The following is a 112,677-nucleotide window of genomic DNA, read 5'->3' as shown; positions in this document are numbered from 1 at the left end:
TCCTCCGTAGGCGACCATGAGCTGCGTGAGCACGGTCAGAGCGCGCGTGCCGTCATGAGATGTATAGATCTCTGCAGGGACGCTGGACCTCAGTTGCGCGAACCCCTCAGCGTCACGAGTGGCTTCGACGGAGACTCGCAGGAAGCGTGAAGTCCTGGAGGACAGCCACGAGAGATCCGGTCGGATGACGTCCGCGCAAACCAGAGCTAGGAGTCCAGCCGTCAATGCCGAATGGGTTGGTTGACCGCCAACACCTTGGCCCCACACACGAATGTGGGTGGTCCAATTCTTAGGGTCTCCCGCAGCTGGAGAGGCTTGCCAACGCTGCTGCCAATTGACACCAGGAAGCGTCGCCAGCCATTTCATGATCCACCGAGCACCCTGCATTCTGGCCTGTTGAGCGCTCTTGTTATCCATCCGGAAAGGAGGATTGCTAAGGATACCGAGTATCTGCTCGTACGATGCCTCGGTCTCGGGCCAGGCGCTGGCGGCAGTCCGCGGCGGGAACTTCACCAGCAAGGCGGGAGTTTGGACTCCTGCCAAAGAGAGAGTGACAGGCCCAGACTTCACCTGCTCTGCCGTCGTCGTCATGAGATCGGCCTTCCAAACAGGTTGTTCAGTGACTCTGGGTTGTAGGCAGGAGCCAGAGGAGCTGGTCGCGGCGTTTCACGCTTCCGCTGTTGCCTCTCGTGATACGCCAAGCCGGCGGCGATCACCTCGTCGCGAGACGGGTTGTTGTAGATGTCCAGGGTCGACAGGTGCCTATGCCCGAGGATGTGCTGCACGTAGACGGGTGGCATGTTCGGATCGTCGAGCATCAGGAACGTCGCGGTGTGCCGCAGATCGTGCAGGGTCCAGTTCGAGCCCAGGAGCTCGTTGGCGCGATTGAACATCATGCGGGCGGCGTCGTACTCCAGCGGTCGCCAGGGCCGACGCAGAGTCCACCAAAGCGGCTGTTTGCGGCCGCGCGGGACCCCCTTCTTCCAAGCTTCCTCTTGGTAGAGCCGCAGCCAGACGAACGCATCTGTGTTGGCAGGGAGTTCCTGGTATTCACGCGTGCCCTTTCGAATCACGCCGATAGTCTGCTGTCCCACATTCGCATCACCCTGCTTGGAGGTTAGAAGTTCCTCGGCGCGGGCCCCGTTGGAGACCCAGAACGCCAGCAATGCCCGGTCTCGATCCGAGCGCAGGCCAGCGAAGACCTCGGCGTATCTGTCGTCGGGAATGCGCCGCGGGATCCGTTTGGGAATCTTGGGCCGGTAAAGACCAGTCCGCTGCTTCTCGTGGGGCCTCTCAGGGTTGTGATGGGCTTTGGCTCGTGCTGATCTCCGGTTACGGACCAGGGGGAAAGGGTTTACCAGCAGCGACCCGGTGTGGTTCTCCAGGTGCCAGTCGTAAAAGGTCCGCAGCACGGTCTCGCAGTGGGCCCGGGTGGTAGGGGCATACTTTTTGCCGACTGTCAGCTTCCCGGTCACAGGGTTCGGCGTTCCGGGCATCGGCTTGCCTTCTCGGGACGGCTGGGGCAGCTCGGCAGCTTCCTTGCCTCGATGACGCCAGTGGATTCGTACTGGCTTGTCCGCGAGCTTCATCCACAGCATGAAGTCCCGGGCGTCCTCACGTGTTGCGCGGTCCCACTCGATGCCGAATGCCCACAGACCTGTTAACTGCACCATGTCTTGATCGTGAACCAGGCGGATGGCCTGGTCGTTCCAGGAGTGTGGTGTGGTGGAGGACGTGAGACGTGCCCTGATGGAGGGGAAGTGCTCGGTTCCCGAGGTCGGCGCTGTGGTCGCGGGGGCGACGCCCGATCTTCCGTTCGTTGTAGTGGATGCTGACGGTTGCGAGGTCGAACCGGTCAGTGCCTACCTACGGGATCTGATGCTGGGGGACGTGAGCCCGCTGACCTGTCGGAGTTACGGGTTCGGACTGTTGCGGTGGTACCGGCTAATCGGCTCCCTGCAGATCTCCTGGGACAAGGCCACGGAGGCCGAGGTCGCGGCGCTGGTTGGCTGGCTGCGGGAAGCGCGCAACCCGCAGCGGCTCCGTAAGCGGGACGGCGCGTCCGCGCCTGCGGGGTCGGTGAATCTGAAGACCGGCAAGCCATCGCTCCGGGAGGGGTACGCGCCGAGCACGATCAACCACAACCTCAGCGTGGTCAGCGGGTTCTATGCGTTTCATGCGAGGTTCGGCGCTGGTCCGGTGGTCAATCCGGTGCCGACCTCGCGCGGGCGTCGGCAGGCCCTGGCACACCGGTCTCCGCTGGAGCCGACGCCGGTGTTCCGGCGGGGCCGGCTGCGGCAGAAGGTGCCGGTGCAGGCCCCTCGATCCATCCCTGACCACCTGTGGGATGAGCTGTTCGCCGGGATGGGCTGCGACCGAGACCGGGCACTCCTGGAGTTCTACGTCTCCTCTGGGGCCAGGGCGAGCGAGTTGCTGGGCGTCGGGCTGGACGATATTGACTGGTCGGGCCAGCTGATATATGTGGTCAGCAAGGGCACCCGGATCCGACAGCCCGTGCCCGCCTCCCCGAACGCCTTCCGCTACCTGGGCAGCTATCTGGCCGCTGACGGGTTGCCGGACCCGGGCCAACCGGTGTGGCGCACCCGCCGCGGGGATCCTCGGCCGTTGACGTATTGGGCGATGCGCCGAATTCTCCAGCGGGCCAACGACAAGCTCGGCACGAACTGGACCTTGCACGACGCTCGCCATACGGCGGCGGTCAGAATGGCGGGAGACGAGCGGCTCACCCTCGCCGAGGTACAGACGATCTTGCGGCACGCCCACCTCGACACCACCGGTCGCTACCTGGCAGCCCGCGTGGAGGACCTGCACGACAAGCTCCAGGAGCACTACACCAAGCCCCGTCCCCAGCGCACCTTCGCCGCCGGGTACGACCCGGAGGACATCAAGGCGGTGTTCGGTGGCTGAACCCGGCACCCTGACGCAGCCGACGAGCAAGAAGGGCGTCAGCCGCTTCGTCAGCGTGAACGCCGCCCCCGCTCCTGCCCCCGCAGTCCCGCCGCGTCCCCAAGGCGATCTGACCCGCGCCTCCATCGAGGAGATCGCGCAGGCGGTGCGCACGACCTGGCCGACGAAGTCGGCCGACAACCGATGGAACCGAAGCCGCGGCGCCCGGGACCTCCTGCACCACCTGAGCCAGTTCCCGGGCGAGACCTGGCAGGAGCGGTGGGAGGCCAGCGGGTTCAACCAGGGCGGCAACCCCGTGTCTGTCCTGCGATCGGCTCCCAGAGAGAGAAGCCAGATCGGCACCGGAGCTGCCTGCCTGCTGTGCCTGCGGATCATCCAGCCCTCACTGGAGGCATTCCGGTCGAACACCTTCCTCTACTACGGGCAGCGCTTCCTCGCCGCCCAGAACGACCCGCTGCTGGAGAAGTTCTGGGCCGAGACCCAGGCCACGCCGGTGAACCCGATCCACCACGGGACCGCGCTGTTCGACATCGCTGTCGCCCTCACCACGCAGGGCATCGCCCTGGCCGACCTGACCCCCGAAGCCTTCCTGCACTACGCGTGGGAGTGCCGCCGTCAAGGACTCGTCCTGGGGGCACGCGGAGCCGGCAGCCGGTTCCCCGGACACCTGGCCTGGCAAGTACTCCACACGATGGACCACTTCCCCTCCCATGGGCCGGCGACGCTGACGGCCGCCCTGCTCAACGGGCGGTCGACGGTCGAAGAACTGGTCGACCGCTACAAGATCCGCAATACCGGGGTCCGACACCTGCTCGTCGCCTACCTGGAACGACGCAAGCCCGAACTGGACTACTCGACGCTGGACAACCTGTCCCGCCACCTGGCCAACAACTTCTGGGCGACCATCGAACAACTCGCCCCCGACCAGCCCGACCTGCGCATCGACGGCGAGCTCTACCAGCAGTGGCGGGACCGGGTCACGATTCGCGTGGACGGCAAAGGGCGGCGCGACTTCGACCCCATCCTGCGGGCAGTCCGCGCCTTCTACGCCGATCTGCAGGCGTGGGCAGCAGCGGAGCCCGAGCAGTGGGCGATCTGGGTAGCACCCTGTCCGGTCTCCGACGCCGAGGTCCGCGGTTACGGAATCCGCAAACGACGCGTCAAGGAACGCATGGACGACCGCACCCGGCAACGTCAACCGCTGTTGAATACCCTCCTGGAACACCTGGAGAACCGGTACGGCCACCTCCGAGACCTACTCGCGCAGGCCACGGACATGGCCGGCGGGCAGACCATCACGCTGGAGGGTCACACCTACCAGCGCCTGTGGAGCCGGGTGGATGAACGCCGCGTCCGACTCGGAGGGCTGGCGAACGTCCGCGTCCTCGATCTGGAGAGCGGCAAGAACATCAACGTCACGCATGCCGAGGACGCCGCCTTCTGGGAGTGGGCGATCGTTGAGGTCCTGCGGCACTCAGGCGTGCGCATAGAGGAGGCCCTGGAACTCACCCATCTCAGCATCCGGCAGTACCAACGGCCCAATGGCGAAGTCATCGCCTTGCTGGTGGTCGCTCCGTCGAAAAGCGACCGGGAACGCGTCATCCCCATGTCCGCCGAGTTGTTCGCCGTCATCGCGGCCATCGTCCGCCGCCACACCACCAGCAGCCAGACCATCCCGCTGCTGCCCCGCTACGACCCGAAGGAACGTCAGAGCAGCGCGCCCATGCCGTTCTTGTTCCAACGCAAGATCGGCACCAAGCACGAGGTCATGTCGGACACCACCGTGGTGAACATGCTGAAGCGCCACTGCGTCGAGCTCGCCGAACAGCACCCCGGCTTCCTTGCCACCAGCTTCACCCCGCACGATTTTCGCCGACTCCTGGCCACGGAACTGGTCAACAGCGGGCTCCCGATCCACATCGGAGCAGCCCTACTCGGACATTTGAATCTTCAAACAACTCGTGGTTACGTCGCCGTGTTCAACGAGGACGTCGTCCGGCACTACCAGGGCTTTCTCGACCGGCGCCGCCAGGCCAGGCCAACCGACGAGTACCGGCCGGTCACCGAACCCGAATGGCTCGGCTTCGAGGAGCACTTCGACCAGCGCAAAGTTGAGCTGGGAGGATGCGCCCGCCCCTACGCGACACCTTGCCAGCATGAGCACGCCTGTCTGAGATGCCCTATGATCAACATCAATCCGAAGATGCTGCCCCGCCTCGACGAGATCGAGGACGACCTTCTGACCCGCCGGGCCCGGGCCGAAGCAGAGGGGTGGCTCGGTGAGATCGAAGGGCTCGACCTAACCCTGTCCTTCCTGCGCCAGAAGCGAGACCAGACCCGTCGGCTCGCCAGGGTCGCGCCGGTCGACCTCGGCATACCCGGCATCGCGCCGCGATCAGCGGCCAGGCGAGAATGAGGGGATGTTTTGCCTGCAGGCGGTCATCGCCACCGAATCCGTGCTCCGCGAGTTGGCCGGCTCCACGACAGAGGCGTGCATCGTTCCTCTCGGCCAGCACCCCTGGCTCCTGCCGATGACCGACGCGCTGCCCACCACACGTCAAGCAATCGGGTGAGGGACTTCGACCGTGCGGAATTTCCCCGACCGCGCAGCGGCGGCTGCGACACAATCGCCGGATGATCGGTAACAAGACCACTCATCGCACTGCGGACGGCGTTCGCATACCCGGCACCTGGCGCCACGCCTTCATCCGCAACGGCGGCACGCACTTCCTCACCGACCTGTTCATCTACGCCGACGGGCTCATCGACTGCTGGGAACTGGTAACCCTCGAGGAGTTCCAGGACAAGCTCCGCAGCGGCTGGGTTGCCACCACCCTGCCGGACGGCGCTAAGGCATCCGCGTTCGAACTGGCCAGCTGGACCTTCAGCGAGCCCCACAGCTACCTCACCCCCGACCTGCTGGTCGCCGAGATTCGGGACACCATCGACCAGCTCAACGGGCGCCCGGATTCGACGGGCCGATGCCTCGCCGCCGTCGACACCTTCCTCGCCGACCGGACCGAGGAGAACCGGGCCGCAGCCCGCAACGCCTTCCTGGCCATCCCGATCTCGCAGCGCCGCTACGCACTGGGCGACATGGACAGCAAAGACTGGCCGCTGCGGGTGCTGGTGGCGGGACCCGGCGGCGAAACGTACATCCCGGCCGATGGGCCGATCATGCAGGAGGACTACGACAGGGCCGTCGCCTACTTCGAGGAACGGGCGCGATGGGCCGCTGAACGGGCCGCACGCGTCCCGGCAGACGGACCAGTGACCTCCTTCGCCCCGGCGATCAAGCTGTACCACACGTATCCGAGCAAACCGGTCGATGCCCCGGGATTCCGGGGCTTGCGCAACGACTACCCGGCCCCGATCGTCGTCGGCGAGGTCAGCTACCCATCTGCCGCCCACGCCTACTGGGCGCTGTCAGTCGCTGACCCCGAGGTTCGAACCGCGATCGCCACGGCAGAGACCCATGCCGCCGCACGCAAGTCCGCGACCGCGGCGCCACAGCGTGAGGGCTGGCAGCACGCCCGCACCGCGGTGATGACGGCCCTACTGCGCGCGAAGTACGACCAGCACCCCGACCTGGCCGAGATCCTGCTGACCACGGACGACGCCACCGTGATCTACGACGACGCCGACTCGGACTTCTGGGGGGACAACGCCGGCCGCGGCCGCAACTGGGCAGGCCGCCTCCTAGAACTCGTCCGCTCGGAGCTGCAGGCGCAGCGGGCCGGTATCGCAGGGCTGTAAAGGGCCGCCCGCTGCTCGAATTCGAGCAGCGGCTGCTCGATACCGAGCGACCACATCGTCGCTGACCTTTGGCTGATGAAGCGCTCGGTAATCGAGCGTTTCATCAACCACCAGCTCCCACTTGACTTGGTGCAGAGAAGATAGCGCCACCATCGCAGCAGGTCCATGCCGTACGAGCGCGGCGTGAGGGGTGAACAATCGCCGGCCATCAAGTCCCTGAAGTACTCCGAGACGGGCTCGACCGGCCTCCCATGCGGATCCAGCAGCCGGCATGGCTCCCAGAGATCCTCAACTTCCAGTAGTCGGCCGATCTCGGGCAGGGCAAAGCTCTTCAAGTCCCGTCCGGGACGTGGTTCACCGGGCATGTCGGGAAGCTAGCAGAACATCAACTGACCTGCGAAAACACGGGAGTTAGTTCGGTCAACGCACCGCAGCCGCCCTCATGACCGGTGTTGAGCGCCGCCAGAAGCTCCGTCACCTCGGCTCCTCGCACCTCTCCGACGACGAGCCGGTCCGGACGCATCCGCAATGCCTGCCGGACCAGGTCCTGCAGCGTCACCAGGCCGGCGCCCTCCTGGTTCGCCGTGCGCGACTCGAGTCGCACCACGTGGGGGTGGTCGGGCCGCAGTTCGGCCGAGTCCTCGGCCAGCACGATGCGCTCCCGCTCTCCCACCATGCCCAGCAGGCTGCTCAGCAGAGTCGTCTTCCCCGAGCCGGTGCCGCCACTGATCAGGAACGACAGCCGCGCCTCGATCAACGCGCGCAACAACCTGTCCCCGCCGGGTGGCACCGTCCTCTCGGCCACCAACTCCCCTACGGAGAAGGCCCTGGGGCGCACAACGCGCAGCGACAAACAGGTTGAGCCGACTGCCACGGGAGGAATCACGGCATGCATCCGTGTGCCGTCCGGCAGGCGGGCATCCACCCACGGGCGGGCATCGTCCAGCCTCCGCTCGGCGACCGCGGCAAGCCGCTGAGCCAGCCTGCGCACCGACGCCGCATCGGCGAACGTCACCTTCGTGAGTTCCAGTCCCCTGCCCCGATCCACCCATACGCGGTCGGGTGCGGAGACCAGCACATCCGTGACGGACGGGTCCGCCAGCAGCGGCTCCAGCGGGCCGGTGCCCACCAGCTCGCACCGCAACCTCTCCGTGCCGCCGAGCACTTCGGCGTCCCCGAGCAGCCTTCCCTGCGCCCGCAGCGCCGCCGCCACCCGAGCCGGTGTGGGCTCCGCCCCGCTCTCGGCAAGCCGCTGCCGTACGGCCTCCAGCAGTCCCGCGCTCATGCGACGCCCTCCCCGGCGAGGGCCCGCTCCCAGAACGCAGCGCAGAACTTGGCGAGGGGGCCGCGGCCACTCGCGCCCGGCGGTTCTCCTCCACTCTGCGCTAACGGCAGGCCGGGCTCGACGGGGAGCTCCCCGGCGAGCGGCAGTCCCAGCGCGTCGGCCACCCACTGCTCGTCCAGCCCGGGCGCATACGGCCCGCGCACCACCGCCCGCAGATCCGGCAGGACCATGCCCACTGCCGAGGCGACCCTGTTGGCCGCGGCGACTGCCCGCAGTTCGCCCGGCACGACCAACAGCCCGAGGTCCAACTGGGCCAGCGCCTCCGCCACGCCTTCGTCGACGCGACGCGGCAGGTCGACGACCACGATCCCGCCCCGCCTGCGAGCCGCCGCGAGGACCGACCGCATGGCTTCCGGAGGGATCACCACGGAATCCCCGCGGTCCCAGCTGAGCACCCGCAGGGCATGCAGCGCCGGCAGCGACTCCTCCAGCGCGCCGCCTGCGACACGCCCCTTCGACGCGGCGAAATCCGGCCAGCGCCGGCCCTCGACATGCTCTCCCCCGAGAAGCACGTCGAGCCCTCCGCCCAGCGGATCGCCGTCGACGAGCATGGTGCGCTGCCCCCCACGCGCCGCAGTCACAGCCAGCGCCGTCGCCAGCGTCGAGGCGCCTGCGCCGCCACGGCCGCCGATCACTCCGACCGTCAGCGCCTGCCGCCCGACGCCCTCGGCCACGTCCGCGATGCGGTCGACGAGCCAGCTCTCGGCGTCGGGCAGCCGCAGCACGCAATCGGCGCCGATCTCCACCGCACGCCGCCAGACTTCCGGGTCGTCCTGGTCCCGGCCCACGAGCAGCACCCCACGTCGGCGTGCGGCGCCTCTGCACCGCCCGGCAGCGTCGTCACCGACCAGGACGAGCGGCGGGTCCTCCCAGCCTCCCTTCCGCTCCGGCAGCGAATGGTGGACGTCGGGCTCGGCGCCGGCCGCTGCACACAGGCGCAGCAGATCGTCGAGCAGGTCCATGTCCTCCGTGACGATCAGGGGTCCGCCCCGCCGCTCCTCCGCGGCGTGCGGTCGGTCCGATGTGATGGATCCGGCCACGATCTCCACCTCTTCTGTCTGCGATCTCGCATCGCCTCGAGATCCGTGATTCCTGCGGCCCGCGACTTACGCGGCTGGAATCACGGTGCAGCCCAGTGAAAAATCATGTGGATCTTGCTGAAAAACTGTGGACAACTAGCCACTTGTGAATATCCCCGTAGCTCATACCGGTGAGTACTGGGACGCCTCCTGGACGCATCTCGGCGGGCCACTCGACCCTGCCGCCGAGCGCGCGGAGGGGCTGGCGGAGAGCAGCACGATCATTACTCAGAGTGACATATCTGGGAGTGGGTCGTCCGGTGGCACCGAGGCGGGCGCGAGGGGCGCGGAAGCGGCTGCGAGTGCGCGAAACCGGGGAAATGCGCCCGGACATGCGACGACCCCCGCCGGGGGGGAGAGCGGGGGTCGTCTCTCCGGCCGACTCGGGGGGGGAGGAGCCGGACCGGGTTAGCACGGTCGCGAACGATCCGTGACTTCCATGGTGTACCCGAGAGCCTTCTCAGGCAAACCCACACGCCCGAGCGTACGCCGAATGGCGGGCACATATGCTCAGGCTCGTGGAAAACCACTCCTTGCCGCGCACAGCCGCCTTCTTCGACCTGGACAAGACGGTCATTGCGAAGTCATCGACTCTGACCTTCAGCAAGTCCTTCTACCAAGGCGGGCTGATCAACCGGCGCGCCGTACTGCGTACTGCCTATACCCAGTTCGTGTTTCTCGCAGGGGGCGCAGACCACGACCAGATGGAACGGATGCGCCAGTACCTCTCGGCGCTCTGCAAGGGCTGGAACGTCCAGCAGGTGAAGGAGATCGTCGCCGAGACGCTCCACGACCTCATCGACCCGATCATCTACGACGAGGCCGCGTCGCTCATCGAGGAGCACCACGCCGCGGGCCGAGATGTGGTCATCGTCTCCACCTCCGGCGCCGAGGTCGTCGAACCGATCGGCGAGTTGCTCGGCGCCGACCGGGTCGTGGCCACCCGCATGGTGGTCGGCGAGGACGGTTGCTACACCGGCGAGGTGGAGTACTACGCGTACGGGCCGACCAAGGCAGAGGCCGTCAAGGAACTCGCCGCGTCCGAGGGGTACGACTTGGCTCGCTGCTACGCGTACAGCGACTCCGTCACCGACGTCCCCATGTTGGAGTCGGTCGGGCATCCCTACGCCGTCAATCCGGGACGCGAACTCCGCCGTGAGGCGACGCTGCGGGATTGGCCGATTCTCGACTTCAACCGTCCGGTACGGCTCAAGCGAAGACTGCCGGCCTTCTCCATGACCCCGCGCCCGACGCTCATGGCAGCGGCGGCGGTCGGCGCGGCGGCGGCGACCGCCGGACTGGTCTGGTACGCCAGCCGCCGACGAAGCACCATCGCATAGGCCTCGTTGACCGTGCCACGGGCGACCGCGTCCGACCGCCGGAGGCAGCCGGACCGGCTTGGTCGTTTCACCCCTGTTTGAACCTAAAAGTAAAGAAGTGCACGTAGGGCTTCCACATCGCCGCCCGCAGTAGTACAAAGGATTTAACGGCCCGCGAGACCGAGGATCATCCGAAAGGATCACCTTTAAACGCAGAAAGGCCCCACGGACCGAAGCATGAAAACTGAGCACCCACGCGACGTCGACCCGTCGATTACGGGCCAGCCGCACCAGGTGACGGGCAAAGTACCCGACCTGATGGGCAAATTTCGAGGACGCATGGTAACTCGGGGATCGTGCCAGCGGCGGTACCAAACCGGTACCGCCGCAACCCTTTTCAGACCTTTTTGCGCCATGCCTCGATGAGGCCGGGGCTCTCGTGCAGGTCAGGCACCGGGCCTCTCGCCCACGTCTGAGGCCGACGCTCCCGCGTCAGGCAGCGCCGCGCTGAAGCGCCTCACACACTGCCGTCGACTCCCTGACGCCGAACTCCACCGCACGGCCGCAGTGCTTGATCCATGCGGCCATCCCGTCCGGCGTACCGGTCAGGTACGCCTCGAATGCCGCGACGTAGGCGGCTCTGCCCTGCTCCGCGTGGCCTACCTCCGCCGGGCAGATCGACTTGGGATCGAGGCCGCTGCCGATCAGCACGATGCGCTCGGCCGCCCTCGCGACCAGCCCGTTGCTCGAGCAGAACGGCCGCAGTGCCAGCAGTTCGCCGTGTACCACCGCCGCCGTCACCAGCGCCGGTGCCTCGCTCCCCGCGATGATCAGCTCCGCCAGGCCGTCGAGACGGCCCGTCAGCTCGGCCACATCCGGCAGCGGTGCCTCGATGAGCGGTTCGTGGACCGTCTCGCCGGGGAGGCGGGGCCGGCCGACCGTATCGTCGTCACCGGAGCCGCTCGCCGCGACGAGGTGCAGGCGGGCCAGCACCCGGAGCGGCGACTGCCGCCAGATGGACAGTAGTTGGCCCGCCTCAGCGGTGAGCCGCAGAGCGGCGCCGACCGTACGCGCCTCGGGTTCGCTGCCGAAGTCCGTGCGCCTGCGGACCTCCTCCAGCGCCCAGTCCGCCCCCGCGAGCGCGGCGGAGCCGCGAGCCCCACGCAGCGCGGCCTCGGAGGTGATCTCATTGCTGCGTCGGCGCATGACCCGGTGTCCGTAGACCCGGTCGACGGCCTTGCGCACGGAGTCCACGGAGTCGGCGACGCCGGGCAGGGCGCCGAGGGCGGCGAGTGGATCGGCCGACGAGGCGTTCGTACTCATAACTATCGAGGCTACGCGTCCGGGACGGGCGACCCACGTTGGAGTGGTCTTCCTCACGGTTGCAGGCCACCACGCGCAACCACTCCGCTACGGTAGGTGAACATGAAGATCGCTTTCGTAGGGAAGGGCGGCAGCGGCAAGACGACGCTGTCATCCCTCTTCATCCGCCACTTGGCCGCCAATGAAGCCCCCGTCGTCGCGGTGGACGCCGACATCAACCAGCACCTCGGGGCCGCGCTGGGCCTCGACGAGTCAGAAGCGGCCGCGCTGCCCGCGATGGGGGCGCATCTGCCCCTGATCAAGGACTATCTGCGCGGTTCGAATCCCCGCATCGCCTCGGCCGACACGATGATCAAAACGACGCCTCCGGGTGAGGGGTCGCGGCTGTTGCGCGTCGTCGAGGACAACCCGGTGTACGACGCCTGCGCCCGCACGGTCCGTCTCGACGACGGTGACATCAGGCTCATGGCCACCGGGCCCTTCACCGAGTCGGACCTGGGCGTCTCCTGCTATCACTCCAAGGTCGGGGCGGTCGAACTCTGCCTGAACCACCTCGTCGACGGCCAGGACGAGTACGTCGTGGTCGACATGACGGCGGGGTCCGACTCCTTCGCCTCGGGGATGTTCACCCGGTTCGACATGACGTTCCTGGTCGCCGAACCGACGCGCAAGGGCGTGTCGGTCTATCGCCAGTACAAGGAGTACGCCCGCGACTTCGGTGTGGCGCTGAAGGTCGTCGGCAACAAGGTGCAGGGCCAGGACGACATCGAGTTCCTCCGTCAGGAGACCGGGGACGACCTGCTCGTCGCCGTCGGGCACTCGGAGTGGGTGCGCTCCATGGAGAAGGGACGCCCCTCCCGTTTCGAGCTCTTGGAGGCGGACAACCGCATGGCGCTGCAGGCCCTGCAGAACGCGGCGGAGGACTCGTACGCGAACCGCGACTGGGGGCACTACACCCGCCAGATGGTGCACTTTCACCTCAAGAACGCGGAGAGCTGGGGCAACGCGAAGACCGGTGCCGACCTGGCCGCACAGGTCGATCCGACGTTCGTGCTCGGCGAGCAGACGCTCGTGCCGCAACTCGGCTGACCAGTCGCCCCCGGTCGGGTCTTCCGGCCGACACCGCCGACCGGAAGACCCGACCGGCCGGGGGACGCCGCCCCGGGGGACACCGCCGGCCCCGCTGTCGGAATCAGAGGCGGGCTCAGCGTTTCTCGGCCGGCTTCCGGACCGCCTGTGGAGCCGTCCAGGCCACCGACTTGTCGGCCAGGTACTGATCCCAGCCGCCCTTCGGAGCCTGCCCGACGTCCAGTTGGCGCAGATCTGCCAGGACCTTCGGGTCCTGGGCGTCCAGCCAGTCGACGAGCTGACGGAACGACACGCACTTCACGTCCCTGTTCACACACACCGTCGCGATCGTTTCCTCGATCGCGCGCATGTACGTGCCGCCGTTCCACGATTCGAAGTGGTTACCGATGATCAGGGGTGCGCGGTTGCCCTGGTAGGCACGGTAGAAGGCCTTGATCAGGCCGTCGCGCATCTGGTTGCCCCAGTACCTGTGCTTCGACGGGTCACCCCTGGGTGTACCGGACTGGTTGACCATGAAGTTGTAGTCCATCGACAGCGTTTCGAAGGACCGACCGGGAACGGGTACCAGCTGAAGGGCGAGGTCCCACAGACCGAGTTCTTTGTCGGGCCACACCTGGTTGCTGATGCCGCTGGTGTCGTAGCGGAAGCCCAACTCGCTCGCGGCCCGTGTGAAGTTCTCCCGGCCTTCCAGACACGGCGTGCGGGCCCCGATGAGCTCCTTTTCGTAGTCGAAGGGGAGGGGCTCCGCACCGGCGAGCCCTGCGTTGGTCTTCCAGTTCTTCACGAACGACTTGGCCTGGCTGATTTCGCTCTTCCACTCCTCGACGGACCAGCTTCCCACCCCGCGCTTGCCGCAGAAGTGACCGTTGAAGTGCGTGCCCACCTCGTTGCCGTCGAGCCAGGCGCCGCGCAGCTCACGAACGGTGTCCCTGATGCCCTGGACATCGTTGAAACCGATGTCCGAGCGTCCGGCAGGGTACTTGGGCGGGTCGTACATGGCCCGCTTCTTCTCGGGGAGGAGATAGACGCCACTGAGGAAGTACGTCATTGTCATGTCGTACTTCTTGCCGACCTTGCGGAAGTGCGAGAACAGCTTCTGGCTGTCCTCACCGGCGCCGTCCCAGGAAAACACCACGAACTGCGGAGGCGCCTCACCGGGCTTCAGCCGCTCGGGCTTGAGCAGTCCGGGCTGGGTGCCGGTGAACGCGGTGGATCCGTCGCCGATGAGACGGACCGGGCCCTTGGGGGCCGCGACGCCTTTCTTGGCCCCTGAGCCGCCCGATGACCCGAGGCTGTCGAAACCGGAACACCCGGCGAGACCTGCGACCAACACCGCGGCGCCGACGCCGACGGCGACAACCCTCTTCGTGGCGGCCAACATCCGCCCACCTCATTCCTGTGCCGATACGACTGTCTGACGGTGGCCCGGGGCAACCGCCAAACTCGCATCGCGAGGCAGGGAGGGAACGGGTGACAAGCCGTATCAAATGACTAATCGTCGAATCGGGTGAAAGATTGCCCCATTTGCGCAGGAGATAATGCCCGAGTCTTTACTCGCCATTACGATCCATTTACCGAACGTTTGACTATCCCGCCGCTGCACGCCGTGACCCACGGCCGCGTCCCCCATTCCGCGACCGCGCTGCCCCGGAGGAGACGGGAACCATGTCCTTCGCCCCTATTCGCACCGCCGATCCTTCTCACGGGCCCGACAAGCCCGAGCAGAACCGGCCGGCCCCCGCCGGTCCCCTCACATCACGCTTCCAGCGCCGGCACAGCCCGCCGCCGGGCACCGGCCGTCGCTTCCACATCGCGGGCGCCGATCTCTCCGCGTCCATCGCCGTCTTCCTGATCGCGCTGCCGCTCTCCCTCGGCATCGCGCTCGCCACCGGCGCACCCCTGCAGGCCGGGCTCGTCGCGGCCGCCGTCGGCGGCATCGTGGCCGGCCGGCTCGGCGGGGCGCCGCTGCAGGTAAGCGGCCCCGCCGCCGGCCTGACCGTCGTCACCGCCGAGCTGATCCAGCACTACGGCTGGCGCACCACCTGCGCCATCACCGTCCTCGCCGGACTGTGCCAACTCGCCCTCGCAGCACTGCGGGTGGCGCGTTCGGCTCTCGCGGTCAGCCCGGCCATCGTCCACGGCATGCTGGCCGGCATCGGCGTCACCATCGCCCTCGCCCAGCTCCATATCGTCCTCGGCGGCACACCCCAGAGCTCGGCCATCAGCAACGTCCAGGGCCTGCCGGCGCAGCTTGCCGATCTCCACCCTGCCGCGCTGTCGGTCAGCGTCCTGACCGTCGCCGTGCTGCTTCTGTGGCCTCGCGTGCCGGGTCGCACGGGCAGGATCGTGCGGACCGTTCCGGCGGCGCTCGCCGCGGTGGCGGCGGCAACCGCGTTCGCCACGCTCGCCGGCCTCCACCAGCCTCGGGTCGACCTGCCGTCATGGCGCTCACACGCACTGCCCGAGCTGCCGGAAGGCCCGGTGCTCGGTCTGCTCGCCGCGGTGCTCACCGTGACACTCGTGGCGAGTGTCGAGTCGCTGCTGTCGGCCGTCGCCATCGACAAGTTGACCGCCGCCCGCAAGAAGCCGCGGGTACGCATCCCGCGTGCCGACCTCGAGCGCGAGCTGGTGGGCCAAGGCGCCGCGAACGTCGTGTCCGGTGCGCTCGGCGGACTTCCCATCACCGGTGTCGCCGTCCGCAGTTCCGCCAACGTGGCCGCGGGCGCGGTGAGCCGGAACTCCACCATGCTGCACGGCTTTTGGATCGTGGTCGCCGCGCTGCTGCTCGTGCCCGTCCTCGATCTGATTCCACTGGCCGCGCTGGCGGCCCTGGTCATGGTCGTCGGCGTACAGATGGTCAACATCACGCACATGCGCAACGTGCGGAAGAACCGAGAGATGCTCGTCTACGCGGCCACACTGACCGCGGTGGTCCTCACCGGAGTCCTGGAAGGTGTCGTCATCGGCATCGCGGTGGCCGTGGCAGTAGCGCTGCACCGGCTGACGCGCACCAGGATCACGGTGGAGGAACAGGACGGAGTCCACCGGGTCCGTGCACGCGGACAGTTGACCTTTCTCGCCGTGCCCAGGCTGAGCCGGATGCTGAGCCAGGTCCCCGCCGGTGCCGACTGCGTGGTCGAGTTGGATGGCTCCTTCATGGACCATGCCGCGTACGAGGCCCTGCACGACTGGCAGACGGCCCACGCCGCACAGGGCGGGACGGTCGAGATCACCGGACGGGCGGGCGGCCGAATCAGCGAGCCCGCCGACGAGTCGCACAGCTGCTGCCGCCCCTGGACGCCCTGGCGCAATCACCACTGCGACGACCGGCCGCGCAAAACGGACGCGCACCACCTGGCCAGCGGGCTCAGCTCCTTCCAGCGCAACACCGCCCCGCTGGTGCGCGACGAACTGGCGCGGCTCGCCCGGGAAGGCCAGCGTCCGTCGCAGCTCTTCATCGCCTGCGCCGACTCCCGACTCGTGACCAGCATGATCACGGCAAGCGGACCCGGCGATCTGTTCACCGTCCGCAATGTGGGCAACTTGGTGCCGCTGCCGGGCAAGGACGGTTCGGACAACTCCGTGGCGGCCGCCATCGAGTACGCGGTCGACATCCTCGAGGTGAGTTCGATCACCGTCTGCGGCCACTCCGGCTGCGGCGCGATGCAGGCACTGCTCAACAGCCCGCCGGGCACCTCCCCCACACCGCTTGGCCGCTGGCTGCGGCACGGAATGCCCAGCCTGAAACGGATGACGAACCGCCATCGCTCCTGGGCCAGGATTTCCGGCCGCCTGCCCACCGACGCCGTCGAGCAGCTCTGCCTGACCAATGTCGTCCAGCAACTGGAGCACCTGCGGGCCCATGAGTCGGTGGCACGGCGGCTCGCCGAGGGCTCGCTCCAGTTGCACGGGATGTACTTCCACGTCGCCGAGGCCCAGGCGTATCTCCTCACGAACTCCGCGGAGCATGAAATCGACGAGGTCTTCGACAGGGTGGCCCCCGCCCCATCCGCGCTGGAGAAGTCCCGTGCCTGACCGCGACGTCTGAGTGGTCGCACGGCCCGCCTGGGCGCGCAGGTAATGAACCGCTCACGCACCGCGTCCGTGAGAACGTATGGCCCCTCGTCCCCGCCGCCCGGGGGCGAGGGGCCCACAGGTCTACACCAATGTTCGGCAGGCCCTTGTCACCCGGGCCCTCCGGCTGATGAGGTATGGCCTGGGACACATACGCACAGAAGACGCCCTGGGAAAGGGAGATGTCGTGAGCAACGAGAGCCTGGCCAACCTTCTTAAGGAAGAGCGGCGGTTCGCCCCGCCGGCCGAGCTGGCAGCGAGCGCCAACGTAACCGCGGAGGCGTATGAGCAGGCCGCGGCGGACAGGCTTGGCTTCTGGGCCGAGCAGGCGCGTCGGCTCACCTGGGCCACCGAACCGACCGAGACCCTCGACTGGACCAACCCGCCGTTCGCGAAGTGGTTCGCCGACGGCAAGCTCAACGTGGCCTACAACTGCGTGGACCGCCACGTGGAGGCGGGCAACGGCGACCGTGTCGCCATCCACTTCGAGGGCGAGCCCGGTGACGGCCGTGCCATCACCTACGCCGAACTCAAGGGCGAGGTCTCCAAGGCCGCCAACGCTCTGCTCGAGCTCGGCGTCCGCAAGGGCGACCGGGTCGCGATCTACCTGCCGATGATCCCCGAGGCCGCCGTCGCGATGCTGGCGTGTGCCCGCATCGGCGCCGCGCACTCCGTGGTCTTCGGCGGCTTCTCCGCCGACGCCGTCGCCTCCCGCATCCAGGACGCCGACGCCAAACTGGTCATCACCTCCGACGGCGGCTACCGCCGTGGCAAGCCGAGCGCGCTCAAGCCCGCGATCGACGAAGCGGTCGCCCGCTGCCCGCAGGTCGAGCACGTGCTCGTCATTCGACGGACCGGCCAGGAGACCGCCTTCACCGAGGGGCGCGACGTCTGGTGGCACGACATCGTCGGCCGGCAGCCCGCGGAGCACACCCCCGAGGCCTTCGACGCCGAGCACCCGCTCTTCATCCTCTACACGTCCGGCACGACCGGTAAGCCGAAGGGCATCCTGCACACCTCCGGCGGCTACCTCACCCAGACGGCCTACACCCACCACGCCGTCTTCGACCTCAAGCCCGAGTCGGACGTCTACTGGTGCACAGCCGACATCGGCTGGGTGACCGGCCACTCGTACATCGTGTACGGACCGCTGGCCAATGGTGCGACGCAGGTGATGTACGAGGGCACGCCCGATACCCCTCACCAGGGCCGCTTCTGGGAGATCGTGCAGAAGTACGGCGTCACGATCCTCTACACCGCGCCCACCGCGATCCGGACGTTCATGAAGTGGGGCGACGACATCCCCGCCAAGTTCGATCTGAGCAGCCTGCGGGTTCTCGGGTCGGTCGGTGAGCCCATCAACCCCGAGGCCTGGATCTGGTACCGGCAGAACATCGGCGCCGGAAAGACCCCGGTCGTGGACACCTGGTGGCAGACGGAGACCGGCGCGATGATGATCTCGCCGCTGCCCGGCGTGACCGAGGCCAAGCCGGGCTCCGCACAGCGCCCGCTGCCCGGCATCTCGGCCACCGTCGTGGACGACGAGGCGAACGAGGTGCCCAACGGCGGTGGCGGCTACCTCGTCCTCACCGAGCCGTGGCCGTCCATGCTGCGCACCATCTGGGGCGACGACCAGCGCTTCCTCGACACCTACTGGTCGCGCTTCGAAGGCAAGTACTTCGCGGGCGACGGAGCCAAGAAGGACGACGACGGCGACATCTGGCTGCTCGGCCGGGTCGACGACGTGATGCTGGTCTCCGGCCACAACATTTCGACCACGGAGGTCGAGTCCGCGCTGGTCTCCCACCCGAAGGTCGCGGAGGCGGCGGTCGTGGGCGCCACGGACGAGACCACCGGACAGGCCATCGTGGCCTTCGTGATCCTGCGCGGCACGGCCAGCGAGGACGACAGTCTTGTGGACGACCTGCGCAACCACGTGGGCGCGACACTCGGCCCGATCGCCAAGCCCAAGCGGATCATGCCGGTGGCCGAGCTGCCGAAGACCCGCTCGGGAAAGATCATGCGCCGACTGCTGCGCGACGTGGCCGAGAACCGGCAGCTCGGTGATGTCACCACGCTGACCGACTCCTCCGTCATGGACCTCATCCAGTCGAAGCTGCCGAGCGCCCCCTCCGAGGACTGACAGCAGCGGTTTCCTGCCCGCCGTCCGCAGGCCCCCGGCGCGCACCGCGCCGGGGGCCTGCGGACGGCCTCCCCTGCCGCCGCGGCTGCCGCCAGGTAGGGTAAACAACGCGTCAATGACACAGTCAGGGACGCGAACGTGCGATCCAAGGTGCGCCGGGAAGTCTGGTCGGCAAGTGTTTTGTGCTGTCCACCAGACCGGAGGTCCCCGCCCGTGGCCGCGCCCCGCCCCACCACCAGCCGCAAGTTCCTCGGACGGCTTTCGCTCCCGGAGCGGAACTACGTCGCGGACGCTCTGCGCACCGAGACCCTCGGGGGCGTGCTCCTCCTCATCGCCGCGGTCGCCGCGCTGATCTGGGCAAACACTCCGCTGAGCGAGAGCTACACCTCCGTACGTGACTTCCACATCGGTCCCGCCTCGCTCGGCCTCGATCTGTCGATCCAGCACTGGGCCGCCGACGGGATGTTGGCGGTCTTCTTCTTCGTCGCCGGCATCGAGCTCAAGCGTGAGCTGGTCGCCGGCGAACTGAGCGACCCCAAGGCCGCCGCTCTGCCCGTCATCGCCGCCCTCTGCGGCATGGCCATGCCGGCGCTCGTGTACCTCGCGGTTACCGCCGCCGGAGGCGGCTCCACTGCCGGCTGGGCCGTCCCGACCGCCACCGACATCGCGTTCGCGCTGGCCGTGCTGGCGGTCATCGGCACGGCCCTGCCGTCGGCGCTGCGCGCCTTCCTGCTGACCCTCGCCGTCGTCGACGACCTCTTCGCGATCCTGATCATCGCAATCTTCTTCACCAACGACTTGAACTTCGTCGCCCTCGGCGGCGCAGCCCTCGGTCTCGTCGTGTTCTGGTTGCTGCTGCGCATGGGAGTGCGCGGCTGGTACGTCTACGTGCCGCTCGCCCTCGTCATCTGGGGCCTGATGTACAACAGCGGCGTCCACGCCACCATCGCCGGTGTGGCGATGGGCCTGATGCTGCGCTGCACCCGCCGCGAGGGGGAGGATCACTCGCCGGGCGAACGCATCGAGCATCGGGTCCGTCCCCTTTCCGCGGGTTTCGCCGTCCCCCTGTTCGCGCTGTTCTCGGCCGGTGTCGCCGTCACGGGCGAGTCCCTCACCGATGTCTTCACCAAGCCCGAGACCCTCGGCGTGGTCCTTGGGCTCGTGGTCGGCAAGGCACTTGGCGTCTTCGGCGGCACGTGGCTGGCCGCGCGCTTCACCAAGGCCGAGCTGAACGAGGACCTGGCCTGGCCGGACGTCCTGGCGCTCGCCACACTCGCCGGCATCGGATTCACCGTCTCGCTGCTGATCGGCGAACTCGCCTTCGCCGGCGACGCGACGCTGACGGACGAGGTCAAGGCCGCGGTGCTGATGGGGTCGCTGATCGCCGCCGTTCTCGCCGCGGTCCTGCTGAAGTTGCGGGTACGCACCTACCAAGCCCTGTCTGCGGAGGAGGAACGCGACGAGGACATGTCCGGCGTACCGGATATCTACGAACAGGACGACCCGGCCTACCACCTGAGGATGGCCGCGATCTACGACAAGAAGGCCGAGGAGCACCGCAGGATGGCAGAAGCGGCCGGGGCGTCGCGCGACGACGGCGACAGTCCGTAGACCTTGGTCGTCTTCGACCGAGGAGCTCCCGCCACCATCCAGGTCGGGCCGGGTCCGCTGACCGGCGCCCCGGGGACGTGATGCGGCCTGTCATCCATGGATGACAGGCCGCATCACTACTAAACGTCAGCCGCAAGGCGGCTCGTCACGTCCGGAACTCGAAGGTCGTGCAGTGCTTCCAGTCACTGTCGCCGCGGTAAGGGTCACCCTTGACCAAGGAGACGATGATCTTGTTCGTCTTGCGTTCTGGGCGGTCGAGGTTCCACGTGTAGGACTTACCCGCTCCCCTTGTCACGTGGTACTCCCTGGCGCCGCCCGGGCCAGTCAGATTGACGAAGACGGTGCGCCCGTCCTTCTTCTGGTCCTTCACATACAGATAGTCACCCTTGGAGGTGTACTTCACGTATGCGCCTGCACACCCGTGCCCCTCGTCGGCCTGCGCCGCAGGCGCAGAGATGAGGCTTCCCGTGAGGAATGCGGCGACGGCAGCCGGTACCAGCGTGGCCACCCGACGCATGGGCATGAACTTCAAGTCGTTCCCCCTAGAACGTTGCTCGATGCGCTGTCTGCCGGCCCGGGTCAGAGCTGCCCCAAGGGGTCGGCGCGCGAGTACAGCCCGGAGAATGCCAACTGCCTCCAGGCTCCTGTGCAGTTTAGGGGCTTCGGCCGCACTCCGGGGTGGGAGAAAGGTGTGAAGGCTGAGGAGCGTCTGTGCCACTGGCCAAGGCTTTCCTGTCCCGGGCAGCCAGTGGGTGCCGGTACGTGCCTTGACGAAGAGTCCGGGCGCCACGTCCTTCATGGCTCAGCTCGCTCTGCTGCTTGGGGCCGGTGGGGACCGTCCGGGACCGTCCTCCACGTTGAGATGCCGACGACGCCCGCCCCGGCGAGTTCAACCGCGAGCTCGGCGACGTCCTGGGGCGGTCGCTGCAGCCACCGTCGACCACAGCGAGGTTCAGGAGCGTTCGCGCAATCCTTCGAATGCCGGGGCCGTCTCGGGGCCGTCGAAGGGCCGCCGGCGCGACCAACAACGACCATCAACCACCACCCTGCGGCGCTTCAGGCGCAGGCAGCGCCGCAAAACCCTGGGCGAGGCAGAATGCTCGCGAGTCCGGCATGATCTGACAGGACCCGTAACAAGGCCCAGGGATGAAGAGAGGGAGTCAGCGATGAGCGATCCCGGCAACACCACAGCGAACGCTGTCGGCGCCGAGCGCAGTCTCGGCCAGCTGGTCGCCTCGGCGACCGCCGAGATGTCCGCGCTGGTACACGACGAGATCGCGCTGGCCAAGGCCCAGTTGCGGCAGGACGTGAAGAAGGCCGGTGTCAGCGGTGGCGCGTTCAGCGCCGCCGGAGCGGTGCTGATCTTCTCGCTGCCGATGCTGAGCTTCGCGCTCGCCTACGGCATCCGGGCATGGAGCGGCTGGCACCTCTCGGTCTGCTTCCTGCTCTCCTTCGCGGCCAACGTCCTGTTGGCCCTGCTGCTCGGCCTGATCGGAATGGTTTTCGCGAAGAAGGCGAAGCGAGGCCGCGGCCCGCAGAAGGCCGTGGCGTCCGCCAAGGAGACAGCTGCCGTACTGGGCAACGTCAAGCCGCATCCGCGAGGAACCGGGCAGCCCGAGCTCACAGCCGGAACCCGGCAGGACAAGATCGCCGTATGACCGGAGCCTTGACCGGAGCGGCGCCCAAAGCCTTGGCCGGCGGCCGCTGTGGCCGGACAGTGGCGAACGAGGGGTGCGCAGTTGTGGCACGCTCATCAGCATGACGGTCCCTGATTCCGGCCATGGCAGCTTCGGCACCCTCGGCAGCCCCGTACGCATCGACGGTCCCTGGACCCACCGCGACGTGGCGGCCAATGGTGCCCGCTTCCATATCGCCGAGATGGGCGACGGACCGCTGGTGATGCTGCTGCACGGCTTCCCGCAGTTCTGGTGGACGTGGCGGCACCAACTGACCGCGCTCGCCGACGCCGGCTTCCGGGCGGTGGCGATGGATCTGCGCGGCGTGGGCGGCAGCGACCGGACGCCGCGCGGTTACGATCCCGCCAACCTCGCGCTGGACATCACGGGTGTCGTGCGCTCGCTCGGCGAGCCGGACGCGGCCTTGGTAGGGCACGACCTGGGCGGGTATCTGGCGTGGACGGCGGCCGTGATGCGGCCGAAGCTGGTGCGCCGGCTCGCGGTGTCCTCGATGCCGCACCCCCGGCGGTGGCGTTCGGCGATGCTGTCCGACTTCGCGCAGAGCCGTGCCGGCTCGTACGTGTGGAGCTTTCAGCGTCCGTGGCTGCCGGAGCGTCAACTCGTCGCGAATGACGCCGCTTTGGTAGGCGAACTGATCGAAAGCTGGTGCGGCCCGCAGCCGCTCGACGCAGAGGCCGTCGAAGTCTACCGGCGGGCGATGTGCATCCCGTCGACAGCGCACTGCTCGATCGAGCCGTACCGGTGGATGGTGCGGTCGTTGGCCCGTCCTGACGGCATCCAGTTCAACCGGCGGATGAAGCGTCCGGTGCGTGTGCCCACCCTTCATCTGCACGGCTCACTCGATCCGGCGATGCGGACACGCAGCGCGGCGGGTTCCGGCGAGTACGTCGAAGCGCCGTACCGGTGGCGGCTGTTCGACGGTCTGGGCCACTTCCCTCACGAAGAGGATCCGGTGGCGTTCTCGAACGAGCTGATCAACTGGCTCAAGGATCCCGAGCCCGATCGGTAGGCCGACGTGGTGCTTTCGCACGCACGGAAGAACGGTTGTCCTACGAACAGCCAATTGCCTGGCGCATAGGCCAATTGGCGGCCCCTCGCACGGTTACCGACCATGGGGCCCGGGCAGACGTCCGGGTATGGGCTGGACGCACGACTACGGTGACGCAGCACGCAACCGCCGCTCGGCCAGTGGGCCGATCACCCACGAGACGGGTGGCCTCCAGAGCGAGGACCACGAGCATCCCGGGCAGGGGATGGGCATTCCGCGCATCCTCAGGCGCCGCGCACGCTGGGTGTCCGCGCGCCTGCGCCATCATCACCGGGACTGACCTCGGCCCCACCGGACACCACCAGGGACTCATTGCCGGGCTCCGCAGGACCGGAGTTTCCGGAGCCCCGGGGCCGTCCGCCGAGGGGGCCGGGCTCCGGGGCACACGCCGGATCGCTCTCTACAGCGCACATTCCTGACTGTCGACCTGCTGGTTGGCCGTGCGGCCCAGTGTGATGTCCTCGCGGATCTCATCGGCCGTGAGGGCGTAGCCGGTGTCGGCGTCGTCCAGGGACCTGGCGAAGATGACTCCGTAGACCTTGCCGTCGGTCGTCAGCAGCGGGCCGCCGGAGTTGCCCTGGCGCACCGTCGCGAACAGTGAGTAGACATCGCGGCGGACGGTGCCGCGGTGGTAGATGTCGGGGCCGTTGGCGTTGATCCGGCCGCGGATACGGGCGGAGCGCACGTCGTACGAGCCGTTCTCCGGGAAGCCCGCGATGATCGCGCTGTCGCCGCTGCGCGCGTCGCCCTCCTCGAAGTCGGTGAACTCGAGCGGGCGCGCTTTGAGGTCGGGGACATCCAGTACGGCAATGTCGCGCTGCCAGTCGTAGAGGACGACCTTGGCGTCGTAGAGCCGGCCCTCGCCCCCTATCTGCACGGTCGGCTCTTCGACGCCGCCGACGACGTGGGCGTTGGTCATCACGCGGCGTTGGTCGAAGACGAAGCCGGTGCCTTCCAGCACTTTGCCGCAGCTCGGGGCCGTGCCGACGACCTTGACGATGGACTGTTTGGCGCGTGCGGCGACGGGACTGCCGACAAGTGCCGGGTCGGGCGCCTGCACCTCGGTGATGGGCTCGTTGGCGAACGGGCTGAAGACCTGTGGGAAGCCGTTCTGGGCGAGCACGGAGGTGAAGTCGCTGAACCAGGTGTCGGCCTGATCGGGCAGCACGCGGTCCACCCCGAGCAGCACCTTCGAGCTGCGGACCTCCTTGCCCAGGGTGGGCAACGCCGTGGGGGCGAGCAGGGAGCCGATCAGCCAGGCGACCAGCAGCATCGCGACGACGTTGACCAGCGCGCCGCCGGTGGCGTCCAAGGCGCGAGCAGGTGACCAGGTGATGAAGCGGCGCAGCTTGTTGCCGAGATGGGTGGTGAAGGCTTGGCCGATCGAGGCACAGACGATCACGATGACGACGGCGACTATCGCGGCTGTGGTGGACACCTCCGAGTCGTCGGTCAGCGCACTCCAGATCACCGGAAGCAGATAGACCGCGACGAGTCCGCCGCCGAGGAAGCCGATGACCGACAGGATGCCGACGACGAAGCCCTGGCGATAGCCGACGATCGCGAACCACACGGCGGCGACCAGCAACAGGATGTCCAGCACGTTCACCGTCATTTGCCTCGCAGTGTCGTCGCCGGGTGCTCTGTCCGGCTGGGTCGGCCCACGGCGCGCTGCCGCTTCGAGATGTCGCGCCCCGCCGGGAGCGCATGACTGGATCAGCCTGTCATGCGTGCCAGTCCAGCGGGACCTGCTTGGTGCGGTCCCATGGTCGCTCCCAGCCGGCGAAGTGCAGGATCCGGTCGATGACTCCGGCCGTGAAACCCCAGACCAGGGCCCCGTCGACCGTGAAAGCGGGTCCCGCGTGACCGCGCGGGTGCACGGCCGTCGCACGGTTGGCGGGGTCCGTGAGATCTGCCACGGGCACGGCGAAGACCCGTGCGGTCTCGGCAGGATCGACCGCCCCGACCGGGCTGGGGGTGCGCCACCATCCCAATACGGGCGTGACGACAAAACTGCTCACCGGGATGTAGAGCTTGGGCAACACTCCGAAGATCTGAACGCCCGACGGGTCGAGACCGGTCTCCTCCTCGGCCTCCCGCAACGCGGCGCGCAGAGGGCCGGTGGTCGCCGGGTCGCCGTCCGCCGGATCGAGCGCGCCGCCGGGAAAGGAGGGCTGCCCGGCGTGGGACCGGAGGGTGCTCGCACGCTCCATGAGCAGCAGCTCGGGGCCCTTTGCGCCTTCACCGAAGAGGACGAGCACCGCCGACTGGCGGCCGTGGCCGCTCTCGGGCGGCAGGAAGCGGCTGAGCTGGTGCGGCTCGACGGTGTCGGCGGCGCGCACCACGGCGCCAAGCCACTCGGGCAGGCCTTCCGTGGTGACGACTACGTCCCCGTCGACGACGACCTTGCCGTCGCTCTGCTGGTCGAACCGCTTGTACGTCTCTTCTCCTGTGCGTGTCATCGGCACCCCCTCACGGACAACGCCGCGGGGCACCTCGATCGTTCCGTCCGGGGCGACGTCACTCGATCGCACCCAGGGCCGGGGCCGGTTTGCCCGGGTAGTCCGGGGGCGGCTTGAGGCGCTGGCCGGGCCGACCGCCCATCTCGTACTTCAGGAGCTTGGCGGCCTTCTCGGGGTCGGTCTCGCCCTCCCCGTACGCCGGGCAGAGGTGCGCGATCGGGCAGGCGCCGCAGGCGGGCTTGCGGGCGTGGCAGATACGGCGGCCGTGGAAGATCACCCGGTGGGAGAGCATCGTCCATTCGCTCTTCGGGAAGATCTCTGCGATCTCGGCCTCGATCTTCACCGGGTCGTCCTGCTCGGTCCATTTCCACCGCCGGGCGAGCCGCATGAAATGCGTGTCCACGGTGATGCCGGGGACGCCGAAAGCATTGCCCAGGACGACGAACGCGGTCTTGCGGCCTACTCCGGGCAGGGAAACCAGGTCCTTCAGACGGCCGGGGACCTCCCCCCCGAAGTCGTCTCGGATGGCTGCGGACAGGCCCATGATCGCCTTGGTCTTGGCACGGAAGAAGCCGGTGGGGCGGATGAGCTCCTCGACCTCCTCGGGCTCCGCCGCGGCCAGGTCCTCCGGCGTGGGGTACTTCGCGAAGAGCGCGGGCGTGGTCTGGTTGACCCGGAGGTCGGTGGTCTGTGCGGAGAGAACCGTCGCGATCAGCAGCTGGAACGCGTTCTCGAAGTCGAGCTCGGGATGGGCATAGGGATAGACCTCGGCCAGCTCGCGGTTGATACGGCGAGCGCGTCTGACCATGGCCAGCCGGGATTCCGGTTTGACCGATTTCTTCCTTTTGCCCAAGCTGGGCATCCGCTGTTCGCCCACGGCGGAATTCTCCTTACCGGACACGCTCCCAGCCCCCTCGGCCTGTGCTCTCACCGGCGAATTGGACACCCGGCCAGCCTAAAGGCCACTACCGACATCCGCCCCGGCCCCCCGTAATCAGGACCCGATCGGGCCCCTGCCGTAGGGGGAGACGCGCCCGTGCGTCAAACTTGTTGTGATTGATCGCACGATTGTTTACCACCAGGGTCCGTTTCCCCGGTGGCGCCCCTCGGGGCACAGTGTCCCCGGGCCGGCACGGCACGGTCCGGCATCATGGGACCAACGTCCCCTGAGCAGGTCGACAAGGAGAGAACTCGTGGACGACGTTCTGCGGCGCGCCCCGCTCTTCGCGGCGCTCGATGACGAGCAGGCCGCGGAGCTCCGCGCCTCGATGAGTGAAGCGACGCTCGCCCGCGGCGACGCGCTCTTCCACGAGGGCGAACCGGGCGACCGCCTCTACGTGGTCACCGAAGGCAAGGTCAAGCTCCACCGCACCTCCCCCGACGGCCGCGAGAACATGCTCGCCGTGCTCGGCCCGGGCGAGCTGATCGGCGAGCTGTCCCTCTTCGACCCGGGCCCCCGGACCGCGACCGCCACCGCGCTGACCGAGGTCAAGCTCCTCGGGCTCGGCCACGGCGATCTCCAGCCGTGGCTGAACGTCCGGCCCGAGGTGGCCACAGCCCTGCTGCGCGCGGTCGCCCGCCGGCTCCGCAAGACCAACGACCAGATGTCCGACCTGGTCTTCTCCGACGTCCCGGGCCGTGTCGCCCGTGCGCTCCTCGATCTGTCGCGCCGCTTCGGCGTGCAGTCGGAGGAGGGCATCCACGTCGTCCACGACCTCACCCAGGAAGAGCTGGCCCAGCTGGTCGGCGCCTCCCGCGAGACCGTGAACAAGGCGCTGGCCGACTTCGCACAGCGCGGCTGGCTGCGCCTGGAGGCCCGTGCGGTGATCCTGCTTGACGTGGAGCGGCTGGCCAAGCGCTCCCGTTGAGGAGCCCCGCCAGGCACACCGAGCAGCTGTGCGAAGGGGGCCGCCCGCATGATGATGCGGGCGGCCCCCTTCGCGTGGATCAGCGCTTGGTGCCGTCCACGATCAGCGGGTTGCCCGAGCCGTCGCCGCACGGCACGGCGTAGACCGGGTTCTTCTGTGCCGCCTCCTTGAACGCCTCGATGCACTGGTTGGCCAGGACCTTGTCGCTGAGCGAGTCGTTGAGGATCTTGTTGGCCTTGGCGATGCCCTCGGCCTCGATCCGCCGGCGCTCCGCCTCCGCCTTCGCGGTGCGCGCCGCCTCGGTCGCCCGTTCCGTGGCCTGCTGCTGCTGGATCTTGCGGTCGATCTGGTCCTGCAGCTGCTCGGACGGCCGCACGTTGCGCAGGTTGACGGTCGTGACGGCGATGCCGCGCGGCGCCAGCCGCTCCTTGATCAGGTCGGCGATCTCGGCGTTGATCTTCTCGCGCGCGGAGGTGTAGCCCTCCTCGCTGGTGTGCCGGGCGAAGACGTTACGGATGATCTCCCGGCTGTCCGGGAAGACCAGTCGCTGCTGGATGGCGTCCTCGCTGCCGGCCAGCTTGTAGAGCTCGATGGCCTTGGCCGGGGTGACCGCCCACTTCACGGTCACCTCCGCGTACATGACGCCGCCCTGCGAGGAGCGCACCTCGACCACGTCCTTGTCGGAGAGGTTGAGGTCGACCGGTCGGGTGGAGAACGTCGTGACGTTGGTGAACGGCGAGGTGATGTTCATACCGGAGTTCATCGGCGTGCCCACCTTGCCGAAGGTGACCGGGACGCCGACCTCGTAGGCGCTGACGACGTGCACACAGCTGACCACGCCCGAGAAGAGACCGGCTATGAGCGCCCCCACCGCGCCGAGCTTGAGGCCCCGGTTGTCGCCGCCTCTGGCGACGAGGTACATCACCGCGGCGGCGATGACCAGAATGACGAACAGGACGAACACGTTTCCCCCCGAGGGACTGATGCCGCAAAAGTAAGCGGAGCGTAAAGCATCGTCGGCACCAGGACGCCGTGGGGTGGCCGGCCAGTTCCCCGGGCAGGTCCCCGGGGTCGTCGCTGGGCGGTCCGCGGGTCGGTCAGGGCTGTCCGATCAGACCGTGGTCCTGCAGGTACTCGAGCTGCGCACGCACCGACAGTACGGCGGCCGGCCACAGGGACCTGTCGACGTCCGCGTAGACGTGCGCGACGACCTCGGCAGGGGTCGCGCAGCCGTTCTCGACCGCCGTCTCCACCTGGGCGAGCCGGTTCGCCCGGTGGGCGAGGTAGAACTCGACCGCCCCCTGGGCGTCGTCGAGCACCGGGCCGTGGCCCGGCAGCACCGTGTGGATGCCGTCGTCGACGGTGAGTGAGCGCAGCCGGCGCAGCGAGTCGAGGTAGTCGCCGAGCCGGCCGTCGGGATGCGCGACGACGGTCGTACCGCGGCCGAGGATCGTGTCGCCGGTCAGCACGGCACGGTCCGCGGGCAGATGAAAGCTCAGCGAGTCGGCGGTGTGGCCGGGAGTGGGGACGACCCGCATCTCCAGCCCGCCCGTGGTGATCACGTCCCCCGGCGCGAGGCCCTCGTCGCCGAGTCGCAGCGCCGGGTCGAGGGCTCGGATGTTCGTACGGGTGAGTTCCGCGAGGCGGGAGGCGCCCTCGGCGTGGTCCGGGTGGCCGTGGGTGAGCAGGGTGAGGGCGATCCGCTTGCCCGCGCGTTCCGCCGTTTCGACGACGGCCCGCAGGTGCCCCTCGTCGAGCGGGCCGGGGTCGACGACGACCGCGAGTTCGGAGTCCGGCTCGGAGACGATCCAGGTGTTCGTGCCGTCGAGGGTCATCGCCGACGGGTTGGGCGCGAGAACGTTGACGGCCCTGGCCGTGGCGGGCCCCGACAGGGCACCGCCACGGGGCTGGCCCGGCAGGCTCGCTGCGTCGGTCATCGCCGACCTCCCGAAGTCGGGACGTGCTTGGTGAACTCCTCGTGCCCCGGCCAGCTCAGAACGACCTCCCCGTTCTCCAGCCGGGCCTTGGCCAGTACGGGGGCCAGATCCTGGCTGGCCGCGGCCCGCAGCGCCTCCGCGGAGGTTCCGTACGCCTGGAGCGTCCGCAGCGTCGCGACGGTCGGCGGCATCATCAGCAGCTCGCCCCTGTCGTACCCGTCCGCCGCGTCCGCCGGGCTGATCCAGACCGTGGTCTCCGCCTCCGTCGAGACGTTGCGGGTGCGCTGGCCTTCGGGAAGCACGGCCACGAAGAACCACGTGTCGTAGCGGCGCGGCTCGAACTCGGGGGTGATCCAGCGTGCCCACGCGCCCAGCAGATCGGAGCGCAGCGCGAGACCCCTGCGGTCCAGGAAGTCCGCGAACGACAGGTCCCTGTCGACCAGGGCCTGCCGGTCCGCCTCCCAGTCGTCACCGGTTGTGTCACCGACGACGGTGTCGGGGGTGCGGCCGGCGAGCAGGACGCCCGCCTCCTCGAACGTCTCGCGCACCGCCGCGCACACGATCGCCTGGGCGGACGCGGTGTCGTCGACGCCGAGGCGCTGCGCCCACACGTCCAGGGAGGGCCCGGTCCAGCGCACCGGCCGGTCGTCGCGCGGGTCCACGCCGCCCCCGGGGTACGCGTACGCGCCTCCGGCGAAGGCCATGGAGGTGTGTCGTCGCAGCATGTGGACCGCGGTGCCGTCCGCCGTGTCACGCAGCAGCATCACCGTGGCAGCCCGCTTGGGGGCCACGGCGGTGAGCTCTCCGCTCGCGAGTGCGCGGATGCGGTCGGGCCATTCCGGCGGGTACCACTGACCATTGGACATGGGCGGATGCTATGCGCTTCCGCGCCGATGTTCGAGAGCCTCCCTTGCGCTGCCCCTCACAGGGCGGCCGGCCGTAGCCGCCGCTCTGCTGGTCAGGCTGACCTGGCCCATGACGCTGTTGCCGAAGTCCGCCTGCCGCGCAGGTTCTTCCGAGTCGAAGTCGAGGCCCCCGTGGGTCGCGATGGCCCGGCGCCCCCTACGGCGGCGGCCCCGCACCCGCCGGAAGAACCGGCGGGTGCGGGGCCGTACGTACGGCGCGGATGTACTGGCCGAAGGCTCAGTCCTGGACGAGCTCCACCTGGATCTCGACCTCGACCGGAGCGTCCAGCGGAAGCACCGCGACGCCCACCGCGCTGCGCGCGTGCACGCCCTTCTCGCCGAGCACCTCCCCCAGCAGCTCGCTCGCCCCGTTGAGGACCGCAGGCTGGCCGGTGAAGTCGGCGGCGGACGCCACGAAGCCGACGACCTTCACCACACGGGCGATGCGGTCCAGATCGCCGACGACGGACTTGACGGCCGCCAGGGCGTTCAGCGCACAGGTGCGGGCGAGTTCCTTGGCCTCCTCGGGGGTGACCTCCGCGCCCACCTTTCCGGTGACCGGCAGCTTGCCCTCGACCATCGGAAGCTGACCGGCGGTGTAGACGTAGGCACCCGAGATCACGGCCGGCTGGTAGGCGGCGAGCGGCGGCACGACCGCCGGAAGCGTCAGCCCGAGCTCGGCGAGCTTCGCGTCCACGACGCCGCTCATGAGGCCCTCTCCCGCTTCAGGTAGGCCACGAGCTGCTCGGGGTTGTTCGGCCCGGGAACGACCTGGACGAGCTCCCACCCGTCCTCGCCCCAGGTGTCCAGAATCTGCTTGGTCGCGTGCACGAGAAGGGGCACGGTCGCGTATTCCCACTTGGTCATGGAGGCGACTGTAGCCGCACCGTCCGTGTGCTTCGTGACGCAGCCCGCAGGCAGCCTCGTGCGTAGGGCGCGGTGCGACTGGTTAGGCTCGAATACGTGAGCAGGCTTCAGGTCGTCAGCGGCAAGGGCGGTACCGGTAAGACCACGGTGGCCGCCGCACTCGCGCTCGCCCTCGCGACCGAGGGGAAGCGGACTCTCCTCGTCGAGGTCGAGGGCAGGCAGGGCATCGCCCAGCTCTTCGAGACGGAGGCCCTTCCCTACGAGGAACGCAAGATCGCCGTCTCCTCCGGCGGCGGCGAGGTGTACGCGCTGGCCATCGATGCCGAGCGCGCCCTCCTCGACTATCTCCAGATGTTCTACAAGCTCGGCAGCGCCGGCCGTGCCCTGAAGAAAATCGGCGCGATCGACTTCGCCACGACGATCGCTCCGGGCGTCCGGGACGTCCTGCTGACCGGCAAGGCCTGCGAGGCCGTACGCCGACGGGACAAGCAGGGCCGTTACGTCTACGACTACGTGGTCATGGACGCGCCGCCCACCGGTCGCATCACCCGCTTCCTGAACGTCAACGACGAGGTGGCGGGCCTGGCCAGGATCGGCCCGATACACAATCAGGCGCAGGCCGTGATGCGTGTCCTCAAATCCTCGGAGACCGCCGTCCACCTGGTGACGCTCCTGGAGGAGATGCCGGTCCAGGAGACCGCCGACGGCGTGGCCGAGCTGCGCGCCGCCGAACTTCCGGTCGGCAACGTCATCGTGAACATGGTCCGCCCGCACCTCCTCGACGAGGACGCGGTGCGCGACGCCGCGAACGGCCGGCGCGGGGCCATCACCAAGGCGCTCACGGCCGCCGGTGTCGGGCGCGCCGCCGGGCTCGTCACCCCGCTCCTCGAACAGGCGGCCGAGCACGCTCAGCGCGTCGAGCTGGAGCGCGAGCAGCGCCGGGCGCTGAACGCCTTGGGCCTGGGTGCGTACGAACTCCCCGTGCTGAATGAGGGAGTCGACCTGTCGGGGCTCTACCAACTGGCGAAGGAACTGCGCAAGCAAGGGGCGGGCTCATGACTCTGGACGCATCGGCCCGGCTCGAGGTCGATCCGCTCATCGACGACCCCGACACACGCATCATCGTGTGCTGCGGCGCGGGCGGCGTCGGCAAGACGACGACGGCAGCGGCGCTCGGTGTCCGGGCGGCCGAGCGCGGCCGCAAGGTCGTCGTCCTCACCATCGACCCGGCCCGGCGGCTGGCGCAGTCCATGGGCATCGACTCGCTCGACAACACCCCGCGCAGGGTCAAGGGAATCGACGGCGACGGCGAACTGCACGCCATGATGCTCGACATGAAGCGGACCTTCGACGAGATCGTCGAGGCGCACGCCGACGCCGACCGGGCCCGAGCGATTCTGGAGAACCCCTTCTACCAGTCCCTGTCGGCCGGTTTCGCGGGCACGCAGGAGTACATGGCCATGGAGAAGCTGGGCCAGCTCAGGGCGCGCGACGAGTGGGACCTGATCGTCGTCGACACCCCGCCGTCCCGCTCGGCCTTGGACTTCCTTGACGCGCCGAAGCGGCTGGGGTCGTTCCTCGACGGCAAGTTCATCAAGCTGCTGATGGCCCCGGCGAAGATGGGCGGCCGGGCGGGGATGAAGTTCCTCAACGTCGGCATGTCGATGATGACCGGGACGCTGGGGAAGCTCCTCGGCGGCCAACTGCTGCGAGACGTGCAGACGTTCGTGGCGGCGATGGACACGATGTTCGGCGGCTTCCGTACGAGGGCGGACGCGACATACCGGCTTCTCCAGGCACCCGGGACGGCGTTTGTCGTGGTCGCGGCGCCCGAGCGGGACGCGCTGCGCGAGGCGGCGTATTTCGTCGAGCGGCTGGCGGCGGAGAACATGCCGCTCGCCGGCCTGGTCCTGAACCGGGTGCACGGCAGCGGGGCGGGGCGGCTGTCCGCGGAGCGGGCCCTGGCGGCGGCGGAAAATCTTGACGAAGACGGCATTGTGGATCAGGGGCCCGGGAAGACTGGTGTTCGTGACATCACGGACGTCGCCCCCTCTCCCGAATCGCCGCCCGCGGGTCACGCCACAGAAACGCGATCCGAGGCCTCCGCCTCCGACGAACAGACCCCGCAGCAGCTGACTGCGGGCCTGCTGCGTCTGCATGCCGAACGGATGCAAGTGATCGCCCGCGAGCGGCGCACACGCGACCGCTTCACCGCGCTCCACCCGGAGGTGTCGGTCGCAGAGGTGCCCGCCCTGCCGGGCGACGTGCACGACCTCTCCGGCCTTCGCACGATCGGCGACCGCCTCGCGACGGCCGAGGCCTCGCCGACGGGCGTGGCGTGAGGGCGACGGGCTTGGTGTGAGGGCGACGTCTTCTCGGTGACGCGGGCCAGAGACGCGGCAGGCGCGAGCGTGCCACCCGACTGCGCGCTTCTCTGTGCGCTTCTCGCGCCGGGCGGCTGGGAACCAACCGGAAGCGTCGGCGGAGAGCGTCGCCCCGCCATGGGATCGCGCCCACGGCGAAGAGGGCGTCCTGCATCCCGGCATGCCGCGCACGCAGCAGGCACTGCGAACACCTGCGCCGCGCGCACTTCTCACCGCAGCGCACGACGCACAGCAGCGCGCACCACTCACCGCGGCCGCGGCGAGGCCCCTGCCCCGCCGAGTCCGACCCGGCGGTTCGCGCCGCCCCGACCGGTCAGCCGACCGCCGCGTACACCTCGTAGGTCTCGTCGTCGTCGAGTGCCACGGGCAATATCCCCGCGCTGCGCTCGTATTCCGTGCGTGCGGTCTCGAGCAGTCTGCGCCAGGAGGTGACCGTCGGCCGCCGGCGCAGCAGCGCGCGTCGCTCCCGCTCGGTCATTCCACCCCAGACGCCGAACTCGACGCGATTGTCGAGCGCGTCAGCCAGGCACTCGGTCCGCACCGGACATCCGGTGCACACCGCCTTGGCCCTGTTCTGCGCTGCCCCTTGTACGAACAGTTCATCCGGATCGGTAGTGCGGCAGGCTGCCTGCGCACTCCAGTCGGTTACCCAGCCCATGCCGGCGCCGTCCTCTCCCGAATCGAGGCTCCCCCACGGCGGCAGCGGCATATTCACCGCTGCCAGTTGAGGACGTTACGGAAGGTGGGCACAGCGCAACACCCCCGTGGGGCCCAATCTTGAATGGCCCGAACGGACTATGCGTACGCGGCAGATCACCCAGGGGAGTGACCTGAGGGTATATCGAACATAACTGACATTGTGGGGCAGTTCAGTTGGGACATATGGGACGACAGATGACCCACGCGTCGCATTCGGACACGACTGACGGACACACTTCCGCCGGATTCGGGTACAGCGGAAGTTGTGTCAGGTACTTGATGCGAAACCGCACTGCTGTGACAGTTGGGAGCAGCTTAGGCCAATGCCTTTATGCCTGTCCGGCGAATGAGAACGTAGACACCTCACGTTGCTATGCCGTCAAGTCAGTCGGCCTTGAAGGCAGGGGTCTTCGAACAGTCCTGACGGGGCTTGGGGAGAATCTCGGCATGGTGATGGCACGGCACTGGTACTCCTCGTCGCCCGTCGTGGACGGGCACCCGCTCCTGGATGAGCCGGGCTTCTGGCCCGCGCACTTGGCGGACCTGGCTGCGGGGTTCGCGCCGGAGGCCTTCGGCTCCGATGCGGGCGACGCGGCCGCCATGCTGGACCGACTCCACGACCCGTCGGCGTGGCCCATGTTCACGGTGCCGCTGGCCGGCGGCTTCGCGATCGTCGTGCACGTCAACAGCGGCGAGGAGTTCACGACCACGGACTACTTCCTCACCCATCCCGACTGGAGCCAGGATCTCGTCCTGGCCAGCGACGATCAGGACCGCATCGGCCCCGGGCTGTGCTGGCCCGAGCTCGCCGCCCTGCTGGAGGCACCACCGGGTGCGGCAGGCGTCACCGACCCTCACGCCCGCCTCCTCCTTCTTCTGCCTGTTCTCGGCGACGCGGCGGTTCCGGAGGAGGCCGTGACGGCGGTGGGCGAGGCTCTGGTCGCTCAGGGTGCGCCCGAGGCGAGCCAGGCGTTGGCCAGACACCTGCTTCAGGGGCACCCCATGTGGGGCGCCGAGGACTGGTGGTTCGACGATGACGAACAGAGCTGGCTCTGCGAGGGCGATCACAGCCCCCGCAAGATCCCTCTGGGCGACCACCTGCCGCCACGACAGCGAGCCGCCCTCGAAGCCTGTCTCGCTCCCCGCTGACCGGCTCAAGCCGCGCTGACAACGGCCTCGGTGGGAGGGGCTCCGAAGGCGAGCGACTCGTCGTAGGTCCTGCCGTGCTTCAGGCAGTGGTAGAGCTGGCCGATCATGCGGTTGAAGAGGTTGCGTTGGGCGGCCGCGTGCCAGTCGCCTTGCTCGCGTCGGCGCCGGTAGTGGGCGTTTGCTCCGGTGGATGCGCGTAGGGAGGCGAAGGCCCAGAGGTAGCCGGCGTGGTTGAGCCGGTCGTTCTTCACCCAGCGTCTGGTGATGGAGGACTTCTTGCCCGAGGCGCGGGTGATAGGTGAGGAGCCGGCGTAGGCCTTGAGACCGCGGGCGTCGGCGAAGCGGGTGCGGTCGTCGCCGATCTCGGCCAGGACCCGGGCGGCGAGCTGGATGCCGAGGCCGGGAAAGCTCAGCAGAATCTCGGCGTCCGGGTGCTGGGGGAATGACTCTTCGACCGCTTCGGCGAGCTGGTCTGCGGCGGTGCAGGCGGCGTCCAACTGGATGAGGAGGGCGAGCATCTGCTTGCCGAGCGCGTCCTCGACCAGCGGCGGCTGGTGGGCCCACTCGGCGCCGAAGACTTCGCGGAGGCGGTCGGCCTCGGCTTCGATGCCGCGCGGCCGGCTCGCTTGAGCGCGGCCTGGATCTGGGTGCGGGTCAGTCACGCGGCCCGGGTCGGGGTCGGGGCGGTCTTGAGGAGTTCGCGGGCCTCGGGGCGGCACAGGCCGTTGGTCCAGGTGGCGAAGGCGGCCAGGGCGGCGGGGTAGTACTCGCGCAGCAGGGACTGGAGCTGGTTGGCGAGCTGCTGCCGGTTCCACAGAGAGTCCTGCTGGGCGCGGGCGAGGACGGCGATCGCTCGGCCGAGGTCGGAGTCGTCGGGTAGGGGACGGTGGGCGTGCATGTCGGTGCGGAGGATGTTGGCGAGGACCAGGGCGTCGCCGGGGTCGGACTTCTTGCGGGAGACGCTGTGCCGGTCGCGGTAGCGGGCGGCGGCCATTGGGTTGATCGCGAATACCTTGCGCTTGCCGGTCCGCAGGCCGGCCACCAGCAGGCCGCGGGAGGTCTCGATCGCGACCGGGATCGGGTTCTCGGCGGTGTCTCCGTACTCGGCGAGCAGTTCCAGCAGGAGCTTGTAGCCGGCCGCGTCGTCGGTGATGTGCCGCTTGGCCAGCAGCTGGCCGGTGTCGTCGACCAGGGCGACGTCGTGGGTTCGTTCCGCCCAGTCGATTCCGCAGTAGATCAAGGTTTCCCTCCCCGAGGATTGGCGTTTGCGCTGGTCACGAGCGCATGCGGGCCACGCAGCGACCTAATCCCAGGCCTCGACCGCATCGCGGTCGGGCCGCCACCTCACTAGCCGTTCGTGGCACCAGCGCATCCCACGGGCCTCGGTCTATGCGGGAGCTCGGGCGGCTCGGGCGTATCGAGAGGTCACCGTGCGATGGGCTCGCACCACCAACACAAACGCGTGATCAAGTCGAGAGGTGTTGACGCGCGACGGCCCTGGACGCCGCCGATCTCTTAATAGGCATCGATGCCGGGTGAGTTTTGGGCATCCGTCCAGCGCCGACGGGCGCCAACACCGCTCGTGGTGGCGGTCGCGAAGGCGCCGAGCGGTGCTCGTTCTACAGCTAGGCATCCAGGCCCGGTGATTTCTAGGCATCCGCCCGGCGCCCACGTGACCGCCACCACCGCTCGCACCAGACCGCGCACCGATCTACGTTGAGGCCTCCGTGGGGCCCGGCTGCACCTGGATGTCACGGTCTGGTACTCGAACGCTCCGAGAAGCCCATGCTCCTGCGGAACGCTCATAACTACGGATTAGGCTGCCCTCATGCCAAAGAAGCGCTCGGGCGGCGGTCTGACCGGGACCCAGCAGGCCGCCAAGTTCCTCGGTGTCAGCGTGCTCTCCGGAGCGGTGCTGGCGGGCATCGCCCTGCCTGCCGCCGGAGCGCTGGGACTCGCGGCCAAGGGAACGGTCGAGGGGTTCGACACGATCCCCGCCAACCTCAAGACGCCGCCGCTGAGTCAGCGCACCACGATCCTCGACGCCGAGGGCGGGCAGATCGCCACGGTCTACTCACGTGACCGCACGGTCGTGCCCTTCGACGAGATCTCCCCGTACATGCAGAAGGCGATCGTCGCCATCGAGGACGCCCGGTTCTACGAGCACGGCGCGATCGACCTCAAGGGCGTGCTGCGCGCGCTGAACAAGAACGCGCAGTCGGGCGGCGTCTCGGAGGGCGCCTCCACCCTCACCCAGCAGTATGTGAAGAACGTCTTCGTCGAGGAGGCCGGCGACGACCCCGACAAGGTCGCCCAGGCCACCCAGCAGACGCTCGGCCGAAAGATCCGCGAGCTGAAGTACGCGATCCAGGTCGAGGAGGAGCTGGGCAAGAAGAAGATCCTCGAGAACTACCTCAACATCACCTTCTTCGGGCAGCAGGCGTACGGGGTCGAGGCGGCCTCGCAGCGCTACTTCTCCAAGAAGGCCAAGGACCTGAAGCTGGAGGAGGCGGCGCTGCTCGCCGGCATCGTCCAGTCGCCGAGCCGCTTCGACCCAGTCAACGACTCGGAGGAGGCCACCAAGCGCCGCAACATCGTGCTGCAGCGCATGGCCGACGTCCGCGACATCTCCCAGGCCGAGGCGGACCGGGCGAAGGCGACGCCGATCGAGCTGAAGGTCAGCAAGCCCAAGAACGGCTGCATCACCGCCGTCAACGGCGCGGGCTTCTTCTGCGACTACGTCCGCCAGGTGTTCCTGACCGACCCGGTCTTCGGCAAGACCAGGGAGGCCCGGCTCAAGGTCTGGAATCAGGGCGGTCTGACGATCAGGACCACGCTGGACCCGCAGGCCCAGGCGTCGGCGCAGAACTCGATAAAGGACCACGTCCACCAGACCGACAAGGTCGCCTCGGCCGTGACGCTGGTCCAGCCGGGGACCGGCAAGATCGTCGCCATGGGCCAGTCCAAGCCGTACGGCTTCGGCAAGAACGAGACCCAGATCAACTACTCGGTCGACTACGGCATGGGCGGCTCGAACTACGGCTTCCCGGTCGGCTCGACCTTCAAGCCGTTCCTGGCAGCGGCTGCCCTGGAGCAGGGCAAGCCGCCGACGCAGGTGTACCCGTCGCCGTACAGGATGCCGTACCCCCAGTCGGTGCCGGGCTGCAACGGCAAGCCGTGGGTCAACTCCGCGAAGGAGGTCCTGGAGAACGAGAACGAGTCCGAGGTCGGGCCGTACGCGCTCAAGGAGGCGATGGCCAAGTCGGTCAACACCTACTTCGTGCAGATGATCGCAGAGACCGGCACCTGCCCGGTCATGGAGACCACCGCCAAGATGGGCGTCGTGCAGGGCAGCGGAAAGCCGCTGCCGGAACTGCCGTCCGCGCTCACCCTCGGCTCCACCGGCATCTCGCCGCTGGTCATGGCCAACGCGTACGCGACCTTCGCGAACCGCGGCACCTACTGCACGCCGACGGCGATCGAGTCGATCACGACCGCCGACGGCCAGAGCCTCAAGGTCCCGCGGACCGAGTGCTCCAGGGCGATGAACGAGAACACCGCCGACACGATAAACACCCTGCTGCGCGGAGTGGTCGACTCCGGCACGGGCCAGCAAGCGGGGCTCCAGAGCCGGGACAACGCCGGTAAGACCGGTACGACGGACGAACGGCGCAACGCCTGGTTCGTGGGCTACACCCCGAACATGTCCGGTGCCGTCTGGGTCGGCAGCGCCAGCCAGCAGGTGAAGATGGAGCGCATCACCATCGGCGGCCAGTACCACGACAAGGTCTTCGGCGGCGCGGTCCCGGGTCCGATCTGGAAGGCCGCGATGACCGGGGCGCTGAACGGCCAGCCCGCCCCGCCGTTCAACAGCGTGCACATACCGGACGCCCAGAAGGACAAGGACAAGGACAAGGACCGGGACAGGCAGAAGCCGGGCGACGGCAGGCCCGACCCGCAGCAACCGTGGCCGGGCATCTCCATCCCGCCGGACCTGATCGGCGGCGGCAACAACCGCGGCCAGGGCAACGGCGGCGGCAACGGCGGCAACTGGCCGTAAGCCGCACAGGCAGGGAGTGCAGGGAGCACGGCGAAGGGGGACCCGTTCAGCGGCTCCCCCTTCGCCGTATCCGAAGTCGCCGGCTTTCTGGGCGCGGCGCTCGGCCTGCGAGTCTCGGCTGCTCGGCTGGCCGACTGACCGGCTGACCAGCTGGCCGACTGACCAGCTGACCGGCTGCTCAGCCGGCGAGCAGCTGCTTCACCGCGGTGGCGACCCGGCCACCCTCGGCGCGACCTGCGACCTTCGGGTTCACGATCTTCATGACGGCGCCCATGGCGCGCGGTCCCTCAGCGCCCGCTGCCTTGGCCTCCTCGACCGCCTGCGCGACGATCTGGTGGAGCTCGTCGTCCGTCAGCTGCTGCGGCAGGTAGGCGTCGAGGATCACGCCCTCCGCCTTCTCGCGCTCCGCCTGCTCTGCGCGACCGCCCTGCGCGAAGGCATCGGCGGCCTCGCGGCGCTTCTTCGCCTCCTTGGCGATCACCTTCTGCACCTCGTCGTCGGAGAGTTCACGGGCCGTCTTGCCCGAGACCTCCTCCTTGGTGATCGCGGCGAGGGTCAGCCGGAGCGTGGACGAGCGCAGTTCGTCGCGCGCCCTGATCGCCTCGGTGAGGTCTTCCTGCAGCTTGGACTTGAGCGTGGTCATGCGGCCAAGTGTGTCAGGTGCGCGGACGGAAGCGCCCGCGCATTTCGCGCGCCGGGGCGGGGTGAGGCGTGCCTCGGGCCGCGATGGCGCCGGGCCGGGCGGTCGCGGGGTGTGGCTCGTAAGGCTGCGGACACGCGACCGCCCCCCCGTGGCGACCGTGGCGTCGCCTTTCGGACACCGCCCGTTGACAGCCTGCGCAGGTGTCGCGCCCGCCGTCCCTCCGTCTCCCCCTCGACCGGGCCTTCGGCCCCGCGGTCGCCAGGGTTGTCAGCCGGGGCATCGGTGGTCGCTTCGCCCGGGGGGTCGGCCGGGTCATTGGTGGCGTCTTCGCCAGGGTCGTCGTCGGCCGGGCTGTCGGCGGCATCCTCGGCAGGACAGCCGTCGACTTCCGCCAATGCCAACTGCTCGGGCTCATAGGCTCGAGCGCGCTCGCAGCCGGCGGCGTGAGCGCCGGAGCGCTGCCGGTGCGGCAGATACTCGCCCCCTGCTCGGGGCCGGCCGCGATCGGGCTCGTCGCCGCGTACTTCGGACTCGTCGTCCTGATAACGGCCTGGCTACTGGTGGGCAGGGCCGTGCGCGGTTCCCGTCCGCCGGAACGTCGCGATCTGCTGGTGACGCTCGCGCTGTGGGCGGCACCGCTGGTGGTGGCGCCGCCGTTGTTCAGCCGCGACATCTACAGCTACCTGGCCCAGGGAGCGATGGTCGACGCGCGGCTCGACGTGTACGTCCACGGCCCCTCGCAGTTGGGCGGCCCGCTCGCCGCCGAGGTCGCACCGCTGTGGCGGGACACCCCCGCCCCGTACGGCCCGGTCTTCCTGGCCTTCGCCTCGGCGGTGGTGCACTCGCCGGACCTGTCGGCGTTCTCGGGGGTCTCGACGGTCTCGGCGTTCTCGGCAGACCAAGTGTCCTCGGGGGTGCTCGGCATGCGGCTGGTCGCGCTGCTCGGCGTGGTGCTGATGGCCTTTTCCCTGCCCCGGTTGGCCCATCATTGCAACACCGACCCGACACTGGCGCTCTGGCTGGGGGCGCTCAACCCGCTGGTTCTGCTGCACCTTGTGAGCGGCGCGCACAACGACGCGCTCATGCTCGGCCTGCTGGGCGTGGGTCTCGTCGCCGCCCTCGGCCGCAGGCCGGTCGCGGCCGTCGTGTTGATCACCCTGGCCGCGCTGGTGAAGGCGCCCGCCGCGCTGGGGCTCGTCGCCGTCGTCGTGGTGTGGGCTCGGCACCCACCGTGGGCGCGGGCGCCCCGCCTGTCCGCGGCACTCGCCGTGCTCGGTGTGTGTGCGGCCACCACCGCGGCGACGACCGCCCTGGTGGGCACCGGTTACGGGTGGCTCGCCACCCTGGACACCCCTGTGTCCCCGGAGAACTGGTCCCTCACGTCCAGCCTCGGCCGGGCGACCGCCGCCCTGATGAATGGCGGCGGCACCGGCCCCGCCGAGCTCGCCCGACTCGCGACCCCCGCCTGGCATCTGCTCGGTCTGGCCGCTACCGCCCTCACCATGCTGCTCGCCTGGCGCCGCCATCACCTGCAACGCCCGGTCCACGCGCTCGGACTCAGCCTGATGGCGGTAGCCCTGCTTGGTCCCGCGATCCGCCCCTGGTACATGCTGTGGGGCCTGTTCTTGATCGCTGCCGCAGGGCCGGGCAGGCCCCTGCGGCGTACCGCCGCCGCGGCGAGCGGCGTCCTCGCCCTCGCCGTACTGCCCAGTGGATTCGCTCCCGACGTCACGCAGTTGGCGCTCGCCGTCGGAGGCGGGCTGCTGGCGGTGACGGCGCTGTGGGGCGTACATCGCTTTGCACACCGGCTCGTTGGGAGTACCGCATGACACAGCTGGAGACGACGGAGGCCACGTGGCGGCGGCCGGTGACCACGCGGGGACGCCTGCTCCGCGTCGCCGCGCTGGCGGCCGCCGTGCTGCTCTTCTGCACGACGGTGGCGTATCACCGGGACTGGTTCGACCTCGGCGTCTACTACGGGACCGTCCACCACTGGATGAGCACCGGCGCCATCTACGACTACCTGGTGCCGGGAAGCCGCTACGGTTTCACGTACCCGCCGTTCGCCGCCGTCTGCATGCTGCCCATGGCACTGATCGACTGGCAGAGCGCGGTCGCGTTCACTCTGCTCCTCAACGCTGCGGCCGCGGCCGTGATCCTGCGGTGGACCGTCGGGCCGGTCGTGCGCCGACAGGGGTGGACACCCTGGTACGCACTCTCCCTCGCCGGCTGCGCCTTCGCCCTCCTGGAACCGGTCCGCGACACCGTCAGCTTCGGGCAGGTCAACCTGCTGCTGCTGGCACTCGTCCTCGCCGACGCGCGGCTGCTGTCCGCCGGCGGCCGCGCGTCGCGTTACGCGGGCATCGGCATCGGGCTCGCCGCCGCGATCAAACTCACGCCCGCCGTCTTCATCGCCCATCTCCTCCTCACCGGCCGCCCCCGGGCCGCCGCCACCGCCACCGCCGTGGCACTCGGCGCCACCGGCCTGGCCGCGTGGATCGCGCCGGACGCCTCCCGCGTCTACTGGACGGACGCCCTGTGGAACACCGACAGGGTCGGCTCACTCGCGTATGTCTCCAACCAGTCCTGGCAGGGACTGCTGGCCCGCGTGTCCGAGCCGCACGAGCCGAGCCGCGCGGTGTGGGCACTCGGGGTGGTCGTCCTGCTCGTCGTGTGGGCCGTGCGCGTACGCAAGTCGACGGCGGCCGGTGACCATGCCGGCGGCTTCGCGCTGACCGGGATCCTCGCCTGCCTGATCAGCCCGGTCACCTGGGTGCACCATCTGGTCTGGCTGGTGCCCGCCCTCGTGCTGCTCGCCGCCGCCGGCCTTCGTACACCCGACGGTCCTGACCGCCGCAGGCTGCTGACCTGGGCCATCGCCCTGCCCTTCGTACTGAGCAGCAGCGTCGTGTGGCTGTGGAGCCATGACTCGTCCGGCATCGACGGCTTCCTCGGCGGCAACACGTACGTGTGGATCGCGCTGGGGCTGTTCTTCGCGCTGCCCCTCCGCTCCGCGTCCGCGGAGGACCGCCGCCCGGCACTGCCCGGGCCGTGACGGGTCTGCGACGATGGGCACATGCGCGCACGCTACGGGCTCCCCCTGAAAATCACCGCAGGTATCACGGCGGCCGGGGCCGCCGGCCTCGTCTACGCCGCGGGCATCGAGGCCCGGTCGTTCCGGCTTCGACGAGTCACAGTGCCGGTTCTGCCACGCGGAATGCGGTCGTTGCGTGTACTGCAGGTCTCCGACATCCACATGGTCAGCGGCCAGCGCAAGAAGCGGGCGTGGCTTCAGTCGCTGGCCGGGCTGCGCCCGGACTTCGTCGTCAACACCGGCGACAACCTCTCCGACCCGGAGGGCGTCCCGGAGGTGCTGGACGCGCTTGGCCCGCTGATGGAGATCCCCGGCGTCTACGTCTTCGGCTCCAACGACTACTACGGCCCGAAACTCCGCAATCCCGCCCGCTACCTCCTCGAAAAGGCCCAGGGCCGCCACGGCCTCAACGGCAACGCGCCGGCCGTCGGCGCCGTCCACAACCCGTGGGAGGGTCTGCGGGACGCGTTCGACGCCGCGGGATGGCTGGACCTGACGAACACCCGCGGCCGGCTGAAGCTCGACGGCTACGAGATCGCCTTCACCGGCCTCGACGACCCGCACATCAAGCGCGACCGGTACGAGAAGGTCGCGGGCGGCCCCGAACGGGACGCCGACCTGTCTCTGGCCGTCGTCCACGCGCCCTATCTGCGCAGCCTCGACGCCTTCGCGGCCGACGGCTACCCCCTGATCCTCGCGGGCCACACCCACGGCGGCCAGCTGTGCATCCCCTTCTACGGGGCCCTGGTCACCAACTGCGACCTGGACACGGACCGGGTCAAGGGCCTGTCCACCCACCGCGCCGAGGGCAACGTCTCCTACCTCCACGTCTCGGCGGGCTGCGGCACCAACCGCTACACCCCGGTCCGCTTCGCCTGCCCCCCGGAGGCGACCCTCCTGACCCTGGTCCCCCGCGACTGACCCCCGCCGACCTGGGTCCGCCCGCCTCCCGCCGACCCGCCCGCGCCGTTGTCCCTGCCTCGCCGGCGGCCGCCCGGGACGGCCCGAAACCGGATTTCGTCTCCGGCCGCGGGTGGGCTAAAGTAATCGATGTCGCCGGGACACCGGCGACATCGGGGTGTAGCGCAGCTTGGCAGCGCGCTTCGTTCGGGACGAAGAGGTCGTGGGTTCAAATCCCGCCACCCCGACAGTGAAACACCAGGTCAGGGCCGGTTTCCTTTCACAGGGAACCGGCCCTGATTGGCGTTCTGGGCCCTCTGGGGAGTGGCTCGGGAGTGGATCAAGGAAATTCACTCCCGATGATGGCTACTCCCGTGCCCTCAGCAGGGCATCGAGAGCGGCGACGGAAGAGCGCGGAGACATCGCCAATCGGCATCGAGCGATGCCTCCCACTGCTCGGTCAGGCCAGCGAGCAGCCGCGTCCGCATCCCGGTTGTCATGTGGGAGTAGCGCGCCTGTACCGACCCGTCCTCGTGGCCCATCCGCTCGTCCATGAGCTTCGGCGGAGTTCCAAGATCCTCCATCACCGTTTTGTGGGAGTGACGGAGTCCGTGCGGAGTGAGGCCCTTCGCGATCGGCAGCCAGCACACTTCGGCGCGCCCGGAGGAGTTCCGGCCGCGCGCGGGGATTCCCGGCCACGGGTGTGCCAGAACGGGCACTGGTCGCGCCTCCTGCGGAGCCTTCTTCGGGTACCCGCCCGTGGCGGCCGGCTGAAACAGCCAGGTGGCGAATCCGTTCCGGCGCCAGTGTGCTGCGGTCTCCCCAGACGAACCGCTGCGGACTTAGCCGAGCTCCAAGACAGCGTCCTCAACTCGGGCCCACGTCACTTCCGCCACAGCGCCCGGGCGGTTCAGCACGTTGGAAACCGTGCCTGTTGAGACGCCGGCGCGACGGGCTACGTCGACGAGCTTCGCGCCGTTCCGGGGGCTGCTCCCTTGGAGGAACCGTGCCCCCGGAACACGTACGTGCGGCTGTGGCACTCGCAAGGCTGCGGCGCAGTCGCTGCGAGGTGGGCCCTGACCAAAGAGGACAACCACCCCGGGGTGTCGATGTTCCGGTACGAGTCGTCCTTGGGCGGGCAGCGGTGCAGCTCGCCTGTCGACGGCGGTCATGCGATCGCGGATCTGGCCGTGCTACGGGACCAGGACGAAGTGTTCGGCTCGGTCGCCTCCACGCCCACCGCTTGGTGGTTGCTCGCCGACGTTGACGAGCGAGCACTGGCTTCTTTGCGCTCGGCCCGCGCTTCGGCTCGGGAGGTCGCCTGGATACAGGCCGCCGAGACCGGCGAGGGCATACCTGCTGCGCGGGTCGGCGGACGAGAACTTCCCGGCCTGGTTCTGGACCTCGACGCCACGCTGGTGACCTGCCCCTCCGAGAAAGAGCAGGCCGCACCCACCTATAAGGGCGGCTTCGGCTTCCACCCGCTGCTGTGTTTCCTCGCCAACACCGGCGAGGCCGTGTCGGGGCGGCTGCGGCCCGGCAACTCCGGAGCCAACACTGCCGCCGATCACATCACGGTGCTCGACCAGGCGCTCGCGCAGATCCCCGACGCGCACCGGCACGGCATCGACATCCTGGTCCGCGCCGACAGTGCCGGGTCCGCGAAAGCTTTCCTCGGCCACGTCCGCGACCTGCGAGAACGAGGAATCCGTACCGTCTTCTCGGTCGGATACGCCATCACCGAGCCGGTCCGCCGCGCTGTCCGGGCCATGCCCGACCGCCTCCGGCATCCCGCCCTGGACCAGGACGGGACACTGCGTGATGGCGCCGAGGTGGCCGAGCTGACCGGCGTGGTCGATCTGGCCGGCTACCCGGACGGCACCCGCATCATCGTGTGCCGGGAGCGGCCGCACCCCGGAGCCCAGCTGTCCCTGTTCGACGAGGACGAGGGCCTGCGGCATCAGGTGTTCCTCACCGACACCCCGTATTCCGGGGAAGGATCCGCCCAGTTCCTGGAGGTCCGTTACCGCGGGCATGCCACGGTCGAGGACCACGTCCGGTGCGGCAAGACCACCGGCTTCGGCCGCTTCCCCTCCCGCGACTTCAACGTCAACGCCGTCTGGCTAGAACTCAGCCTCGCCGCGATCGATCTGCTGGCCTGGACGCGCGTCCTGCTGCTGGACGGGGAGCTTGCCACTGCCGAGCCGAAGAAGCTCCGCTACCGGCTGCTGCACGTCGCCGCCCGCCTCACCCGCGGCGGCCGACGCCTGCGCTTGCGGATATCGGCGACCTGGCCCTGGAGAAACGAACTGGCCACGGCCTTCCATCGCCTCGCAGCACTGCCCCGTCCCGCCGGCTGACCGGCAAACCCCTGACCGCCCGCGACCCGAAGGACCCTGGAGAACCCGACCACCGCGCCGGGTCTCCACCATGTCTGAACACCGAAATCGCGTCGGCCACCCGGCAGTCCCCCCCCCCCCCCCACGACGCCTCATCGACCCAACCGAAACGGCGAGGCTAGTCATGTGAGTTGAACACGCTGGGAGGCTCTGCGTGCCTGTACCGGCTGGGGTGCTGGCCGTACCGCCCCATTCACCTGATCGACTGTCACAAGATCCGGCAGACTTCCGGCATGAACTCAGCATGGCCTGCGGTGATCGGATCGATATCAGGCGGGGTGCTCGTGGGCATTCCGGCCCTCATCGGTGCCTACTGGACAAAACAGAGCCACAAGGCGCAGCTCGAAGCGCAGGTCGAGCAGATCAGGCTCCAGATCAGGGCCCAGGGTTTAGAACAGCGACGTGAGCCGCGCAGCCACCACTACGCCGAGTTCGTCAACGGCATCGACGTGCTGCTGGAGTATCTCCACGATCACTGGCTCGGGACCCGTATGCCAGCGGACGCCGACGAACTGGCAGAAGTACGCGAAGAAGTCAGGCGCCAAGAACGCGAGCTTCACCGAACCTGGTCCAGAGTCGCAGTGGAAGGCACCATCAGCGTCGTCAATGCAGGGGTGGAGGCGTTGGACGCCATCGGGGAGATCACCAAGTGTCTCGGAAGCGACCTACGTGGACGACGTGCTGACCCCCCAGAGGACGTGACACCGCGTCTGACCCGGCGGGAGTTGTGGGACGCAGTGGATAACGCGCATGCCACCTTCATCACCGCAGCCCGACGCAGTCTTCAGGATGACGGAGTCCGCAGAGTCCGTCGGACCGTGCCGAACGCCAGCCCGATAAGAGCAGAAGATACTCACGACGACCCCACGTGATCGCTTGCCAGCAATGCAGTGGACGCAGGTCAACGAAATCCAAGCGACTGACTTCGCTGACAAAGGACAACCGGGGCACGGGCCCTCCCCTTTGTCGTCTGAAGCGCCGCGCACGCACAGTCCACCCCCAGCCTGCCACTCTGTACGGCCAGCCTCAGGGGGCAGGTCGAGAGACAGCACTGCCGTCCCCCACAGAAACCCCGGTGCGCATGGTGTGCAGAGTGCTGATAGTTGCTCCATGGATGCGATTGACGCTGCGCGTGCCGTTGTAGAGGAACACCACCCTGACGCCCGGGCTGCGTTCCTCGGGGGCAGCGTCGTGACGAGCCGCCGCACGGCGATGTCGGACCTCGACATCGTGGTACTGCTCCACGGAGCCCCAGCCCCGTACAGGGCGAGCCTCCGGACCGACGACTGGCCGGTGGAACTGTTCGTGCATACCGAAGCGACGTGGCACTCGTACGTCGAGCGGGAATTACGCAAGCGCCGGTCACCGCTGCTCTGGATGTGTGCCGACGGGCTGCTGCTCTTCGACACCGATGGAGTCGGGGCGCACCTCGCCGCTGAGGCCCGGAAGCTGACCGCTGCGGGGCCACCCATGGCGTCGGCTGAAGAGATCGACGACTGCCGCTACGCGATCACCGACCTGCTCGACGACCTCGCGGGGAGCACCGACCAGAACGAGCGGTTGTTCATCGCCACCGAACTGGTGCGACGAACCGGAGAGTTGGCATTGACCATCGGCGGGTCCTGGGGTGGAGGCGGAAAGTGGCTGGCACGCCGTCTGGAGACCACGGCACCGGGACTCAGCATGCGCCTGCACCATGGCCTACGTGAGGTACTGGAGGGGCGGACAGAGCCCCTCGTGGCCGTCGTGGACGAGGTGCTGGCGCAGGTCGGCGGCCGGTTCTGGGCCAGCTACAAGCGCGGTGGAACTCCATGAAGGAGTTTGCCGTCGGGCGCGAGGCCGGGTTAGGGAGCCGTCGTGCGTCACGCACGTCTGCTCCCAGGGCTCCAGCGCAGGTCACGGCAGCGCGGCAGTGTCCGCCGATCGACGGCACACATGCCCGACGCCGCATCCTGGCAGGTCCCCGGACGCTGTCGGCTCGCCTCGGCCTTCCCGCTCCAGATCCAGATCCAGATCCAGGTTACTGAGAGCATGGACACGTGAGTGCTGACGAATTGGGGCGCTGGGTGCCGGACAGCCCCGAAGAAGTCGCCAAGGTGTTCGCCAAGGCGGCCTTCCCCTGGTGGATCGCCGGCGGATACGCGATCGAGCTCGCGGTCGGTCGTGAGCTGCGTCCGCACGCCGATGTGGACGTCCTGGTCCTCCGCCGCGACCAAGCCCTCGCCCGTAACCTCCTGGCCGGCTGGGACCTGTACGTAGCGGACCCACCCGGCCAGGGACAGCTACGACCGTGGCGTTCCGGGGAGGCGCTGCCCCCACCGCTTCACGACATCTGGTGTCGGCGCACGCCAGTGGCACCCTGGTCGGTGCAGCTCATGCTGGACGAGGCTGAGGGCGACCAATGGGTCTCGCGGCGCGCCCCGCAGATCCAGCTTCCTATCGAGCGGTTGGGGCGGACGAGCCCGACCGGGACTCCCTACCTGGCGCCCGAGGTGCAGCTCTTCTACAAGGCGAAGGCCACCCGGGCCAAGGACGAGACCGACTTCGAAGCGGTGCTGCCGCTGCTGAACGCGCCGCAACGCGCCTGGCTGGCGGACGCGATCCAGGTAGTCGCGCCAGACCACCCCTGGCGAACTCGGCTTCTGCCGGCCAGCCGAACGTGAGAAGCGGGACGTCGTAGAGTCGGGGCTCCCGGGGACCGAGTCATGGTGAGAGATGTAACCTCCACAACCAGCAGCTCGCTGAAGAACGGGCCCCTGGCTGCGGAGGTGGCTGGCCCAGCCGTCGGCCGAATCGTGCGACGGGGCGCCCGAGCCGAACGACTCGACGTTGGTGGCGTCCTCGTCGTCCCTCGCCGGGTGAGCGTCGAGAAGTTGTCTGGTTCTCGTTTCCGTCCCGTCCGTGCCCGCCCGCCGGCCACCGGGCGCTGTGAGCTCACGCCTCGGCGGCAATGGCCCGCGAGGCCAGGGGCAGGCTGATCCCGGCCTGCGAGTCCCTGCGTGAGGCGGCCGTGTAGCTCTACTGGATTGCAGGCGCGGTCGCGCTCTACCTATCCTTCCGGGCAACGCGTTGACGGAGACGAGTAGCCAGGGATCACGCGAGCCGAGAGAGCCGCCGGTAGCTGTGAAGGCGGTATCGCGTCCCGAGGTGAAGACCCTCCTGAGCGCGGGGAGGAACGACCCCGCCTAGTGGTCCAATGCCCCGCCGGCCGGCCCCCGTCACCGGGCCTGAACGAGGTCGCCACCTGGTGGCGGCGAAAGTGCGGTGGCACCGCGAGTTGCCCTTCTCGCCCGCACTCCCAAGGGGTCATGACGACGTCCTTCGGAGGACCGAAATGATCCACAGCCGCGTACACGTCTCCGACCTGCGAGAACACGTCGGCAAAACCGTTTCCGTCTGCGGGTGGGTGAACACTCTCCGCCTGCAGCGCAAGATGCAGTTCGTCATTGTGCGGGACAGCACCGGCATGGCGCAGGTGACCCATAAGCGCAACGACGGACCCCTGGAAGCCCAGCTCGAAGCTCTCACCCCCGAGTCCGCCGTCCGTATCACCGGCCGCGTCGTCGACGCCGCCCAGGTGAAGCTCGGCGGCCTGGAGATCGTCCCCGAGACGGTCGAGGTCCTGAACCTGGCCGCCACGCCGCTGCCCATCGACGAGCACACCGGCCTGGAGCAGCGACTGGACTGGCGGTTCCTCGACGTACGCCGCCGTCCTGCCACCCAGCTGAAGTTCGCCGTGCAGACCACCCTGGAACAGGGGATGCGCGAGTACGCCTACGCGCAGGACGCCACCGAGATGCACACCCCCAAGCTCATGGGCACCGCCTCGGAGTCCGGCGCAGAGGTCTTCAAGCCCCATTACTTCGACCGCAGCGCCTACCTCGCGCAATCGCCGCAGTTCTACAAACAGATGGCGATCTCGGCCGGCATCGACAAGGTCTTCGAGATCGGCCCGGTCTTCCGTGCCGAGCCGTCGTTCACCTCACGGCACGCCACCGAGTTCACCGGCGTCGACGTGGAGCTGGCCTGGATCGACAGTGTCGAGGACGTGATGGCGTTCGAGGAGCAGATGCTCGCCCACGCGATCTCCAAGGTCGCCGACGCGCACGGCGAGGCGATCGCCGAGCACTTCGGCGTCGAGGTCACCGTCCCCACGACCCCCTTTCCGCGCATCACCATGGCCGAGGCGCACGAGATCCTGCGCAAGGGCGGCTGGGACCCGGAGGGGGTCAAGGAGGACCTGGACCCGGAGGGCGAGCGGAGTATCTCGGCACACATCAAGGAGGCCACCGGGCACGAGTTCGTGTTCATCACGCACTACCCGGTCGGCATCCGGCCCTTCTACCACATGCGGCCAGCTCACGACCCGAGCGTGACCTTGAGCTTCGACCTGCTGTGGAAGGGCTTGGAGGTCACCACAGGTGCCCAGCGTGAGCACCGGTACGACGTGCTGCTGAAGCAGGCCGCCGAGAAGGGCATGAGCCCCGAGCCACTGCAGGACTACCTGAACGCGTTCCGATACGGGTGCCCGCCGCACGGCGGGCTCGGCATGGGACTCGGGCGGGTGCTGATGGTGATGCTCGGCCTGGACTCGATCCGCGAGGCGACCTTCCTCTTCCGCGGCCCCAACCGGCTCACCCCGTAACCGGCCGCCGGTCGCGTCCCACGGCCCGGGGCCAGCGCCTCGTGGCCGTGGGACGCGATCAGGGGCAACCAGGTCGGCTCAGGAAAGCGTCCCAAGGCGTACACCTCGTCAGCACCACAGAGGCCGTCGGTAGCTCCGACGGTTGAGCGCGGCGCAGTGCGTGACGATCCGCTCCGTTTCTGTATGCGAACCACACGCCAGCTGATCAGCCCAAGCCCGTCATGCCAGCCAAACGAGCAAGAACGGTCCCAAGCCATGCCAGTTAGTTCTCTGGGGCTACCGTGCCTCGCATGCGCGATGTCCAGTACACGAGCCGTGGCGTGCCGCTTGAGGCGTACGAGCTCACCCGGCGCGATCACCGGTGGCAAAGGATCTGGAGGGCATCCAGCAAGCCGCACACGAGGAGGTCGACAGACACCTGAAAGAGGTCTACGCGGACCCCGAGTTGACGGCCGCTCACCACGAGCAGCTCACGAAGGTATGGAAGCTCATCCAGTCGTCCAAGACGCCACCCCACAGAATCATGCCGTGGCGTGTGCGGCTCTACTGCGGGCACATCGTCATGACCTCGTGTCACGCGGAGAACGACAAGCCGCCCCGCTCTACGAAGTGCCCTGAATGCCGCAAAGGCCCGTCAAGGATCGTTGCGTTCGAGCCGATCGGCCTCGCTGGCGAACCTCCGAATTCCCAAACTGCGACACCATCGGCGCCGAGGAAGTCCAGCCGAGCGGAGCTGGAACGGCGCATCGCTGCCCTCGAAGAAAAGAATCAACGCCTACGAGACGAACAGGCGATCTGAAACGCGTACCCGGTCAGCTCACGTCAGGCCAGTAGAACCTGGAGATCTCCAGGGACCGCTGCCCCCACTGGTCGACCTTATCCTTCGGCTCGACCAAGTAGGGCCCCCACATCGCCCCGGCCGCCAGCGACGTGACGCCCGGCACCTGCTCGGCGATCACGTGCACCGAGGCTCCGGCCTCGGCGAGAACGACGGCGGTGGTGAGCCCTGCCACCCCAGCCCCGACGACGACAACGCGCTCCCCTGCGGTCATGATCCCGACCCTAACGGCCAGGTGGCGTCGAGGGGGCATGTTCGGCGAGGGCATGCTCCAGGACCGGCAGGAAGCTGTGCACATGGGAGTTGCGCTGTCGGCGGCGCAGGTCTGCCGCGAGCTGGTGGAGCAGGGCCGCGCTGCGAGGCGAGCGCACGACGTCGAGGCGGTCAGCGACGATCTGGCCGACCTCGCAGGCGGCCTCCAGGTCACCATGGGCGCTGTGGCCCAAGGCCAGCCAGGCCCCTTCGAACATGGCCCTGCGCTGGCTGGGGTCGCCGCGCGGCACGTCGTACGCCCCAGTCCGGAGCATCTCCGCCCCTTGGGCGAGAAAGCGCCGCGCCCTTGTGCCGCCGTCCGCCTTGAGCTGGGCGCGGCCCATCTGGATGAGGCCGTAACCGGCCTGGCAGTCCAGGTGGTTGTCGGTGAGGAAGTACATCCAGCGAGGCTCCTCCCGGCCGTCGTCTCGGCTGGTGATCAGGTCGCGGGCGGCTCCACGGGTGTGGGCGAAGTCATTGTCACGGCCTGCGTCCCGCCCCCCGTCAGCACCGCCTCCGCTGCGACACCCGAAACACCAGAGGCGAGCAGGGCGCCGATGACCGCGACCCCTGCGACGAACGCGTGGCCGCCCGGGTGATCAGAAGGTACAGCGCGACGGCGGCCGCAGCCACAGCGACTGCGCCCACGATCTGGGACGAGGGTATTCCGGCGAGAACGGGCACGACTCCGGCGCTCACGATCAAGCCCGCACCCACAAACCCCTCGGTCACCAGCCACAGCGGAAGGGAGCCCCCGTACTCGGCGGGACCGAGCAGCCGGTCGACCAGTCGCTTCCTCGCCCTTACGTTTAGAGGTCGGATCATGACCGAGTACGCCCGCCGGCACCCGCGGGCCGCACGCGCCCTCTGCCGCTACATGGGATTCCCGGTCGACGGCAGCGAGAGCGCCTACCGGGCGGCGGGTGAGCAGATCCCGTTCGTCCGGCTGGAAGCCACAGACATCTGACGCGCCTCACGGCTGCGCGGAGGACGGAGGGTTCGAGGTCTGAGGTCGCGGCGAGTTGGTCCACTCGTCGTACGCGGGCGGGCTCCAGGTGGGAGTGGAGGGGGGTGCGAAGGGCCCCACGCGGTACTCCATCATCACCATCATCACGATGGCGAAGACCACGCTGGCGATGATCAGGAAGAGACCGACGGGATTGTTCGGGTTGTAGTAGTAGCGGTTCGTCCCCCACGTGCTCCTCTTGAAAACGGGCTCGTCGTCGTTGTTCACAAGCTGCTCCCAGGTGGTCGGGTGCCGAAGTAGGCGGTCGGGCGCCGAGGCCGTCAACGGAAGTGCGCGAGCACCGTGGCGGCAGTGACCGTCCCCAGCAGGCGCGGGCGGTCGTCGCCGTCGTACTGGACGACCGCGACGACGGGGCTGCCGGTCCTGGCCATGACGGCGGACATCTGCAGCAGCGAGGCATGAGGGCTGACGATCGCGAGGGCGGCACGGCGCCGGGGCAACACGTCTGCGACCGTCAACGTGGTCATGTGCGCGCGTACTTCGTGATCGAGGCGGTCGGTCACGACGCTGGCCCGCAGGTGGTCGTCGCGCACCGCCTCGGGCAGGGTTCCGGCCAGGATGTGATGGCCTTCCAGGATCGCGAAGGGGTGCCCCTCCCCGGTCACCACCACGATCGCCGCCGCGCCCTCGTCGGCCAGCATCTCGACGGCACGGAGCACCGACTCGTCGGCGGACAGTGCGGCGCACCGCCGGGCGAGGTCACGTGCGCGCACTGGCACCCGCTTCCCCGGCGGCGGCCTCCGAGCGAGCCGGTGTCCGCTCGCCGCCGGCCTCGACGATGTCGTCGACGTGGAAGAGGCGGGCGATGGGTACATCGGTGCTGCTGTGGGCGATGATCGAGAAGGCGATGCAGACGGCGATGAGGGTGTACGCCTCCTTGCCCTGCGGGATCCCGGCCTGGAGCACGAGCAGGCCGTAGACGACCGAGGCGAAGCCCTTCGGACCGAACCAGGCCGCGACCAGCTTCTCCCGGCGGTCGATCCGCGTCCCCCAAAGCGAGATCAGCAGCGACGCGGGCCGGATGAGCACGATCGCCAGGACCACCGCCACGTACCCGCCGATGGACAGATCGCCGAAGAGCTGCGGGGTGAGCAGCGCGCCGAACACGAGCAGGGCGGCGAACTTGGCGAGCTCCGCCAGCGACTCCCCCAGCGGCTCGAACGCCTGCTGAGACTCCGGCGACACGGCAGCCAGCACGGCACCCGCGGAGAATGCCGCCAGGTACGGGTTGGCGTGCGTCAGGTGGCAGACGGAGTACAGAATCACGCCGGTCGCCAGAGGCAGCAGCGGCTGGAGCTTGGGCTCCGCTCCCAGCAGCCGGAACCGTGCGAGACCGTTGACGAGCAGCGGGAGCAGCACACCGAAGAGCAGGCCGAGGCCGAGCTCCAGTGCGATCTTTCCGAAGGACGCCTCCGCATGGCCGGCGGTCGGCCCGGCTGCGGCGATGAGGATCAGCACCACGGGCAGAGCCAGACCGTCATTGATCCCGCTCTCGACGTTCAGCAGCTCGCGCAGCCGGGCGGGAACCTCCTTGCGGCCCACGATCGCCGACGCGAAGACGGGGTCGGTCGGTGCCAGCACCGCCCCGACCAGGAACGACGTCGTCCAGTCCAGTCCGACAAGGTAGTGCGTGATCAGCGCCATGCCCACACAGGCGAGCGGCATGCCGAGGCCGAGGGCCCGTGCAGGGTTACGCCAATGGGCCCGCAGCTTGGCGAAGGAGACGTGCATGCCGTCGGTGAACAGCACCGCGAAGAGGGCGAGGTCGGCGGTGACCGACACGATCTCGCTCTCGGGCGAGATGTGGATCAGTCCCAGGACCCCGTCGCTGACCAGCGCCCCGCCGAGCAGGAAGAGCAGTGAGGTGGACAGCACGGTGCGGGCGGCGAGCCCGGACAGCAGGACCGCGACGAGCAGCGCGGCCCCGAAAACGGCGACGAGCACCATGGCGGAAGTCCCCCGATCGGCAGAAAGAAGACACGTGTCCCTTGTTTGCCGACCAGGCTTCCCGGCACTCCGCCACGGACCTTACACGGTTCTCATGCCACATTGACAGGTCCCTGACGCGCACCCGGCCGCCCTCTTGGTTGCCGATTTCCGTGCGCTCCTCTTCCTCGTACAGGCGCTTGCAGACGCGGTTGCGGCGGCGCAGGAGGACGCCCGCGAGAGCGGCGGCGATCAGGGAGCCGACGAGGACGGCGGCCTTGATGTGTTCGGCTGTGGCTGGGTCGGGGAACGCGAGTTCTCCGATGAGGAGGGGGACGGTGAAGCCGATCCCGGCCAGGCTGGCGAGCCCGAACACGTCGGCCCAGGCGAGGTCGGGATTGATCGTCCCTTGGTGAAGCGCGCGGCAAGGTAGGCGCCGAGGAAGATGCCGAGCATCGTGCCGACGATGAGGCCGACGACGACGTCGAGGGGTTCGGGATCGGTGAAACACTCGGGTCAGGGCGGGGCCCGAGACGGTGACGCCGGCGGCGAAGAGCGCGAAGAGAGGGACGGCGACACCGGCCGAGAACGAGTGGGCGAGGTGGGAGACGCGTGCCCCTGGCGATGCCTTCTCGCCCTTGTCGCGGGTGGTACGGAGGATGAGGCCCATGGCGACGTCGGCGACGGTGGCGTGGACGCCGGAGTTCTACATCAGTGCCCAGGTGGCGATGACGGGAAGCGCGGCGGTGGCGGGAGTGCGCAGTTCACCGACGACGAGTTCGCGCTTCAGCTCGATGCCCGCCACCAGGAAGAAGACCGCGAGGAGGCCGTCGGCCGTCCAGTGCCCGACCGACAGGTCCGGGCCCAGGGCGGGGATGCCGAAGTGGAAGTCCCGGACGGACTCGTACACCTCGCTCCATGGGCTGTTCGCCCACACCAACGCGACGACGGCGGCGGCGAGAAGGACGAGTCAGCCGGCGCTTCAGGCGTCCCCGCGCGGGTCCGACGGCGGTGCCGGTCAAGCTCGAACATGCCGAGCAGGGCGGTGGCGGCGTTCAGCGGGAACGCGACGGCCTCCGCGACCGAGGTGATGCCCCAGGCGCGGCTGATGCTCGCCGCCAGCGCGCCGCACAACAGCAGAGTCGGCAGCGCCCGGCGCCACAGGGGGAGCTGGGTGAGCCTCCAGGCCCGTACGCACAGAGTGATGTTGAACAACAGGAAGGCAAGCGCGAAGAGGGCGAGGAACAGCAGGGTGAGCGGCATGGCCGGGAGCTCCAGGGGCAGGCGGGACCTGTGCCGACCAGACTTCCCGGCTCGCCGGCGCACGATCCTACTCACCGGCTAGGGAAGTTCGGTGAACGCCTCCACCGCATGGGTCCTTCCGGTGACGACGATGATGTCGCCCTTCTCGACGACCGTCTCGGCGGTCGCATAGGTGAAGTCCTCGCCCGGTCCGTCGTCTGGTCCGCGCGGGCGTCTCCGTGTTTCGTGATCGTGGGAGCGCACGACACCCTTCTGCCCTCTGCTCCGCTGAGTCGTGCCGCAGGACACCTGCTCGTGCCGAGCTCCACGTGGTCGACGACGCCGGGTACCTGATCCTGGACGAGGCGATGGATCGCGTCGTCCAGGTCGTGTCGGAGGCGCTGGGCGCGTGTTAGCGGCATCAAGAGCGCGTAAAGACTGCCGGACTCCGGCAGTGAACTCCTGTGCGGTTCGGTGGGAGCATCCCTCGACGGCGGAAATGGCACCGCGTCCGCGGGTACGAACCGAGGGGACATGGATATGGCTTGGTTTCTCGGTCTCGGCATCGTCGGACTTGTGCTGCTCGTCCTGAGCCTGGTCTTCGACGGGGTGTTGGAGGGGGTCCTCGACGGACTCGGCGGGGGACTGGACGGGTTTCTGTCGTTGCCGGTGATCGCCGGGTTCGTGTCGGCGCTCGGATTCACGGGAGCCATCACGATGGGCGTCACCGGTACGGGGGCGGGGGTCGCTACCGGTGCGGGCGTGGCCGCGGGGGTCGTCGTGGCCTGGCTGACAGGGAAGTTCAGCCGGGCGCTGATGCACGACGGGGCCGCGCCCGCGCCGAGGGGCGAAGACCTGGCGGGCACGTCGGGTGCCGTGGTGACGGCGATCCCGGCGGACGGGTACGGCGAGGTCCTGCTGTACCTGGGCGGCCAGCCGGTGAAGTACGCGGCGAAGGCGTCCGGCCCGGTTCCGCGAGGCGCTGAGGTATGGGTCGAGTCGGTGCTCTCACCGACCTCGGTCGCCGTGCGGCCCGTCGAGCGCTGACCGCTCCCTCCACCTGATCTGATTCTTCCGCTCCACTCTCAAGGGATACGCGTCATGAGCCCTGTACTCACCGCTGTGGTGGGCATCGTCCTACTCGTCGTTCTCCTCGGTCTCGTGGTCATCACGCGCTACAAGGTCGCCGGGCCCAGCGAGGCGTTCATCATCACCGGCCGGCGGGGCAAGCAGGCCACCGATCCGGCCACCGGACGCGTCTTCACCGACAACAGCGGCCAGAAGGTCGTGGTCGGCGGTGGTGTGTTCGTCGTGCCCTTCGTGCAGCAGAAGTTCACCCTCGACCTGTCCAGCCGGCACATCCCCGTCGCGGTGCGCGGGGCCGTCACGCTGCGCGGGGTGAAGGCGAACCTGGAGGGCGTCGCGATCGTCAAGGTCGGCGGCACCGAGGACTCGATCAGGGCCGCCGCCCAGCGGTTCCTGATGCAGCAGGACGGCATCGTCGGCTTCACGCAGGAGGTTCTCTCCGGCGCCCTGCGATCCATCGTCGGTCGCATGTCGGTCGAGGACATCATCCGGGACCGGGCCGCGTTCGCCGGCCAGGTCGCCGAAGAGGCCGAGGCCAGCCTGTCCGGCCAGGGGCTCGTCCTCGACGCCTTCCAGATCCAGGACATCACCACCGAAGGCTCCTACCTGGAGGACCTCGGCCGTCCGGAGGCCGCCCGCGCCAAGCAGGAGGCGGACATCGCCGAGGCCGTCGCCCGTCGCGCTGCCGAACAGGCCAGGCTGAAGGCCGAGGAAGAGATCGCGATCGCGCAGCGGACCCTCTACCTGAAGCAAGCCGAGATCAAGGCCCAGACGGACGAGGCCGCCGCCCAGGCCAACGCCGCCGGTCCGCTCGCCGAGGCCGACCGCCAGCAGCAGATCCTCGCCGAGCAGGAGAAGGTCGCCGAGCGGCAGGCCGCACTGACCGACCGCCAGCTCGACACCCAGGTCCGTAAGCCAGCGGACGCGGCCCGCTACCAGGCCGAGCAGGAGGCCGAGGCCCGCCGCATCGCCCTGGTCAAGGAGGCCGAGGCCGACGCCCAGCGCTCCCGCCTGACCGGTGAGGGCGAGAAAGCCCACCGCGCAGCGCTCGCCGACGCCGTACGCATCGAAGGCGAGGCGGAGGCCGCGGCGATCGGGGCCAAGGGCTCCGCGGAGGCCGAGGCCATGCGGAAGAAGGCCGACGCCTTCGCCCAGTACGGCGACGCGGCCGTCCTGCAGATGCTCGTCGAGGTCCTGCCCCAGGTCGTCGCGAAGGCGTCCGAGCCGCTCGCAGCAGTGGACAAGATGACCGTCATCTCCACCGACGGGGCGAGCCAGTTGACCCGTACGGTCACCGACAACGTCGCCCAGGGCATGGAACTCCTCTCCTCCACCACCGGAATCGACCTCGCCGCCCTCCTCCAGGGCATCACCCGGGCGAAGCCGGAGGCCGCGCCGGTCCCGGCCGCCCCGAGCGCACCGGTCGAGATCACCGACTGAGACAGGAGCCCGACGGGGGGGGACGGCGTGAGAAGAAGCTTCGAGGTGCATGCGGGCCCGCAACTGTCTCTGACCACAGTGGCATTGTCCGCAGCCGCCTACACGGCCGTCCACACCTCCCGCCCCTCGGGCACGAGGGGATCCTGCTCGGTGTCGGCTTCGCGCTGCTCTTCCCGCTCCACGCCACGACGATCTTCCGCAGTATCGCGCTCGAGTTCCACGCCAGGGGCTTCGCGAGCAGCAAGGTGAACCAGTGGCGTGCCCTGAAGGCCCTGCCGCGCCGCGTGCACGCCCTGCTCGTCGGACTCGGCCCGGCCGGAGCCCTCTTGCTCACCCGGGCGTTCTCGGAGGACTCGGGCCTCCAGGCGACCGACACCGTCCAGGGTCGCTACTACGCGGTCGACACCTCCGACTCGGAGCGTCCGAGGGTCGATGTCACCAGAGGTCAGTACGAGGCGCTCAGCAAGCAGGGCCAGCGGAGCATGCTGGTGATCTACGGCCTCATCGCGACCGGCGGAGGCGCGGTGACACCCCAGATGGAGGTCTCCGGCCCCGACGAGGCCGCCGGAGAGGTGACGTTCAGCGGCGTCGGCGAGTTCCTGGAGCAGGTGCGGCCGGGTGATCACGTCGCGGGCACGATCTGGCGGGGCGAGATCATCGTGCTGTTCGCGGCCCTCCTCGTCGCCGGACACCCCCAGTCGAGGGCCGTACCGTCTCGGAAGCGTTCCACCCAGGAGCCTGGCGCGTCCTCGCCCTCGACACGGCCTCCCCCGCCGCCCGCCGCCCCGACCTCGCCTCCACCCACCACGACGGCGAACAGCCACAACTCCTGTGGGACCTCCACCCCGGCTACGTCCTACGCCCGGAGGACCGCGTCGTCATCGCCGCCACCCGCCGCGGCCTCGCCGAGCTACTGGGGAGACAGCCCGCAGGGCATGGCTCCTGAGACGTAGTCAGCGGGACGCGGGGGCATGTCCTCGGACCGGGAGCTGTGGGGCGCGCTCCCGGCGCACAGCTCGGACCGGACCAGCACCGCGTCGCCATCCGGGGCGTGAAGCGCCCCGCGGTGGCGACGTGCTCGGAGCGGGCTGAGTTCGAAGGCCAACCGCCCCAGCGCGACAAGGGTGCCCTGCCCGAAGACGAAGATCAGCCACCACCCGACATCCCAGTACCAGTTCTCGGCCCAGGGCTGTGTGATCAGCAACGTCCCGATGAGGTGCGAGACAGCGACGACGATGCCCCTCCGCCGCTGCCGGGGGAAGAGGCACGGCAGCAACGCCCAGAGCGCGGAAGCCAGGACCAGCCAGGGGGCGAAGAACGGCAGACCGGACATGACGGGCCTCGGCATCGAGTAGAGAGCGAAGTCCGGCTACCGTCGCACCCGCGGGCCCGCGGTACCAGCTCGGCTGGACATCGCCCGGATCACGATGCGAACCTGCCCGCCAGCTGCTGTCGACCGCCAACTCACCCCATGCCGGCGATTGGCCAAGGCCACGGCTCGCCTACGCCAGTTCGGCGGCGCCGAAGGAGACGTCGAAGCGGTCGCACCAGATGGCGACGCTGGTGAGGCCGGTCAGGTCGGTGTCCGCGGGGACGGCGTAGTTCTGGTCTCCCTTGTTGCCCTTCAGCTTGCCCAGGCTGACGTACTTCCCGTCATCGAAGACGTGCCAGCCCGACTTGCCATCCTTGACGGGGGCGTCGGTCAGCCAGACGCGCAGGTCGGGACCATTGCTGGTGTCCAGGTTCTCCAGGCGCACCGTGTGCGAACCGTCGGCCAGCCGGATGAGCTTCACCGTCCCGGTGGTCGCGTGCTCGTGGCTGATCAAGGAGCCCTGAGAGACCGTCCGCGGCCCCTCCTCCGTCGGATACGGGGACATGGAGGTGGACGGCTGCCCGGACGTCGTCGGCTCCGGCCCTGCCGAGGTCGGAGCCACGCTCGGAAGTGCTTCTTCGACCGTCTCGTTCTGCCACAGCTTCCACGGCTGGAACCAGTAGAGCCCGACGCCCGCGAGGACGATCACCACTATCAGCCCGCCCGCCAGCAACAGCCCACGCCGTCTGCCGCCCTGCCTCATGATCATTCCCTCCCGGGTCTTCGCCTGTCCCCGACATTGAACGATGCCGGACGCGCGGTCGGCCACTCCTCGACGGATGACAAAAGTCTTACCTTCATCCGTACGCCCTCCGGCCGGCCTCCAGGTCTGGGCACGACGGCACCGCACGATGCTTGAACAGGAGGGTAAGACGGCATGGTTCGCGGCCCGTTAGGGGCGACCGTCCCCTGTTACGGCCCTCGACCTCATCGCGTGGCGAGGAGACGGTCCAACACGCGCACCGGCGAGCGCGGGCCCATGACGCGGCGGGCGTCGAGGGCCGTCTCCCACTGGTCGGTCAGGCCGGCGAGGAGGCGGCGGCGCATGCCGGGAGTCACGTGTGTGTATCGGGCCGACACGGACCCGTCGAGGTGGCCCATCCGGTCGTCCATGAGGACCTTCTCCGTGCCGAGGTCCTCCACGAGGGTTCGGCGGGAGTGACGCAGGCCGTGCGGTGTGAGGCCCGTGGCGATGGGGAGCCAGCAGGCGTCGGCCCGTTGGCTCGCATTGCGGCGCCCGCCTTCTCGGCGGCACCTGCGGTATCGCCGGTACCTTCTCCACTCTCGGCGACCTCAGCCGCTTCCTCCGCCACATGCTCGCCCCGACGCAGGCCGCCTTCGGCCTGGGCGGCTGCCGCGCCGATGAGGACCAGCTCGGCGCAGGGCCTCCGCTGAAGTGGTAGGTGTTCACCGCCACACGCACCGGCCCGGCGAGCAACACTGTGAGTAGGCGGACACCGCACTGATCCGATCACCGGGAGCGCCCCGAGGGCCTGTGGCTCAGGCGGAGGACCGCCGGCTTCAGCCATGGGAGACGGCGATGAACGGATCGGTACGGATCGGACGCGTTCTCGGCGTGCCGCTGCGCGTCCACTGGACCGTGCCCCTGCTCGTGGTCCTCTTCGGATACAGCCTGGGAAGTCAGACGCTTCCCGTCTGGCTTCCGGACCGGTCGAACGCCACATATACAGTCGCCGGCCTGGTGGGGGCCCTGCTGCTCATCGGAAGCCTGCTGGCTCATGAGGCCGCGCACGCGATCATCGCCCGGAGGAAGGACATCCCTGTGCAGGACGTCACGCTCTGGGCGCTGGGCGGGATGACGCAGATGGGCAAGCCGCGCACGGCCGGCGCTGCCTTCCTGGTAGCCGTCGGCGGGCCGCTCACCAGCCTTGTCGTCGGGGCAGCGGCGCTCGGTGCAGGTGTGGGGCTGAACGCGCTGTTCGGCTGGGCGGTGCCGGCGGCCGTCCTGGTGTGGCTGGCAGGGGTGAACTTCTTGCTGGGAGTGTTCAATCTGCTGCCCGCCGCGCCGCTCGACGGAGGGCGTGTGGTGCAGTCGGTGATCTGGTGGCGTACCGGAGACCGGGACCGGGCCGAACGCGCAGCCGCACGCAGTGGGCAGGTACTCGGCTTCCTACTGATCGCCGGCGGCTGGCTCTCCGTCCTGCGCGGCGCACTGGGCGGTCTGTGGCTGACGGTCATCGGCTTCTTCGTCCTCATCGTCGCCAACGCGGAACGACGGCAGGCCGGCATGGCCACAGCCCTGCACGGCGTACGAGCGGCCGACGTCATGTCCAGCCCCGTGGAGACCTGCCCCGACTGGCTCACCGTGGAACGCTGCGTCGAGGACGTCGCGATGTCGGCCCGCCATTCCGCCCTGCCCCTGACCGACTTCGAAGGCCGCCCCAGCGGCCTGGTCGACCTGGCGCAATTCGCGAGGATCCCCATGACACAGCGCAGGGAACTGCGAGCACGCGACCTGGCGACCCCGCTCTCGCAATGCACCACCTGCGCGCCGGACGACCTGCTGGAAGACGTCCTCGAAAGGGCCCGCCCGAGCAGGAGCGGCATACGGATCCTCGTCACCGACGGTCAACTCCTGGTGGGCATCATCACCGGACGCGACATCGGCCGGCTCGTCCAGCGCCACTCACTTCGCGGTACGCACAGCGGTCCGAACAACAACGCGGACAACGGATGAACCCGGGTGGTCGTCAACCGGTGGGGCGCGGCTCCGCCGGGATCACCGGCTGCGGCGGCGAGCATGGCGGCGTGATCAAGTAGCCGCTCATCGAGGAAGTCGTCCTACGCAAGGGCACGGCAGTGGAACCGGCCCGCTCGGCGCCCGCCAGCAACCCGAAGACCAGGGCTTCCGGAAGGCGAACCTGCGCTACGACGGCCGCTGGACCCCGATGCTCACCCGCGCTGACCCTCTCCGCGATAGCCGGGCATGCTGGCTGTGGGCTTCCTGCCGCTGCGTCAAGTCTGGCCGGACCGCTGGCGCCAAGAGGGGCGCCCGTGGGTCTGGTGGGCGGCCGGAGTGCGGGCGTGAGGGGCGGTGTCGCTCTGGTGAGGAGGGCTCCGGGGTGGGCCGGTCTTTCGCGTCGAGCACGTCACCGTGCCAGCGCCGAGCTCCCGGGCGGCGGCCGACCGAACGCCGGGCCCTCCTCACCGAGGAGCATTGCACAGTGCAAAGGAGAGTTCCAGGTTTGGGAACGGCACGATGCGTCCGCCGGCCCATCGCCCCGGGTCGGCTTACTTCGGGGTCACTGCTGCTTCGCCTTCCTGGAAGGTCGCACTGTCGGATGCGCAGGGCCGTCCCGCGGCGAACCGCCTCTTCGGCGGGGTGGCGGACGAGCAGTCCCTGCCCCTCGGTGTCAGCTGCTCACACCACCACCGCGCCGGTCGTGTGGTGATCGTGCACAGCCGCCTCCTCTTCCGTCGTCAGCCCGGGTTCCGACGGCCCTGCGCCCTCGCGAGTGTGGCTTGGGCCTGATACGGGCTCGTCTCCATCTCACGCGGCAATCGCGACCACCGACAACCGGTGATGTCTGCCCCGGAGCCATGGCCGCTCCGTGCGCGACGGGCGTCGTCGCGCGTTCGAGGTTCCCGCGACCGGGCAGAATCCGGAGGAGAGGGGTCCGATCGGGTTCTGCCCGAACCTCGGAGGTGTGGTCCATGGAATGGTGGGTCTGGCTTGTACTGGTGCTCGCCGTGCTCGCCCTGTTCGCCTTCTCGGCACTGGCCATACAGGCTCGGCGCCGTAGGGGCGGAGTGATCGCCGGCGGCGCTCCCCGCCGCGGCAAGGGCAAGCTGTCATGACCGGCTGTCTTCGTGCCAGTGAGATGAGAAACAAGCCCGTGGTCACCTTGGACGGCGAGGACATCGCTCAGATCAAGGACGTCGTGCTCGACATCGATCGCGGCACCATCCGCTGCTTCACGCTCAGCGGCCGGGGAATGCTCGCCGGGCCGCTCAAACGCGTGCTGCTGTGGCAGAACGTGCACGCGCTGGGACCGGACGCCGTGATGATCCGCGACGAGTCGGCGCTGGAGGAGGACGCCGCTGCCGTACGCGAGGCGGCGGCACGGGGTGGAGGGGATGTGCTGGGGGCGCGGATGATGACCGAGGACGGCACGGATCTCGGACGGATCACGGACGTGGTCATCGAGACCGGGGAGACGGCACGGGTCATCGGCTACGAGATCGACTCCGCCGCGGAGAAGGGCCGAATGCTGCTCCTGCCTGTGATCAGGCCGTTGCCCGCCTCCGGGGAGATGGTCGTGGTACCGAGGGCCACCGTCGAGTTCACTGCCGGTGATCTCGCAGGCCTGCCTGCCTCCGTCGAGTGCCTGCGCAATCGACTCGCCCAGGAGAAGTGATGCTGTTCAGTGACGTCCGGAGCCGGAGCGTGGTCAGTGTCTCCGGCGCCGAAACCGTGGGCACGCTCGCAGCGTGCACGATAACCGCCTCCCCAGCTCGCATCGCGGGCTTTCGGCTCAAGACCAGAGGCCGGGGTGGCTATGTGCTGCCCTGGGACAACGTCCTGGCCTTCGGGGCCGACGCAGTCACCATCCGCTCTGCCGAGAATTTGCGGGCCGAGAAGGACATCGACCCCGCAGACCCGGCCCACAAGAGCCGTGAACCCCTCGGGAAGCCCGTGCTGACCGAGGGCGGCGACGGCTTGGGCACGCTCGCGGACATCGACTTCGACGAAAGGACTGGCCGGATCCGTCGGCTGGTCAGCACAGAGGCGGAGATCAGCGGTGACCAGATCCTCGGTACCGGCATCTTCGCGCTCGTCGTCGGAGCAAACTGAGCAATTCAGGCGCCTGCTCATGTCGGCCAAGAATCTCGGGACGACGCCGCAAGACCGGTGACGCCGTGACAATTCCCTGGCCGTGACAGGTTCCCCATGGGCGCCTGGTGGCCAGTCCCCGGCCATTCACCGGCGTCGCGTTGACTGGTGGGCGCACGTGCTTGTGCAGGCTGTGGGCGATGACCCACGGCAAAGCAGCCCAGAGACCGGCGCACATGGTGCGTGTTGCTGTCCCGGCGATGAGCCCGGCATTCACGCCGACCCCGCTTGTCGCACCGAGCCCAGTGGCTCACCCCTCGTTGAAGGCCCGAGCGGGCCGTCAACCACGGCCGTCCTTCCCAGTACCAGGGCCGGAGCACCCGCATCGCGGCCTGGTGTGGCAGCTTCACTGACGTTCTGCCCACCCGATGGGCCGAACCTCAGCCGCGTACGTCCAGGTGCTCGGCCATCTCGCACCTGCACTCTCTGCCGCCCTTCGGCAAAGAGCCATCATGTCGCGTCAACCAGCCGTCACTCCTGCTGAGAGGGCACATCCGCCCAGCCCAGCGGATGGATTCCGCTGTCCCCGACCATGGCGTCCGGTTCGCCCCCCGCCTCGTTGAACGCGGTCAGGGCGTCGATCAGGGCTGCACGCGGTCCGGGCTTGAGGCGGGCCACGATTGACGCGATCTCCTGGCGGCGCCTGGCGGTGACGTCTTCGACGAGCCTGCGGCCTTCCGGTGTCAACTGCAGCACGGTTTCGCGCCGGTTGTCGGGGTTGATCTGCCGGTCGGCGAGGTCGGCCGCGATCAGCCGGTCGACCATGCGCATCGCGGTCGAGGGCTTGACACCGAGCCGCTCGGCGAGCACGACCAGCTTGGCCGAGCCGTGCGTGGACAACACGACGAGCAGTCGGAACTGGGGCAGTGTCACCCGGTCCTCGACGGCGGCCAGGGAGCGTGCGGAGATGGCGACCAGCAACCGGGACGCGGTGAGTACCGCGCGGGTCACCGCGTCGACGTCGTCCATACCCTGCGGGGGCTTCGCGCTCTCGGCCATGCCCTCTTTCTATCGCGTCGCGACAACTCCCCCTGACTGCGCCCGGTTCTTGGGAGGAGATCTTCGCCTCACCGCTCGTGGTAGCGGAGCAGGAGCATGGCCGCGTCATCGTGGAGTGGCCCCTCCACGTGCCGGACGAGATCCATGCGCAGAGTCTCGAGTGCCGTCTCGGGGTCCGGATGCTTGAGCAGCACAGCCCGGTCACCGAGCGGATAGAAGCAGCCCTTGCCATCCCGGGCCTCGGTGACTCCGTCGGTGTACAGCAGGAGCTGGTCGCCAGGCCTGAAATCCGCCTGGTACGGCTCGGATCCGGTGGTGCCGTGTATCCCGAGGCCGAGCGGCAGCGCGTACTGGGGCGGCTCGGCGAATCTCACGCCGCCGTTGGGGCGCACGATCACTGGTGCCGGATGGCCGTAGTTGATCAGGATGACGCTCTGGTCGTCGCGTACCTCGGCCAGTACGGCCGTGACGAACTTCTCGCCCTGGAGCTCCCGGTCGGCGACCCGTTCGAGCCGTGCGCCCACGCTGCGCAGGTCACGTTCATCGTACGCGGCCTCCCTGAAGGCGCCGAGGACGAGGGCCGCGGTCTCGACCGCCTCCAGGCCCTTGCCCTGGACGTCGCCCACGATGACCCGGACGCCGCCGGGCGATGCGACGACCTCGTACAGATCGCCGCCGATCCTGGCCTCTGCGACCGCAGAGGTGTAAGAGACGACCACCCGCAGATGGCCGGCGCTACGCGGCACGGGCCGCAGCAGCACCCGCTGAGCGACCTCGGCGATCGAGCGGACACTGGCCAGCTCTGCCTCGCGCCGCTGCCGCATCACCGCAGCGAGGAGGCCGGCTGCGGTCACGCCCGCCACCGAGGCCAGTGCGGTGTAGCCGCGGCGATGGGCGAACAGCCCGTCGTACAGCCCGAGCCCAAGGCAGAGGACCAGGGAGAGCCCGCCGATCAACGCCGTGCGCCGCCAGCCGCCGACCAGTCCCGCGAAGGCGGGGCCAAGGGCGACCAGAGGGAGGAACCCGACCGAGGGGCCCGCGGTGACGTCCACCACGGCCACGATCGCCATGACCGAGAACGGCAGCACCGAGAGAAGGAGCGAGTACCGCGGCGACTCCTGTGTTGCTTCGGCCAAGACGGACCTCCGCAGTGTGCAAGGCGGTGTCCAAGGGCACCCCACCGGTGGCCCGGCACCGCGTCGCAGACCACAAGGTTTAGCCTATGCAAAACTTTCACAGTCGAAGCATCGGGAACGCCATCCCGTTATCGAACCGCAGCCGACCACGAGCCCATCGCTGAGGAGCAGGCCGAGCCATGACATCCCCGACCGACGCACGGAACCGGAGAACGAAGCCTCCGACCGGCTGGAAGCGTTGCATCGCCCGGCTTCCGGTCCACATGTACCGGATCGGGCTGGGGCCGCTGTTCGGCAGGAGGCTGCTGTTGCTCATCCATACGGGACGCTTGTCGGGCGTGACCCGCAAGGTGGTCATCGAGGTCGTGGAGCACGATCCGCAGGCCGGTGCCTGGACGGTCGCCTCAGGATTCGGCACACGGGCCCACTGGTACCAGAATCTGCGCCACACCCCGCAGGCCACGATCCAGGTCGGCAGGCGTTATCACGCCGTCACCGCGCGCTTCCTCCCCGCGGAGGAGGGGGCCCGGATCATGGCGCGGTACGCCGCGCTCCGTCCGCACACGGCCGCACAGCTCTGCGCCTACATGGGCTTCACCATCGACGGAACCTCGGAGAGCTTCCGCAAGGCCGGGGAGCAGATCCCCTTCGTGCGGCTGGAGTCCGCCCCGGCATGGTCGAACGCCCCCGTCGGCTGTGGGCGTTGAACACCTGACGGTAGCGCGGTCATAGCAACGGCGCCGACAGTTCAGGACGGCCTGCCGCCGTCCGCCGAAGTGCCTACCGCCTCCGGGGGCCAGTCGGTAAGAGCGGACGGCTGCGACCGCAGTGAGTGCCACCAGGGCCAGACCGACCCCGGACGGCTCCATCAGCGGATCCGGGTGAGCACCGGACCCGGTCGTCCCCTGTGGAAGCACCCGCCCCCTCGGGTCGTACACGTTGCCGATCCTGGAGCACATCTTCCACACGCTCCTCGACGACTTCTGCGACGCCGAAGAACCGGAGCGCTACCTCGGCTGGCAACCTGCGGGCAATGCCCCAACCCCTGGCGGGTCCTCACGGCCGCCGGGGAGGTCAGCTCCGGCTTCCAGTGGCCCGACCCCTCTCGCACGGACACGCCCGCGGACGTCCTGAGCGCCGAAGGGATCCGCTTCGTCGGGGATGCCGCCGACCCAGCCAAGCGCCTGCGTGAAGACGCTCCCCGGCAACACCTCGACGGCTGAAGGCCCTCCCCCTGTGGGGGGTCCTCAGCCCTCGTGTTCGCCGGCGGCCTCGAGCCCTGGCTCAGACGTCGGCTCCGCCGAAGCGCTCACGGTAGGACTCCAGGCCCTCCTCCGTGATCTTCGTGAAAAGGACGGGCGGCACTGTGAACGGCGTACCGGCCGGAACAGCGTCGAGGGACTTGGCCTGCTCGGCGGTCGCCCAGGGCACGGTGTCGCCTTCCACGGCGAACGCACCGCGCAGGGCGGCGGCCGAGGCGGGGATGAAGGGCTCGGAGACGACCGCGTAGAGGTGGATGAGGTTCATCGCCGTACGCAGGGTCAGGGCCGCGCCCTCCGGATCGGTCTTGATCTCCAGCCAAGGGGCCTTCTCCTCCAGGTAGGAGTTGCCCGCCGACCACAGGGCCCGCAGCCCGGCGGCTGCCTTGCGGAACTGGAGGGCCTCCATCTGCTCCTCGTACTCGGCGAGCAGCCGTGCGATCTCCTCGCCGAGCCTGGCCTCCGCCTCGCCGGCGGGCCGGCCGGCCGGGACCTCGCTGCCGAACTGCTTACGCGAGAAGGACAGCACGCGGTTGACGAAATTGCCGAGCGTGTCGGCCAGGTCCTTGTTGACCGTCGCAGCGAAGTGCTCCCAGGTGAACGACGAGTCGTCGGACTCGGGGGCGTTGGCAATCAGGAAGTAACGCCAGTAGTCGCTGGGCAGGATCTCCAGGGCCGCGTCGGTGAAGACGCCACGCTTCTGGGAGGTCGAGAACTTGCCGCCGTAGAACGTCAGCCAGTTGAACCCCTTGACGACGTCAACCTTCTTCCACGGCTCGCGCACACCGAGCTCGGTGGCCGGGAACATCACCGTATGGAAAGGGACGTTGTCCTTGGCCATGAACTGCGTGTACCGGACGATGCCGTCGGCCTCGTACCACCACGACTTCCAGTCACGGGTGTCGCCGTCCGGGGCAGCGTCCGACCATTCCTTCGTCGCGCCGATGTACTCGATCGGAGCGTCGAACCAGACGTAGAAGACCTTGCCCTCAGCCGCGAGCTCCGGCCAGGTGTCGGCCGGGACGGGAACACCCCAGTCCAGGTCGCGGGTGATGGCGCGGTCGTTCAGGCCCTCGGTCAGCCACTTGCGGGCGATGGATGTGGACAGGTGCGGCCACTCTGCACTGACGGTGGTGATCCATGCCTCGACCTCGTGCTGGAGCTTGGACTGCAGCAGGAAAAGGTGTGTGGTCTCGCGGACCTCCAGGTCCGTGGAACCGCTGATCGCCGAGCGCGGGTGGATCAGGTCGGTCGGGTCGAGGACCCGGGTGCAGTTCTCACACTGGTCGCCGCGGGCCTTCTCGTACCCGCAGTGCGGGCACGTGCCCTCGACGTACCGGTCCGGGAGGAAGCGGCCGTCAGCCGGCGAGTACACCTGGCGAATCGCGCGTTCCTCGATGAAGCCGTTCTCGTTCAGCTTGCGCGCGAAGTGCTGGGTGATCTCGGCATTCTGCTGCGAGGAGCTGCGCCCGAAGTGGTCGAAGGACAGCTCGAACCCGTCGTACACGGCCTTCTGCGCATCGTGTGCCTGCGCGCAGAACTCGGCGACCGACAGCCCGGACTCCTTGGCGGCCAGCTCGGCCGGCGTGCCGTGCTCGTCCGTGGCACAGATGTAGAGAACGTCGTGACCACGCCGGCGGAGGTACCGGGAGTACACGTCAGCCGGAAGCATCGACCCGACCAGGTTTCCCAGGTGCTTGATCCCGTTGATATAGGGAAGCGCGCTGGTTACCAGGTGTCGAGCCATCCTTGGATGCTCCATTCGTACGTACGGCGCCGGCGGCGGTGCCGCGGCACGCCCAGTCAGGAGGTCGCAGCCGGCGCGGCTGCTCAAGCAGCTCAACCGGGTCACGCGCGGTGACGGGATCTGCAAACCGCCGCAATCGTATGGCACCCCGGTGCCGTCGCGGCGAGCCGTTTATCCCTCGGACGGACACGGTCGAAAACGCACTCGGCCGTCCGGGACAGGCGGCCAAGCAAGTCCCGTACGGCCAAGGCGGTCCTCATATTAGAGCCCGCAACTCGGGTGCGCAGCGCCCATGCCTCTCGGGTCAACCTCCACCCGACCCGCAACGCCGGCCGGCCCGCGGCGATGAGCGCCGGGCCCAGCAGCCAGCAAACAGCCGCCATGCCGGACCGGGGCTCCCCTTCTCTCCTTGCGCCTCCACGCGTTCGATCGCTTCCACGGGTATCCGGCGGCGCACGCCCCTCGCGTCCCACAACAGCTCCCCGGAGTCATCGGCGCTCCCGGATTCCCCGAAGTCCAGACGGGCTCGGACTCCTCTACGGCCGTGACGTATCGGCAACGATGGGGGCGTTGAGGTCACGCGGGTACACTACGGGGCTGCTTCCGCCTGATGGCACGGATGCCGTGAGCGCTCGTCAGCGCGGCCGGACGGTGCGCGCGACGCGGAAACCCACGTCGTCGATCCGGAACGTCGGATGACTGCGGCGCCGCACCGAGGCGCGGCAGCTCCACGGCTCGTCGAACCAGCCGCCGCCGCGCAGCACGCGGTAGGTGCCGTAGACCTCGGCGTCGTAGACGTCCCAGGCCCATTCCCAGACGTTGCCCAACATGTCGTGCAGACCCCACGCGTTGGGCTGTTTGCCGCCCACATCGTGAATCTGCTCGTGCGAGTTGGCGCGGTACCAGGCGATCTCTTCGAGGTGCCCGTACCGCGCGCCGGCCGTACCGGCACGACACGCGTGCTCCCACTCGGCCTCGGTCGGCAGCCGGTACCCGTCGGCCGCCCAGTCCCACTCGGCGGTTTCCGTCTCGGCCGTTCCCGTCTCGGCGGTTCCCGTCTCGGCGCCGGCGCCGAGACGGTACACGGGCTTCAAGCCCTCGTGTCGGGACAGGGCGTTGCAGAAGCTCACAGCGTCCCACCACGAAACTCCCTCGACGGGGAGGCGGTCGCCCTGCGCGGTGCTCGGCCGTGCGCCGGTGATACGGGCGTACAGCGCCTGGGTGACCGGGACGGCCGCGATCCGGTAGGGCGAGAGCTCCACCGTCCAACTCCGCTGCGTCCGCCGGTCCGACAGCGTCACCTGCCCGGGCGGGACCTCGATCATTTCCTGCCCTGTGTCCACGTCCATGATCGGGTGATCCTATCCACTGGTCCGGCACGGGAATCCGTCCGTAAGACCTCGGACACTCAGAAAAAAGTGTGGTGCCGACAGATGTTCGCCCGCCCGTCACCTCTGTCACACATCCATCGGCGAGCATCGCTGCTCCCGGCTCTCCCGAAAGGGCCTCCCGAAAGGAACCTCGGTGCAGCATCGACCGATGGGCCGCGCGCGGCTGTACGGCGTCGTCGCGGCGGCCGTTGGCAGCGCTCTGTGCCTCACGGCCTGCGGTGTCGGTGGCGGTGGCGGCGAGGCGGCGGACGACCGGCCTTCCGTGCAGCAGACCAGTCGGATCGAATGCGCCGAGCAGGGGAAGATCGCGGCCTCCGGCTCGTCCGCCCAGCAGAACGCCATGCGCCACTGGATGCGGGAGTACCAGAGTGCGTGCCCGGGGGTGCAGATCCGCTACGTGCCTCTCGGATCCGGTGGCGGTGTGGCCCAGTTCCTGCGCGGGGCGACAGTGCTCGGCGGGACCGACACGGCGCTGAAGCCGGAGGAGATCGCGTTCTCCCGGGACGTGTGCCCCGGAGGCAGCGCCATCGACCTTCCGATGGTCGGCGGTCCCATCGCCATCGGCTACAACCTCGAGGGTGTCGACGACCTCGTCCTCGACGCACGCACCTTGGCGAGGATCTTCGACTCCGAGATCACCCGGTGGAACGATCCGGCGATCCAGCGCCTGAACCCGGGCGTCGAGCTGCCCAGGACGTCGATCACCGCGGTGCACCGCTCCGACGGATCGGGCACCACCCAGAACCTGAACGCGTACCTGGCGGAAGCGGCGCCGGACGTGTGGCCGTATCCGAAGGAGAAGGCCTGGCAGGCCAAGGGCGGCCATTCCGCCAGCGGTTCGGACCGGGTGGCATCCGAGGTTCTCCACACCGACGGCGCGATCGGCTACTTCGAGTTGTCGTTCGCGAAGGAGGGGAAGATCCCCGCCGTCAGGCTGGACACCGGGGCGTCGGAGCCGGTCGCCCCCACCGCCGAGGCGGCCTCGAAAGGCATCGCCGCGGCCGCTGACGTCGGCGCGGGCAAGGACATGACGCTGGAGTTCGACTACCGGACCCAGGCGCCGGGGGCGTATCCCATGGTCCTCGTCACGTATGAGGTCGTGTGCGCCACAGGCAATCGGACCGATGTTCTGCCCGCACTGAAGTCGTTTCTCACGTACACCGCGAGCGAGGAAGGACAGCAGGGCCTCTCACGCATCCACTACGCGCCACTGCCGGAGAAGGTGGCGGCGAAGGTGCGTGACGTGGTGAGCAGCCTGTCCTGACGGGACGGCCGCATGCGCGGAGCGGAATCGTATCCCTGGATTGGTGCGTCGGCCTCGGACTGGCCGGCTGCCTGTGGGCACGGACGGCCTTCTGCCGGGGTTCCCTGCGGCAGCCCGCGCGCGGAGGAGCGGAGCGGCTACGGCCGAACGGGCGAACGGGGAACCAGACCGGCAGGTCGCTCGTTGTCCGGTTGGGCAAAGAAACCGTCAAGAGGCGCGGCCCGCGCCGGATTGCGCAGGGGATTTCCATGGGAGTCAGCCTTTCCAAAGGCGGCAATGTCTCGCTCAGCAAGGAGGCCCCGGGCCTGGCCGCGGTCGTCGTGGGCCTCGGCTGGGACGTCCGCAGCACCACCGGGACCGACTTCGACCTGGACGCCAGCGCCCTGCTGGTGGACACGAACGGAAAGGTCCTGAGCGACCAGCACTTCGTGTTCTTCAACAACCTCAAGAGCCCCGACGCCTCCGTCGAGCACACCGGTGACAACCTCACCGGTGAGGGCGAGGGCGATGACGAGCAGATCAAGGTCAACCTGGCCGGCGTGGCCGCCGAGGTCGACAAGATCGTCTTCCCGGTGTCGATCCACGAGGGCGAGAGCCGCAGCCAGTCCTTCGGCCAGGTGCGCAACGCCTTCATCCGCGTCGTCAACCAGGCCGACAACAACGAGCTGGCTCGTTACGACCTGAGCGAGGACGCCTCGACCGAGACCGCGATGGTCTTCGGCGAGCTGTACCGCAACGGCGCGGAGTGGAAGTTCCGCGCTGTGGGCCAGGGTTACGCCTCCGGTCTGCGCGGTATCGCACAGGACTTCGGGGTCAACATCTGACGACGCCCGTCCGATGTGCCGAGGCCCGGGAGGGCCTCGGCACATCGGTACGTAAGCCTTCGCCGGCCTGATCCGCAGCGTGCCGCATACAGTGCGCCGGGCCGGTCGTTCTGGTCGTACCGGCCTGCCGTCCGGCTGCCCGCGGGTCGGCGAACTGCCTCCGTGTGCCAGCCCCTTGCGTTTCATCGGCCGCCGCTGCACCCGCTCGCACACCTTCGCCGCCGTGCCCCCCGTGAGGGCCTCCGGCCTCCGGCGCTCTCTCCACCTCCGCATGTCTCCCCAGGCCTCGGCCCCTGAGCAGAATGCCGAGGTCTGCCTCGTGCGGCCCCCACCGGCATCGGGATCACCCCGCCGTGTGCTGCTGTGCCCGTCGGGCCGCCACGCGGTGTCCCGCCCGTCCAAGGAGCGGCCGGGGCGCGGCGGCGACGGAGCAGAGGCAGCCAGGGAGGCGGCGGCCTCGGCCCAGCCGAGCGACCGGTGCGGTGACAGGGCCGACAGAGCCCGGAGCAGGTGTCGCTCGATGCGCCGGCGCCCACCTGTGGAGAAGTTATCCACAGGCTGCGGAGGGTGTCGGCGAAATCCGCTTTGATGGAGGGCATGAGCGACGCACACACCCTGCCCGACATGACCGACACCCCCCCGATGCCCGATTGGGAGAAGCGCTTCCGTGCCCCGCGTGTCTCTCTGCCCGACTGGGCGGAGGACGCACCGGACCGCTCCTTGTTCGTGTCGAACGCGACGGGGACGTACGAGCTGTATGCCTGGGACCGGTCCACGGGCGAGCAGCGCCAGGTGACCGACCGGCCGAACGGGACGACGGACGGGATAGTCACCCCCGACGGCCAGGCCATCTGGTGGTTCTCGGACACCGACGGGGACGAGTTCGGCATCTGGATGCGGCAGCCGTTCGGCGGTGGCGAGGACGTGCCCGCAGCGCCGGGCCTCGAGCCGTCGTATCCGGCGGGTGTCGCCCTCGGCCGTGATGGCTCCACTGCGGTGATCGGTCGCTCCACCGACGAGGACGGCACGACGATTCATGTCGTGCGGGCGGGCGAAGCGCCTGTGGAGATCTACCGGCATCGGGAGTCGGCCGGCGTGGGCGGCCTCTCGCACGACGGATCGCTGCTCGCGATCGAGCACACGGAGCACGGGGACGCGATGCACTCCGCGCTGCGTGTGACCCGCCTGGACGGGAGCCCGGTGGCCGCGCTCGACGACACCGAGGGCGGCACGGTGGAGCTCGGGCTCGAGGCCCTCGGGTTCGCCCCGGTCGACGGCGACACCAGGCTCCTCGTCCGGCACCAGCGGCGTGGCCGCTGGGAGCCGATGATCTGGGACGTCGCCTCCGGGGAGCAGACCGACCCGGGCATCGAGCTGCCCGGCGATGTGAACGCCGAGTGGTATCCGGACGGCTCGGCGCTGCTGATCGCCCACAGCTTCGAGGCCCGCGGTGAGCTGTGGCGCTACGACCTGGCGTCGCACGCACTCGTCCGAATCGAGACGCCCGTCGGTTCCGTCTCCGGCGCGACCGCCCGCCCCGACGGGGCCGTGGAGTATCTGTGGTCGTCCGCGGCGCGGCCGCCGCAGGTGCGGTCGACCGCAGGCGGCGTTGTCCTCGACCCTCCTGGCATGAAGGCGCCGGCTTCGGTGCCGGTGGACGACGTCTGGGTGGAAAGCCCCGGCGGCCGGGTCCACGCCCTCGTGCAGAAGCCTGCCGGGGCCACGGGCCCGCTGCCGACCGTCTTCGAGATCCACGGCGGCCCGACGTGGCACGACAGCGACACATTCATGGCGGGTCCCGCCGCCTGGGTCGACCACGGCTATGCGGTGGTCCGGGTCAACTACCGCGGCTCGACCGGTTACGGCCGGGAGTGGACGGACGCCCTCAAGCACCGGGTCGGTCTGATCGAGTTGGAGGACATCGCAGCGGTCCGCGAGTGGGCCGTCGCCTCGGGCCTCGCCGACCCGGCGAGGTTGGTTCTGGCGGGCGGATCCTGGGGCGGCTATCTGACGCTGCTGGGCCTCGGCACCCAGCCTGAGGCGTGGGCACTGGGCCTCGCCGCAGTCCCGGTCGCGGACTATGTGACGGCGTATCACGACGAGATGGAGGCGCTGAAGGCGATGGACCGCACGCTGCTCGGCGGCACCCCGGAGGAGGTGCCCGAGCGCTTCGAGGCCTCGTCCCCGTTGACGTACGTCGACGCCGTCCGCGCCCCGGTGTACATCTCGGCGGGCGTCAACGACCCGCGCTGCCCGATCCGTCAGATCGACAACTACGTGGACCGGCTGGTGGCGCGCGGCGCGGTCCACGAGGTGTACCGGTACGACGCGGGACACGGCTCCCTCGTGGTGGAGGAGCGCATCAAGCAGGTGCGGCTGGAGATCGACTTCGCCGACCGTCATCTGGGGGCAGCCATGCAGCAGAGCTGAGACCCCACGGGAGCAGGCGCAGAGGCCGGCGGTGACGGCGGCGAGGCACCGGTGGGCATCTGGTGACGGCAGTCTCGAGCGCGAGGCGGGCGCAGCCTCTGCGGCGGCGGTGGCGATCGTTCGGCCCGCCCCCGTGAGGCTGCCGTCACAACGGCCCCGGCACCCGGAGCGCCCGAAGCGTTCCGTACCGTGGAGGGGTGTACCGATTCCTGCTGACGCCCCGCTGGTGGGGGATCAACGTCTTCGTGCTGCTGGCGATCCCGTTCTGCATCTTCATGGGCTCGTGGCAGCTGGGCAGGTTCGAGGACCGCGTCGACTCTCATCGCGCGGCGGAGCGGAAGCCGGAACCGCAACAGCAGAAGGCGGTGCCGCTCGACGAACTGCTCCCCGTCGACAAGGAGACGTCCGGCCGGACGGCGACGGCCACGGGCCGATACGGGGAGCAGTTCCTGGTCCCGGAGCGTGAGCTCGACGGCAAGCGGGGCTCGTACATCCTGACGCTGCTGAAGACGGACGGCGGGCGCACACTTCCCGTGGTCCGGGGCTGGCTGCCCCAGGGCGCCCCCGCCCCGGCGGCGCCGGCCGGCGAGGTCACGGTGACCGGTGCGCTTCAGGCTTCCGAGTCCAGCGGCACCGACGGGGTACACACGGCGGGCGGCCTGCCGAGCGGACAGCTCGGCATGATCAGCGCGGCGTCGCTGGTGAATCTCGTACCGGACGACGTGTACGACGCATGGGTCACGCTGACCACGGCGGACGACGGTCTGACCGCCGTCCCTGCCGCAGCACCCCAGAACAGCGGCCTGGACCTGAAAGCCTTCCAGAACCTCGGCTACACGGGCGAGTGGTTCGTCTTCGCCGGCTTCGTGCTCTTCATGTGGTTCCGCCTGGTCCGCCGCGAGGCGGAGGCGGAACGCGACCGGGCTCTGGGCCTGGACGCCGAAGCCGCCTGAGGACGAGCTCCGGGCGGCCGTGCCGTCGCCGGGCGCGCGGCTGGGCGGAGCCGAGCCCGCGCCCGGACACAAGGGGCCGCACGCCAACCGGTGCCCCGGTACGGCGGGGCCGTAGGCCCGCACGTGTCACCGGCCGTGGAGCACGCCCCGACACAGCGCAGACGAACACGGACCCGTGCCCCGGAGGCACGAGGGCCAACACCGACCCGTGCCCCCGGAGGCTACGGGGACGCCGCGCCCCGGCACAGCACAGAGGAACGCGAACCCGCCCCGGACATTGGGGGGACGAACGCGGACCCGTGCCCGATACGGCGGCGGGGCCGCTGGCCGCCCGCGTTGCCGGCCAGACAGGCCGTGAGCCCGCCGCGGCGTCACTGGCCCGGGAGTACGCCCGTGTAGTAGATCGTGCCGGCGCAGGCGTTCGGCACCGTCGTCTGGCCGGTCACCGAGCCGCCCAGCCCCGAGTACGTGACCGCGACGCTGCCGTCCTTCAGCCCGTCCTCCGTGACCAGCTGGGGCTCGGCCGCGCTCCCCTCGGAGGTGCCGGTGCCGCCCTGCCCGCCGCCACTGCTGTCACCGACGGACGGGGAGGGATCGGGAGAGGGATCGTCTTCGGTCGGGCAGGTGTCGGACGGCACCCAGGCGAACTTCATCTCGTACGCCTTGGCCGCCACCGCGATCGCCGCGTCCGTCTCGGCCGCCGTCGGGTCGGGCAGCCCGCTCGCCGCGTCGCCCGCGGCGTGGCGGGCCACGCCGATCCGGGCCGCGTCGGCGGCGCCCATGGCCTGGAAGCCGATGGTGGAGCCGGCGGCGAAGCAGTCGGTGCCGGAGATGTTGGTGACACGGAAGGTGCCGTACACCTTGCCCTCGGCGTCCGGTACGCCGAGTTCCGTGGAGACGCTCAGCTGATCGGACGTGCAGGCCGGTACCTCTCCGGCCGCGGGTGACTGGACCGAGCCGGAGGCGCCGTCACCGACGCCGGTGGGCTGGTCCGTCGGCCGGTTCGGCCCGGTGGTCCGACCGGGCACGACGGTACCGCCCGCGCCCTGCGTGGGCCCCTTGGTGCCGTTGTCACCGCCTGTGACGCCGGGTTCGTTGCCGGTGCCACCCTGTGCCTGCTCACCGTGCCCGGCGTTGATCGGGTTGGGCTTTTCACTGCCCGCCGAGTTCGCCACGTGGACGAAGGCGGGCACGGCGGTACCGATCAGCAGTGCCGCGGCGGCCATGCCCACCAGCGCCTGCCTCTTGCGGGCCCGTCGCGCGGGGACCGCTCGGTGCAGATGCTCCAGCGCCCCCGGAGAGGGCTGGATGTCCTCGACGGCTCCCTGCAGCAACCGCCGCAGCGCGTCCTCGTCCCCGTCCCCTCCGACGCCCATCCCTCTGTCGATCCCGGTGCCGAGTCCGAGGGCGATCGCGAGGTCGGGTCCGCGGTCGGTCCCGCGGCCCGAGCCGTTGTCTTCACCGGCGTCGGGCCCCTGGCTGGATCCGATCTCGAATCCATGGCCAGATCCCACATCCGCTCCCATGTCGGATCCCGTGTCGGACGCCGCGTCCCGCTCCGCGTCAGGCCCGGCAGCGGGCCCGGTATCGGTCGGAAGACGCCTCGGCCCGTTGTTCGGCCCGTTGTTCACAATCTCGTTCCCAGTCCGGTCGTCAGACGGCCCGTCCGGCCCGTAGTGCTCGTAGTGCTCGTAGCTGTTGTCGCGCCCGCGCCCGCTCATTTCGTGGCCTCCATGGCGACGCGCAGCGCCGCGATGCCCCGTGAGCCGTATGCCTTCACCGAGCCCAGGGACACCCCCAGCGTCTCGGCCACCTGCGCCTCGGTCATGTCGGCGAAGTATCGCAGCACCAGCACCTCGCGCTGGCGGCGCTGCAGCCCGCGCATGGCCTTGATGAGCGCGTCCCGCTCCAGCTGGTCGTAGGCGCCTTCCTCGGCACTCGCCATGTCCGGCATCGGCTTGGAGAGCAGCTTGAGCCCGAGGATGCGCCTGCGCAGCGCGGAGCGGGAGAGGTTGACCACGGTCTGCCGCAGGTAGGCGAGCGTCTTCTCCGGGTCCCGCACGCGGTTGCGCGCGGAGTGCACACGGATGAACGCCTCCTGGACGACGTCCTCGCAGGAGGCGGTGTCGTCGAGGAGCAGCGCGGCGAGACCGAGCAGCGAGCGGTAGTGGGCGCGGTAGGTCTCGGTGAGGTGGTCGACGGTGGTGCCTGTGGCCATGGCGTCGTCAGCGCCCTGCCGCGAGGCCGGGACGCGAGTGGCCCGGGAGGCAGGCATGGGTGCGATCACCGGCATGCCGCCGGCCGGACGGGGTCTGCGGAGCGGGCGCACCGAAGCGCCGCGGACCGGGACCACCCTTGCGATGTCGAGAACCTCTGCCACGCCTGTTGGACACGTTGTCCCCCGCCAGGGTTGTACGCGTACGCCACCGCTTTTGACGGCGAACCGAATGCCCGCATGCGCACCGCTCTTCCCCAATGCCCCAGTTTTTGCGACACCGTCTTGAGGTGACCGCAAAGACGCCTCCCGCCCAACTACCGGTTGCAGCAAGGGGGAAGCGAATAATCAAACATGCCGACGCGCCGGTTCAAGTGGTACAGACCATCGTTTTGCCCACAGAACGTCCACAGATCCCACAAAGGGCCTGTGTCGAGCTGCCGCGCATCAACCGCCGCGGCCACGAGATTAAGCGACCGGTTCGCGGGCCTTGTCACCGCCCGGCCTTGAGCTGAACTCGGCGGCGACGGCCTCGGCGATCTGCGCCGAGTTCAGTGCCGCGCCTTTGCGGAGATTGTCCCCGCACACGAACAGTTCGAGGCCGCAGTCGTCGTCCGGCGACCGTCGTACCCGCCCCACCCAGGTCGGGTCGGTCCCCACCACATCCGCCGGCGTGGGGAAGTCGCCGGCCTCCGGGTTGTCGTACAGCACGACACCGGGTGAGGTGGCGAGGATTTCGTGCGCCCGCTCCACGGTGACCTTGTTCTCGAAGCACGCGTGCACCGACAGGGAATGCGTCGTGAGTACCGGCACCCGCACGCAGGTCGCGGCGACCTTCAGCCCGGGCAGGTCGAGGATCTTGCGTGTCTCGGCCCGCAGTCCCAGTTCTTCCGTGGACCAGCCGTCGTTGGCGAGCGACCCCGCCCAGGGCACCACGTTGAGTGCCAGCGGGCCCGGGATCGGCCCGAGATCGTCGCCCACCGCGCGCCGTACGTCTCCGGGCCCGGCCCCCAGTTCCGTACCGGCGACCAGCGACATCTGTGCCCGCAGGGCGGACACGGCTTCGCGTCCGGCGCCGCTGACGGCCTGGTAGGAGGAGACGACCAGTTCACGCAGCCCGAACTCGGCGTGCAGGGCACCGATGGCGGGGAGCATCGCCAGCGTGGTGTCGTGCGGGCTCGCGACGATGCCGCGCGGGCGCACCCGGACGGCATGGGGATTGATCTCGGGGACGACCAGCGGGACGTCAGGGTCCATCCGGAAGGCCGGTGAGGCGTCGACGACGACCGCACCCTTGGCCACGGCGACGGGCGCCCAGCGCTCGGACACGTCGCCGGGCACCAGGAAGAGGGCCACGTCCACGCCGTCGAGGAGGTCCTCGCCGATCGGCATGACCTCGCACTCCTCCCCGCGCACGGCCAGCTTGCGGCCGGCCGAGCGCGGGGAGGCGGCAAGGCGGATCTCGCCCCAGACGTCAGCGTGCTGCGACAGGATCTGGAGCATCACCGCACCGACGGCTCCGGTCGCTCCGACGACCGCGAGCGTCGGTTTACGGCTCATCGCCCGGTGCCTCCGTAGACGACCGCCTCGTCGGAATCGGAGTCGAGACCGAAGGCGGTGTGCACGGCGCGCACGGCCTCGTTCACGTCGTCGGCCCGGGTGACCACCGAGATACGGATCTCGGAGGTCGAGATCAGCTCGATGTTCACGCCCGCGTCGGACAGCGCCTCGAAGAACGAGGCGGTGACGCCCGGGTTGGTCTTCATCCCGGCGCCGACCAGCGAGATCTTGCCGATCTGGTCGTCGTAGCGCAGCGATTCGAAGCCGATCGCGCTCTTCGCCTTCTCCAGGGCGTCCGTGGCCTTGCGGCCGTCCGTCTTGGGAAGGGTGAAGGAGATGTCCGTCAGCGCGGTGGCTGCCGCGGAGACGTTCTGGACGACCATGTCGATGTTGATCTCGGCGTCCGCGATCGTGCGGAAGATGGCCGCGGCCTCGCCCGGCTTGTCCGGCACCCCGACGACCGTGATCTTCGCCTCGGAGACGTCGTGGGCGACTCCGGAGATGATGGCGTGCTCCACCTTCTGATCCCCTTGCGGTTCGTTGCTGACCCAGGTTCCACGCAGTCCGGAGAAGGACGACCGGACGTGGATCGGGATGTTGTAGCGGCGTGCGTACTCGACACAACGGTGCAGCAGCACCTTGGAGCCGGAGGCCGCGAGCTCCAGCATGTCCTCGAAGGAGATCCAGTCGATCTTCTTCGCCTTCTTGACGACCCGGGGGTCGGCGGTGAAGACGCCGTCGACGTCGGTGTAGATCTCGCAGACCTCGGCGTCCAGCGCGGCGGCGAGGGCGACGGCGGTCGTGTCCGACCCGCCCCGGCCGAGCGTGGTGATGTCCTTCTTGTCCTGGGACACACCCTGGAATCCGGCGACGATGGCGATGTTGCCCTCGTCGAGCGCCGTACGGATCCGGCCCGGCGTCACATCGATGATGCGCGCTTTGTTGTGGACCGAGTCGGTGATGACGCCTGCCTGGCTGCCGGTGAACGACTGGGCCTCGTGGCCCAGGTTTTTGATCGCCATCGCCAGCAGGGCCATGGAGATCCGCTCTCCCGCGGTCAGCAGCATGTCGAACTCACGCCCGGCAGGGATCGGGGATACCTGCTCGGCGAGATCGATCAGCTCGTCCGTCGTGTCACCCATCGCCGACACCACGACGACCACCTGGTGGCCGTTCTTCTTGGCATCGACGATTCGCTTGGCGACCCGCTTGATGCCTTCGGCATCGGCAACGGAGGAGCCTCCGTACTTCTGCACGACAAGGCCCACGTGCGCTCCTCGCTCGGTTTTGTGCAGTCATTACTGCGGTCGGCTCAGTCTATCGAGCGGCCGCGGTTCGCCCCTGTTATGTCACATGGTGAGATGTCCCGCTCACAGAGTGATCATCCGGAAGCCCCGGAGGGGCGCCCGCGGCCGTTCGGATCGACTACTGCCCAGGGGTCGGCGAGGTACGCGAGTCTGTGGCCCGGCTCACATGCCGGCCTGGTCCCGGCCTGCATGCCCGCATGGTCCCCGCTCCCCTGCCCGCGTGGTCCCGGCCCGCATGCCCTCGTGGCCCCCCTCGCATGCCCTCGTGGTCCCGGACCGCATGGCCGCGTGCGCGAGGCATTGCGGTCCGGGCCGGGGGCGCCGTCAGCTCCGGCGCGCTGTGACCGACAGGTAGGTGGAGGCGGGGAAGCCCCGCTCGTACGCCGCGTTGTCGGGTGCGGTCGTGTCGACGAGGCGGATCATCAGGGGTGTCGAGCCGACCGGGCCGGTCACGGCGGCGCGGATGCGGTAGCGCTCGGTCCGCGTGGCGTCCTTGGCGAGTGCGCCGCCGCCGCTGAAGAGGAAGTGCGGCTGGACGTCGTTGGCGACCCGGAGCTCGACGTTCCGCCAGGTGCCGCTCGCGGGGTCGCGGCGTTCGAGGACAAAGCCGTTCTGCTCGGGCGTCGAACCGGCGTCGGCTCCGATCATCATCTCCATCTGGAAGACGACGGCCACAGCCCCGTAAGCGCGCGTGTTGCCGTTGGTGACGTTGACGGTGAACTCTCTGGCGCCGCCGCCACGGGTCAGATTCAGACCACCGGCCGCGGACGCGTACATGCTGAGCTTCGTCGGCTTCACGACCGGCTTGGTGAGCGGCTTCGCCGAGGCTGCGGCCGGGGTACGAGACGGAGTCGCCGCGGCCGGCTTCGACGGCGCGGCCGAGGCCACGGCGGAAGCGGAGACAGAAGCGGACGGCGTAGCGGACGCGGCCCCGTCCGGCGTCCCCGCCGTGGGCGACGCCGTCGCGCCGGCGGCCGCGGGCTTGTCCGTACCGCCGCCCGGGGCACAGCCCGCCATCAACAGCACCGCAGCGAACGCCGCCGCCACCGCCCGCCCTTGCGCCACCACGTCCACGCCCCCGCCGCTCCTGCACGCCTTTTGGTCAACGGCCGGAAAGTAGCAGGGCCACGGGGGCTCTCAGGACACGCCGACATACCGGTTCCGCTACAACCCGCCGGTCAGCTCAGCCGCGGCCCGCCGCCTCGGCTTACGCCAGGACCCGCCGCCGGTCAGCGAGCCCGCCGCAGACCCAGCGGGGCGGCGATCTCCCGCACCATGACCTTGCCGGCCTCCTCGGCCAGGCTCTCCTCGGTCAGGTCCTCGTCGGTGTCGAGGCCGTCCAGTTCGGCGAGCGGCTGGTCCAGGCGGACGTGGGCGACCAGGGACTGCAGCGCCCTGAGCGTCGCGGAGGCGGTGGGGCCCCAGTTGGTGAAGTACGAGAACTGCCACCACCACAGCGCCTCGCTCGTCCGGCCCGCGCGGTAGTGGGCGAGGCCGTGGCGGAGGTCGGTGATGATGTCGGCGAGGCTGTCGGAGATCCGCGACGGCACCGGGGCCTTGCGGGGCTCATAGGGGTCGAAGACCTCGGAGAAGACGTCGATCGGTTCGAGCATGACCGCGAAACGCATCCGCAGCTCGTCCACGTCGAGATCCGGGCCTGTGTCGGGCTCGTACCGCTCTTCCGGAATGATGTCCTCGTGCGCGCCCAGCCGGCCGCCGGTGAGCAGCAGCTGGGAGACCTCCAGCAGCAGGAACGGGATCGCACTGTCGGGCTCGTCGCCCTTCGCGACCTCGGTGGTCGCGACGATGAAGGACTCGATCGAGTCGGCGATCTGGACCGCGAAGCTGTCGGGGTCCTGTCCTACGGCGTGCAGCATGGCGTCAGACATCGAGCAGTCGTCTCCCCTCGAAGGCACGTCCGAGCGTGACCTCGTCGGCGTATTCCAAGTCTCCCCCTACAGGGAGTCCACTGGCCAGCCGCGTGACCTTCAAACCCATCGGTTTGATCATGCGTGCGAGGTACGTGGCCGTGGCCTCGCCCTCCAGATTGGGGTCCGTGGCCAGGATCAGCTCCGTGACCGTGCCGTCCGCGAGCCGCGCCAACAGCTCGCGGATGCGCAGGTCGTCGGGGCCGACGCCCTCGATGGGGCTGATGGCCCCGCCCAGGACGTGGTAGCGGCCGCGGAACTCCCTCGTCCGCTCGATCGCGACGACGTCCTTGGGCTCCTCGACGACGCAGACGACTGTCGGGTCCCGGCGCGGGTCGCGGCAGATGTTGCACTGCTCCTGCTGGGCGACGTTGCCGCACACCGCGCAGAAACGGACCTTGTCCTTGACCTCGAGCAGGGCGTGCGCGAGGCGGCGGACGTCGGTGGGTTCGGCCTGGAGGATGTGGAAGGCGATCCGCTGCGCGCTCTTGGGACCGACGCCGGGCAGCCTGCCCAGTTCGTCGATGAGGTCCTGAACCACGCCTTCGTACAACGGAACGCCTCTCCTTGGAGTGCTTGCTGCTTACGGTAGTTGGTGCCTGTGGCCACCAGAAGGCCAACGGCGGAACGGGTCAGAAAGGCATGCCCGGCATACCGCCGAGCCCCTGCGCCAGCGGCCCGAGCTTGTCCTGCTGGAGCTGGTGCGCGTTCTCGTTCGCGGCCTGGACGGCGGCGACGACAAGATCCGCGAGGGTCTCGGTGTCCTCCGGGTCCACGGCCTTCGGGTCGATGACGAGGTTGCGCAGCTCGCCCGAGCCGGTGACGGTGGCCTTCACGAGACCGCCGCCGGCCTGACCCTCGACCTCGGTCCGCGCGAGCTCTTCCTGAGCCTGCGCGAGGTCCTGCTGCATCTTCTGGGCCTGCTGGAGCAGCTGCTGCATATCGGGCTGGCCACCACCGGGGATCACGGTCACTCCTGGCTACTTCGACGACTGAATCCGAGACTCAAGGTTCTGTACGTATCGGTAAGCCCGAGCCTACGTGCTCGCCGGGCGGCATGCCCCACCCCGCATCGACCAACTCTTTCGAGTGAGCGCAGGGGGCCCTGTCGGGGCTGCACTACCTGACCAGCGACCCCGTGTGGGCCGAAATACAGGGATCTTCGGCCCGCCGCCCACCATTCGGCGGTATGAAGGGCCTGCGCCGTTCAGAACGCACGCCCGCCACGTACGTCACGCGGTGTAACGTCAGCACCTTTTCAGCACCTTTTCGGACCTGATAGTCAGTCCTGGGCGTCAGTCCTTGTCGTCAGCAGAGCGCAGAGGAGTGCACCGGTGAGCCAGCCGGAGATGCAGCCCGGGGGGGCCCGGGAGGAGGGCGGCGAGGCGCCGCTGGGAGACCTGACGGGGCGGTCGTTCCCCCTCGGGGACTGGGGCGAGCCCGCGGCACGGCTCGACGAGCTCTACCGCTGGGTCGAGGCGGACGCGCTGCGCACGGCGGACTGGTACCTCTCGGACCGGGTCCGCAAGCGCCGGGCCGCCCGCCTGCTGCGCCTCGGCACGGCGCTGGGCGTCCTCGCGGGAGCCGCGCTGCCCCTGCTCGACCTCACGGGCGCGATGGGCCAGGCGGCCCCCTGGGGCTATCTCTCCCTGCTCGGCGCCGCGGCCGCTCTGGCCTGCGACCGCTACTTCGGCCTGACGGCCGGCTGGATGCGGAACGTGGCCACCGCGCAGGCGGTCCAGCGACGCCTCCAGGCGCTCCAGTACGACTGGGCTTCGGAGAGCGTGCGCGAGGTGCTCGGTCCGGCGGAAGGTACGGCGAGCGAGGCGGCGGAGCGCTGTCTGGGCGTGCTGCGACGTTTCTCCGAGGACATCTCGGACCTGGTCCGCTCGGAGACGTCGGACTGGATGACCGACTTCCGCCCAGGCCCCGCGCCGCTGCGCCTGCCCTCCTCGGCCGCGCGCACGACGGCGGAACACCATCCGTCCCACGGCGTCATCCAGGGCCGGTTCCCGCTGCCCCCGACCACCCGCCCCAACATGCCCCGCCAGCGTCCCCCGGAGCCGCCGCGCTGACGCACGGCGGCTCCTTACCTGCTGCTGTGAGGCGTCAGGTGAGGCGGACTCCGTCGTGCGTCAGCGGCGGCGGGAGCCGGACGTCAGGGCGCGGGTGAGGATCGGCGGCAGCAGGTCCCGCGCCAGACGGCGGGCCAGGGAGCGGCGTACGGGAGGGGTCACGGTGGTCGCGGGTGCGGGCACAGCGGGCTGCGGCTCAGGCGCGGGCTGCGGCTCAGGGGCAGGAAGCGGCTCCGGCGCCGCGAGCGGCTCGTGGCGGGAGACCGGCGGGGCCGGGGGCCGGGCCTTGGGGCCCTTGATGCGGATGAGCGGCAGGCCCGCCACCTCCTCCACGCCGTGCCAGACGTCAGTACGGGTTGCCAGCCACTCGCGCAGGGACTCGGTGAAGGGCGCCGGATCGCCCCATGTCCCGTACAGCTTGCTGCCGGTGATCACGATCGGTTTGAGGCCGGTCGTCGCGACCGCGCCCCACACCGCCGCGGAGACGCCCGGGCAGTGCTCGGCCCGGAAGTCGTCGAAGGCGACGATGCCGTCGGGGACGAGGAGTTGACGCGCCGCCTCGATGTCACCGTGGACGTGCTCGTAGAGATGCGAGGCGTCGACGTGGACGAAGCGGCAGGTTCCGGGGGCGACTTTCGAGGTGATCACGGAGGTCGGGGCCTGCACCACGGTGGGCAGTTCGTCGTGGAAGGAGAGGTAGTTCGTCTCGAAGGCCCGCCGCGTCAGGGTCGCGTAACTGCGGTCCATCTCGGCGCTGTTGGGATCGTCGGGGGCCGGGGAGTCGAACAGGTCGCAGACCGTGAACGTCTCCCCCTCACCGAGGTAGCCACCCAGGAAGATCGCGCTCTTGCCCATATAGGCCCCGAGTTCCAGCAGATCCCCCCGCCGGTCCGTGTCCGCCTGGCGGGCAAGAAACCAGTCGAAGATCATTTGGTCGACCGGCCAGAACCAGCCCTTGACGTCAGCGAACCGCTCCGGCCTGGGAAGTTCCTCCGCGGCCGTCCCCTCTACGGGGGTACTTGTCTGCGACATGCCCCGGTCCTACCGGTAGGAGGTGTCCGGCAGCTGTCGGGCATCTGTCCGGCGTCTTAACCGCCCGGGGCGCGGCGCCGACGTCAGGCGCGGCCGGACGTCAGGCGCCACACGCAGGGCAGGCGCCTCGCGCACGCCAGGCACGACGCCCGCGTCAGCCCCGAGGCGTACGTCAGCTGAAGATGATCATTGAGCCCTGGCCCAGGCTCCGCGTCGCCGCCGCGTGCAGCCCCAGCCAGACATGCCGTTCACGCGCGAACGGGCTTTCGTCGTAAGGGATCGGGCCCGCGGGCTCCTCCAGGGCCGTGGGGCGTTCCGGCGGCTCAGGCGCGGCCGGAGGGTTCGTTGGGTCGATGCCGATGGCGGGGGCCACGTACTCCAGCTCGCGCAGCAGGCCTTGCGTGGATCCCAAGGGGCCGCCGCCCTCGAGGAGTTCGTCGTTGAACAGCGGGGTCGCGAAGTCGACGGGGACGTACGCGCCGGCGTGGTCGTAGTGCCACACCAGATGCGACTGCTGTGCCGTCGCCTCGAACATCTCCAGCAACTGCTCGTAGTCGCCGCCCAGTTCGTCCACCGGCGTCACCGCGAGCCCGCACAGCTGCAGCAGATAGGCGCGCCGCAGGAAGTGCAGCGCGTCGTAGTCGAAGCCGGCCACCGGCGCGACATCGCCCGACAGACCCGGCATGTAGGCGAAGACGGGCACCGTCGGCAGGCCCGCGCCGGTCAGCGCCTTGTCGTAGGAGGCGATCTCTTCGGCGAAGGGATTGTCGGGGCTGTGGCACAGCACGTCGACAAGGGGGACCAGCCACAGGTCACAGGCCAAGGGAGTGCTCGCTCTCAGCAGTTCGAGGAGGTGGAGGAAGCGTGAAGACGACGATGGTCGGGACAGCGTAGTGCCGAGGGCCGGGTCCGCGAAGGGTGCTGTTCCACACGTTTTGGTGCGGCCCGGTACCCCCTTGTCACTCCGCTCCCACGTCCCATACCCACACCCCGCCCACCCTCTCCCCCGGCCGGCCCAGGAGTTTCGTCACCGCCTCGTACAACGGCCCGGCGTTGTACTGCGGCGCCAGCACCACGACACCCGCGTTCCACGCCTTCAGGTCCTCCCGAGCCTGTGCACGCCAGTTGGGGCCGATGACCGGTACGCGGCCGGTGTCGCGGACCTCGTTCAGCAGGTTCGAGGTGTGGCGGGGGGTCGCGCCGTAGATGCCGATGCGGTCGGGGCCCCACGGCCCGTTGAAGTACCCGCCGGCGACCTTGAAGCCGAGGCCCGTCGCCGACTGCCAGTGCAGTACCTCGGCGCCGCCCGGACTCGGCAGCGGCACGGTGACCAGGGACTCGCCCTCCGCGAGGTACTCGGCGTAGGTGCCCTGGGTGATGAAGCCCGGGATCTCGGCCCTGTCCCGCACGGGATAGGGCGTCGGCAGTACCGGCACGAGGGCCGCCGCCAGCGCCGCGAAACCGAGGCCCCGCATCAGCGGCCGCCATGCCGCCAGCCGGTCGGCGGTCAGCGCCAGGAGGACACCGAGGACGGGGGCGCAGATCATCGCCACCCGCGACTCGATGACCGACTCGAACAGCGGCTGGTGGGCCAGCGCCCGCCACGGCCCGGTCAGCACGATGTCGGTGTACGGGATGCGGAACTTGGGCCCGAGGGAGAGGAACGCCGCGGCGACCGCCGTGCAGGCGAGGGCCTTGACGAGCGCGAGCCGCCACAGCCGGATCACGATCGCGACCGCCAGCGCGATCAACGGCCAGCCGTAGAAGGCGTTCTGCTCGGTGCGGTTCATCGCGAGGGGGTCGGCTCCGGCGTCGGAGCCCATCAGTGCCCGGCCGGAGAGCTGCAGGAAGGCGAGCGGGCTGTTGCCGGCGTTGTCGCCGTGCAGCACGCTCTTGTAGCTCTGCGGCCCGAAGAACTGCCAGCCCAACGGGAACGCCACCAGCGGCAGGCACACCAGCAGCGCGATGCCCGTTCCGCGCAGCAGCGGCCGCCACGCCACCTTGGCCACGTCGCGAGCCGCGAGCGCGTAGGACAGCGCGAACAGCAGCATGCCCATGGCGGCGAGCAGCAGCGGCTCCTCGCCGAGGAAGATCTGGTACGTCGCGAAGAGACCGAGCAGCACCCCGTCCCGCCGGACGTTCCTGCCCTCGCAGAGGCGCAGCACCCGATCGATGATCACCGGGATCATGAAGAGGACGAGGAAGTTCGGGTGGGCGTTGCCGTGCGACATCATCGGCGGCGCGAAGGCGGCGAACCCGCCGCCGAGCGCGGCCGCCCAGCGGCTCTTCACCAGGCGCCGGGCGATCAGCCAGTACCAGGCGCTCGCCGTCGCGGCGAGCCCCAAGGTGAGGACGAGCGCCCACGTGACGGTCGGCCCGAAAGCGAGCGTGATCGGCGTGAACGGCACGGACAGGCCGAGCATCACCGTGTTCGCCATGAGGTTCACGCCGTCGGGATTGTTCTGCAGGGTCGTGAAGAGGGGGTTGCGCAGATGGACGACGTTGTCGGCGGTGACGGCGAAGAACCACTCCCACTGGTTCTGGTCCTGTCCCGCGTCGCGGAGGTAGGCCCGGTCCAGGTCCGCCCACAGCCCCTTGTAGAGCAGTACGGACGCGACCAGGAACAGCCCGACGACGGCCAGGTCCACGCGGCGCACGGCACGGGCGCGCAGCCGCAGCAGTTCCAGGAGCACCTTGCCGTAGTCGGCGGGTCTGACCTTGGAGCCTGCCCGGTGCGACCAGCGGACCGGGACCTCGGTCACGGGCCAGCCCGCGCGCCGGAAGAAGCGGAGAATCTCGACGTCGATCCCCCACCCGTCGAGCCTCGAGTCGGCGAACGCGGCGCGTACCTTGTCGCCGTCGAAGAGTTTGAAACCGCACTGCGTGTCGCGGATGCCGGAGACCGCGACCGCACGTATCAGGCGGTTGCCCATCCGGCCGAGCCACTCGCGGAGGGGCCGCTGATGCACCTCGATCCGGGCGTCGGGGTGCGCGCGAGAACCGATCGCGGCAGCGGCGTCCGTGCTCACCAGTTCTTTGCCGAGCCGCTCCAGCTCCTCGATGGGCGTCGCCAGGTCGGCGTCCGTCACCAGAACGCGCCGGCCGTACGAGGCGAGAACGCCGAGGCGCAGGGCGTTGCCCTTCCCGCGGTTCGTCCCGCTCGACACAAGCTGGATGCGCGGCTCCTCGGACGCCGCCTCCTCGGCGATCTTCGCGGTGGCGTCGGTGGAACCGTCGTCGACGACGATCAGCTCCCAGTCGCCCCAGCGGTCCGGATCCGTATGCAGATAGGCGCAGATGGCGTCCAGCGTCGGGCGCAACCGCGCCTCCTCGTTGTACGCCGGGACGACAACACTCAGATCCACGCTCACCGCTCTTGCCGTCCCCGTTGCGCCCGTCGTTCGAGCCGGTCCGCCCAGACGAGGGCGTGGTCGTTGTAGGCGCTGATCGCGGCGCGCACCCCGTCCGCGTCGCCCTTCGTCACCGCGTCGACTATGTCCTGATGGCCGCCCCACAGCCAGTCCGACATCTCGGGGTCGGCGCGCAGGAACGGTACGGCGAACACCCACGCCTGCAACCGCAGGCGGTGCAGGAAGTCGCAGATGTAGCGGTTCGCGACGAGCGCGCCGAGCTCGCGCCAGAAGCGCAGGTCGTAGCCGATGAGGATGTCCAGGTCCCCGGTACGCGCGGCCCGCGCGGCCTCTTCCGCCCGGCGTCGTACGGACATCAGCGCCTGCGGGGCCGGCGGCGTGTGCCTGCGCTTCTCGATCCGGCCGAACAAGGCGTCCACGACGAGCGACCGCGTGTCGACCATGGTCCGGTAGTCGTCGACGGAGAACTGGTGGACCTTGAAACCGCGGTGCTGGTCGGAGTCGAGCAGCCCCTGGGCGGAGAGGTCGACGAGCGCCTCACGCACGGGCGTCGCCGAGACGCCGTACTGATCGGCGATCTCCTTGACGGTGAACTCCTGGCCCGGCTGCATACGGCCCGCGAGCACCTCGTCACGCAGCGCGTCGGCGATTTGTTGCCGCAGGGTGTTGCGGGTCACGGCGCCACTGCTGCCGCTCCCGCCACCGCTACCGCTGCCGTAGCCGGGCATCGTGGCCTTCTCCTTCGCCTTCGGTTGCGGACACGATAGGCCAGGGGTCCGAGCCCCGGTTCGCGGCGTACGGTCTGGACGGCGAGGGGAGGCGATGCCGCAGTGGCGTTCGAACCGGCCACGGGTGACGGGCCGCACGTGTCAGTCAAGGGACGGGCCGCGGAGGTGAGGACGGCCTTCGAAGGCCTGCTCCAGATCCGGCGCGTGACGAACAACACCGGAGGCACGGCCACGCCCGCGCCGTGGGAGCTGGCCCGCACCGTGCGTGCGGTCGCCCTCGCCCTGGAGGCGTCCGGCTTCCCGCCCTCGGCCGTCGATGACGACAGCCGGCGCACGGCGACGGGCTATCGCGTGCGGCCCGGTGAGCGCCCGGGCACGGCATACGTGGAGTGGCTCGGCCCGCCGGGCAGCGGCGCGGCACAGGAGGAGGAGACCCGTCTGAAGGCGTGCGCGGCGGCGCTGGCCCGGCTGGGCTGGGAGGCGCTGCTGTACCGGGGGCCGCGGAAGCGGCGGTTTTTGGAGGTGGAACGGGGGGCGTGAGGATGAGCCCCCCGGTGCCGCACCACCCTCATGCACCACACCGGCCGCAGCGGCCTCTGCTGCTGCCTGAGGGGAGGGTGCGCGTCCACCACGGCGGTCTCGGTCCGCGCGGCGGGGATGTTCATGTCCCCGGCCGACTCGTCGAGCTGCGGCATCCCGGCTGGCGGCCGGGCCGTGCACTCCGCCTTTACGCGCTTTACCCGCGTGCATGTGCGCGCGCCGTTAGGCGTCGGCGAGGCCTGTGCCCAGCGGCGCGCCAGTACGTAGCCCCATCGGACTGACCCCGCTCAGCCGATGTGTTGATCAGCGAGCGCGCCTCCCGTGGTGCGGGCGAACACCACCGAATCATGCCGGAGGGGCACGCAAGTGCTTCCGGGTCCACGGACCTGCGAGTGACCAGTTGGCACACACAGAGAAGGTAGGACACGGCATGAGTCCTGAGAGAAGGGCCGGACTCGGCCCGCTGCCCCACCGGAGCAAGCTGCTCACCGGCGGCGCGGTTGCGTCGCTGGCCCTCGTGATGCTGGGCCTCAGCAACCCTGCGACGGCGGCTGGGCCGAGCCAGCGGACGACCGCCGCGGTGAGCCCGGCAGAGGCGTCGGCCGACGACCGGTGTGTCCGTGCGGCCGAGGGCCCCTCGGGCATGGTGGCGGACAGCGCCAAAGACAAGTGCAAGGACAAGGACAAGAAGGGCCCCACCGGCCCCACCGGCCCCACCGGCGCCACCGGAGCGACGGGCCCGACCGGACCCACGGGCACGGACGGCGCCACCGGAGCGACGGGCCCGACCGGACCCACGGGCACGGACGGCGCCACCGGAGCGACGGGACCCACGGGACCCACCGGGCCGACCGGACCCACCGGTGCGACGGGTGCCAGCGGACCGTGCTCCGACATCGACAGCTACGCGCCCAGCAACTCCGAAGAGTTCAGCGTGGTGCTCACCGGCGGGCAGTACTTCGTCGGCCAACGGCTCCACGAGGGCGCTACGGACACGAACGGCAACGGGGTCCCGGACCTCGATGAGGACGGCGACGGCATCGACTTCGAGGCGGACGGACCGTACGTCTGGCAGAACATCAGCGACGGACCGCCCAACGACAACTTCCCCGCCAACCCGTGTTCCGCGTCCATCACCTCCCAGGGCAACTCGGCCTACGCCAAGGTGCTCACCACCGACGGCGAGGTGTGGGAGACGCACGGCGACGTCAATGGGCAGAACTTCATCTGGGACGAGGACTGGGTCGAGCTCACCCAACCGGCGGAGCTCGCGGTGTCCCAGTTCAAGAGCGAGAAGGCCCTCGCCGGCGCCCCGAAGAACAGCACCCCCAGCGGGATGCCGTTCATGCTGCAGGTGAACGGTCGCTGAGGCGTCCGATGCGCGGCCGTGTGCCGTGCCCGGTCCGTCCGGGCACGGCACACGTGCGTCGGATCCGCCCGCACCCCGGACGACCCGGAGGCCTGGCCCGCGCCCGCAGAACGTGGCGAAAGGTTCGGGCACAGCCCCGACGAGCCTGCCCGCTCCCTGCGGCCGGGGCGTGAGCACCCGAGCGCAGGACCCCGGGTCACGCCACGTACGCGTCCGCGACCGAGAGCGCCGCGTCCAGCGCCGCAAGGCCCTCCTTGACCTCCGCCTCCGTCACGTTGCACGCCGGCACCGCGTGTGTGCGGTTCATGTTGATGAAGGGCCACAGGCCGTTCTTCTTGCAGGCCGCCCCGAACGCCGCCATCGGCGCCGCCGCCTCGCCCGCCGCGTTGTACGGGACCAGAGGTTCGCGGGTCTCGCGGTCGCGGACCAGTTCGAGGGACCAGAAGACGCCGAGGCCGCGGACCTCGCCCACCGACGGGTGGCGTTCCGCGAGTTCGCGCAGGCCGGGGCCGAGGACGGTCTCGCCGATGTGGGCCGCGTGCTCGACGACCTTCTCCTCCTCCATGACCTGGATCGTGGCGACTGCCGCCGCGCAGGCCAGCGGGTGGCCGGAGTAGGTGAGGCCGCCCGGGTAGGGCCGCTTGTCGAAGGTCGCGGCGATCTCGGCGGAGATCGCGACGCCGCCGAGTGGCACGTACCCGGAGTTGACGCCCTTCGCGAACGTCATCAGGTCCGGCACCACGTCGAAGTGCTCGGCGGCGAACCACTTGCCCGTGCGGCCGAAGCCGGCCATGACCTCGTCGAGGACGAAGACGATGCCGTACCGGTCGCAGATCTCGCGGACGCCCGCGAGATAGCCGGGCGGCGGCGTCATGATGCCGGCCGTGCCGGGGATGGTTTCGAGGATGATCGCCGCGATCGTCTGGGGGCCCTCGAAGGCGATGGTGTCCTCGAGGTGTTGGAGGGCACGCGCGCACTCCTCCGACTCCGTCGACGCGTAGAAGGGGGAGCGGTAGAGGAACGGGCCCCAGAAGTGGACGACGCCCGCGGTGCCGTTGTCGTTGGCCCAGCGGCGCGGGTCACCGGTGACGTTGATCGCGGTGGCGGTGCCGCCGTGGTACGAGCGGTAGGCGGAGAGCACCTTCGGACGGCCGGTGTGCAGACGGGCCATGCGGATGGCGTTCTCGACGGCCTCCGCGCCGCCGTTGGTGAAGAAGATCTTGTCCAGGTCGCCGGGTGTGCGCTCGGCGATCAGCCGGGCGGCCTCGGAGCGGGGCTCGACCGCGAACGCGGGGGCGAACGTGGCCAGCTTCCCGGCCTGCTCCTGGATCGCGGCGACGACCTTCGGGTGCTGGTAACCGATGTTGGTGTAGACGAGGCCGCTGGTGAAGTCGAGGTAGCGGTTTCCGTCGTAGTCCCGGAAGTAGGACCCCTCTGCGCCGGCGACGGCGAGCGGGTCGATCAGGCCCTGGGCGGACCAGGAGTGGAACACGTGCGCACGGTCCGCAGCTTTGACGGCGGCACCGGCCTGGGGGTCGGCATGAGGGGTCATGCGGCTCAGCGTAAGGAACGGCCGGCGGGGGTCGACATGGCCACCTTGTATGGACTCGGCCGCTTATCTGGGCAGGGTGTCGGGCCTTCGTCAGCACCGCAGGGGTCCGAGCACGGAAAGCCAATTGACAGCATGCTGTCGAAATGACAGAGTGCTGTCATCGAAAGGAACGTCGAGGAGGGCACCATGACCCGCAGGACAGTTCATCTGGCCGTGTACGACACCTACGCCGACTGGGAGACGGGCCACACCACCGCCCACCTCACGCAGAACGACCACACCGTGAAGACGGTCGGCCTCACCACCGCCCCCGTCACCACCATGGGCGGCATGCGCATCCAGCCCGACCTCGCACTCGCCGACCTGGACCCGGCCGACAGCGCCCTGCTGGTCCTCACCGGCGCGGAACTGTGGGACACGGGCGACGAGCTCGCGCCGTTCGCCGCGGCGGCGCACACCTTCCTCGACTCCGGCGTCCCGGTCGCCGCGATCTGCGGCGCGACCGCCGGCCTCGCCCGGGAGGGCCTTCTCGACGACCGGGCCCACACCAGTGCCGTCTCGTTCTATCTGGACGCCACGGGCTACAAGGGCGGCGAGCACTACGTGGACACGGACGCCGTCACCGACGGCAACCTGATCACCGCCGGGCCGACCGAGCCCGTCGCCTTCGCGCGCGAGGTCTTGGCCCTGCTCGGGGTGTACGAGGGCGAGAAGCTGGACGCCTGGTACCGGCTGTTCCACGACTCGGACCCGTCGGCCTTCGAGATCCTGAACTCATGAGGCCCGCAGACCACCCCCAGGAGCTGCTGACCCGCACGGCGCTCGGCGTCTTCAGGCTGAACGGCCAGTTCATCACCGTCTCCGACGGGCTCGCCCGGGAGGCCGGACTGACCGCCGCGCGCTGGCAGGTCCTCGGCGCCGTACTGCGCGAACCGCAGTCCGTCGCCGGGATCGCCCGCACCATGGGCATCACGCGGCAGAGCGTGCAGCGCATCGCCGACGTACTGGCCGGGCAGGGGCTCGCAGAGTACCGCCCGAACCCCGCCCACCGGCGCGCCAAGCTGCTGCACGCCACGAAGGAGGGGCAGGCGGCGATCAAGAAGATCGATCCCGGTCACGCCGCGCTGGCGAACCGACTGCTGGAGATCCTCGGACCGGAGCGGTTCACGGAGACCGCACGGGTGCTGGAGCAGCTGTCGAAGGCCATGGCCACGGTCGAGGCGGAGGGCTTGGGCGGCACGGCGGCCACCGACGACGGGAGCGCGGACCGGCTCTGACACCGGCTCGGCGGGCGTCGAGGCCCGGTCCAAGGCCCGCCGAGCAGCCCCAAAAGCGCACTATCCTCGGTCCGTCGAGCATTTCGGTACGGGGGGGAAGGGCCGCGCGGCGATGGAGCAGCTGGCACCGGGGGATCCGCAACACATCGGGGAGTACCGGCTCCTGGCCCGGCTGGGGGCGGGCGGCATGGGGCAGGTGTATCTCGCGCGCTCCGACCGTGGACGGACCGTCGCGGTCAAGCTGGTACGTCAGGAGCTCGCGGAGCAGGAGGAGTTCCGCAACCGCTTCCGCCTCGAGGTCCGGTCCGCGCTGCGCGTCGGCGGCCAGTGGACCGCGCCCGTGCTCGACGCGGACACCGAGGCGCTGATCCCGTGGGTCGCCACCGGATACATAGCCGGACCCGCGCTGCATGCCGTCGTCTCCGGCGGGCACGGGCCGCTGCCCCTGCGCAGTGTGCGGCTGCTTGCCTCCGGGCTCGCCCACGCGCTGACCGACATCCACGGCGCGGGACTCGTCCACCGCGACCTCAAGCCGTCGAACATCCTGCTCACCATCGACGGGCCGCGCGTCATCGACTTCGGCATCGCCCGCGCGCTGGACACGGTCACCGACGGCGGTCTGACCCGCACCGGCGCGCTCGTCGGCTCCCCCGGCTTCATGTCGCCCGAGCAGGTGCGCGGCGGCCGGGTCACCGCGGCCGGCGACATCTTCTGCCTCGGGTCCGTACTCGCCTACGCGGCCACCGGCCGGCTTCCGTTCGGCTCCGCGGACAGCGGCGGGCATGCGCAGATGTTCCGCATAGCCCAGGAGGAACCGGACCTGACCGGTGTGCCCGAGGGGCTCCTCGACCTGATCCGCGACTGTCTGCGCAAGGACGCCGAGTCCCGGCCGACGCTCCCACAGATCCTGTACCGGACGACCGCCGACGGCGACGGCGACGGCGAGCCCTGGCTGCCGGGAGCACTGATCGCCCAACTCGGGCGTCATGCCGTGCAGTTGCTGGAGGTGGAGCAGCCGCGGATGCCGGTGCAGCCGCCGACGCAGACCGCGCCGCCCCAGCGGACACCCCGGCCTACGCCCCCTCCGACACCCCCGCCGACACCCGCTCCGGCTCCCGCCGGACCGGCATACGACTATCCGCAGCAGCCGTATCACCCCGGCTCGTACGTACACCCCACTCCCGCCCCGTACGCACACCCTGCTCCCGCCCCGCGCCGCAGCTCCCGCGGCGGGACGGTGGCCCTGATCGCGGTCGCGCTGGTCGTCGCGCTCGGCGCGGGCGGCTCCGTCTACGCGTTCATGTCCAAGGACCACGACAAGAACACGACCGCGGACCCGAAGCCGTCCCCGAAGCCCTCCCCCGCCTCCGCCTCCCCCGGGACCTCGGCGCCGACGCCCTCCGGTTCGCCCTCGACGGCCCAGACCTCCGGCGGCGTCCCGCAGGAGTACGTCGGGACGTGGCAGGCCTCCTTCGACACGGCGGACGGCACCAACACCCGGACCATGACGATCACCCAGGGCGAGACGGGCGAGCAGGTCATGACGCTGACCGGCACGGGCCCGAACTACGACTGCGGCTGGTCCGCCACCCTGCGCACCTCCGGTCCGCCCCTCGAACTCAACCCGACGGCAGTGACGTTCGGCGACCGTGTGTCCTGCGCCCCCGGTCAGTGGAGCCGGCTGAGCATGCCGAACGACACGACCGTCGTCCGCGAACTGGTCGGATCGACCGGCGAGCCCCTCACCTACACCAAGTCCGGCTGACGCCTCATCACATCCGGGTGCACACCCGGCCAGGTGGCCCGGGTCAGCCCCAGCTCGCGGAGTGGAAGCTGCGGTACTCCCTGCGCTCCTGCGCCGACACGATCCAGCGTGCGGCCACGAGGCAGGTCAGGCTGCCGCCGATGAGGCCGAGGCCCAGCGCGGGATTCCCGAAGTTCACGATCGACGTGACCGCCCGCGACGCCCTCGACTCCCCCGAAGTCCCCGACGTCCCCGGCGGGGGGCCGGGCGGGACACCGGACCCGGCGTCCCCGTTCTCCGCCCCGCCGTCGCCCCCGGGTGCCGGCGGGCCGCCCGTCAGGTTCACCCCCAGGGTCTCCATGGCCGTGGTCACCGGCTGGAAGTACGTCGTGCCCCCTGTGGTGCAGTCGCCGTCGCCTCCCGACGTCACGCCGAGCGCGAGCCCCTCGGAGAACAGCGGGCCTCCGCTGTCGCCCGGCTCGGCGCAGACCGTGGTCTCGATCAGGCCCGTGACCGTGCCCTCGGGGTAGTTCACCGTCGCGTTGACGGCCGTCACCTCCCCGGAGCGGAATCCGGTCGTGCTGCCGCTGCGGAACACCCGCTGGCCGACGGAGGCTTCGCCCGCCCCGATGATGTTCACCACCTGGCCGTCGCCGATGTCGACGACGTTGGTGCGGTCGAGCGTGTTCACGTCCTCGTAGCGCACCAGGGAGTAGTCGTCGCCCGGAAAGCTGGACGCCGTGGTGGTGCCGACGAGTTCGGCACCCTGACGGTCCTGGAACCAGGTGGTCTGCTCCGGGCCGCAGTGCCCGGCCGTCAGGATGAACGTGTCCTGGCCGTTGGTCACGTTGAAGCCGGCGGAGCAGCGGCGTTGCGAACCGAAGACGGGCGTGCCGCCGCTCACCCGGGTGGTGAAGGTCCCCGGGGCCCGTTCCATCCGGACGAACGCGCCGATGCGTTCTGCGAGGCCGGACAGGCGCGACCAGTCCTCGGCCGAGACGGTGCTGTCGGCGCGCACCGTGATGCTGTTGGACGCGTAGTCGACCGCCCACGCGGTGCCGGGCACCGGGGGCTCGGAGCTCAGGGTTTCGGTGGCGGAGCGGAGCCGGTCCATGCTGTGCTGCACGACTTCGGCCTCCCCGCCGGCGCGCCGCACGTCCTCCGCGGCGTCGGCGTCGGTGACCGCGACGACGGTACGGCCGTCGGCGCCCGTCCAACTGCCCGCGGTCCGGGACGGTCCGAGTCTCGAGACCACTCCCGCGGTCGGGTCCTCGGCGGCCGGCGGACCGGCGGCTCGCGGTGCCGGCTCGCCCGCCGCGGCGGTGGACACCATCAGCCCGCCGCAGAGCAGCCCGCCGACGGCGGCCAGCCGCACGATCCGCTGGAGCTTCCGCCGTACGCGCCTCCGTCGTGTGTGCATCATCCGCGGCCCCAAAGTCGTACCGGAACGGCGTCACCAGTGACGTGGGGCCCCGGATGCCGAGGCCCCCCGTCCCAGTACGTGCCGAGGGGCCGAAGCGTTCAAGGAGGCCGCGACACGCCCCCGTACGGAATGAACGCAGAACCTGCGCGTCGACCGCTTCGAGGGCAAAGAGCGTCTCCTCATGAAGAGCGTCCCCTCATGTACGGGATGAGCGCGGCTCATGTGCGGGATGAGCATGGACGGCGAACCGGCGGAGTACGTCCGCAAATGAGCCGCCGCGGCGTCTGAACGGCGGACCGACCTCCGGCGTCCGGGCACCGACCTCCGTCCTCCGGTCGCGGGAGCAGGCCCCCGAGCACAACCCGCCCTCCGTACGGTGGCCCTCCACCGTGGGACGCGTGCGAGGGGCGGCTCTGCAGTGGTTCAGCGGGTCTGCGGCGAGGAGTGGGACCGACGGCTCAGCGCTCCGCCGGCACCACCCTGGTCACCTTCCCGTCGAGATCGGCCTGGACGTAGCCGCCGCCGTGGGCGTCGGACAGGTAGAACGCCAGCCTCAGCGGCGTGTCGAAGGTGTCGTTGGCCTGGTCGACCAGCAGGTAGAGGGAGGTGGGTCTGTCGACCTTCAGGTCCTTCTCCGCTCTCTTCGCCAGGCCGGGCAGGACGTCCCAGTCGAAGTCGTCCAGGTCGAAGGGGAGGTCCCCTCCCATGAGGGAGCCGCTGATGGGGCTCCTGTTCATGCCCTCACCCGGGCGGTAGGTCCAGGTGTCGTACCGCTTGTCGCTGCCCTCCACCATGGCCCAGACGGCCACGTACTCCGGATACACCGCCAGGTAACACCGGCCCTGTCCGTGCCCGTCTCCGCCTTGATCTCCTTGATCGCGGACCGGATGGCGTCCGGGGTGAGCAGGTTGTCCGAGCCGACCTGGGAAGGCGGCGAGGCGGACTTCGACGGTGGTGCGGTCGAAGGGGAGGGCGAGGAGGACGGCGAGGACGAGTCGCTCGCTCCGACCTGTGACGGAACCTCACGGTCCTTGGCCCCGGCGCCCGTGGTGCCGCTGTCGCCGTCCGGAAGCAGCGTCCACACCAGCACGGCGGTCAGGGCCGTACCCGCGAGCGACGACGCGACGGCGACCCGCCGCCGCATCTGCCGTCTCCTGTCGAGCTGCCGCCTGGGCATCTGTGGTCCCGCGGGTCCGGCGTCCCGCCGATCCGGGCGGGCCGGCTCGGGCACGGCGTCGTGCAGCGACCCGCCGTCCGCTTCCGCGGCCGTTCCGTCCCCGGGCTGCCCTGCCGCCCCCGCCGCCGGTCGCGCCGCCTCCGCGGGTGCGCCCGACGGGGGCGCCAGCCGGTACGAGGTGGTGGCCGCGTCGCCGCCCGCCACCGCGGTGGTCGCGTCCGCCCCCGCAGGCGCCGCGTTCGCACCCTCCGCCACCGACGCCAGCATCCCGTCCACGGTCTCGGTGTCGGGACGGGCTGCCACGGCGTGGTGGTCACCGCGTGCGCGTACGTGCTGTGGTTCACGTCCGTAGCCAGCATCGGCCCCGAGCGGGCGGGCCTATTCACCAGCCTCATCCCCATCAGCGCGGTCAGTGTCACTGCCCTCATCGGCACTGGCGAGCCCACCTGGGGCCACGTAGCCGGCGCAGTCATCGTTCTCCTCGGCCTGCTGGTCGGCCTGACTACCAGTAAGGAGCCGGACCTCATCGTCGTCGGCCCCCGCGAGTGACCGCCTCTACGGCGCCGTTCTCCGGACCTCAGTCAGACAGGTGTGGGTTCCGCTGACGCACGCTGGTACTTGGTGGGCCCGTGCTCGCGGGGCGCGTTTGTGGGGCCGGATGAGGGGGCGTCCGCCCGTCAGCACCCACCGCGACCCGCCCGCGTCTACTCCGACATGCGGTGCCCACGCCCTCATACGCTGAACGCTTCCCCCTGACCTCGAGTTGTGGGACTCGAGCGCGGTACCGTCTGACCCTTCATGACCCGGTCGCCATGGGCGCGGCCGGATACGAGATCAAGAGGCAAGGTTCTGTGAAGGCACGATTCAAGCGAACGACAGCACCGCTCGCGGCGGGGCTGTCCGCCGTCCTGCTGGCGGCCGGCTGCGGGACGGAGAGGAGCGACGGGTCCGACGGTGAGGGTGTCCGGGTTGCCGTCGGCATCTCCGACGAGGTCCTCGCCACGGACCCCGCGGACGGCTACGACCCCGGCTCCTGGCTGCTGTTCAACAACGTCTTCCAGTCCCTGATGAGCTTCCCCAAGGGCGGCTCCACGCCGGAGCCGGAAGCCGCCGAGAAGTGCGGCTTCGAGGCCGGCAGCACCGTCTACCGGTGCACGCTGCGCGAGGGCCTGAAGTTCAGCAACGGCAACGACCTGACCGCGAAGGACGTCAAGTTCTCCTTCGAGCGGGCGTTGAGGATCGCCAGCGACTCCGGCCCCGGCCCGCTGCTCTCCACGATCGACAGCATCGAGACCCCGGACGACCGGACCGTCGTCTTCAAGCTGAAGGTGCCCGACGCCACCTTCCCCAGCAAGATCGCCTCGGGTGCGGGGTCCATCGTCGACCACCGCGAGTACGAGGCCGGCTCCTTGCGCACCGACGGCAAGGCCGTCGGCTCCGGCCCCTACAAGCTCGATTCCTTCAGCGACAAGGAAGCGGCCTTCTCGGTCAACCCCCACTACAAGGGCAACGCCCGGGTGCGGAACACCGGCGTCACCCTGACGTTCTTCCGCGGCGACCAGAAGGGCCTCGGCTCGGCCCTCAAGGACGGCAACGTCGACGTTGCCTACCGTGGCCTCACCGCCCAGGACATCGACGGGCTCCAGGGCTCCGTGGAGGCAAGCAAGCAGGGCATCGCGGTCGTCGAGGGCAGCAGTGCCGAGGTCCAGCACCTGGTCTTCAACATGAAGGACCCGGTCGCGGGCAAGCTCGCCGTGCGCAAGGCATTTGCCTACCTCGTCGACCGGGACGCCCTGGTCAGGGACGTCTACAAGGGCACCGCCGAGCCGCTGTACTCGATCGTCCCCGCCGGCATCGCCGGTCACAACACCGCCTTCTTCGACCTTTACGGCGGTAGCCCGCAGCAGGACAAGGCCCGCATGGCCCTCCGCGACGCGGGCATCGACGAGAAGGTGAAGATCACCCTCTGGTCCACGCCGAGCCGCTACGGCCCGGCCACCGACCTGGAAATGGCGGCCATCGCCGAGCAGCTCAACAAGAGCGGCCTGTTCGACGCGGACGTCAAGTCCGTCGAGTTCGAGCAGTACGAGAAGGACATCCAGGCCGGGCGGTACGGCGTATATGTCAAGGGCTGGGTCCCCGACTACCCGGACCCCGACAACTTCACCCAGCCGTTCTTCGGCGAGGGCAACGTCCTCGGCAACGGCTACGAGAACAAGCAGATCACCGGGGAGATCATCCCGGAGACCTCCGCCATCGCGGACCGCTCGGCCACCGACGACAAGATCGGGAAGCTCCAGGACATCGTCGCCGAGGACCTGCCGATCCTCCCGCTCTGGCAGGGCAAGCAGTACGCCGTGGCCAAAGGCAACATCACCGGCCTGGAGTGGACGCTCGACGCCTCCACGGTCTTCCGCTTCTGGGAGATTAAGAAGGGCTGACACCGACATGGGAGGCGTCCTCTCTGTGGAATCAGCGGGAGCGGAAGGCGGTGGCCGCGCTCGTGGCGGGTGCGACAGCGGGATCGGCGGCGACGCCGGAGATCGCGGCAGCGTTGCTGCGGCTGAGGTCGGCGGATACGCGCGGCGAGGCCGTACGTGCGTCGCGTAGGGCGGCCTGCCTCTCCATGCGGCGTGAGCGCGAGGAGCTGCCCAGGCCGGTAGAGTCCCTCGCTGGTGTCCTGGTCGAGTAGGCCGTCGGCGATCAGCCGCCGGATGGTTTCGGGCAAGACTTCCGGGTTCGGACGCTGGCCTCGGCCGTCGGAGAGGTAGATGTAGCCGTAGACCGCGCTCTGGTGGAATCGCAGCCCGCCGGCCTCGACGGCTTCGAGGGCTTCGAGTTGGCGATCACCCGAGATGGCCCAGTCATCGTCCTGGCCAGGGTCCTGTTCCTTGTTCAGGCCGTGGGCCGACGCCTCCGAGGGCTGCGCAGCGTCCGACTCGGGCAGGAGATGGCGGTACGCGGATATGGACTGGGTGAGCTGCTCGTAGGCCGCATCCTGGCGCGCGACGAGTTGCCCGATCTGCAGGACTGCGGTCCGCAGCAGTGCGTATGAGACGCGCGTACCGCTGAGTTCGCCGCGACCGACGGGTTCGAGCAACGGCAACGAGCCGACCACCACCCGACGCCGCCGTGCCTCACTGCGGCGGCTGACCGCCGTAGGGCTGGTGACCGTACGGGGGCTGGACCGGGGGCTGCTGGGTGTACGGCTGGGGCTGCGGCGCCGGGTACCGAGGCTGCGGCCCGCCGTAGGGCTGCTGGGCGTACCCCTGCTGCCGGCCGGGCCCGTACTGCTGCGGCTCGTGCCACTGTGCGGGCGGCAGGCTGCCGGGCGGGAGGTAGGAGACCTGGCCAGGGGAGGGCTCGTGGCGCACGAAACCCGCGGCCTCCAGGTGTGCGCCGGCCCTCTTGTGGCGCGCGGAGTTGACCCAGACGCCGAGGCCGGCGAGCACGGCCAAGAAGCACACGTAGCCGAGAGCCAGGCCAGGACTGTCGCCCAGGGAGCCGAGCGGGCGCAGGCTCGCCAGCAGGAGCGCGATCCCGATGACTGGCAGCCGCCTCAGCAGGGCGGCTCTGCTGCTCAGGTCGAACAGAACCCGCTTCTTGTTGAGTTCCAGCACCTGCTGCGGGATCTCGGGGATCCGGGGTGCGTACGGCCAGTACTGCGCGGCACGCGCCTGCGCCTGCGGGCTCGGGTCGGGAGTGAAGGCCAGCTTGACGGAGAAGACCTCCTGCCGGGCCCCGGCGTACTGGTAGCCGAACAGCTCGGCGACGCACACCAGCGTCGCGAGCCGCTTCGTCATCGACATCGTGGTGGTGAACTCGAACGGCATGCCCCGCCGCATGCTGTCGAGCAACTGGGTCGTCTGGCGATCCGCCATGTGTCTTCCCCCCTGAACCGGCCTCGGCAGTGCTCCCGCCTCGGCGCCGGCGTGAACATTCGGAACACGCAGCCTAGCCAGCCGTGTGCACGGCGGGTGAGGCCCCTGCCCGCCTCGTACGCCGGCGGACCTCGGCTGTCACTCGTCGGTCACCACGGGGCCCGGCCCGTCGGCCGTCAGGCGGACGCCGGCGATCGGGACCGGGCACCCTCGGGCGAGGACTCCCGCCCACCCACCGCCGTACCGGCTGTCTCCCCCGGCGGGACCGACGCGAAGACCCCGGACGCCGATTCGCGTCCGGGGCCTCGCACCGTGTCCGTCCTGCCCGGCAGGCCTACAGGAACGAGTTGATCTCGATCGTCTCGGTCCGGCCGGGGCCGACGCCGATCGCGGAGATCGGGGCGCCGGACATGTCCTCCAGCGCCTTCACGTAGTCCTGCGCGTTCTTCGGCAGGTCGGCGAAGGTCTTCGCCTTGGTGATGTCCTCGGACCAGCCCGGCAGCATCTCGTACACCGGCTTCGCGTGGTGGAAGTCGGTCTGCGAGTACGGCAGCTCCTCGACCCGCTTGCCGTCGATCTCGTACGCGACACAGACCGGGATCTGCTCCCAGCCGGTGAGCACGTCCAGCTTGGTGAGGAAGAAGTCGGTCAGGCCGTTGACCCGGGTCGCGTAGCGGGCGATGACCGCGTCGAACCAGCCGCAGCGGCGGTCACGGCCGGTGGTGACACCGCGCTCGCCGCCGATGCGACGCAGCGCCTCGCCGTCCTCGTCGAACAGCTCGGTCGGGAACGGGCCCGCGCCGACGCGGGTCGTGTACGCCTTGAGGATGCCGATGACCCGGCTGATCTTCGTTGGGCCGACGCCCGCGCCGGTGCAGGCGCCGCCGGCGGTCGGGTTGCTCGACGTCACGAACGGGTATGTGCCGTGGTCGACGTCCAGCAGCGTGCCCTGACCGCCCTCGAAGAGGACGACCTTGCCCTCGTCGATGGCGTTGTTCAGGATCAGCGTGGTGTCCGCGACGTACGGCCGGATCTGCTCCGCGTACTGGAGCATCTCCTCGACGATCTTCTCCGCCTCGATCGCGCGGCGGTTGAAGACCTTCGTCAGCAGCTGGTTCTTGGTGTCGAGGGCCGCCTCGACCTTCTGCATCAGGATCGACTCGTCGTAGAGGTCCTGGACGCGGATGCCGACCCGGTTGATCTTGTCGGCGTACGTCGGGCCGATGCCTCGGCCCGTGGTGCCGATCTTGCGCTTGCCGAGGAACCGTTCCGTCACCTTGTCGACGGTGACGTTGTACGGGGTGATCAGATGGGCGTTACCGCTGATCAGAAGCTTCGACGTGTCGACGCCGCGGTCGTTCAGCCCACTCAGCTCGGAGAGCAGAACCGCCGGGTCCACGACGACGCCGTTACCGATGACCGGAGTACATCCGGGCGAGAGGATTCCGGAAGGGAGCAGATGCAGCGCATACTTCTGGTCGCCGACGACGACCGTGTGGCCGGCGTTGTTGCCGCCTTGGTAACGCACTACATAGTCGACTGATCCACCGAGCAGGTCGGTGGCCTTTCCCTTGCCTTCGTCACCCCACTGAGCACCGAGCAGCACAAGTGCGGGCACAGGCGTACACCCCTTCCGGGCGGGGCAAGACCAAGGTCAGGGGGCTGGAGCCGTGCCTGAGTCCTGGGACAGGTTGCCCCGGAATAGACGAAGCCCCTGGCGCAATAGCGCAAGGGGCTCTTGCACAAAGATGCTACCCGAGGAAGGACCGAGGTGTCGGCTCACGACCAGCTGCTGGTGGTCATCGACCCGGTCGCCCGCCGAATGGACGGCGAGTCCGTGCGCATCGCGAAGGATGTGCTGTGCGGCGGGTCGGCGGCGAAAATCTGTTTCCCACAGGGTCCGGAGGAGTTCGCCCGGGCGCTGGCCCGGAGGGGTTCCCGCAGGCCGGTGGTGGTGGGGGACGACCGGGCGCTGCTGCGGGCCGTGTCCCTGCTGCACCGTGACCGCTGGCTGGGTGACGGGGTGCTCGCGCTGGTCCCGGTGGGTTCCTCGGTAGGGCTCGCGCACTCGCTCGGCGTGCCCGCCGGGGCGGTCGCGGCCGCCAGGGCCGTGCTGGACGGCAGCCCGCGGCGGCTGGACCTTCTGGTGGACGAGAGCGACGGGGTGGTGCTGGGCGACCTTTCGATCCCCGCGGCCCGCAGGACGACGCCGCGTGCGGAGATGGCGTCGGTGTGGACCACGGCCCGCTCCCTGGTCCGCACGCTGGTGCGCCCCGCCCCCACGACCGCTCCGGTCCGTACGCACCGGCTGCGGGTGGAGGCGGACGGCGTGCTCCTGACCGACCTCGACCGTCCGGTGGAGGACGTGACCGTACGCGCCGGGCTCGGCGGCCGCGCGGAGGTCGTCGTACGGCACGGGTCGGCGGAGGAACCGCTGCGGGCGAACGCCCGGTCGCTCACGGTCTCCGGGCCGGACTTCCGCTACCGGGCCGACGCCCACGTCACGGGCCCGGTCCGGACGCGGACGTGGACGGTGCGTGCGGGGGCCTGGGGGCTGACCCTGCCGGTGGCATAGTCCCCCCGCGGGCGAGGGGCGTCGAGGGGCGGGGCATGAGCGAGGCACGAGGTCCGGTCGCCACGGACCGGGAGAGAACCACGGAGGCGCTGGAACGGTACCGGCGGAGGGCCGGCATCCTGGCGATGGCGGGCATGGGGCTGATCGCCGCGGCGATCGTGCTCGGCGTGGGCGGGTTCGGCGGAGCCGACAGCGTGTCCCCGGGCGTCGTGGGCGTGGGCATCGGCTTGGCCTGCATCGGCCTCGGGGCCCTGGTGCTCTCCCGCCGGATGCGCCGGACGCTGTCCGCGCATCCCTGGCAGGTCTGCACCGCCGTGCCCGTGCCGCGCTCGCTTCATGCGGCGACCGTCGTCCTGGCCGACCCCGCGACCGGTGATCGGTGGCCGCTCAAGGTCGTCGCGGTGAAACAGCGGTACGGGCTGGTCGACCCGGGCCCCGCCGGGGTGCTGTGGTGGGCGGGCGATCCCCGGACGGGCGGTGTCCTCGCGCCGCCCGGCGGTGACGAGCTGATCTGGGCGAAGCCGGTACGCGGGCAGCAGGCCCGGTTCCGTCTCGTGCGAGAGGCCGAGGCGCTGGGGCTGTCCGACCGCGCCGACGGTCCACCTCCGCCTCTTCCGCGCCCTGCGACCATGCCGACCGCACCGAACGTGCCGACCGCACCGAGCGGCGCGGCGACGACCGCGGCCGGACGGGGGCGCCGCCTGGGGATCTTCCGCTGGGCGCTGCTGCTCGGCGTGGTCTGCCTCGGTCTCGGCATCGCCGGTTCGAATGCGTCGGACCACGATCCGCAGATCGACCTCACCGTGCTGAGCGAAGAGGCCGACGGCCCGTGCGTCGTCCGCTGGACGGACCCGTTCGACGGGCGCGAGCGGACCGGGCCGTACCACTGCGACCCGGACCGAGATCCGCTGCTCCACGACTGGGAGACCGGCTTCGTCGTGTCGTACGGCCCCTGGAAGGGCGACCTCTACAACTGGAACTGGGAAGGCACCCGCGCCAACCATGCGAACGAGGCCGTGGCGCTGACGGGCCTCGCCCTCACCCCCCTCGCGCTGATCGGCGGCGCGGTCCGGTGGTGGACCCGTCGCCGCTCCGTCGCTCCGGTCGTCACCGCCCCGCACCGTGGGCGCATCGACCTCGCCAAGCGCCCCCCGCATGAGGCAGACCCCGCTCCGCCATTGCTGACGTACGCCGTCTTCGCCGCGGAGGCGGAGCGCCAGGCAATCCCGCAACCCGGATACGGAAGCGTCCGCAGGCCCGAGGCCGATGTACGGGAAGTGCCGTGGTGGCGGGTGCGTGGCCTTCGCGCGGCGGCCGGTCTGGAAAGGGTCGCGGGCGCTGCGGCGCTCATCCCTCTCGCCGCGGTGCTCTGGCCTCTCGGAGGCACGGCACAAGGGCTGCTGACCGGCGGGGCCGGCCTCGCGCTCCTGCTGTACGCCGGCTGGGGAACGCTGACGCGGGACATGCCCGCGGCGCGGCTGCTCGCCCGTGCGGCCGTGGCCCCCGACCCCGTACCGAAGCGGTACGCCTTGCTGCACGATCCGTACGGCGGGACTCCCCTTCTCCTGCTGTTCCCCGCGGACGGCGGGGACGACGATCCGCCGGAGGCGGTGCTCACCCTCCTTCTGCCCGGCACCAGGAAGCGGCCGTGGCTCGGCCTTCCGGCGGCCGCCGTCGGCACGGCGGAGCTCCGTGGCCTGCGGGACGACCTGCGCTTCGCCGTGCCCTGGATCGAGGGGCGGGCTCACTGGCCGCAGAGCCCTTACGAGGAGCTGCGCCCTGATGATCCGGAGACCCGCGAGTTCCTGGAGCGGTTGGCGGCCGGGGCAGCCGGGTGGGCGCCGGCCCACGACACGGCGGACGGCGGCGCGGGTCAGGACTCGCCGTAGAGCCGGTCGCGGTGTTCGCGCCAGCGTTCCATGAGGGACGCGAGCTCCTTCTCCAGGAACTGGAAGAACTCCAACGTCTCGGACATCCGGCGGCCGGCCCCCGTCTCGGGGCCGAGGCTCGCCACGCCGTCCCGCAGGGTGCCTTCCCAGCGTTTGAGGATCTGGTCGCGGTTGGTCAGCGCCTCGTACCACTGGTTGCTGTGCACGCGGTAGCGCTCGCGGCGTGAGCCGGGTTCGCGCTCGCGGGTGACCATGTTGACCTGGGCGAGGTAGCGGATCGCGCCGGAGACGGCGGCGGGGCTGACCTGGAGCGCGTCGCCCAGTTCGGCCGAGGTCATGACGCCCGCGTCGGAGGCGAGGAGGGCGGCGAAGACACGGGACGGCATCCGGGGCATGCCCGCCTCGACGAGCTGGGCGGCGAATCGCTCCACGAAGGCCGACACCGCGTCCTCGTCGCGCGGCTGCTGCGCCGTCGCGGCCTGTTCAGTCCCCACCGGATCATCTCCCCTGTTCACGAACCTCTGAGGCGAGTTTATACCGTTCCTTAACTTCACAAATTTGTGAAATCAGCGTACGTTCTGAACCATGACGAAGGCAATCACCGTCTCCGGACTCCACAAGTCGTTCGGACGAACACGTGCGCTGGACGGCCTCGACCTCACGGTCGAGACCGGCGAGGTCCACGGCTTCCTCGGGCCCAACGGCGCCGGGAAGTCGACCACGATCCGCGTCCTGCTCGGGCTGCTGCGCGCCGACTCCGGCGCCGCGCAGCTGCTCGGCAAGGACCCCTGGCACGACGCCGTCGAGCTGCACCGGCGCCTCGCCTATGTCCCCGGTGACGTCGAGCTGTGGCCGAGTCTCACCGGCGGCGAGGCCATCGACCTGCTGGCGCGGCTGCGCGGCGGCATCGACAAGCGGAGCCGCGACGATCTCGTCGAACGCTTCGACCTCGACCCGACCAAGAAGGGCCGGGCCTACTCCAAGGGCAACCGGCAGAAGGTCGCCATCGTCGCCGCGCTGGCGTCCGACGCCGAACTGCTGCTCCTCGACGAGCCGACCGCCGGACTCGACCCACTGATGGAGGTCGTCTTCCAGGACGTCATCACCGAGGCGAGGGCCGCCGGCACGACCGTCCTGCTGTCCAGCCACATCCTGGCCCAGGTCGAGAAGCTCGCCGACCGGGTCAGCATCATCCGGCTCGGGAAGGTCGTGCAGTCCGGGACCCTGAGCGAGATGCGGCACCTGACCCGTACGACCGTCGAGGCGGAGACAGCCCGCCCGGTCACCGGACTGGACAGGCTGCCGGGCGTGCACGAGATACGGACCGACGACGGCCGGGTGCGCTTCGCCGTGGACGGCAACCAGCTCGACGGCGCGATCCGTCTTCTCTCCGAGTTCGGCGTCCGCAGCCTGACCAGCCACCCGCCGACGCTCGAGGAGCTGATGCTGCGGCACTACGGCGACGAACTCGCGGGGAACGGCCGCAGCGGCGGCACCGGCGACGTGGTCGACACGGGCGGCACCGGCGACATGGTCGGCACCGACGGCACGAGCGGCGGACGCACGCGATGAGCACCGCCACCGTGACAAGGGCGCCCGCACCGGCCGGGTCCCGCACGGGCGGGGGCGCGCTCGCCGGAACCGTCACGCTGATCCGCTTCGACCTGCGCAGGGACCGTATCCGGCTCCCCGTCTGGATCGTCACCCTGTTCATCGGCACGGTCTCCACGGCGAGCAACTACCAGACGCTGTACGCCGATCCGCAGGACCGCGCCTCGGTGGTCAGCACCATGGACAGCCCGGCCGGGCTCGCCATGACGGGCCCCCGGCACTACCTGGACGACTACAACTTCGGCGCCATGATGGGCCATCAGATGATCGGCTTCATGGCCGTCATGGTCGGACTGATGAGCATCCTGATCGTCACCCGGCACACCCGCAACGAGGAGGAGAAGGGCCGCGCCGAACTGGTGCGCTCCGCCGCTGTCGGGCGACACGCCCACCTGGCGGCCGCGCTCACCGTGGCGGCCGTCGCCAACATCGTCCTCGCCCTGCTGCTGGCCGTCGGCCTCGGCGGGCTGGACATCGAGGGCATCGACACCGGCGGCTCGCTGCTCTACGGCTTCACACACGCGGCCGTGGGCATGGCCTTCGCCGCCGTCGCCGCCGTCACCGTGCAGATCACCGCGCACACCCGCGGCGCCTCCGGCATGGCGCTCGCCGTCATCGGCATCGCGTACGTCCTGCGCGCCGCCGGAGACGCCGGAGACGCCGGAGACGCCGGAGGCAACGGCGCGCTGTCCTGGCTGTCCCCCATCGGCTGGGCGCAGCGTACGTACGTCTACGTCGACAACCGCTGGTGGCCGCTGCTGCTGTGCCTGGCGCTCGCCGTGCTCTGCGCGGCCGCGGGCTTTGTCCTGTCGACCCGGCGGGACGTGGGCGCGGGCCTGCGCGCCTCGCGGCTGGGCAGCCCCGTGGCCTCCGACGCCCTGAGCACTCCGCTGGGCTTCGCGCTGCGGCTGCACCGCGGCATGCTCATCGGCTTCGGCGCCGGACTCTTCCTGATGGGCGCGATGTACGGGTCGATCCTCGGCCAGGCCGAGGACATGCTGAAGAACATCGACCCGATCCAGGAGGCGCTGGCAAAGATCGGCGGCACCACGATGGCCGAGTCCTTCGCCTCGATGGTCATGGTCGTCATCGCGGTGGTGGCATCGGTGTACGTGGTGATGGCGGCGCTCAGGCCGCGTTCCGAGGAGACCGGGGGCCGCGCGGAGCCGCTGCTCGCGACCGGCCTGTCCCGCTCCCGCTGGGTGGGCAGCCACCTGGCCGTGGCCATGGCCGGCGGTACGGCGTTGCTGCTGCCGGCAGGGCTCGGCTTCGGTCTCTCGGGCGCCGCCTCGGCGTCGGACGGCGGACTGTTCCTCAAGCTGCTGGGCGCGGCGCTCGCGTACGCACCGGCCCTGTGGGTCACGGTCGGGGTCGCGGTGGTGTTCTTCGGCTGGTTCCCGCGGGCGAGCGCGGCGGCGTGGACCGTGCCGGTGTACGCCTTCGTGGTCGGGTACCTGGGCCGGCTGCTGCAGTTCCCCGACTGGATGAACAACCTCTCGCCGTTCGGGCATGTCCCCCAGCTGCCGGCGGCGGGTATGAACTGGACGCCGATGGTGGTGCTGACGCTGCTGGCGGCGGGGCTGGTGGGGGTCGGCCTGGAAGGGTTCCGGAGGCGGGACCTGGAGACGAAGTAGCGGGTGCGCGGGGGGCGCGGGGGTGCGGGGTGGCCGCTGCGCGGAGCTCTTCCCCACCCCGCCCTTCCCCTACGGGGGAGTGCCCCCAGCGGGGCTGGATGTGCCTGCCCCCCGCGAAGCGGGGCACGGGTCCGGGCGGAGCCCGGAGTTGGGGGCCGGGCGGAGCCCGGTAGGCAGTCCGAGCCAAGCCCGATACGCGGTCCGGGCCAAGCCCGGTGGAGGGCCAGGCCAAGCCCGATACGCGGTCCGGGCCAAGCCCGGTGGAGGGCCAGGCCAAGCCCGATACGCGGTCCGGGCCAAGCCCGGTGGAGGGCCAGGCCAAGC

General features: G+C 69.6%; 99 protein-coding genes, 1 tRNA gene and 10 pseudogenes (1 of these 110 cut by a window edge). 55 read left to right on the top strand and 55 right to left on the bottom strand.

Translation table 11 applies throughout. The annotated features are described in order from the left end of the window. A protein-coding gene (locus tag ACIQ7Q_RS07755; RefSeq protein ID WP_403857618.1) for a tyrosine-type recombinase/integrase crosses the window boundary here: on the bottom strand, window positions 1-591 show its beginning. Its footprint begins 1,869 nt before the window's first position; 591 of the gene's 2,460 nt are visible here — the first part of the coding sequence; it begins with the start codon at window positions 589-591; its stop codon lies beyond the left edge, outside the window. After that, window positions 588-1,673, bottom strand: a complete 1,086-nt coding sequence (locus ACIQ7Q_RS07750) for a tyrosine-type recombinase/integrase (RefSeq protein WP_403857615.1) — start codon at window positions 1,671-1,673, stop codon at window positions 588-590. Before ACIQ7Q_RS07750 ends, ACIQ7Q_RS07755 begins: the two co-directional genes overlap by 4 nt. Window positions 1,674-1,722: 49 nt before the next feature. On the opposite strand from ACIQ7Q_RS07750, the gene ACIQ7Q_RS07745 reads away from it, so the two are divergent. The 4 genes from ACIQ7Q_RS07745 (at window position 1,723) to ACIQ7Q_RS07730 (ending at window position 6,684) form a co-directional block, all read left to right on the top strand. Then, window positions 1,723-2,928: a tyrosine-type recombinase/integrase gene (locus tag ACIQ7Q_RS07745; protein ID WP_403857612.1), complete on the top strand. Its 1,206-nt coding sequence runs from the start codon at window positions 1,723-1,725 to the stop codon at window positions 2,926-2,928. After that, window positions 2,921-5,344, top strand: a complete 2,424-nt coding sequence (locus ACIQ7Q_RS07740; RefSeq protein ID WP_403857609.1) for a tyrosine-type recombinase/integrase — start codon at window positions 2,921-2,923, stop codon at window positions 5,342-5,344. Before ACIQ7Q_RS07745 ends, ACIQ7Q_RS07740 begins: the two co-directional genes overlap by 8 nt. 4 nt (window positions 5,345-5,348) lie before the next feature. Continuing rightward, window positions 5,349-5,501, top strand: coding sequence for a hypothetical protein (locus tag ACIQ7Q_RS07735; RefSeq protein WP_403857606.1), 153 nt, complete (start codon window positions 5,349-5,351; stop codon window positions 5,499-5,501). A gap of 61 nt (window positions 5,502-5,562) precedes the next feature. Beyond that, window positions 5,563-6,684 carry an NADAR family protein gene (locus ACIQ7Q_RS07730; protein WP_403857602.1) on the top strand — a complete coding sequence of 374 codons (1,122 nt, stop codon included), beginning with the start codon at window positions 5,563-5,565 and terminating at the stop codon, window positions 6,682-6,684. A 421-nt stretch (window positions 6,685-7,105) separates the two neighbouring features. Here the strand turns inward: ACIQ7Q_RS07730 and ACIQ7Q_RS07725 are convergent. Together ACIQ7Q_RS07725 and ssd are read right to left on the bottom strand one after the other, a co-directional pair. Further along, window positions 7,106-7,969: pseudogene (locus ACIQ7Q_RS07725) on the bottom strand (TadA family conjugal transfer-associated ATPase); the annotation flags it as partial. Further along, window positions 7,966-9,069 carry a septum site-determining protein Ssd gene (gene ssd, locus ACIQ7Q_RS07720; RefSeq protein ID WP_403857599.1) on the bottom strand — a complete coding sequence of 368 codons (1,104 nt, stop codon included), beginning with the start codon at window positions 9,067-9,069 and terminating at the stop codon, window positions 7,966-7,968. The pseudogene ACIQ7Q_RS07725 and the gene ssd, both read right to left, overlap by 4 nt. 545 nt (window positions 9,070-9,614) lie before the next feature. Between ssd and ACIQ7Q_RS07715 the strand changes: the two genes are divergently transcribed. Further along, window positions 9,615-10,448 (top strand): HAD family hydrolase, encoded by an 834-nt coding sequence (locus tag ACIQ7Q_RS07715; RefSeq protein WP_403857596.1) that lies wholly within the window; start codon window positions 9,615-9,617, stop codon window positions 10,446-10,448. Between the two features lie 471 nt (window positions 10,449-10,919). Here the strand turns inward: ACIQ7Q_RS07715 and ACIQ7Q_RS07710 are convergent, their stop codons facing one another. Further along, the gene (locus ACIQ7Q_RS07710) at window positions 10,920-11,750 is read right to left on the bottom strand and encodes an oxidoreductase (protein ID WP_403857593.1); all 831 of its coding nucleotides are present in this window, start codon (window positions 11,748-11,750) and stop codon (window positions 10,920-10,922) included. 102 nt (window positions 11,751-11,852) lie between these two features. On the opposite strand from ACIQ7Q_RS07710, the gene ACIQ7Q_RS07705 reads away from it, so the two are divergent. Then, on the top strand, window positions 11,853-12,839 hold the full coding sequence (locus ACIQ7Q_RS07705) for an ATP-binding protein (protein ID WP_403857590.1): 987 nt from the start codon (window positions 11,853-11,855) through the stop codon (window positions 12,837-12,839). A gap of 115 nt (window positions 12,840-12,954) precedes the next feature. Here the strand turns inward: ACIQ7Q_RS07705 and ACIQ7Q_RS07700 are convergent, their stop codons facing one another. After that, window positions 12,955-14,220 carry a hypothetical protein gene (locus ACIQ7Q_RS07700; protein ID WP_403857587.1) on the bottom strand — a complete coding sequence of 422 codons (1,266 nt, stop codon included), beginning with the start codon at window positions 14,218-14,220 and terminating at the stop codon, window positions 12,955-12,957. Between the two features lie 284 nt (window positions 14,221-14,504). On the opposite strand from ACIQ7Q_RS07700, the gene ACIQ7Q_RS07695 reads away from it, so the two are divergent. The 3 genes from ACIQ7Q_RS07695 to nhaA all read left to right on the top strand — a co-directional run bounded on the left by ACIQ7Q_RS07695 (window position 14,505) and on the right by nhaA (window position 20,667). Continuing rightward, window positions 14,505-16,874, top strand: coding sequence for a bifunctional SulP family inorganic anion transporter/carbonic anhydrase (locus ACIQ7Q_RS07695; RefSeq protein ID WP_403857584.1), 2,370 nt, complete (start codon window positions 14,505-14,507; stop codon window positions 16,872-16,874). A 226-nt stretch (window positions 16,875-17,100) separates the two neighbouring features. After that, window positions 17,101-19,056 carry an acetate--CoA ligase gene (acs, locus tag ACIQ7Q_RS07690; RefSeq protein ID WP_403857581.1) on the top strand — a complete coding sequence of 652 codons (1,956 nt, stop codon included), beginning with the start codon at window positions 17,101-17,103 and terminating at the stop codon, window positions 19,054-19,056. A gap of 213 nt (window positions 19,057-19,269) precedes the next feature. Next, window positions 19,270-20,667 carry a Na+/H+ antiporter NhaA gene (nhaA, locus tag ACIQ7Q_RS07685; RefSeq protein WP_403857578.1) on the top strand — a complete coding sequence of 466 codons (1,398 nt, stop codon included), beginning with the start codon at window positions 19,270-19,272 and terminating at the stop codon, window positions 20,665-20,667. Between the two features lie 145 nt (window positions 20,668-20,812). On the opposite strand, the gene ACIQ7Q_RS07680 is transcribed toward nhaA, so the two are convergent. After that, window positions 20,813-21,199: a hypothetical protein gene (locus tag ACIQ7Q_RS07680; protein WP_403857575.1), complete on the bottom strand. Its 387-nt coding sequence runs from the start codon at window positions 21,197-21,199 to the stop codon at window positions 20,813-20,815. 634 nt (window positions 21,200-21,833) lie between these two features. Between ACIQ7Q_RS07680 and ACIQ7Q_RS07675 the strand changes: the two genes are divergently transcribed. From ACIQ7Q_RS07675 to ACIQ7Q_RS07665, 3 genes are all read left to right on the top strand, one after another. Then, a complete protein-coding gene (locus tag ACIQ7Q_RS07675; protein ID WP_403857572.1) occupies window positions 21,834-22,325 on the top strand; it encodes a phage holin family protein in 492 nt (163 codons plus the stop codon). 100 nt (window positions 22,326-22,425) lie between these two features. After that, a complete protein-coding gene (locus ACIQ7Q_RS07670) occupies window positions 22,426-23,373 on the top strand; it encodes an alpha/beta fold hydrolase (RefSeq protein WP_403857570.1) in 948 nt (315 codons plus the stop codon). 127 nt (window positions 23,374-23,500) lie between these two features. Beyond that, window positions 23,501-23,692, top strand: a complete 192-nt coding sequence (locus ACIQ7Q_RS07665) for a hypothetical protein (protein WP_403857567.1) — start codon at window positions 23,501-23,503, stop codon at window positions 23,690-23,692. 120 nt (window positions 23,693-23,812) lie between these two features. Here the strand turns inward: ACIQ7Q_RS07665 and ACIQ7Q_RS07660 are convergent, their stop codons facing one another. The 3 genes from ACIQ7Q_RS07660 to nth form a co-directional block, all read right to left on the bottom strand. Beyond that, a complete protein-coding gene (locus ACIQ7Q_RS07660; RefSeq protein ID WP_403858005.1) occupies window positions 23,813-25,021 on the bottom strand; it encodes a MarP family serine protease in 1,209 nt (402 codons plus the stop codon). A gap of 115 nt (window positions 25,022-25,136) precedes the next feature. Then, window positions 25,137-25,874 (bottom strand): NUDIX hydrolase, encoded by a 738-nt coding sequence (locus ACIQ7Q_RS07655; protein WP_403857564.1) that lies wholly within the window; start codon window positions 25,872-25,874, stop codon window positions 25,137-25,139. 58 nt (window positions 25,875-25,932) lie between these two features. Further along, complete coding sequence (nth, locus tag ACIQ7Q_RS07650; protein ID WP_403858003.1) at window positions 25,933-26,736, bottom strand: endonuclease III; 804 nt, start codon at window positions 26,734-26,736, stop codon at window positions 25,933-25,935. A 331-nt stretch (window positions 26,737-27,067) separates the two neighbouring features. On the opposite strand from nth, the gene ACIQ7Q_RS07645 reads away from it, so the two are divergent. Beyond that, on the top strand, window positions 27,068-27,742 hold the full coding sequence (locus tag ACIQ7Q_RS07645) for a Crp/Fnr family transcriptional regulator (protein ID WP_005314425.1): 675 nt from the start codon (window positions 27,068-27,070) through the stop codon (window positions 27,740-27,742). Between the two features lie 79 nt (window positions 27,743-27,821). Here the strand turns inward: ACIQ7Q_RS07645 and ACIQ7Q_RS07640 are convergent, their stop codons facing one another. The 5 genes from ACIQ7Q_RS07640 to ACIQ7Q_RS07620 all read right to left on the bottom strand — a co-directional run bounded on the left by ACIQ7Q_RS07640 (window position 27,822) and on the right by ACIQ7Q_RS07620 (window position 31,451). Further along, window positions 27,822-28,706, bottom strand: coding sequence for a prohibitin family protein (locus tag ACIQ7Q_RS07640; protein ID WP_403857560.1), 885 nt, complete (start codon window positions 28,704-28,706; stop codon window positions 27,822-27,824). Window positions 28,707-28,839: 133 nt separating this feature from the next. Further along, a complete protein-coding gene (locus ACIQ7Q_RS07635) occupies window positions 28,840-29,679 on the bottom strand; it encodes an MBL fold metallo-hydrolase (RefSeq protein ID WP_403857557.1) in 840 nt (279 codons plus the stop codon). Next, the gene (locus ACIQ7Q_RS07630) at window positions 29,676-30,545 is read right to left on the bottom strand and encodes an NUDIX hydrolase (RefSeq protein ID WP_403857554.1); all 870 of its coding nucleotides are present in this window, start codon (window positions 30,543-30,545) and stop codon (window positions 29,676-29,678) included. Before ACIQ7Q_RS07630 ends, ACIQ7Q_RS07635 begins: the two co-directional genes overlap by 4 nt. Window positions 30,546-30,822: 277 nt before the next feature. Continuing rightward, complete coding sequence (locus ACIQ7Q_RS07625; RefSeq protein ID WP_356630090.1) at window positions 30,823-31,293, bottom strand: RidA family protein; 471 nt, start codon at window positions 31,291-31,293, stop codon at window positions 30,823-30,825. Next, the gene (locus ACIQ7Q_RS07620; protein ID WP_356630092.1) at window positions 31,290-31,451 is read right to left on the bottom strand and encodes a DUF4177 domain-containing protein; all 162 of its coding nucleotides are present in this window, start codon (window positions 31,449-31,451) and stop codon (window positions 31,290-31,292) included. Before ACIQ7Q_RS07620 ends, ACIQ7Q_RS07625 begins: the two co-directional genes overlap by 4 nt. 96 nt (window positions 31,452-31,547) lie before the next feature. Between ACIQ7Q_RS07620 and ACIQ7Q_RS07615 the strand changes: the two genes are divergently transcribed. After that, entirely contained in the window at window positions 31,548-32,510 is a 963-nt protein-coding gene (locus ACIQ7Q_RS07615) for an ArsA family ATPase (protein ID WP_403857549.1), read from the top strand. Next, complete coding sequence (locus ACIQ7Q_RS07610) at window positions 32,507-33,793, top strand: ArsA family ATPase (protein WP_403857546.1); 1,287 nt, start codon at window positions 32,507-32,509, stop codon at window positions 33,791-33,793. Before ACIQ7Q_RS07615 ends, ACIQ7Q_RS07610 begins: the two co-directional genes overlap by 4 nt. 355 nt (window positions 33,794-34,148) lie before the next feature. Here ACIQ7Q_RS07610 and ACIQ7Q_RS07605 read toward each other — a convergent pair whose 3' ends face one another. Beyond that, window positions 34,149-34,493 (bottom strand): WhiB family transcriptional regulator, encoded by a 345-nt coding sequence (locus ACIQ7Q_RS07605; protein WP_356630098.1) that lies wholly within the window; start codon window positions 34,491-34,493, stop codon window positions 34,149-34,151. Between the two features lie 488 nt (window positions 34,494-34,981). Between ACIQ7Q_RS07605 and ACIQ7Q_RS07600 the strand changes: the two genes are divergently transcribed. Further along, the gene (locus ACIQ7Q_RS07600) at window positions 34,982-35,683 is read left to right on the top strand and encodes a hypothetical protein (protein ID WP_403857542.1); all 702 of its coding nucleotides are present in this window, start codon (window positions 34,982-34,984) and stop codon (window positions 35,681-35,683) included. 5 nt (window positions 35,684-35,688) lie between these two features. On the opposite strand, the pseudogene ACIQ7Q_RS07595 reads toward ACIQ7Q_RS07600, so the two are convergent. After that, window positions 35,689-36,923, bottom strand: a pseudogene (locus tag ACIQ7Q_RS07595) (IS110 family transposase). Between the two features lie 588 nt (window positions 36,924-37,511). On the opposite strand from ACIQ7Q_RS07595, the gene ACIQ7Q_RS07590 reads away from it, so the two are divergent. Then, window positions 37,512-39,743, top strand: coding sequence for a transglycosylase domain-containing protein (locus tag ACIQ7Q_RS07590; RefSeq protein ID WP_403857538.1), 2,232 nt, complete (start codon window positions 37,512-37,514; stop codon window positions 39,741-39,743). A 178-nt stretch (window positions 39,744-39,921) separates the two neighbouring features. On the opposite strand, the gene ACIQ7Q_RS07585 is transcribed toward ACIQ7Q_RS07590, so the two are convergent. Next, the gene (locus ACIQ7Q_RS07585; RefSeq protein ID WP_356630102.1) at window positions 39,922-40,386 is read right to left on the bottom strand and encodes a GatB/YqeY domain-containing protein; all 465 of its coding nucleotides are present in this window, start codon (window positions 40,384-40,386) and stop codon (window positions 39,922-39,924) included. 362 nt (window positions 40,387-40,748) lie between these two features. Here ACIQ7Q_RS07585 and mptB point away from each other — a divergent pair, with 362 nt between their 5' ends. From mptB to ACIQ7Q_RS07565, 4 genes are all read left to right on the top strand, one after another. After that, the gene (gene mptB, locus ACIQ7Q_RS07580; protein WP_403858001.1) at window positions 40,749-42,215 is read left to right on the top strand and encodes a polyprenol phosphomannose-dependent alpha 1,6 mannosyltransferase MptB; all 1,467 of its coding nucleotides are present in this window, start codon (window positions 40,749-40,751) and stop codon (window positions 42,213-42,215) included. After that, entirely contained in the window at window positions 42,212-43,441 is a 1,230-nt protein-coding gene (locus ACIQ7Q_RS07575; RefSeq protein ID WP_403857534.1) for a glycosyltransferase 87 family protein, read from the top strand. Before mptB ends, ACIQ7Q_RS07575 begins: the two co-directional genes overlap by 4 nt. A gap of 21 nt (window positions 43,442-43,462) precedes the next feature. Next, window positions 43,463-44,401: a metallophosphoesterase gene (locus ACIQ7Q_RS07570; protein WP_403857531.1), complete on the top strand. Its 939-nt coding sequence runs from the start codon at window positions 43,463-43,465 to the stop codon at window positions 44,399-44,401. Between the two features lie 153 nt (window positions 44,402-44,554). Then, window positions 44,555-44,628 (top strand) — tRNA-Pro (locus tag ACIQ7Q_RS07565). 118 nt (window positions 44,629-44,746) lie between these two features. Here the strand turns inward: ACIQ7Q_RS07565 and ACIQ7Q_RS07560 are convergent. After that, a pseudogene (locus tag ACIQ7Q_RS07560) lies at window positions 44,747-45,539 on the bottom strand (LacI family DNA-binding transcriptional regulator); the annotation flags it as partial. A 1-nt stretch (window position 45,540) separates the two neighbouring features. Here ACIQ7Q_RS07560 and ACIQ7Q_RS07555 point away from each other — a divergent pair. The 6 genes and pseudogenes from ACIQ7Q_RS07555 to ACIQ7Q_RS07530 form a co-directional block, all read left to right on the top strand. Beyond that, a pseudogene (locus ACIQ7Q_RS07555) lies at window positions 45,541-46,740 on the top strand (IS1380 family transposase); the annotation flags it as partial. Between the two features lie 272 nt (window positions 46,741-47,012). Beyond that, the gene (locus ACIQ7Q_RS07550) at window positions 47,013-47,651 is read left to right on the top strand and encodes a hypothetical protein (protein WP_403857528.1); all 639 of its coding nucleotides are present in this window, start codon (window positions 47,013-47,015) and stop codon (window positions 47,649-47,651) included. A 238-nt stretch (window positions 47,652-47,889) separates the two neighbouring features. Continuing rightward, window positions 47,890-48,594 (top strand): nucleotidyltransferase domain-containing protein, encoded by a 705-nt coding sequence (locus ACIQ7Q_RS07545; protein ID WP_403857525.1) that lies wholly within the window; start codon window positions 47,890-47,892, stop codon window positions 48,592-48,594. Between the two features lie 224 nt (window positions 48,595-48,818). Then, window positions 48,819-49,442, top strand: coding sequence for a nucleotidyltransferase domain-containing protein (locus ACIQ7Q_RS07540; protein WP_403857522.1), 624 nt, complete (start codon window positions 48,819-48,821; stop codon window positions 49,440-49,442). Between the two features lie 671 nt (window positions 49,443-50,113). Then, a complete protein-coding gene (gene aspS, locus ACIQ7Q_RS07535) occupies window positions 50,114-51,424 on the top strand; it encodes an aspartate--tRNA(Asn) ligase (protein WP_403857519.1) in 1,311 nt (436 codons plus the stop codon). A 361-nt stretch (window positions 51,425-51,785) separates the two neighbouring features. After that, window positions 51,786-52,223, top strand: a complete 438-nt coding sequence (locus tag ACIQ7Q_RS07530) for a hypothetical protein (protein WP_403857516.1) — start codon at window positions 51,786-51,788, stop codon at window positions 52,221-52,223. Between the two features lie 37 nt (window positions 52,224-52,260). Here ACIQ7Q_RS07530 and ACIQ7Q_RS07525 read toward each other — a convergent pair. Further along, a pseudogene (locus tag ACIQ7Q_RS07525) lies at window positions 52,261-52,476 on the bottom strand (FAD-dependent oxidoreductase); the annotation flags it as partial. A gap of 10 nt (window positions 52,477-52,486) precedes the next feature. Then, a complete protein-coding gene (locus ACIQ7Q_RS07520; RefSeq protein ID WP_403857513.1) occupies window positions 52,487-52,915 on the bottom strand; it encodes a hypothetical protein in 429 nt (142 codons plus the stop codon). A 422-nt stretch (window positions 52,916-53,337) separates the two neighbouring features. Between ACIQ7Q_RS07520 and ACIQ7Q_RS07515 the strand changes: the two genes are divergently transcribed. Beyond that, window positions 53,338-53,481, top strand: coding sequence for a hypothetical protein (locus tag ACIQ7Q_RS07515; protein WP_403857510.1), 144 nt, complete (start codon window positions 53,338-53,340; stop codon window positions 53,479-53,481). A 6-nt stretch (window positions 53,482-53,487) separates the two neighbouring features. Here ACIQ7Q_RS07515 and ACIQ7Q_RS07510 read toward each other — a convergent pair whose 3' ends face one another. From ACIQ7Q_RS07510 to ACIQ7Q_RS07485, 6 genes and pseudogenes are all read right to left on the bottom strand, one after another. Continuing rightward, entirely contained in the window at window positions 53,488-53,748 is a 261-nt protein-coding gene (locus ACIQ7Q_RS07510; protein ID WP_403857507.1) for a hypothetical protein, read from the bottom strand. Between the two features lie 53 nt (window positions 53,749-53,801). Continuing rightward, window positions 53,802-54,254, bottom strand: coding sequence for a hypothetical protein (locus ACIQ7Q_RS07505; protein ID WP_403857504.1), 453 nt, complete (start codon window positions 54,252-54,254; stop codon window positions 53,802-53,804). After that, entirely contained in the window at window positions 54,241-55,488 is a 1,248-nt protein-coding gene (locus ACIQ7Q_RS07500) for a cation:proton antiporter (RefSeq protein WP_403857501.1), read from the bottom strand. Before ACIQ7Q_RS07500 ends, ACIQ7Q_RS07505 begins: the two co-directional genes overlap by 14 nt. A gap of 262 nt (window positions 55,489-55,750) precedes the next feature. After that, window positions 55,751-56,137: pseudogene (locus ACIQ7Q_RS07495) on the bottom strand (Na+/H+ antiporter NhaA); the annotation flags it as partial. Between the two features lie 36 nt (window positions 56,138-56,173). Then, window positions 56,174-56,425 (bottom strand): annotated as a pseudogene (locus tag ACIQ7Q_RS07490) (Na+/H+ antiporter NhaA); the annotation flags it as partial. A 383-nt stretch (window positions 56,426-56,808) separates the two neighbouring features. Continuing rightward, window positions 56,809-56,973, bottom strand: coding sequence for a hypothetical protein (locus ACIQ7Q_RS07485; RefSeq protein WP_403857498.1), 165 nt, complete (start codon window positions 56,971-56,973; stop codon window positions 56,809-56,811). Between the two features lie 276 nt (window positions 56,974-57,249). Between ACIQ7Q_RS07485 and ACIQ7Q_RS07480 the strand changes: the two genes are divergently transcribed. Beyond that, window positions 57,250-57,756 carry a hypothetical protein gene (locus ACIQ7Q_RS07480; RefSeq protein ID WP_403857495.1) on the top strand — a complete coding sequence of 169 codons (507 nt, stop codon included), beginning with the start codon at window positions 57,250-57,252 and terminating at the stop codon, window positions 57,754-57,756. A 54-nt stretch (window positions 57,757-57,810) separates the two neighbouring features. Beyond that, complete coding sequence (locus ACIQ7Q_RS07475; protein ID WP_403857492.1) at window positions 57,811-59,235, top strand: flotillin family protein; 1,425 nt, start codon at window positions 57,811-57,813, stop codon at window positions 59,233-59,235. Between the two features lie 98 nt (window positions 59,236-59,333). On the opposite strand, the gene ACIQ7Q_RS07470 is transcribed toward ACIQ7Q_RS07475, so the two are convergent. Continuing rightward, window positions 59,334-59,456 carry a hypothetical protein gene (locus ACIQ7Q_RS07470; RefSeq protein WP_403857489.1) on the bottom strand — a complete coding sequence of 41 codons (123 nt, stop codon included), beginning with the start codon at window positions 59,454-59,456 and terminating at the stop codon, window positions 59,334-59,336. A gap of 438 nt (window positions 59,457-59,894) precedes the next feature. Between ACIQ7Q_RS07470 and ACIQ7Q_RS07465 the strand changes: the two are divergent. Next, window positions 59,895-60,181 (top strand): annotated as a pseudogene (locus tag ACIQ7Q_RS07465) (potassium transporter TrkA); the annotation flags it as partial. Here the strand turns inward: ACIQ7Q_RS07465 and ACIQ7Q_RS07460 are convergent. The 3 genes and pseudogenes from ACIQ7Q_RS07460 to ACIQ7Q_RS07450 all read right to left on the bottom strand — a co-directional run. Beyond that, complete coding sequence (locus ACIQ7Q_RS07460) at window positions 60,146-60,583, bottom strand: hypothetical protein (protein ID WP_403857486.1); 438 nt, start codon at window positions 60,581-60,583, stop codon at window positions 60,146-60,148. The pseudogene ACIQ7Q_RS07465 and the gene ACIQ7Q_RS07460 overlap by 36 nt on opposite strands. Before the next feature lie 154 nt (window positions 60,584-60,737). Next, window positions 60,738-61,310, bottom strand: coding sequence for a DM13 domain-containing protein (locus ACIQ7Q_RS07455; RefSeq protein WP_403857483.1), 573 nt, complete (start codon window positions 61,308-61,310; stop codon window positions 60,738-60,740). A 224-nt stretch (window positions 61,311-61,534) separates the two neighbouring features. Then, a pseudogene (locus tag ACIQ7Q_RS07450) lies at window positions 61,535-61,840 on the bottom strand (LacI family transcriptional regulator); the annotation flags it as partial. 2 nt (window positions 61,841-61,842) lie between these two features. Here ACIQ7Q_RS07450 and ACIQ7Q_RS07445 point away from each other — a divergent pair. The 5 genes and pseudogenes from ACIQ7Q_RS07445 to ACIQ7Q_RS07425 all read left to right on the top strand — a co-directional run. Next, window positions 61,843-61,950, top strand: a pseudogene (locus ACIQ7Q_RS07445) (serine hydrolase); the annotation flags it as partial. A gap of 197 nt (window positions 61,951-62,147) precedes the next feature. Further along, on the top strand, window positions 62,148-63,305 hold the full coding sequence (locus tag ACIQ7Q_RS07440; RefSeq protein WP_403857480.1) for a site-2 protease family protein: 1,158 nt from the start codon (window positions 62,148-62,150) through the stop codon (window positions 63,303-63,305). A 977-nt stretch (window positions 63,306-64,282) separates the two neighbouring features. After that, entirely contained in the window at window positions 64,283-64,426 is a 144-nt protein-coding gene (locus ACIQ7Q_RS07435) for a hypothetical protein (RefSeq protein ID WP_403857477.1), read from the top strand. Between the two features lie 23 nt (window positions 64,427-64,449). Continuing rightward, the gene (locus tag ACIQ7Q_RS07430) at window positions 64,450-64,986 is read left to right on the top strand and encodes a PRC-barrel domain-containing protein (RefSeq protein WP_403857474.1); all 537 of its coding nucleotides are present in this window, start codon (window positions 64,450-64,452) and stop codon (window positions 64,984-64,986) included. 29 nt (window positions 64,987-65,015) lie between these two features. Beyond that, window positions 65,016-65,423, top strand: coding sequence for a PRC-barrel domain-containing protein (locus ACIQ7Q_RS07425; protein ID WP_403857471.1), 408 nt, complete (start codon window positions 65,016-65,018; stop codon window positions 65,421-65,423). A gap of 510 nt (window positions 65,424-65,933) precedes the next feature. Here ACIQ7Q_RS07425 and ACIQ7Q_RS07420 read toward each other — a convergent pair. Both ACIQ7Q_RS07420 and ACIQ7Q_RS07415 read right to left on the bottom strand, forming a co-directional pair. Beyond that, window positions 65,934-66,461 carry a MarR family winged helix-turn-helix transcriptional regulator gene (locus tag ACIQ7Q_RS07420; protein ID WP_403857468.1) on the bottom strand — a complete coding sequence of 176 codons (528 nt, stop codon included), beginning with the start codon at window positions 66,459-66,461 and terminating at the stop codon, window positions 65,934-65,936. A 68-nt stretch (window positions 66,462-66,529) separates the two neighbouring features. After that, on the bottom strand, window positions 66,530-67,531 hold the full coding sequence (locus ACIQ7Q_RS07415) for a PP2C family protein-serine/threonine phosphatase (RefSeq protein ID WP_403857999.1): 1,002 nt from the start codon (window positions 67,529-67,531) through the stop codon (window positions 66,530-66,532). 245 nt (window positions 67,532-67,776) lie between these two features. Here ACIQ7Q_RS07415 and ACIQ7Q_RS07410 point away from each other — a divergent pair, with 245 nt between their 5' ends. Further along, window positions 67,777-68,304, top strand: coding sequence for a nitroreductase family deazaflavin-dependent oxidoreductase (locus tag ACIQ7Q_RS07410; RefSeq protein WP_403857465.1), 528 nt, complete (start codon window positions 67,777-67,779; stop codon window positions 68,302-68,304). A 577-nt stretch (window positions 68,305-68,881) separates the two neighbouring features. Here ACIQ7Q_RS07410 and metG read toward each other — a convergent pair. Together metG and ACIQ7Q_RS07400 are read right to left on the bottom strand one after the other, a co-directional pair. Continuing rightward, window positions 68,882-70,603, bottom strand: coding sequence for a methionine--tRNA ligase (gene metG / locus ACIQ7Q_RS07405; RefSeq protein ID WP_403857462.1), 1,722 nt, complete (start codon window positions 70,601-70,603; stop codon window positions 68,882-68,884). A 635-nt stretch (window positions 70,604-71,238) separates the two neighbouring features. Next, window positions 71,239-71,952 (bottom strand): formylglycine-generating enzyme family protein, encoded by a 714-nt coding sequence (locus tag ACIQ7Q_RS07400; protein ID WP_403857459.1) that lies wholly within the window; start codon window positions 71,950-71,952, stop codon window positions 71,239-71,241. A 190-nt stretch (window positions 71,953-72,142) separates the two neighbouring features. Between ACIQ7Q_RS07400 and pstS the strand changes: the two genes are divergently transcribed. From pstS to ACIQ7Q_RS07380, 4 genes are all read left to right on the top strand, one after another. Then, on the top strand, window positions 72,143-73,258 hold the full coding sequence (gene pstS / locus ACIQ7Q_RS07395; RefSeq protein ID WP_403857997.1) for a phosphate ABC transporter substrate-binding protein PstS: 1,116 nt from the start codon (window positions 72,143-72,145) through the stop codon (window positions 73,256-73,258). Window positions 73,259-73,506: 248 nt separating this feature from the next. Then, window positions 73,507-74,082: a TerD family protein gene (locus ACIQ7Q_RS07390; protein WP_403857456.1), complete on the top strand. Its 576-nt coding sequence runs from the start codon at window positions 73,507-73,509 to the stop codon at window positions 74,080-74,082. 588 nt (window positions 74,083-74,670) lie between these two features. Beyond that, on the top strand, window positions 74,671-76,512 hold the full coding sequence (locus ACIQ7Q_RS07385) for a S9 family peptidase (protein ID WP_403857996.1): 1,842 nt from the start codon (window positions 74,671-74,673) through the stop codon (window positions 76,510-76,512). Window positions 76,513-76,709: 197 nt separating this feature from the next. Then, the gene (locus tag ACIQ7Q_RS07380) at window positions 76,710-77,465 is read left to right on the top strand and encodes an SURF1 family protein (protein ID WP_403857453.1); all 756 of its coding nucleotides are present in this window, start codon (window positions 76,710-76,712) and stop codon (window positions 77,463-77,465) included. Between the two features lie 371 nt (window positions 77,466-77,836). Here ACIQ7Q_RS07380 and ACIQ7Q_RS07375 read toward each other — a convergent pair whose 3' ends face one another. The 5 genes from ACIQ7Q_RS07375 to ACIQ7Q_RS07355 form a co-directional block, all read right to left on the bottom strand. Further along, the gene (locus ACIQ7Q_RS07375; RefSeq protein ID WP_403857450.1) at window positions 77,837-79,186 is read right to left on the bottom strand and encodes a hypothetical protein; all 1,350 of its coding nucleotides are present in this window, start codon (window positions 79,184-79,186) and stop codon (window positions 77,837-77,839) included. Continuing rightward, complete coding sequence (locus ACIQ7Q_RS07370; RefSeq protein ID WP_403857447.1) at window positions 79,183-79,845, bottom strand: SigE family RNA polymerase sigma factor; 663 nt, start codon at window positions 79,843-79,845, stop codon at window positions 79,183-79,185. Before ACIQ7Q_RS07370 ends, ACIQ7Q_RS07375 begins: the two co-directional genes overlap by 4 nt. Window positions 79,846-80,148: 303 nt before the next feature. Next, on the bottom strand, window positions 80,149-81,240 hold the full coding sequence (locus ACIQ7Q_RS07365) for an aspartate-semialdehyde dehydrogenase (protein WP_403857444.1): 1,092 nt from the start codon (window positions 81,238-81,240) through the stop codon (window positions 80,149-80,151). Continuing rightward, window positions 81,237-82,508 (bottom strand): aspartate kinase, encoded by a 1,272-nt coding sequence (locus ACIQ7Q_RS07360; RefSeq protein WP_403857441.1) that lies wholly within the window; start codon window positions 82,506-82,508, stop codon window positions 81,237-81,239. The genes ACIQ7Q_RS07365 and ACIQ7Q_RS07360 overlap by 4 nt, the downstream gene beginning before the upstream one ends. Before the next feature lie 363 nt (window positions 82,509-82,871). Next, window positions 82,872-83,345, bottom strand: a complete 474-nt coding sequence (locus tag ACIQ7Q_RS07355) for a hypothetical protein (RefSeq protein WP_403857438.1) — start codon at window positions 83,343-83,345, stop codon at window positions 82,872-82,874. Here ACIQ7Q_RS07355 and ACIQ7Q_RS07350 point away from each other — a divergent pair. Next, window positions 83,323-83,667, top strand: a complete 345-nt coding sequence (locus tag ACIQ7Q_RS07350; protein WP_403857435.1) for a hypothetical protein — start codon at window positions 83,323-83,325, stop codon at window positions 83,665-83,667. The genes ACIQ7Q_RS07355 and ACIQ7Q_RS07350 overlap by 23 nt on opposite strands. Window positions 83,668-83,776: 109 nt before the next feature. Here the strand turns inward: ACIQ7Q_RS07350 and ACIQ7Q_RS07345 are convergent, their stop codons facing one another. From ACIQ7Q_RS07345 to ACIQ7Q_RS07335, 3 genes are all read right to left on the bottom strand, one after another. Then, window positions 83,777-84,436 carry a DUF5063 domain-containing protein gene (locus tag ACIQ7Q_RS07345; RefSeq protein ID WP_403857432.1) on the bottom strand — a complete coding sequence of 220 codons (660 nt, stop codon included), beginning with the start codon at window positions 84,434-84,436 and terminating at the stop codon, window positions 83,777-83,779. Next, window positions 84,429-85,028: a recombination mediator RecR gene (gene recR / locus ACIQ7Q_RS07340; protein ID WP_264245817.1), complete on the bottom strand. Its 600-nt coding sequence runs from the start codon at window positions 85,026-85,028 to the stop codon at window positions 84,429-84,431. The genes ACIQ7Q_RS07345 and recR overlap by 8 nt, the downstream gene beginning before the upstream one ends. A 79-nt stretch (window positions 85,029-85,107) precedes the next feature. Next, window positions 85,108-85,443 carry a YbaB/EbfC family nucleoid-associated protein gene (locus ACIQ7Q_RS07335; protein WP_403857995.1) on the bottom strand — a complete coding sequence of 112 codons (336 nt, stop codon included), beginning with the start codon at window positions 85,441-85,443 and terminating at the stop codon, window positions 85,108-85,110. Between the two features lie 366 nt (window positions 85,444-85,809). Here ACIQ7Q_RS07335 and ACIQ7Q_RS07330 point away from each other — a divergent pair, with 366 nt between their 5' ends. Beyond that, window positions 85,810-86,550, top strand: coding sequence for an SLATT domain-containing protein (locus ACIQ7Q_RS07330; RefSeq protein ID WP_403857428.1), 741 nt, complete (start codon window positions 85,810-85,812; stop codon window positions 86,548-86,550). A 60-nt stretch (window positions 86,551-86,610) separates the two neighbouring features. Here ACIQ7Q_RS07330 and ACIQ7Q_RS07325 read toward each other — a convergent pair whose 3' ends face one another. The 4 genes from ACIQ7Q_RS07325 to ACIQ7Q_RS07310 form a co-directional block, all read right to left on the bottom strand. Further along, window positions 86,611-87,582 carry a class I SAM-dependent methyltransferase gene (locus ACIQ7Q_RS07325; protein WP_403857426.1) on the bottom strand — a complete coding sequence of 324 codons (972 nt, stop codon included), beginning with the start codon at window positions 87,580-87,582 and terminating at the stop codon, window positions 86,611-86,613. A 172-nt stretch (window positions 87,583-87,754) separates the two neighbouring features. Next, window positions 87,755-88,405, bottom strand: coding sequence for a hypothetical protein (locus tag ACIQ7Q_RS07320; protein WP_403857423.1), 651 nt, complete (start codon window positions 88,403-88,405; stop codon window positions 87,755-87,757). A gap of 136 nt (window positions 88,406-88,541) precedes the next feature. Then, on the bottom strand, window positions 88,542-90,953 hold the full coding sequence (locus tag ACIQ7Q_RS07315) for a dolichyl-phosphate beta-glucosyltransferase (RefSeq protein ID WP_403857420.1): 2,412 nt from the start codon (window positions 90,951-90,953) through the stop codon (window positions 88,542-88,544). Further along, entirely contained in the window at window positions 90,950-91,681 is a 732-nt protein-coding gene (locus ACIQ7Q_RS07310) for a GntR family transcriptional regulator (RefSeq protein WP_403857417.1), read from the bottom strand. The genes ACIQ7Q_RS07315 and ACIQ7Q_RS07310 overlap by 4 nt, the downstream gene beginning before the upstream one ends. Window positions 91,682-91,819: 138 nt before the next feature. On the opposite strand from ACIQ7Q_RS07310, the gene ACIQ7Q_RS07305 reads away from it, so the two are divergent. Next, complete coding sequence (locus tag ACIQ7Q_RS07305; protein ID WP_403857414.1) at window positions 91,820-92,221, top strand: hypothetical protein; 402 nt, start codon at window positions 91,820-91,822, stop codon at window positions 92,219-92,221. A gap of 430 nt (window positions 92,222-92,651) precedes the next feature. Beyond that, window positions 92,652-93,590, top strand: coding sequence for a hypothetical protein (locus ACIQ7Q_RS07300; protein ID WP_403857411.1), 939 nt, complete (start codon window positions 92,652-92,654; stop codon window positions 93,588-93,590). Between the two features lie 196 nt (window positions 93,591-93,786). Here the strand turns inward: ACIQ7Q_RS07300 and ACIQ7Q_RS07295 are convergent, their stop codons facing one another. Next, window positions 93,787-95,142 carry an aspartate aminotransferase family protein gene (locus ACIQ7Q_RS07295; RefSeq protein ID WP_403857407.1) on the bottom strand — a complete coding sequence of 452 codons (1,356 nt, stop codon included), beginning with the start codon at window positions 95,140-95,142 and terminating at the stop codon, window positions 93,787-93,789. Between the two features lie 186 nt (window positions 95,143-95,328). Here ACIQ7Q_RS07295 and ACIQ7Q_RS07290 point away from each other — a divergent pair, with 186 nt between their 5' ends. The 3 genes from ACIQ7Q_RS07290 to ACIQ7Q_RS07280 all read left to right on the top strand — a co-directional run bounded on the left by ACIQ7Q_RS07290 (window position 95,329) and on the right by ACIQ7Q_RS07280 (window position 98,184). Next, entirely contained in the window at window positions 95,329-95,922 is a 594-nt protein-coding gene (locus ACIQ7Q_RS07290) for a type 1 glutamine amidotransferase family protein (RefSeq protein ID WP_403857404.1), read from the top strand. Next, window positions 95,919-96,419 (top strand): MarR family winged helix-turn-helix transcriptional regulator, encoded by a 501-nt coding sequence (locus tag ACIQ7Q_RS07285; protein ID WP_403857401.1) that lies wholly within the window; start codon window positions 95,919-95,921, stop codon window positions 96,417-96,419. Before ACIQ7Q_RS07290 ends, ACIQ7Q_RS07285 begins: the two co-directional genes overlap by 4 nt. Window positions 96,420-96,531: 112 nt before the next feature. Beyond that, window positions 96,532-98,184 carry a serine/threonine-protein kinase gene (locus tag ACIQ7Q_RS07280; RefSeq protein ID WP_403857398.1) on the top strand — a complete coding sequence of 551 codons (1,653 nt, stop codon included), beginning with the start codon at window positions 96,532-96,534 and terminating at the stop codon, window positions 98,182-98,184. Between the two features lie 43 nt (window positions 98,185-98,227). Here ACIQ7Q_RS07280 and ACIQ7Q_RS07275 read toward each other — a convergent pair whose 3' ends face one another. The 3 genes from ACIQ7Q_RS07275 to ACIQ7Q_RS07265 form a co-directional block, all read right to left on the bottom strand. Next, window positions 98,228-99,586, bottom strand: coding sequence for a S1 family peptidase (locus tag ACIQ7Q_RS07275; protein ID WP_403857395.1), 1,359 nt, complete (start codon window positions 99,584-99,586; stop codon window positions 98,228-98,230). A gap of 458 nt (window positions 99,587-100,044) precedes the next feature. Further along, complete coding sequence (locus ACIQ7Q_RS07270) at window positions 100,045-100,323, bottom strand: hypothetical protein (protein WP_403857392.1); 279 nt, start codon at window positions 100,321-100,323, stop codon at window positions 100,045-100,047. Further along, on the bottom strand, window positions 100,320-101,066 hold the full coding sequence (locus tag ACIQ7Q_RS07265) for a hypothetical protein (RefSeq protein WP_403857389.1): 747 nt from the start codon (window positions 101,064-101,066) through the stop codon (window positions 100,320-100,322). The genes ACIQ7Q_RS07270 and ACIQ7Q_RS07265 overlap by 4 nt, the downstream gene beginning before the upstream one ends. A gap of 3 nt (window positions 101,067-101,069) precedes the next feature. Here ACIQ7Q_RS07265 and ACIQ7Q_RS07260 point away from each other — a divergent pair, with 3 nt between their 5' ends. Then, window positions 101,070-101,312 carry an EamA family transporter gene (locus ACIQ7Q_RS07260; RefSeq protein ID WP_403857386.1) on the top strand — a complete coding sequence of 81 codons (243 nt, stop codon included), beginning with the start codon at window positions 101,070-101,072 and terminating at the stop codon, window positions 101,310-101,312. Between the two features lie 302 nt (window positions 101,313-101,614). Continuing rightward, window positions 101,615-103,204, top strand: a complete 1,590-nt coding sequence (locus ACIQ7Q_RS07255; protein WP_403857384.1) for an ABC transporter substrate-binding protein — start codon at window positions 101,615-101,617, stop codon at window positions 103,202-103,204. A 31-nt stretch (window positions 103,205-103,235) separates the two neighbouring features. On the opposite strand, the gene ACIQ7Q_RS07250 is transcribed toward ACIQ7Q_RS07255, so the two are convergent. Further along, complete coding sequence (locus ACIQ7Q_RS07250) at window positions 103,236-103,391, bottom strand: hypothetical protein (protein ID WP_403857381.1); 156 nt, start codon at window positions 103,389-103,391, stop codon at window positions 103,236-103,238. Window positions 103,392-103,557: 166 nt separating this feature from the next. Here ACIQ7Q_RS07250 and ACIQ7Q_RS07245 point away from each other — a divergent pair, with 166 nt between their 5' ends. Next, on the top strand, window positions 103,558-103,818 hold the full coding sequence (locus tag ACIQ7Q_RS07245; protein ID WP_403857378.1) for a hypothetical protein: 261 nt from the start codon (window positions 103,558-103,560) through the stop codon (window positions 103,816-103,818). 82 nt (window positions 103,819-103,900) lie between these two features. On the opposite strand, the gene ACIQ7Q_RS07240 is transcribed toward ACIQ7Q_RS07245, so the two are convergent. After that, a complete protein-coding gene (locus ACIQ7Q_RS07240; RefSeq protein ID WP_403857375.1) occupies window positions 103,901-104,644 on the bottom strand; it encodes a hypothetical protein in 744 nt (247 codons plus the stop codon). A 334-nt stretch (window positions 104,645-104,978) separates the two neighbouring features. After that, complete coding sequence (locus tag ACIQ7Q_RS07235) at window positions 104,979-106,262, bottom strand: adenylosuccinate synthase (RefSeq protein WP_403857372.1); 1,284 nt, start codon at window positions 106,260-106,262, stop codon at window positions 104,979-104,981. Window positions 106,263-106,415: 153 nt separating this feature from the next. Between ACIQ7Q_RS07235 and ACIQ7Q_RS07230 the strand changes: the two genes are divergently transcribed. Both ACIQ7Q_RS07230 and ACIQ7Q_RS07225 read left to right on the top strand, forming a co-directional pair. Next, window positions 106,416-107,219 carry a diacylglycerol kinase gene (locus ACIQ7Q_RS07230; protein ID WP_403857369.1) on the top strand — a complete coding sequence of 268 codons (804 nt, stop codon included), beginning with the start codon at window positions 106,416-106,418 and terminating at the stop codon, window positions 107,217-107,219. A gap of 35 nt (window positions 107,220-107,254) precedes the next feature. Next, window positions 107,255-109,108, top strand: a complete 1,854-nt coding sequence (locus tag ACIQ7Q_RS07225; protein WP_403857366.1) for a hypothetical protein — start codon at window positions 107,255-107,257, stop codon at window positions 109,106-109,108. Here ACIQ7Q_RS07225 and ACIQ7Q_RS07220 read toward each other — a convergent pair. Beyond that, a complete protein-coding gene (locus ACIQ7Q_RS07220; protein ID WP_403857363.1) occupies window positions 109,093-109,602 on the bottom strand; it encodes a GbsR/MarR family transcriptional regulator in 510 nt (169 codons plus the stop codon). The two genes, ACIQ7Q_RS07225 and ACIQ7Q_RS07220, sit on opposite strands and share 16 nt — an antisense overlap. A gap of 91 nt (window positions 109,603-109,693) precedes the next feature. Here ACIQ7Q_RS07220 and ACIQ7Q_RS07215 point away from each other — a divergent pair, with 91 nt between their 5' ends. Together ACIQ7Q_RS07215 and ACIQ7Q_RS07210 are read left to right on the top strand one after the other, a co-directional pair. Beyond that, window positions 109,694-110,680: an ATP-binding cassette domain-containing protein gene (locus ACIQ7Q_RS07215; RefSeq protein ID WP_403857360.1), complete on the top strand. Its 987-nt coding sequence runs from the start codon at window positions 109,694-109,696 to the stop codon at window positions 110,678-110,680. Then, window positions 110,677-112,353 (top strand): ABC transporter permease, encoded by a 1,677-nt coding sequence (locus ACIQ7Q_RS07210; protein ID WP_403857357.1) that lies wholly within the window; start codon window positions 110,677-110,679, stop codon window positions 112,351-112,353. The genes ACIQ7Q_RS07215 and ACIQ7Q_RS07210 overlap by 4 nt, the downstream gene beginning before the upstream one ends. Window positions 112,354-112,677 lie beyond the last annotated feature (324 nt).

Source organism: Streptomyces sp. NPDC096176 (assembly GCF_044763255.1).
Lineage (GTDB): Bacteria > Actinomycetota > Actinomycetes > Streptomycetales > Streptomycetaceae > Streptomyces.
The sequence above is the reverse complement of the archived record's forward strand: the minus strand, read 5'-3'. Positions and strand labels throughout refer to the sequence as shown.

Coding starts and splice junctions, on each gene's coding strand:
- ACIQ7Q_RS07670 (WP_403857570.1), top strand. CDS start 22,426: ATGACGGTCCCTGATTCCGGCCATGGCAGCTTCGGCACCCTCGGCAGC.
- aspS (WP_403857519.1), top strand. CDS start 50,114: ATGATCCACAGCCGCGTACACGTCTCCGACCTGCGAGAACACGTCGGC.
- ACIQ7Q_RS07400 (WP_403857459.1), bottom strand. CDS start 71,952: ATGGACGTGGACACAGGGCAGGAAATGATCGAGGTCCCGCCCGGGCAG.
- ACIQ7Q_RS07500 (WP_403857501.1), bottom strand. CDS start 55,488: ATGGTGCTCGTCGCCGTTTTCGGGGCCGCGCTGCTCGTCGCGGTCCTG.
- ACIQ7Q_RS07625 (WP_356630090.1), bottom strand. CDS start 31,293: ATGAGCGGCGTCGTGGACGCGAAGCTCGCCGAGCTCGGGCTGACGCTT.
- ACIQ7Q_RS07710 (WP_403857593.1), bottom strand. CDS start 11,750: ATGAGTACGAACGCCTCGTCGGCCGATCCACTCGCCGCCCTCGGCGCC.
- ACIQ7Q_RS07600 (WP_403857542.1), top strand. CDS start 34,982: ATGGTGATGGCACGGCACTGGTACTCCTCGTCGCCCGTCGTGGACGGG.
- ACIQ7Q_RS07280 (WP_403857398.1), top strand. CDS start 96,532: ATGGAGCAGCTGGCACCGGGGGATCCGCAACACATCGGGGAGTACCGG.
- ACIQ7Q_RS07435 (WP_403857477.1), top strand. CDS start 64,283: ATGGAATGGTGGGTCTGGCTTGTACTGGTGCTCGCCGTGCTCGCCCTG.
- ACIQ7Q_RS07735 (WP_403857606.1), top strand. CDS start 5,349: ATGTTTTGCCTGCAGGCGGTCATCGCCACCGAATCCGTGCTCCGCGAG.
- ACIQ7Q_RS07655 (WP_403857564.1), bottom strand. CDS start 25,874: ATGACACGCACAGGAGAAGAGACGTACAAGCGGTTCGACCAGCAGAGC.
- ACIQ7Q_RS07350 (WP_403857435.1), top strand. CDS start 83,323: ATGCTGAGCTTCGTCGGCTTCACGACCGGCTTGGTGAGCGGCTTCGCC.
- ACIQ7Q_RS07430 (WP_403857474.1), top strand. CDS start 64,450: ATGAGAAACAAGCCCGTGGTCACCTTGGACGGCGAGGACATCGCTCAG.
- ACIQ7Q_RS07415 (WP_403857999.1), bottom strand. CDS start 67,531: ATGGCGATCGTGGCCGTGGTGGACGTCACCGCGGGCCCCTCGGTCGGG.
- ACIQ7Q_RS07375 (WP_403857450.1), bottom strand. CDS start 79,186: ATGAGCGGGCGCGGGCGCGACAACAGCTACGAGCACTACGAGCACTAC.
- ACIQ7Q_RS07475 (WP_403857492.1), top strand. CDS start 57,811: ATGAGCCCTGTACTCACCGCTGTGGTGGGCATCGTCCTACTCGTCGTT.
- ACIQ7Q_RS07610 (WP_403857546.1), top strand. CDS start 32,507: ATGACTCTGGACGCATCGGCCCGGCTCGAGGTCGATCCGCTCATCGAC.
- ACIQ7Q_RS07675 (WP_403857572.1), top strand. CDS start 21,834: ATGAGCGATCCCGGCAACACCACAGCGAACGCTGTCGGCGCCGAGCGC.
- ACIQ7Q_RS07455 (WP_403857483.1), bottom strand. CDS start 61,310: ATGAGGCAGGGCGGCAGACGGCGTGGGCTGTTGCTGGCGGGCGGGCTG.
- ACIQ7Q_RS07730 (WP_403857602.1), top strand. CDS start 5,563: ATGATCGGTAACAAGACCACTCATCGCACTGCGGACGGCGTTCGCATA.
- ACIQ7Q_RS07345 (WP_403857432.1), bottom strand. CDS start 84,436: ATGTCTGACGCCATGCTGCACGCCGTAGGACAGGACCCCGACAGCTTC.
- ACIQ7Q_RS07225 (WP_403857366.1), top strand. CDS start 107,255: ATGAGCGAGGCACGAGGTCCGGTCGCCACGGACCGGGAGAGAACCACG.
- ACIQ7Q_RS07695 (WP_403857584.1), top strand. CDS start 14,505: ATGTCCTTCGCCCCTATTCGCACCGCCGATCCTTCTCACGGGCCCGAC.
- ACIQ7Q_RS07520 (WP_403857513.1), bottom strand. CDS start 52,915: ATGTACTTCCTCACCGACAACCACCTGGACTGCCAGGCCGGTTACGGC.
- ACIQ7Q_RS07210 (WP_403857357.1), top strand. CDS start 110,677: ATGAGCACCGCCACCGTGACAAGGGCGCCCGCACCGGCCGGGTCCCGC.
- ACIQ7Q_RS07545 (WP_403857525.1), top strand. CDS start 47,890: ATGGATGCGATTGACGCTGCGCGTGCCGTTGTAGAGGAACACCACCCT.
- ACIQ7Q_RS07630 (WP_403857554.1), bottom strand. CDS start 30,545: ATGTCCAATGGTCAGTGGTACCCGCCGGAATGGCCCGACCGCATCCGC.
- ACIQ7Q_RS07605 (WP_356630098.1), bottom strand. CDS start 34,493: ATGGGCTGGGTAACCGACTGGAGTGCGCAGGCAGCCTGCCGCACTACC.
- ACIQ7Q_RS07410 (WP_403857465.1), top strand. CDS start 67,777: ATGACATCCCCGACCGACGCACGGAACCGGAGAACGAAGCCTCCGACC.
- ACIQ7Q_RS07295 (WP_403857407.1), bottom strand. CDS start 95,142: ATGACCCCTCATGCCGACCCCCAGGCCGGTGCCGCCGTCAAAGCTGCG.
- ACIQ7Q_RS07270 (WP_403857392.1), bottom strand. CDS start 100,323: ATGAACAGGAGCCCCATCAGCGGCTCCCTCATGGGAGGGGACCTCCCC.
- ACIQ7Q_RS07385 (WP_403857996.1), top strand. CDS start 74,671: ATGGAGGGCATGAGCGACGCACACACCCTGCCCGACATGACCGACACC.
- ACIQ7Q_RS07480 (WP_403857495.1), top strand. CDS start 57,250: ATGGCTTGGTTTCTCGGTCTCGGCATCGTCGGACTTGTGCTGCTCGTC.
- ACIQ7Q_RS07300 (WP_403857411.1), top strand. CDS start 92,652: ATGAGTCCTGAGAGAAGGGCCGGACTCGGCCCGCTGCCCCACCGGAGC.
- ACIQ7Q_RS07215 (WP_403857360.1), top strand. CDS start 109,694: ATGACGAAGGCAATCACCGTCTCCGGACTCCACAAGTCGTTCGGACGA.
- ACIQ7Q_RS07590 (WP_403857538.1), top strand. CDS start 37,512: ATGCCAAAGAAGCGCTCGGGCGGCGGTCTGACCGGGACCCAGCAGGCC.
- ACIQ7Q_RS07275 (WP_403857395.1), bottom strand. CDS start 99,586: ATGATGCACACACGACGGAGGCGCGTACGGCGGAAGCTCCAGCGGATC.
- ACIQ7Q_RS07620 (WP_356630092.1), bottom strand. CDS start 31,451: ATGACCAAGTGGGAATACGCGACCGTGCCCCTTCTCGTGCACGCGACC.
- nth (WP_403858003.1), bottom strand. CDS start 26,736: ATGCCCAGCTTGGGCAAAAGGAAGAAATCGGTCAAACCGGAATCCCGG.
- ACIQ7Q_RS07550 (WP_403857528.1), top strand. CDS start 47,013: ATGAACTCAGCATGGCCTGCGGTGATCGGATCGATATCAGGCGGGGTG.
- ACIQ7Q_RS07585 (WP_356630102.1), bottom strand. CDS start 40,386: ATGACCACGCTCAAGTCCAAGCTGCAGGAAGACCTCACCGAGGCGATC.
- ACIQ7Q_RS07700 (WP_403857587.1), bottom strand. CDS start 14,220: ATGTTGGCCGCCACGAAGAGGGTTGTCGCCGTCGGCGTCGGCGCCGCG.
- ACIQ7Q_RS07390 (WP_403857456.1), top strand. CDS start 73,507: ATGGGAGTCAGCCTTTCCAAAGGCGGCAATGTCTCGCTCAGCAAGGAG.
- ACIQ7Q_RS07575 (WP_403857534.1), top strand. CDS start 42,212: ATGACACAGCTGGAGACGACGGAGGCCACGTGGCGGCGGCCGGTGACC.
- ACIQ7Q_RS07250 (WP_403857381.1), bottom strand. CDS start 103,391: ATGGAGAGGCAGGCCGCCCTACGCGACGCACGTACGGCCTCGCCGCGC.
- ACIQ7Q_RS07635 (WP_403857557.1), bottom strand. CDS start 29,679: ATGACCGACGCAGCGAGCCTGCCGGGCCAGCCCCGTGGCGGTGCCCTG.
- pstS (WP_403857997.1), top strand. CDS start 72,143: ATGGGCCGCGCGCGGCTGTACGGCGTCGTCGCGGCGGCCGTTGGCAGC.
- ACIQ7Q_RS07705 (WP_403857590.1), top strand. CDS start 11,853: ATGAAGATCGCTTTCGTAGGGAAGGGCGGCAGCGGCAAGACGACGCTG.
- ACIQ7Q_RS07665 (WP_403857567.1), top strand. CDS start 23,501: ATGGGCTGGACGCACGACTACGGTGACGCAGCACGCAACCGCCGCTCG.
- ACIQ7Q_RS07515 (WP_403857510.1), top strand. CDS start 53,338: ATGACCGAGTACGCCCGCCGGCACCCGCGGGCCGCACGCGCCCTCTGC.
- ACIQ7Q_RS07365 (WP_403857444.1), bottom strand. CDS start 81,240: ATGAGCCGTAAACCGACGCTCGCGGTCGTCGGAGCGACCGGAGCCGTC.
- ACIQ7Q_RS07310 (WP_403857417.1), bottom strand. CDS start 91,681: ATGCCCGGCTACGGCAGCGGTAGCGGTGGCGGGAGCGGCAGCAGTGGC.
- ACIQ7Q_RS07460 (WP_403857486.1), bottom strand. CDS start 60,583: ATGCCGAGGCCCGTCATGTCCGGTCTGCCGTTCTTCGCCCCCTGGCTG.
- metG (WP_403857462.1), bottom strand. CDS start 70,603: ATGGCTCGACACCTGGTAACCAGCGCGCTTCCCTATATCAACGGGATC.
- ACIQ7Q_RS07285 (WP_403857401.1), top strand. CDS start 95,919: ATGAGGCCCGCAGACCACCCCCAGGAGCTGCTGACCCGCACGGCGCTC.
- ACIQ7Q_RS07240 (WP_403857375.1), bottom strand. CDS start 104,644: ATGGCGGATCGCCAGACGACCCAGTTGCTCGACAGCATGCGGCGGGGC.
- ACIQ7Q_RS07750 (WP_403857615.1), bottom strand. CDS start 1,673: ATGGTGCAGTTAACAGGTCTGTGGGCATTCGGCATCGAGTGGGACCGC.
- ACIQ7Q_RS07290 (WP_403857404.1), top strand. CDS start 95,329: ATGACCCGCAGGACAGTTCATCTGGCCGTGTACGACACCTACGCCGAC.
- ACIQ7Q_RS07440 (WP_403857480.1), top strand. CDS start 62,148: ATGAACGGATCGGTACGGATCGGACGCGTTCTCGGCGTGCCGCTGCGC.
- ACIQ7Q_RS07570 (WP_403857531.1), top strand. CDS start 43,463: ATGCGCGCACGCTACGGGCTCCCCCTGAAAATCACCGCAGGTATCACG.
- ACIQ7Q_RS07715 (WP_403857596.1), top strand. CDS start 9,615: ATGCTCAGGCTCGTGGAAAACCACTCCTTGCCGCGCACAGCCGCCTTC.
- ACIQ7Q_RS07325 (WP_403857426.1), bottom strand. CDS start 87,582: ATGTCGCAGACAAGTACCCCCGTAGAGGGGACGGCCGCGGAGGAACTT.
- ACIQ7Q_RS07420 (WP_403857468.1), bottom strand. CDS start 66,461: ATGGCCGAGAGCGCGAAGCCCCCGCAGGGTATGGACGACGTCGACGCG.